The sequence below is a fragment of the Aeromonas sp. sia0103 genome, from assembly GCF_963895295.1.
In the GTDB taxonomy this organism is placed as follows: domain Bacteria; phylum Pseudomonadota; class Gammaproteobacteria; order Enterobacterales; family Aeromonadaceae; genus Aeromonas; species Aeromonas encheleia.
Genome location: NZ_CAWQKG010000060.1, coordinates 112,228 through 223,777 on the forward strand (window position 1 = coordinate 112,228; position 111,550 = coordinate 223,777).

General features: G+C 63.4%; 106 protein-coding genes, 1 pseudogene and 1 riboswitch (1 of these 108 cut by a window edge). Of the genes and pseudogenes, 35 read left to right on the top strand and 72 right to left on the bottom strand.

All coding sequences use genetic code 11. The features are described 5' to 3' along the window. On the bottom strand, window positions 1-681 hold the 5' end (the start) of the coding sequence (locus AACW18_RS18165) for a class I adenylate cyclase (protein ID WP_042651930.1). It extends 1,839 nt beyond the left edge of the window; only the first 681 of its 2,520 coding nucleotides appear in the window; the start codon lies at window positions 679-681; the stop codon falls past the left edge of the window. A gap of 324 nt (window positions 682-1,005) precedes the next feature. On the opposite strand from AACW18_RS18165, the gene hemC reads away from it, so the two are divergent. Genes hemC through AACW18_RS18185 form a run of 4 tightly spaced genes read left to right on the top strand, consistent with a single transcriptional unit; the run spans window position 1,006 to window position 4,942 of the window. Beyond that, a complete protein-coding gene (hemC, locus tag AACW18_RS18170) occupies window positions 1,006-1,935 on the top strand; it encodes a hydroxymethylbilane synthase (protein WP_218389461.1) in 930 nt (309 codons plus the stop codon). A gap of 40 nt (window positions 1,936-1,975) precedes the next feature. Further along, window positions 1,976-2,710, top strand: a complete 735-nt coding sequence (locus AACW18_RS18175) for a uroporphyrinogen-III synthase (RefSeq protein ID WP_042651928.1) — start codon at window positions 1,976-1,978, stop codon at window positions 2,708-2,710. Further along, on the top strand, window positions 2,707-3,768 hold the full coding sequence (locus AACW18_RS18180; RefSeq protein WP_218389462.1) for a uroporphyrinogen-III C-methyltransferase: 1,062 nt from the start codon (window positions 2,707-2,709) through the stop codon (window positions 3,766-3,768). The genes AACW18_RS18175 and AACW18_RS18180 overlap by 4 nt, the downstream gene beginning before the upstream one ends. 10 nt (window positions 3,769-3,778) lie before the next feature. Then, the gene (locus AACW18_RS18185; protein WP_218389463.1) at window positions 3,779-4,942 is read left to right on the top strand and encodes a heme biosynthesis HemY N-terminal domain-containing protein; all 1,164 of its coding nucleotides are present in this window, start codon (window positions 3,779-3,781) and stop codon (window positions 4,940-4,942) included. Between the two features lie 81 nt (window positions 4,943-5,023). Here AACW18_RS18185 and AACW18_RS18190 read toward each other — a convergent pair whose 3' ends face one another. Continuing rightward, window positions 5,024-5,275 (bottom strand): YkgJ family cysteine cluster protein, encoded by a 252-nt coding sequence (locus AACW18_RS18190; protein WP_218389464.1) that lies wholly within the window; start codon window positions 5,273-5,275, stop codon window positions 5,024-5,026. 168 nt (window positions 5,276-5,443) lie between these two features. Next, a complete protein-coding gene (glpX, locus tag AACW18_RS18195; protein ID WP_042651924.1) occupies window positions 5,444-6,454 on the bottom strand; it encodes a class II fructose-bisphosphatase in 1,011 nt (336 codons plus the stop codon). A gap of 217 nt (window positions 6,455-6,671) precedes the next feature. Between glpX and AACW18_RS18200 the strand changes: the two genes are divergently transcribed. After that, the gene (locus tag AACW18_RS18200) at window positions 6,672-7,730 is read left to right on the top strand and encodes a porin (RefSeq protein WP_218291029.1); all 1,059 of its coding nucleotides are present in this window, start codon (window positions 6,672-6,674) and stop codon (window positions 7,728-7,730) included. A 79-nt stretch (window positions 7,731-7,809) separates the two neighbouring features. Here the strand turns inward: AACW18_RS18200 and AACW18_RS18205 are convergent, their stop codons facing one another. Together AACW18_RS18205 and AACW18_RS18210 are read right to left on the bottom strand one after the other, a co-directional pair. Then, complete coding sequence (locus AACW18_RS18205) at window positions 7,810-8,547, bottom strand: class I SAM-dependent methyltransferase (protein ID WP_218389465.1); 738 nt, start codon at window positions 8,545-8,547, stop codon at window positions 7,810-7,812. A gap of 472 nt (window positions 8,548-9,019) precedes the next feature. Next, window positions 9,020-9,499: a GNAT family N-acetyltransferase gene (locus tag AACW18_RS18210; protein ID WP_218389466.1), complete on the bottom strand. Its 480-nt coding sequence runs from the start codon at window positions 9,497-9,499 to the stop codon at window positions 9,020-9,022. Between the two features lie 281 nt (window positions 9,500-9,780). On the opposite strand from AACW18_RS18210, the gene AACW18_RS18215 reads away from it, so the two are divergent. The 3 genes from AACW18_RS18215 (at window position 9,781) to AACW18_RS18225 (ending at window position 13,717) form a co-directional block, all read left to right on the top strand. Beyond that, complete coding sequence (locus AACW18_RS18215) at window positions 9,781-11,823, top strand: TonB-dependent receptor (RefSeq protein WP_218389467.1); 2,043 nt, start codon at window positions 9,781-9,783, stop codon at window positions 11,821-11,823. Window positions 11,824-11,840: 17 nt separating this feature from the next. Then, window positions 11,841-12,509 carry a PepSY-associated TM helix domain-containing protein gene (locus AACW18_RS18220; RefSeq protein WP_339381587.1) on the top strand — a complete coding sequence of 223 codons (669 nt, stop codon included), beginning with the start codon at window positions 11,841-11,843 and terminating at the stop codon, window positions 12,507-12,509. Between the two features lie 173 nt (window positions 12,510-12,682). Beyond that, a complete protein-coding gene (locus AACW18_RS18225; protein ID WP_218389469.1) occupies window positions 12,683-13,717 on the top strand; it encodes an acyltransferase in 1,035 nt (344 codons plus the stop codon). A gap of 20 nt (window positions 13,718-13,737) precedes the next feature. Here the strand turns inward: AACW18_RS18225 and AACW18_RS18230 are convergent, their stop codons facing one another. Beyond that, a complete protein-coding gene (locus tag AACW18_RS18230) occupies window positions 13,738-14,091 on the bottom strand; it encodes a winged helix-turn-helix transcriptional regulator (protein ID WP_218328719.1) in 354 nt (117 codons plus the stop codon). Window positions 14,092-14,213: 122 nt separating this feature from the next. Between AACW18_RS18230 and AACW18_RS18235 the strand changes: the two genes are divergently transcribed. After that, window positions 14,214-14,519, top strand: coding sequence for a monooxygenase (locus AACW18_RS18235; RefSeq protein WP_218389470.1), 306 nt, complete (start codon window positions 14,214-14,216; stop codon window positions 14,517-14,519). Here the strand turns inward: AACW18_RS18235 and AACW18_RS18240 are convergent. Beyond that, entirely contained in the window at window positions 14,500-15,021 is a 522-nt protein-coding gene (locus AACW18_RS18240) for a GNAT family N-acetyltransferase (protein ID WP_218389471.1), read from the bottom strand. The genes AACW18_RS18235 and AACW18_RS18240 overlap by 20 nt on opposite strands. Before the next feature lie 49 nt (window positions 15,022-15,070). Beyond that, complete coding sequence (locus AACW18_RS18245) at window positions 15,071-15,673, bottom strand: outer membrane beta-barrel protein (RefSeq protein ID WP_042652180.1); 603 nt, start codon at window positions 15,671-15,673, stop codon at window positions 15,071-15,073. A gap of 247 nt (window positions 15,674-15,920) precedes the next feature. Here AACW18_RS18245 and AACW18_RS18250 point away from each other — a divergent pair, with 247 nt between their 5' ends. After that, complete coding sequence (locus AACW18_RS18250; RefSeq protein ID WP_218389472.1) at window positions 15,921-16,559, top strand: exopolysaccharide biosynthesis protein; 639 nt, start codon at window positions 15,921-15,923, stop codon at window positions 16,557-16,559. An 82-nt stretch (window positions 16,560-16,641) separates the two neighbouring features. On the opposite strand, the gene AACW18_RS18255 is transcribed toward AACW18_RS18250, so the two are convergent. Further along, on the bottom strand, window positions 16,642-17,532 hold the full coding sequence (locus AACW18_RS18255) for a GGDEF domain-containing protein (protein ID WP_042651914.1): 891 nt from the start codon (window positions 17,530-17,532) through the stop codon (window positions 16,642-16,644). A gap of 293 nt (window positions 17,533-17,825) precedes the next feature. On the opposite strand from AACW18_RS18255, the gene AACW18_RS18260 reads away from it, so the two are divergent. Continuing rightward, a complete protein-coding gene (locus AACW18_RS18260) occupies window positions 17,826-18,239 on the top strand; it encodes a GNAT family N-acetyltransferase (protein ID WP_218389473.1) in 414 nt (137 codons plus the stop codon). Between the two features lie 30 nt (window positions 18,240-18,269). On the opposite strand, the gene AACW18_RS18265 is transcribed toward AACW18_RS18260, so the two are convergent. Next, window positions 18,270-18,857 (bottom strand): penicillin-binding protein activator LpoB, encoded by a 588-nt coding sequence (locus AACW18_RS18265; protein WP_218389474.1) that lies wholly within the window; start codon window positions 18,855-18,857, stop codon window positions 18,270-18,272. 201 nt (window positions 18,858-19,058) lie between these two features. On the opposite strand from AACW18_RS18265, the gene AACW18_RS18270 reads away from it, so the two are divergent. The 3 genes from AACW18_RS18270 to AACW18_RS18280 all read left to right on the top strand — a co-directional run bounded on the left by AACW18_RS18270 (window position 19,059) and on the right by AACW18_RS18280 (window position 21,869). Then, window positions 19,059-19,694 (top strand): Vat family streptogramin A O-acetyltransferase, encoded by a 636-nt coding sequence (locus AACW18_RS18270; protein ID WP_218389475.1) that lies wholly within the window; start codon window positions 19,059-19,061, stop codon window positions 19,692-19,694. A 29-nt stretch (window positions 19,695-19,723) separates the two neighbouring features. Beyond that, window positions 19,724-20,269 carry a GNAT family N-acetyltransferase gene (locus tag AACW18_RS18275; RefSeq protein ID WP_218389476.1) on the top strand — a complete coding sequence of 182 codons (546 nt, stop codon included), beginning with the start codon at window positions 19,724-19,726 and terminating at the stop codon, window positions 20,267-20,269. A gap of 196 nt (window positions 20,270-20,465) precedes the next feature. Continuing rightward, window positions 20,466-21,869 (top strand): SEC-C metal-binding domain-containing protein, encoded by a 1,404-nt coding sequence (locus tag AACW18_RS18280; RefSeq protein WP_218389477.1) that lies wholly within the window; start codon window positions 20,466-20,468, stop codon window positions 21,867-21,869. A 530-nt stretch (window positions 21,870-22,399) separates the two neighbouring features. Here AACW18_RS18280 and thiH read toward each other — a convergent pair. The 6 genes from thiH to thiC are packed head-to-tail and all read right to left on the bottom strand — an operon-like array spanning window position 22,400 to window position 29,067. Next, the gene (gene thiH, locus AACW18_RS18285; protein WP_218389526.1) at window positions 22,400-23,650 is read right to left on the bottom strand and encodes a 2-iminoacetate synthase ThiH; all 1,251 of its coding nucleotides are present in this window, start codon (window positions 23,648-23,650) and stop codon (window positions 22,400-22,402) included. A gap of 8 nt (window positions 23,651-23,658) precedes the next feature. Beyond that, window positions 23,659-24,426: a thiazole synthase gene (locus AACW18_RS18290; RefSeq protein WP_218389478.1), complete on the bottom strand. Its 768-nt coding sequence runs from the start codon at window positions 24,424-24,426 to the stop codon at window positions 23,659-23,661. A 1-nt stretch (window position 24,427) separates the two neighbouring features. Further along, window positions 24,428-24,628 carry a sulfur carrier protein ThiS gene (thiS, locus tag AACW18_RS18295; protein WP_218389479.1) on the bottom strand — a complete coding sequence of 67 codons (201 nt, stop codon included), beginning with the start codon at window positions 24,626-24,628 and terminating at the stop codon, window positions 24,428-24,430. A gap of 2 nt (window positions 24,629-24,630) precedes the next feature. Further along, complete coding sequence (locus tag AACW18_RS18300; RefSeq protein ID WP_218389480.1) at window positions 24,631-25,410, bottom strand: HesA/MoeB/ThiF family protein; 780 nt, start codon at window positions 25,408-25,410, stop codon at window positions 24,631-24,633. After that, complete coding sequence (thiE, locus tag AACW18_RS18305; protein WP_218389481.1) at window positions 25,400-26,965, bottom strand: thiamine phosphate synthase; 1,566 nt, start codon at window positions 26,963-26,965, stop codon at window positions 25,400-25,402. Before thiE ends, AACW18_RS18300 begins: the two co-directional genes overlap by 11 nt. Next, window positions 26,962-29,067, bottom strand: coding sequence for a phosphomethylpyrimidine synthase ThiC (thiC, locus tag AACW18_RS18310; RefSeq protein WP_218389482.1), 2,106 nt, complete (start codon window positions 29,065-29,067; stop codon window positions 26,962-26,964). Before thiC ends, thiE begins: the two co-directional genes overlap by 4 nt. 279 nt (window positions 29,068-29,346) lie before the next feature. Continuing rightward, window positions 29,347-29,460, bottom strand: a riboswitch (TPP riboswitch). A gap of 87 nt (window positions 29,461-29,547) precedes the next feature. Between thiC and AACW18_RS18315 the strand changes: the two genes are divergently transcribed. Next, on the top strand, window positions 29,548-31,086 hold the full coding sequence (locus AACW18_RS18315; protein WP_218389483.1) for an aryl-sulfate sulfotransferase: 1,539 nt from the start codon (window positions 29,548-29,550) through the stop codon (window positions 31,084-31,086). Window positions 31,087-31,118: 32 nt separating this feature from the next. Here the strand turns inward: AACW18_RS18315 and AACW18_RS18320 are convergent, their stop codons facing one another. Continuing rightward, entirely contained in the window at window positions 31,119-31,592 is a 474-nt protein-coding gene (locus tag AACW18_RS18320) for a hypothetical protein (RefSeq protein ID WP_218389484.1), read from the bottom strand. An 87-nt stretch (window positions 31,593-31,679) separates the two neighbouring features. Next, on the bottom strand, window positions 31,680-32,096 hold the full coding sequence (locus AACW18_RS18325) for a hypothetical protein (protein WP_033131514.1): 417 nt from the start codon (window positions 32,094-32,096) through the stop codon (window positions 31,680-31,682). 90 nt (window positions 32,097-32,186) lie between these two features. Here AACW18_RS18325 and AACW18_RS18330 point away from each other — a divergent pair, with 90 nt between their 5' ends. After that, window positions 32,187-32,879: a response regulator transcription factor gene (locus AACW18_RS18330; RefSeq protein ID WP_218328732.1), complete on the top strand. Its 693-nt coding sequence runs from the start codon at window positions 32,187-32,189 to the stop codon at window positions 32,877-32,879. 15 nt (window positions 32,880-32,894) lie between these two features. Then, entirely contained in the window at window positions 32,895-34,145 is a 1,251-nt protein-coding gene (locus AACW18_RS18335; RefSeq protein ID WP_218389485.1) for a sensor histidine kinase, read from the top strand. 63 nt (window positions 34,146-34,208) lie between these two features. Here AACW18_RS18335 and rimK read toward each other — a convergent pair whose 3' ends face one another. The 4 genes from rimK to metH form a co-directional block, all read right to left on the bottom strand. Further along, window positions 34,209-35,105, bottom strand: a complete 897-nt coding sequence (gene rimK / locus AACW18_RS18340) for a 30S ribosomal protein S6--L-glutamate ligase (protein ID WP_033131517.1) — start codon at window positions 35,103-35,105, stop codon at window positions 34,209-34,211. Between the two features lie 114 nt (window positions 35,106-35,219). Further along, window positions 35,220-36,284 carry a Gfo/Idh/MocA family oxidoreductase gene (locus AACW18_RS18345; protein ID WP_218389486.1) on the bottom strand — a complete coding sequence of 355 codons (1,065 nt, stop codon included), beginning with the start codon at window positions 36,282-36,284 and terminating at the stop codon, window positions 35,220-35,222. Window positions 36,285-36,417: 133 nt separating this feature from the next. Further along, complete coding sequence (locus AACW18_RS18350; RefSeq protein WP_218389487.1) at window positions 36,418-36,834, bottom strand: hypothetical protein; 417 nt, start codon at window positions 36,832-36,834, stop codon at window positions 36,418-36,420. Between the two features lie 26 nt (window positions 36,835-36,860). Next, complete coding sequence (gene metH / locus AACW18_RS18355; RefSeq protein WP_218389488.1) at window positions 36,861-40,544, bottom strand: methionine synthase; 3,684 nt, start codon at window positions 40,542-40,544, stop codon at window positions 36,861-36,863. 204 nt (window positions 40,545-40,748) lie between these two features. Between metH and AACW18_RS18360 the strand changes: the two genes are divergently transcribed. Both AACW18_RS18360 and AACW18_RS18365 read left to right on the top strand, forming a co-directional pair. After that, window positions 40,749-42,026, top strand: a complete 1,278-nt coding sequence (locus AACW18_RS18360; protein WP_218389489.1) for a cation:proton antiporter — start codon at window positions 40,749-40,751, stop codon at window positions 42,024-42,026. Between the two features lie 784 nt (window positions 42,027-42,810). Then, window positions 42,811-42,987 (top strand): hypothetical protein, encoded by a 177-nt coding sequence (locus AACW18_RS18365; protein WP_126623235.1) that lies wholly within the window; start codon window positions 42,811-42,813, stop codon window positions 42,985-42,987. A 67-nt stretch (window positions 42,988-43,054) separates the two neighbouring features. Here the strand turns inward: AACW18_RS18365 and AACW18_RS18370 are convergent, their stop codons facing one another. Beyond that, the gene (locus AACW18_RS18370) at window positions 43,055-43,576 is read right to left on the bottom strand and encodes a GNAT family N-acetyltransferase (protein WP_042651896.1); all 522 of its coding nucleotides are present in this window, start codon (window positions 43,574-43,576) and stop codon (window positions 43,055-43,057) included. A 204-nt stretch (window positions 43,577-43,780) separates the two neighbouring features. Here AACW18_RS18370 and AACW18_RS18375 point away from each other — a divergent pair, with 204 nt between their 5' ends. Then, entirely contained in the window at window positions 43,781-44,044 is a 264-nt protein-coding gene (locus AACW18_RS18375; RefSeq protein WP_218292608.1) for a hypothetical protein, read from the top strand. 72 nt (window positions 44,045-44,116) lie between these two features. Next, window positions 44,117-44,971, top strand: coding sequence for a KPN_02809 family neutral zinc metallopeptidase (gene ypfJ / locus AACW18_RS18380; RefSeq protein WP_218389490.1), 855 nt, complete (start codon window positions 44,117-44,119; stop codon window positions 44,969-44,971). Between the two features lie 78 nt (window positions 44,972-45,049). Here ypfJ and AACW18_RS18385 read toward each other — a convergent pair whose 3' ends face one another. Then, window positions 45,050-45,727 (bottom strand): adenine nucleotide alpha hydrolase, encoded by a 678-nt coding sequence (locus AACW18_RS18385; RefSeq protein ID WP_218389527.1) that lies wholly within the window; start codon window positions 45,725-45,727, stop codon window positions 45,050-45,052. 155 nt (window positions 45,728-45,882) lie between these two features. On the opposite strand from AACW18_RS18385, the gene AACW18_RS18390 reads away from it, so the two are divergent. From AACW18_RS18390 to AACW18_RS18400, 3 genes are all read left to right on the top strand, one after another. Then, window positions 45,883-47,199: an MFS transporter gene (locus AACW18_RS18390; protein WP_218389491.1), complete on the top strand. Its 1,317-nt coding sequence runs from the start codon at window positions 45,883-45,885 to the stop codon at window positions 47,197-47,199. A gap of 131 nt (window positions 47,200-47,330) precedes the next feature. Beyond that, on the top strand, window positions 47,331-48,050 hold the full coding sequence (locus tag AACW18_RS18395; RefSeq protein ID WP_218389492.1) for a MarC family NAAT transporter: 720 nt from the start codon (window positions 47,331-47,333) through the stop codon (window positions 48,048-48,050). A gap of 117 nt (window positions 48,051-48,167) precedes the next feature. Continuing rightward, on the top strand, window positions 48,168-48,371 hold the full coding sequence (locus AACW18_RS18400) for a hypothetical protein (protein ID WP_042651891.1): 204 nt from the start codon (window positions 48,168-48,170) through the stop codon (window positions 48,369-48,371). A 124-nt stretch (window positions 48,372-48,495) separates the two neighbouring features. On the opposite strand, the gene tldD is transcribed toward AACW18_RS18400, so the two are convergent. From tldD to AACW18_RS18535, 27 genes are all read right to left on the bottom strand, one after another. Next, window positions 48,496-49,944: a metalloprotease TldD gene (tldD, locus tag AACW18_RS18405; RefSeq protein ID WP_218389493.1), complete on the bottom strand. Its 1,449-nt coding sequence runs from the start codon at window positions 49,942-49,944 to the stop codon at window positions 48,496-48,498. Between the two features lie 196 nt (window positions 49,945-50,140). Next, entirely contained in the window at window positions 50,141-50,947 is an 807-nt protein-coding gene (locus tag AACW18_RS18410) for a carbon-nitrogen hydrolase family protein (RefSeq protein WP_042651889.1), read from the bottom strand. A gap of 3 nt (window positions 50,948-50,950) precedes the next feature. Beyond that, window positions 50,951-51,550, bottom strand: coding sequence for a nucleotidyltransferase domain-containing protein (locus AACW18_RS18415; RefSeq protein WP_218292613.1), 600 nt, complete (start codon window positions 51,548-51,550; stop codon window positions 50,951-50,953). Next, on the bottom strand, window positions 51,550-51,882 hold the full coding sequence (locus AACW18_RS18420) for a Dabb family protein (protein WP_218292614.1): 333 nt from the start codon (window positions 51,880-51,882) through the stop codon (window positions 51,550-51,552). Before AACW18_RS18420 ends, AACW18_RS18415 begins: the two co-directional genes overlap by 1 nt. Window positions 51,883-51,917: 35 nt before the next feature. After that, window positions 51,918-55,814: a YhdP family protein gene (locus AACW18_RS18425; RefSeq protein WP_218292615.1), complete on the bottom strand. Its 3,897-nt coding sequence runs from the start codon at window positions 55,812-55,814 to the stop codon at window positions 51,918-51,920. Then, the gene (rng, locus tag AACW18_RS18430) at window positions 55,815-57,284 is read right to left on the bottom strand and encodes a ribonuclease G (protein WP_042651885.1); all 1,470 of its coding nucleotides are present in this window, start codon (window positions 57,282-57,284) and stop codon (window positions 55,815-55,817) included. 96 nt (window positions 57,285-57,380) lie between these two features. Next, on the bottom strand, window positions 57,381-57,968 hold the full coding sequence (locus AACW18_RS18435) for a Maf family protein (protein WP_042651884.1): 588 nt from the start codon (window positions 57,966-57,968) through the stop codon (window positions 57,381-57,383). Between the two features lie 51 nt (window positions 57,969-58,019). Continuing rightward, on the bottom strand, window positions 58,020-58,505 hold the full coding sequence (mreD, locus tag AACW18_RS18440) for a rod shape-determining protein MreD (RefSeq protein WP_033131672.1): 486 nt from the start codon (window positions 58,503-58,505) through the stop codon (window positions 58,020-58,022). Next, window positions 58,505-59,425, bottom strand: a complete 921-nt coding sequence (gene mreC / locus AACW18_RS18445; RefSeq protein WP_042651883.1) for a rod shape-determining protein MreC — start codon at window positions 59,423-59,425, stop codon at window positions 58,505-58,507. Before mreC ends, mreD begins: the two co-directional genes overlap by 1 nt. 42 nt (window positions 59,426-59,467) lie before the next feature. After that, complete coding sequence (locus tag AACW18_RS18450) at window positions 59,468-60,508, bottom strand: rod shape-determining protein (protein WP_042651882.1); 1,041 nt, start codon at window positions 60,506-60,508, stop codon at window positions 59,468-59,470. 216 nt (window positions 60,509-60,724) lie between these two features. Then, window positions 60,725-64,198 carry a DUF6701 domain-containing protein gene (locus tag AACW18_RS18455; protein ID WP_218389494.1) on the bottom strand — a complete coding sequence of 1,158 codons (3,474 nt, stop codon included), beginning with the start codon at window positions 64,196-64,198 and terminating at the stop codon, window positions 60,725-60,727. Continuing rightward, a complete protein-coding gene (locus tag AACW18_RS18460; protein ID WP_218389528.1) occupies window positions 64,195-64,605 on the bottom strand; it encodes an MSHA biogenesis protein MshP in 411 nt (136 codons plus the stop codon). Before AACW18_RS18460 ends, AACW18_RS18455 begins: the two co-directional genes overlap by 4 nt. A 43-nt stretch (window positions 64,606-64,648) precedes the next feature. Next, complete coding sequence (locus tag AACW18_RS18465) at window positions 64,649-65,425, bottom strand: PilW family protein (RefSeq protein ID WP_218389495.1); 777 nt, start codon at window positions 65,423-65,425, stop codon at window positions 64,649-64,651. Next, window positions 65,425-65,994: a type II secretion system protein gene (locus AACW18_RS18470; RefSeq protein WP_218292618.1), complete on the bottom strand. Its 570-nt coding sequence runs from the start codon at window positions 65,992-65,994 to the stop codon at window positions 65,425-65,427. The genes AACW18_RS18465 and AACW18_RS18470 overlap by 1 nt, the downstream gene beginning before the upstream one ends. Beyond that, window positions 65,981-66,451 (bottom strand): pilus assembly FimT family protein, encoded by a 471-nt coding sequence (locus AACW18_RS18475; protein ID WP_218292619.1) that lies wholly within the window; start codon window positions 66,449-66,451, stop codon window positions 65,981-65,983. The genes AACW18_RS18470 and AACW18_RS18475 overlap by 14 nt, the downstream gene beginning before the upstream one ends. A 52-nt stretch (window positions 66,452-66,503) precedes the next feature. Beyond that, window positions 66,504-66,938 (bottom strand): prepilin-type N-terminal cleavage/methylation domain-containing protein, encoded by a 435-nt coding sequence (locus tag AACW18_RS18480; protein WP_218292620.1) that lies wholly within the window; start codon window positions 66,936-66,938, stop codon window positions 66,504-66,506. Window positions 66,939-66,957: 19 nt separating this feature from the next. After that, window positions 66,958-67,608, bottom strand: a complete 651-nt coding sequence (locus AACW18_RS18485; protein WP_218292621.1) for a type II secretion system protein — start codon at window positions 67,606-67,608, stop codon at window positions 66,958-66,960. Between the two features lie 88 nt (window positions 67,609-67,696). After that, entirely contained in the window at window positions 67,697-68,158 is a 462-nt protein-coding gene (locus AACW18_RS18490; RefSeq protein ID WP_218292622.1) for a hypothetical protein, read from the bottom strand. A 132-nt stretch (window positions 68,159-68,290) separates the two neighbouring features. Next, entirely contained in the window at window positions 68,291-69,511 is a 1,221-nt protein-coding gene (locus tag AACW18_RS18495; protein WP_218292623.1) for a type II secretion system F family protein, read from the bottom strand. A gap of 3 nt (window positions 69,512-69,514) precedes the next feature. Beyond that, window positions 69,515-71,227, bottom strand: coding sequence for an MSHA fimbrial ATPase MshE (mshE, locus tag AACW18_RS18500; RefSeq protein WP_218389496.1), 1,713 nt, complete (start codon window positions 71,225-71,227; stop codon window positions 69,515-69,517). A gap of 92 nt (window positions 71,228-71,319) precedes the next feature. Continuing rightward, window positions 71,320-72,414, bottom strand: coding sequence for a tetratricopeptide repeat protein (locus tag AACW18_RS18505; protein ID WP_218292625.1), 1,095 nt, complete (start codon window positions 72,412-72,414; stop codon window positions 71,320-71,322). After that, window positions 72,411-73,301, bottom strand: coding sequence for an ExeA family protein (locus tag AACW18_RS18510; protein ID WP_042651872.1), 891 nt, complete (start codon window positions 73,299-73,301; stop codon window positions 72,411-72,413). The genes AACW18_RS18505 and AACW18_RS18510 overlap by 4 nt, the downstream gene beginning before the upstream one ends. Before the next feature lie 82 nt (window positions 73,302-73,383). Continuing rightward, entirely contained in the window at window positions 73,384-75,069 is a 1,686-nt protein-coding gene (gene mshL / locus AACW18_RS18515) for a pilus (MSHA type) biogenesis protein MshL (RefSeq protein ID WP_218389497.1), read from the bottom strand. A 70-nt stretch (window positions 75,070-75,139) separates the two neighbouring features. Next, on the bottom strand, window positions 75,140-75,484 hold the full coding sequence (locus AACW18_RS18520; RefSeq protein WP_339381592.1) for a SctD/MshK family protein: 345 nt from the start codon (window positions 75,482-75,484) through the stop codon (window positions 75,140-75,142). Further along, window positions 75,477-76,124: a type 4a pilus biogenesis protein PilO gene (locus tag AACW18_RS18525; protein ID WP_218389498.1), complete on the bottom strand. Its 648-nt coding sequence runs from the start codon at window positions 76,122-76,124 to the stop codon at window positions 75,477-75,479. Before AACW18_RS18525 ends, AACW18_RS18520 begins: the two co-directional genes overlap by 8 nt. Beyond that, the gene (locus AACW18_RS18530) at window positions 76,124-76,717 is read right to left on the bottom strand and encodes a PilN domain-containing protein (protein WP_218389499.1); all 594 of its coding nucleotides are present in this window, start codon (window positions 76,715-76,717) and stop codon (window positions 76,124-76,126) included. The genes AACW18_RS18525 and AACW18_RS18530 overlap by 1 nt, the downstream gene beginning before the upstream one ends. Continuing rightward, window positions 76,714-77,577 (bottom strand): MSHA biogenesis protein MshI, encoded by an 864-nt coding sequence (locus AACW18_RS18535; protein WP_218389500.1) that lies wholly within the window; start codon window positions 77,575-77,577, stop codon window positions 76,714-76,716. The genes AACW18_RS18530 and AACW18_RS18535 overlap by 4 nt, the downstream gene beginning before the upstream one ends. A gap of 69 nt (window positions 77,578-77,646) precedes the next feature. On the opposite strand from AACW18_RS18535, the gene AACW18_RS18540 reads away from it, so the two are divergent. After that, window positions 77,647-78,594, top strand: a complete 948-nt coding sequence (locus tag AACW18_RS18540; protein ID WP_218389501.1) for a 1-aminocyclopropane-1-carboxylate deaminase/D-cysteine desulfhydrase — start codon at window positions 77,647-77,649, stop codon at window positions 78,592-78,594. Window positions 78,595-78,616: 22 nt separating this feature from the next. On the opposite strand, the gene AACW18_RS18545 is transcribed toward AACW18_RS18540, so the two are convergent. Continuing rightward, on the bottom strand, window positions 78,617-80,545 hold the full coding sequence (locus AACW18_RS18545; protein WP_218389502.1) for an EAL domain-containing protein: 1,929 nt from the start codon (window positions 80,543-80,545) through the stop codon (window positions 78,617-78,619). 482 nt (window positions 80,546-81,027) lie between these two features. Here AACW18_RS18545 and AACW18_RS18550 point away from each other — a divergent pair, with 482 nt between their 5' ends. Further along, window positions 81,028-82,572, top strand: a complete 1,545-nt coding sequence (locus AACW18_RS18550) for an EAL domain-containing protein (protein WP_218389530.1) — start codon at window positions 81,028-81,030, stop codon at window positions 82,570-82,572. 210 nt (window positions 82,573-82,782) lie between these two features. Next, window positions 82,783-83,880, top strand: coding sequence for a calcium:proton antiporter (locus AACW18_RS18555; RefSeq protein ID WP_042651865.1), 1,098 nt, complete (start codon window positions 82,783-82,785; stop codon window positions 83,878-83,880). 215 nt (window positions 83,881-84,095) lie between these two features. On the opposite strand, the gene hutH is transcribed toward AACW18_RS18555, so the two are convergent. The 10 genes from hutH to ftsY form a co-directional block, all read right to left on the bottom strand. Then, window positions 84,096-85,628, bottom strand: coding sequence for a histidine ammonia-lyase (hutH, locus tag AACW18_RS18560; RefSeq protein WP_218389503.1), 1,533 nt, complete (start codon window positions 85,626-85,628; stop codon window positions 84,096-84,098). Between the two features lies 1 nt (window position 85,629). After that, window positions 85,630-87,333, bottom strand: a complete 1,704-nt coding sequence (gene hutU, locus AACW18_RS18565; protein WP_218389504.1) for a urocanate hydratase — start codon at window positions 87,331-87,333, stop codon at window positions 85,630-85,632. A gap of 67 nt (window positions 87,334-87,400) precedes the next feature. Then, window positions 87,401-88,339: a formimidoylglutamase gene (gene hutG, locus AACW18_RS18570; RefSeq protein WP_218389505.1), complete on the bottom strand. Its 939-nt coding sequence runs from the start codon at window positions 88,337-88,339 to the stop codon at window positions 87,401-87,403. Then, on the bottom strand, window positions 88,332-89,567 hold the full coding sequence (gene hutI, locus AACW18_RS18575; RefSeq protein ID WP_218389506.1) for an imidazolonepropionase: 1,236 nt from the start codon (window positions 89,565-89,567) through the stop codon (window positions 88,332-88,334). The genes hutG and hutI overlap by 8 nt, the downstream gene beginning before the upstream one ends. Before the next feature lie 155 nt (window positions 89,568-89,722). Then, window positions 89,723-90,427 carry a histidine utilization repressor gene (hutC, locus tag AACW18_RS18580; RefSeq protein ID WP_218389507.1) on the bottom strand — a complete coding sequence of 235 codons (705 nt, stop codon included), beginning with the start codon at window positions 90,425-90,427 and terminating at the stop codon, window positions 89,723-89,725. Between the two features lie 11 nt (window positions 90,428-90,438). Continuing rightward, entirely contained in the window at window positions 90,439-91,098 is a 660-nt protein-coding gene (gene can, locus AACW18_RS18585) for a carbonate dehydratase (RefSeq protein WP_042651859.1), read from the bottom strand. A 130-nt stretch (window positions 91,099-91,228) separates the two neighbouring features. Then, the gene (rpoH, locus tag AACW18_RS18590) at window positions 91,229-92,083 is read right to left on the bottom strand and encodes an RNA polymerase sigma factor RpoH (protein ID WP_042651858.1); all 855 of its coding nucleotides are present in this window, start codon (window positions 92,081-92,083) and stop codon (window positions 91,229-91,231) included. Window positions 92,084-92,543: 460 nt separating this feature from the next. Further along, window positions 92,544-93,497: a permease-like cell division protein FtsX gene (gene ftsX, locus AACW18_RS18595; RefSeq protein WP_218389508.1), complete on the bottom strand. Its 954-nt coding sequence runs from the start codon at window positions 93,495-93,497 to the stop codon at window positions 92,544-92,546. After that, entirely contained in the window at window positions 93,497-94,168 is a 672-nt protein-coding gene (gene ftsE / locus AACW18_RS18600) for a cell division ATP-binding protein FtsE (RefSeq protein WP_042651856.1), read from the bottom strand. Before ftsE ends, ftsX begins: the two co-directional genes overlap by 1 nt. 51 nt (window positions 94,169-94,219) lie before the next feature. Continuing rightward, window positions 94,220-95,962 (bottom strand): signal recognition particle-docking protein FtsY, encoded by a 1,743-nt coding sequence (gene ftsY, locus AACW18_RS18605; RefSeq protein ID WP_218389509.1) that lies wholly within the window; start codon window positions 95,960-95,962, stop codon window positions 94,220-94,222. 111 nt (window positions 95,963-96,073) lie between these two features. Between ftsY and rsmD the strand changes: the two genes are divergently transcribed. After that, window positions 96,074-96,703: a 16S rRNA (guanine(966)-N(2))-methyltransferase RsmD gene (gene rsmD, locus AACW18_RS18610; RefSeq protein WP_218389510.1), complete on the top strand. Its 630-nt coding sequence runs from the start codon at window positions 96,074-96,076 to the stop codon at window positions 96,701-96,703. After that, window positions 96,687-97,001: a DUF1145 domain-containing protein gene (locus tag AACW18_RS18615; protein WP_218292639.1), complete on the top strand. Its 315-nt coding sequence runs from the start codon at window positions 96,687-96,689 to the stop codon at window positions 96,999-97,001. The genes rsmD and AACW18_RS18615 overlap by 17 nt, the downstream gene beginning before the upstream one ends. Before the next feature lie 37 nt (window positions 97,002-97,038). Here AACW18_RS18615 and AACW18_RS18620 read toward each other — a convergent pair whose 3' ends face one another. Next, window positions 97,039-97,404, bottom strand: a complete 366-nt coding sequence (locus AACW18_RS18620) for a YijD family membrane protein (protein ID WP_218292640.1) — start codon at window positions 97,402-97,404, stop codon at window positions 97,039-97,041. Window positions 97,405-97,423: 19 nt separating this feature from the next. After that, window positions 97,424-98,044, bottom strand: coding sequence for an HTH-type transcriptional repressor FabR (gene fabR / locus AACW18_RS18625; protein WP_042651851.1), 621 nt, complete (start codon window positions 98,042-98,044; stop codon window positions 97,424-97,426). A 149-nt stretch (window positions 98,045-98,193) separates the two neighbouring features. Here fabR and AACW18_RS18630 point away from each other — a divergent pair, with 149 nt between their 5' ends. After that, complete coding sequence (locus AACW18_RS18630) at window positions 98,194-99,312, top strand: acyl-CoA desaturase (RefSeq protein ID WP_218389511.1); 1,119 nt, start codon at window positions 98,194-98,196, stop codon at window positions 99,310-99,312. A gap of 479 nt (window positions 99,313-99,791) precedes the next feature. On the opposite strand, the gene AACW18_RS18635 is transcribed toward AACW18_RS18630, so the two are convergent. Next, complete coding sequence (locus tag AACW18_RS18635; protein WP_218389531.1) at window positions 99,792-101,045, bottom strand: phospholipase D family protein; 1,254 nt, start codon at window positions 101,043-101,045, stop codon at window positions 99,792-99,794. A 74-nt stretch (window positions 101,046-101,119) separates the two neighbouring features. Between AACW18_RS18635 and AACW18_RS18640 the strand changes: the two genes are divergently transcribed. After that, on the top strand, window positions 101,120-101,275 hold the full coding sequence (locus AACW18_RS18640) for a hypothetical protein (RefSeq protein ID WP_218389512.1): 156 nt from the start codon (window positions 101,120-101,122) through the stop codon (window positions 101,273-101,275). Between the two features lie 4 nt (window positions 101,276-101,279). On the opposite strand, the gene AACW18_RS18645 is transcribed toward AACW18_RS18640, so the two are convergent. From AACW18_RS18645 to tatA, 3 genes are all read right to left on the bottom strand, one after another. After that, on the bottom strand, window positions 101,280-102,701 hold the full coding sequence (locus tag AACW18_RS18645) for a lytic transglycosylase F (protein WP_218389532.1): 1,422 nt from the start codon (window positions 102,699-102,701) through the stop codon (window positions 101,280-101,282). 365 nt (window positions 102,702-103,066) lie between these two features. Then, on the bottom strand, window positions 103,067-103,369 hold the full coding sequence (locus AACW18_RS18650; RefSeq protein ID WP_042651849.1) for a YfcZ/YiiS family protein: 303 nt from the start codon (window positions 103,367-103,369) through the stop codon (window positions 103,067-103,069). 14 nt (window positions 103,370-103,383) lie between these two features. Next, window positions 103,384-103,545 (bottom strand): twin-arginine translocase TatA/TatE family subunit, encoded by a 162-nt coding sequence (gene tatA / locus AACW18_RS18655; protein ID WP_042651848.1) that lies wholly within the window; start codon window positions 103,543-103,545, stop codon window positions 103,384-103,386. A gap of 274 nt (window positions 103,546-103,819) precedes the next feature. Between tatA and AACW18_RS18660 the strand changes: the two genes are divergently transcribed. Next, window positions 103,820-104,788, top strand: coding sequence for a LysR substrate-binding domain-containing protein (locus AACW18_RS18660; protein ID WP_218292643.1), 969 nt, complete (start codon window positions 103,820-103,822; stop codon window positions 104,786-104,788). A gap of 18 nt (window positions 104,789-104,806) precedes the next feature. On the opposite strand, the gene AACW18_RS18665 is transcribed toward AACW18_RS18660, so the two are convergent. Further along, window positions 104,807-105,406, bottom strand: coding sequence for a YhgN family NAAT transporter (locus AACW18_RS18665; RefSeq protein WP_218389513.1), 600 nt, complete (start codon window positions 105,404-105,406; stop codon window positions 104,807-104,809). Between the two features lie 99 nt (window positions 105,407-105,505). Then, a complete protein-coding gene (locus AACW18_RS18670) occupies window positions 105,506-105,751 on the bottom strand; it encodes a YecH family metal-binding protein (protein WP_042651845.1) in 246 nt (81 codons plus the stop codon). A 208-nt stretch (window positions 105,752-105,959) separates the two neighbouring features. On the opposite strand from AACW18_RS18670, the gene AACW18_RS18675 reads away from it, so the two are divergent. Further along, window positions 105,960-107,243 carry a dicarboxylate/amino acid:cation symporter gene (locus AACW18_RS18675; protein WP_042651844.1) on the top strand — a complete coding sequence of 428 codons (1,284 nt, stop codon included), beginning with the start codon at window positions 105,960-105,962 and terminating at the stop codon, window positions 107,241-107,243. A 53-nt stretch (window positions 107,244-107,296) separates the two neighbouring features. Here the strand turns inward: AACW18_RS18675 and AACW18_RS18680 are convergent, their stop codons facing one another. Both AACW18_RS18680 and AACW18_RS18685 read right to left on the bottom strand, forming a co-directional pair. Continuing rightward, window positions 107,297-107,611, bottom strand: coding sequence for a putative signal transducing protein (locus tag AACW18_RS18680; RefSeq protein ID WP_218292644.1), 315 nt, complete (start codon window positions 107,609-107,611; stop codon window positions 107,297-107,299). 200 nt (window positions 107,612-107,811) lie between these two features. Then, on the bottom strand, window positions 107,812-108,714 hold the full coding sequence (locus AACW18_RS18685) for a LysR family transcriptional regulator (protein ID WP_042651842.1): 903 nt from the start codon (window positions 108,712-108,714) through the stop codon (window positions 107,812-107,814). Window positions 108,715-108,811: 97 nt separating this feature from the next. On the opposite strand from AACW18_RS18685, the pseudogene AACW18_RS18690 reads away from it, so the two are divergent. Both AACW18_RS18690 and AACW18_RS18695 read left to right on the top strand, forming a co-directional pair. Continuing rightward, window positions 108,812-109,846: pseudogene (locus AACW18_RS18690) on the top strand (HlyD family secretion protein); the annotation flags it as partial. Window positions 109,847-109,935: 89 nt separating this feature from the next. Further along, a complete protein-coding gene (locus AACW18_RS18695; RefSeq protein ID WP_042651841.1) occupies window positions 109,936-111,489 on the top strand; it encodes a DHA2 family efflux MFS transporter permease subunit in 1,554 nt (517 codons plus the stop codon). Window positions 111,490-111,550: the final 61 nt, after the last annotated feature.

A 111,550-nucleotide genomic window follows, 5' to 3' on the forward strand; every position in this document is an offset into this window, starting at 1 on the left:
GTCATCCTGGCTCAGCTTGCCGTGGGCAAACAGGCCATTCACATACTCGTCGTAGTGATCGTCATACTCGGCGGGCACCAGATACCAGAGCAGGCGCTTGCCGGCGATGTGCATGGCGCTGCGGTAGAACTCGTCGAGCAGCAGCAGGTGCTGGGCGCTGCCACAGCTTTCACCCTGCATCTGGGCATCGTTGCGCTGACGGAACTTGTCTTCCGGGATCAGGAAGAAGTTGAGATCGACCCCGCGCTGCTCGGCCCACTTGGAGAGTTGCTGGCACTTGAGATCCAGCAGGGCGAGCCGCTCCTGCGACAGCCCCGCCACGTGGCAGACCCAGATGTCGAGATCCGAGTGGCAGCACTGGCCGATGGACGAGGTGCTGCCCATGGAATAGAGGCCCTGGATCGACTTGTCGTGAGTGCTGAGGCCGCCCTGACAGTTGGCGTTCTGGCACAGATCCTGGATGAAGGCCTGCTGGGCCTCGTTGGCGACAAAACTCCAGATACCATGAGGCACATCCCCCGCCACATAGCCGGGCAAGAGAGGATGATTGAAGTGCAGCATGACCGGCAGCAATTGGAAGACCTGCTGCCCATAGCGACTCATGAGATCCAACGCCCGTTGCGTCTTGAGACGATTGAGTTCGTCGTAGCGCACCACCAGCGTGTCGAGTTTTACCAGCAATGCCCTACCTATGATGGGGGAGACAAATGACGCACCAAAACGGGGAGACGTCAAAAAAGTGTGATCATGTTAACAATGCAAACTGCCGTGGTAAACAAGCCCGCACGGAATCACCGGATTATTTCTGGCGGGCTCCATAACGGTATCAATGGAAAGCAATAAAAATTAATTATTTCATGCAGTTAACATATCATCCTGACTTAATGAAAATCATTTTCAGCCACCTTTTTTGAGCCTGGCCCCGCTTTTGCCGGCTGCGCCATGAAAGCCCCTGCAAAGGGTGGTAAGATCGTTTTCCTTCTAAAGATGAAACAACTGATTGATATGGCAGACCGAACCCTGAGAATTGCCACTCGCAAGAGCCCACTGGCCCTGTGGCAGGCCAACTTTGTGAAAGATCGGCTGGAAGCCCTCTATCCCGATCTGCAGGTCGAACTGGTGCCCATGAGCACCCAGGGTGACAAGATCCTGGATACCCCGCTGGCCAAGGTCGGCGGCAAGGGGCTGTTCGTCAAGGAGCTGGAGACTGCCATGCTGGAGGGACGTGCCGACATCGCCGTCCACTCCATGAAAGACGTGCCGGTGGAGTTCCCGGAAGGGCTCGGCCTGCACACCATCTGCGAGCGGGAAGATCCGCGCGATGCCTTCGTCTCCAACCGCTTCAAGCAGCTCGACGCGCTGCCGCAGGGCGCCGTGGTCGGCACCTCCAGCCTGCGCCGTCAGTGCCAGCTGCGGGCCGCCCGCCCGGACTTGGTGATCCGCGACCTGCGCGGCAACGTCAACACCCGCCTCGCCAAGCTGGATGCCGGTGAATACGACGCCATCATCCTCGCCGCCGCCGGCCTGATACGGCTGGAGATGGCAGACCGCATCACCGCCTTCATCGAGCCGGAGCAGAGCCTGCCCGCCAACGGTCAGGGCGCGGTCGGCATCGAGTGCCGTCAGGACGATCACGAGCTGCACGCCCTGCTGGCCCCGCTGGAACACGCCGAGACCCGGATCCGGGTGCTGACCGAGCGCGCCATGAACCGTGCCCTGCAAGGGGGCTGTCAGGTCCCCATCGGTGCCTATGCCCTGGTGCAGGGCGATGAAGTCTGGTTGCGCGGCCTGGTGGGCAGCCCGGATGGCCGTCAGGTGATCCGAGACGAGATCCGCGGCCCGCTGGCCGATGGCGAGGCGCTCGGCGACGCCCTGGCCCAGCGCCTGCTAGCCGCCGGTGCCGACGCCATCCTGGCCGAGGTCTACCGCCCATGAGCGCAGGCCGGGTCAGGCCACAACCGTTGAGCGCGGCCTGATGATCCCGCTGGTGGTGCGCCCGGCCAGGCAGGCCGACGAGCTGGTGCAGTTGCTGCGCCGGCACGGCCACAGCCCGCTCTGTTGCCCGCTGCTGGAGACCCGGCCGGGCGACGAGCTGTCCCGCCTGCCCGCCTTGCTGCCGACGGCGGACATCATCATCGCCGTCAGCGCCCATGCAATTCATTTTGCTCATCATTTTCTGTTGCAAACTGGTCTGACCTGGCCACATATTGAGTACTTTGCGGTCGGTCAGGCCAGCGCCGACGCCTTCGCCGAGGTGGGGGTCAAGGCGCAGAGTCCGCAGGATCCTCGCAGTGAGGGACTGCTGCTGCTGCCGGCCCTGCAAGCGATGACCGGCAAACGGGTGCTGATCCTGCGCGGCAACGGTGGCCGGGATCTCATCGCCCGGGAGCTGGCCTCACGCGGCGCACTGGTGCACTATTGTGCCACCTACGAGCGCCACTACCCCGAGCTCGACGGAAACGAATTGACTCGCCACTGGCAGACGGCCGGGCTCGACAGCCTGCTCATCACCAGTGGTGAACTGCTGCAACGGCTGCTGGAACTGGTGCCAAGCCAGCAGCAGCCCTGGCTTCATGACCGCCTGTTGGTGGTGCCCAGCCCCCGCGTGGCCGAACAGGCCGAGGCGGCTGGTTTTACCCGTATCGTGATTGCCCAAGGTGCATCCAACCAGGCCCTGACGGCCGCCCTGGAACTGAGGAAGATGGAATGACTGATCAGCAAGAAGTCCAGCCGAATGCCGCGGCCCCTGCCGCGCCGGCGCTCGAGCCCAAGAACGGCAAGCACCGCTCCGGTGCACTCCTCGGCGGCGTCGCCATCCTGCTGGCCCTCGGGCTGGCCGGTGGCCTCTATCTGCACGGGCACCAAAATGCCGTCGCCCAGCAGGCCGAGCTGAGTGCGCTCAAGCAGCAGTTGGCCGAGGTCATGGGCAAGCTGGATCAGAGCAACAGCAAGGATGCCCAGCAGCTGGCCGTGCTCGGCAAGAGCCAGCAACAGCTGCAGGAGGCGCTGGACGGGCTGCAGCATAGGGTGCTGGATCTCAACGACAAGCGGCCCAACGACTGGATGCTGGCCGAATCCGAATACCTGGTACGCATGGCGGGCCGCAAGCTGTGGCTCGAGCATGACCTCATCTCCGCCATCACCCTGCTCGGCAACGCCGACGAGCGGATCAAGGCGCTCAACGATCCCAGCCTGATGCCGATCCGCAAGGCGCTGGCGGAAGACATCGCCCAGCTCAAGGGCATGCCGCGGGTCGACCGCGAGGGGCTGACCCTGAAACTGGCCGCCCTCTCGGATCAGATCGAGCTGCTGCCCCTCTCCACCGTCAGCATGCCGGAAGCCAAGGCCGAGCCGGATCAGGCCGTCAGCACCAGCCCGGACGAATGGCAGAGCAACCTGAAGAAGAACTGGGTCAAGTTCACCGAGAACTTCATCACCATCCGCCGCCGCGATGGCGCCGTGGAGGCGCTGCTCTCCCCGCAGCAGGAGATCTTCCTGCGCGAGAACCTCAAGACCAAGCTGCTGCAAGCCCAGCTGGCGGTCTACCGCGAGCAGCAGGCGCTGTATGAAGACAGCCTGGACAAGGCCCAGCGCTGGCTGACCCAGTACTTCGACGTCGACAACAGCGCCACCCAATACATGCAGTCCGAGCTCGACAAGCTCAAAGGCGAGCAGATCCAGTTCGACTATCCGGATCAGTTCAAGACCCAGGCCATGCTGGAGCAGGTGCTGAACGAGCGCCTGCAACGCATCCTGGCCGGCAACTGAGGAGACGCCCATGATTCGTCTGATCCTGGTAGTGGCCGTGATGGTGGCGGGCCTGATGTTCGGCCCCGAAGCCTCCGGCAACAAGGGCTACGTGCTCATCTCCCTCGGCAACTACACGGTGGAGTCCTCGGTCACCAGTGCCGTGATCCTGGCGGTGCTGTTCTACGGCGCCCTGCTCGTGCTGGAGTGGCTGCTGAGCCGGGTGTTCGGCCTGCGCCGCAAGACGCAAGGCTGGTTTGGTTCCCGTCGCCGCCGCAAGGCCAACCTGCAGACGGTGAATGCGACCCTGGCCATGGCCGAGGGTCACTACAACCAGGCCGAGAAGCTGCTGATCAAGGGGGCCGACAACAGCGACACCCCGCTGCTCAACTACCTGAGTGCCGCCAGGGTGGCCCAGGCCCGGGGCGATGACGTGCGCCGGGATCACTACCTGCAGAAGGCGCAGGAGGAGAACCCCAAGGCCGAGCTGGCACTGACTCTGATCCAGACCCAGCTGCAGATAGAGCAGGGCCAATACGACAGCGCCCTCGGTCGGCTCGAGTCCGTCTACGCCCTCAATCCGCGCCACCCCATGGTGCTGGATCAGCTGCGCCAGGTGTATCTGGCCCGCCAGGACTGGGCGGCCCTGATCGACCTGGCCCCGGCCCTGCGCAAGGTGGGCAAGCTGACCCCCCAGCAGGAAGAAGATCTGCTGCATCAGGCCTGGACCGGTCGGCTCGAGGCCGCCGGCGAGGCGCTCGAGACCCTGCGCCCGGTCTGGCAGGCGCTGCCGCGCAAGCTGCGCCAGGACCCCGTGCTGCTGGCCAGCTACGGCGATCGCCTGCGCCAGCTCGGGGCCGACGGCGAGGCGGCCGAACTCTGGCTGGAGGCGCTGCGCAAGCAGCCGGCCCCCGAGCTGTTCGCCCGCCTGCCCAGGCTCAAGCTGGATGACTATCAACCCATGCTGACTCTGCTGCAAAAGCTGCAGGATCAGCCGGGTGCCGAAGCGGCGCTGGCCCAGGTCTATCTGCTGGCCGGCCAGCTGGACGAGGCCCAGCGTCTGCTGGAGCAGGAGGTCAAACGCGCCCCCAGCGCCGCTGTCTGCCACGCCCTCGGCCAGCTGATGGACAAGCGCCGCCTCACCAACAAGGCCAACGAATACTATCGTCAGGCGCTGGCACTGGCCGGGATCTGATCCCCTGCCCCCAGCACCAACGAAAAGAGGCCGCACAGTGCGGCCTCTTTCTTTGCTGACAAACCAGTACCAAACCAGCACTCAGGACGTCAGTCGCTCCAGCTCACCGATGAGCCAGACGGCCTCTTCCCGGTGCGAGCCGCACACGTCCTGCATGGGCCTGAAACCGCTGCACACCGCCGGCCGCTCGGGCTGGCCGAAGATCTTGCAGCCCAGCCTGGCATCCAGCTGGACACAGGCGACCCCGGCCGGTTTGCCCGACGGCATGCCGGGGATGGCACTGCTGATGCTGGGGGCGATGCAGCAGGCGCCACAACCTTGACGACATTCCATGTGATGCTTTCCTGTGCATGGCGAAGCAGTCTATCAAAGGGCCGGGATTCCCCTTAGCCTTATCCCTTCGCCCCCCTGAAATAGTGGCCGGCCCGCCGAGCGGGCAACAAAAAGCCCGACGGCAGAAGCAGTCGGGCTTTTCAATGACAGAGGCTCAGCGCACCCTCATCACAGGATGATGTCGCGCACCACGCTGTCTTTGCGATCCAGGAAGTGGATCGACTTGATGCGGCGGATGGTGCGTGACTTGCCGCGGATCAGCAGGGTCTCGGTGGTCGCCATGACGCCGTTGCTGGTGATGCCTTCCAGCAGATCACCCTTGGTGATGCCGGTCGCCGAGAAGATGACGTTGTCATTCTTGGCGAGATCTTCCAGCTTGAGCACCTTGTTCACGTCGATACCCAGCGCCTCGCAGCGGGCAATCTCCTGCTCGCCCAGGGCACGCACCTCGGGGCTGTCGCCCTTGACCTTGTGACGGGGCACCAGGCGCGCCTGCATGTCACCATCCAGCGCACGGATCACCGCCGCCGAGATGACCCCTTCCGGGGCGCCGCCGATGCCATACAGCATGTCGACTTCGCTGTCCGGCAGACAGGTGAGGATGGAGGCGGCCACGTCACCGTCGGGGATGGCGAACACCCGCACACCCAGTCCCTGCATCTCCTTGATCGCCTTGTCGTGGCGCGGCTTGGCCAGGGTGATCACGGTCAGGCGGGAGAGCGGCTTGCCGAGCGCCCTGGCCACGGCCTTGAGGTTCAGCTCGAGGGCCTGATCCAGGTCGATGGCGCCCTTGGCACCCGGACCCACGATCAGCTTCTCCATGTACATGTCGGGCGCCTTGAGGAAGGAACCCTTGTCGCCGACGGCCAGCACGGCCAGGGCATTGGACTGCCCCATGGCAGTCATGCGGGTACCCTCGATCGGATCGACCGCGATATCCACGGCATCCCCCAGACCAGTCCCGACCTTCTCGCCGATGTAGAGCATGGGGGCTTCATCGATCTCGCCCTCGCCGATCACAATCTCACCATCGATCTGGATCTGATTGAGGATATGGCGCATGGCCGCAACGGCCGCACCATCGGCGATATTCTTGTCACCACGTCCGAGCCACTTGTAGCCAGCCAGTGCAGCCGCTTCCGTCACTCGGGAAAACTCGATTGCCAGTTCACGTCTCATCGCATATCCAACCTTAGGAGCTCGAAAACGGGCGGCATTCTACCACAAGGGCAAACCTTTGCGCGCAAAAGTGGCGGATCGCCACATAAATCCCGGCGTTCACCGGACTGACACCAAACCGCCATCGGTTGTTCATGTTACGGTCACCCCGCTGTCATTTCCCCTGTCTAGCATGGCCCCGTCTTTGAAAACAGAAGCTTACAAACAAGGGATGATGATGAAAAAGCTGACAGTAGTAGCATTGGCACTCACCGCGGCCTTCCAGGCTCAAGCCGTCGAAGTCTATAAGAATGACTCCACCCTGCTCGATCTCTATGGCCGCATCTACGCCGGCCAGTTCTTCGGCGAGAAGAAAGAGCTGGACGCCAATGGCGACATCAAGAACGAATACAGCGACAAGCAGGGCGCCAACCAGTTCGTCCGCCTCGGTGCCAAGGTCGAGAGCGAGATCAACCCCGGTCTCAAGGCGCTGGCCCAGTATGAGCTGCAGATCTACATCAATGACAGCGAGAAGACCGTCAGCGAGAACTCCGACAACCTGCGCACCCGCCTGGCCTTCGCCGGGGTCGGCGCCGACTGGGGCAACGTCACCTTCGGCCGCCAGAAGGGCGCCCCCGGCCTGCTGGCCGACTGGACCGACGTCTCCCTCTCCGACGGCTACGGCAACGAGGCCCTCGGCGCCAAGACCGACACCTTCGCCACCAACCGTGCCGGCTCTGTGCTGAAATACTCCGGCCTGTTCAACGGCTTCCAGGTGGATACCAGCTACAAGTTCGATGGCGGTGACACCGAGGAGACCAGCAGCAAGGACAGCGACGCCGCCTACGGTGCCGCCGTTGCCTACACCTTCCCGTTCAACCTGGCGCTGGGTACCGCCTACAACGTCGGTATCCGTGACAAGAGCGGCGAAGAGGATGCCAAGCTGTGGCTGCTCTCCGCCAAGTACGACAACAAGGCCGTCTACGCCGCCCTGAGCTACGCCGACGGCAGCGACTTCCTGGCGACCGACAAGGATCACACCGGTTGGGAAGCGGCGCTCGGCTACAACTTCGAGAACGGCATCGGCCTGATGGCGCTGTGGAACAAGCAGAAGGTGGAAGAGGCAGGTCGGGACGACTACGACTCCATCGACTACTACACCCTGGGCGCCCAGTACAAGTTCAACAAGAACCTGCGGGTCATCGGCGAGTACCGGATCAACAACCTGGACAGCGATGACAGCGGCAAGCTGAACACCAAGGATGACTTCCAGCTGGCAGCCCGTTACGACTTCTAAGCGATACCTCAATAAAAACGGCGCGCAGACTCCTGCGCGCCGTTTTTATTTGGCCCATGACTGCCGGGCGCCGGTTACCTCAGCCGAGCGGTTTTTGCACCGACACCAGCAGCAGCATGGGGCGCTCGGCCTCCTCCGCCAGGGCCGGGTTGGCGGCGATCTGGGCGGCGCTCGGTCCCCACTCCTCCACCTGAGCAATCTGGAAGCCCGCGCCGATCAGGGCGTTGAGATAGCTGCCCAGGGTGCGGTGATACTTGATCACCCCGTCCGCCAGCCAGTTGCTGACCCGCTTGCCCTCGGCCTGATAGCCGTTGACGGGCCAGGAGCGGCGCCCCTCGTCATCCACCAGCCAACCCTGCGGCTGCGGGCAGGTAAAGATGGGATGCTCCACCGAGAACACCAGCCGGCCCCCCGCCACCAGCGCGCGATGGATCTCGGCAAACAGGGTTGCCACCTCGGGCAGGTAGTGCAGCGCCAGGGAGCTGTAGATCAGATCGAAGGGTTTGCCAGGCAGCTCGAGTCCGTTCAGATCCCCCTGCCAGTAGCAGATGGCCTCATCCCGGGTCAGCTCGGCGGCGCGGGCCAGCATCCTGGCGGAGAGATCGATCCCGAGCACCCCGGCGGCTCCCTGCTCTCGGGCCACCCGGCAGAACCAGCCATAGCCGCAGCCCAGATCCAGCACCCGCTTGCCTGCCAGCGGCGGCAACATGGCCTGCAGCGCCGGCCACTCTGGGGCTCCCGCCAGCCCCTGCCGGGAGCGTGGCAACTGGGCGTAACCCTCGAAAAACCCTTGATCGTCATAGATATTTTGTGACATTTCACACTTCCTCATTCGAATCGTATCAGCCTGCTAGCGGAGCGGATGTCCATGAGCATATCCTCGCCCCCGCCAGCACAGGCCAAAAAAAGCAGAGCACCCGGGCGGGCCTCTGCTCTGTTGCGAGCCCGCGCCATGGGGCGGGGCCAACAAAAAAGGCCATAGACATTGTCTATGGCCTGCTGTTTCACTCGTGCCAGCCAGGCTCGGGTCCTGACTCAATCAGGATCCGATGCGGCTGGCACGATGAATGGGTGGGAGGCTCAGGCCTCCCCAGGCTCCGGACAATGCCTCATCGTGCGCATCTGTTCGGAGTTCACTCGGGTCACACGTTGATCCGAGGCATAAAGCGTCATCTTGATCACCCGGCCAGGTCGGCCCATTGAAAAAGGATCGAAAAATCAGGCGTTACTCTAAGACTTGCCCGCCCCGATGACAAGCACGGCGGCCGAGGTCGGCCAGCGCCGACACCCTAGAGCGTCTTCTGCCAGAACAGGGCCCGCCCCACTTGCGGGCTGAGCTCGTAACCGGCGAAACCGCTGGCCCGGTAGGCGGCCTGCGCCACCTTGTTGCCCTCCAGCACCTCCAGGGTCAGCTTGCAGCAGCCAAGCTCGCGGGCGAGCCGCTCCACCTCGGCCAGCAACCGTTTGCCGAGGCCGCGCCCACGATGGTCCGGGTGCACCGCCAGATCGTGCAGATTGAGCAGCGGCCGGCAGGCGAAGGTCGAGAAGCCCTCGAAACAGGTCGCCACCCCGGCCGGCTGACCATCCACCCAGGCCAGCAGCACATGGGCATTGTCTCTGGCGGCCAGCGCCTGGGCCAGCCCGGCCTGTACCTCGGCGGAGAGCGCGCAGCCACCGCCCATCTCGTCCTTGGCGTATTCGTTGAGCAGCCAGACCAGGGCCTGGCCATGCTGCCGGTTGCCGAGGTCTGCCCTGATGATCTCTTCCATGTCTCGATTCCTGTTCCCGCTGGATGCTGCGCCCAAGGCGCCGAACCCCGATGGTAAACCAGCCCTTTGCCGACACCAAGACTCGCCCTCTCCACGGGATAGGCCAGAGCGGGTGCCGTCTGGCTGTGCCGGCAGCGATAGATAGGGATTATTTATATCTTTCCCTTGCCAGGGAAATGAAAATCAATATCATTAGCACCCTCTCGGCATGAGAGAACATAATAATTACAAATAAATCAATAAGTTCAGGCCGTCAGGCCGATTAGAAGAGTCACACGCAGATGCTTAACCCCACTCCCCCGCGCGCCCTGCTGGGCGTCGCCTTGCTGGCCCTCAGTGCCGGCACCCGCGCCGAAGATGAGACCATGACGGTCGTCGGCAAACGCAGCCAACACGCGGAAGTCGCCACCGCGACCCGCACCGCCACCCCCGCCAAGCTGGTGCCCCAGACCATAGACAGCGTGTCCGCCAGCGAGCTGACCGCCTACGGTCAACCCAGCCTGAGCGAGGCCCTGACCGGCATCCCCGGCGTCAACGCCAGCGGCGACACCCGCTTCGACAGCGTCAACATCCGTGGCTTCAACGCCAGCAACGACTTCTATCTCGACGGTCTGCGCGACGACATGCAGTACACCCGGGATCTCGGCAACATAGAGCGGGTCGAGGTGCTCAAGGGGCCGGCCGCCGTGCTCTACGGCCGTGGCAGCACGGGCGGCATCATCAACAGGATCAGCAAGACACCGCAGAGAGGGCAGGTCTCCAGCGTCACCGCCAGGGTCGGCAGCTTCGACAGCCAGCGGCTGGCGGCCGATCTCAACGCCGAGGCGGGTGAGCGGGTGCAACTGCGCCTCAACCTGGCCCAGGAGGACGCCGACAGCTTTCGCGATGGCGTGACCAGCCAGCGCACCCTGCTGGCCCCGGCCATCAACTGGGAGATCACCGACAGCCTGAACTGGCTGCTGCAGTACGAGCGCAACGGCAGCGATCGCACCCCGGATCGCGGCATTCCCGGGGTCAATGGCCGTCCGGCCGAGGTGCCCATCGAGAGCGTCTACAGCGACACCAGCCGGGACTTCATCGACGATCTGGCCCAGTCCACCCGCTCCCGCCTGACCTGGGATCTCAACGAACAGTGGCAACTGCGCCAGCAGCTCGGCTACACCAGCCTCGGCAGCCGGTTCGACAACACCTATGTCACCGGCGTGAAGGGGGATCAGGTGACCCGCGCCCGCTGGCAGCAGGATCTCAAGGCCAGCAGCCTGACCAGCAACACCGAGGCCGAGGGCCAGCTGCAGACCGGCCCCGTCGAGCATCGTCTGCTGCTCGGGCTGGAGCAGAACTGGCAGGAGCGCACCCCCAAGCTGTATCAGAACGCCAGCCCCATCCCGCCGGCAAATCTGTACGATCCTGGCTCCCTGCCCAGCTACGATGGCACCATGAAGCTCGCCAGCGACGCCAGCCACAAGGTGCGTGGCTACGGCCTCTATCTGCAGGATCAGCTCAGCCTGGGTGACTGGCACCTGCTCGGCGGCCTGCGCCGGGACGCATTCACCGTCACCAGCCGCCGCAACGATCTCGACAAGGAGGAGACCCTCTCGGTCACCAGCCTGAGCCCGCGCCTCGGCCTGGTGTGGAACCCCATCGAGGAGCACGCCTTCTACACCTCCTACAGCAAGACCTTCACCCCGGTGGGCGGGGAGCTGATCGGCATCACCCCGGGGGACAAGAACAACCAGCTGGATCCCCAGCACTCCCGGCTGTACGAGGGGGGCGTGAAGAGCGACTGGCTGGGCGGCCGGCTGGCCACCACCCTCTCTATCTACCGGCTGGAGATGTACAACAAGCGCAGCAAGGATCCGCTGGATCCCACCAAAGTGATCCTCACCGGCCTGCAGCGCACCGAGGGCATAGAGCTGAGCGCCCGCGCCCAGCTGACCGACGAGCTCTACCTGCACGGCGGCGTCGCCCTCCAGGACGCCGAACAGGTCAAGGCGGACGCGGATCTGCAGGGCAAGCGGCCGAGCAACGTCTCCCGCCAGAATGGCCAGCTGTTCGCCGGCTACCAGAGCAGCCAGCAGGGCTGGTTTGGCGAGACCGGGGTGACGGCGGTGGGGGATCGCTTCGCCGACAACGCCAACACCACTGTGCTGCCCGGCTACGCCCGCTTCGATGCCAGGGCCGGCTACCGCTGGCGGCAGTGGGATGCCCAGTTCAGCGTGGAGAACCTGACCGACCACCAGTACTACCTCAGCGCCACCAGCGCGGCCCAGATCATGCCGGGCAGCCCCCGTCAGCTGCATCTGACCGCCGCCTACCGCTTCTGATCCCTCCGTCATCACAGATGACCCTGGCCAGCCCGCGCTGGCCAGATTTTTATGACGCGCAAAACATGAAACAGAGAAGACTCCCCCTGCATAACAACAAGTGGGTACGCCGCATCCACGCCTGGGCAGGCTTTGCCACCCTGGCCCTGATGCTGCTCTACGGCCTCACCGGCCTCTGGCTGCAACACAGGGCCGTGCTGCCCCTGCCCGGGCCCCATACCGACAAGACCAGCGAAGATCTCGTGCTGACGGCGCCGCTGGCGAACCCCGAGGCGCTGACGGCGCTGCTGCGCCTTCGCTACCCAGACGCCGTCGAGGAGGCCAGGGTCGCCCTCACCCCGCCCCAGACCCTGCCCACCCCGAACGGTCCCCTCACCCTGCCTGCGCGCTGGGAGCTGCGGCAGGTGAGCCTGAGCCAGAGCCTGACCGCCGGCTACGTGGAAGGCACCCTGCTGGTGCGCATCGAGCGGCAGCAGGCCAACGCTGCCGCCAGCCTCAACCGGCTGCATCGCGGCATGGGCACGGGTCTGCCCTGGCAACTGCTGGGGGATCTCGCCGCCCTGGCGCTGCTGCTGCTCGCCCTCACCAGCCTGCTGATGTGGAACAAGCTGCACGGCCCGCCCGGGCGCGGCATGGCGCTGCTGGTGAGCGGGGCCATCGCCACCCTGCTGATCGCCCTGCTCTGAGGCTAGGCCTTAGGCCAGGCGGGATCCGGGTCGGCGCCGGGGTAACGCCCCCGTGGTCTAGGTAACAAAGGGTAACCGGCCAGCGACGGGGTCACAGTTGTCACCCCCTTGGCTGGCAGGGGTCAACCGTGGCTGTTAGGGTGCGGCCAGAATCCCAGACGCCAAGAGGTATCATGCGCATCTCCAGCATCGAGTGCGGGCGGGTCCTGGCCATAGTGGCCGTGATGACCATTCACATCTCCCCCTTCAGCAATCCGTTCGATCCCAGCCTGTGGGGCGATCCCTTCTCTCTCTGGCTGGGGGGCAGCATCAATCAGCTGTGCCGCTTCGCGGTGCCGCTGTTCTTCCTCTGCTCCGGCTATTTCCTGCAACCCAGGCTGGCCGCAGGCGATCCCATGGCGGTGGCGCTGCGCTACTGTCGCCCCCTGCTGGGACTCTGGCTGGGGTGGAGCCTCATCTATCTGCTGGTGCCCTTCAACCCGATCGCCGCCGTGCAGCAGGACTATCTGGCCAGCATGGCGGGCCAGTGGCAGATGCAGATTGGGGATCCGCTCAACGCCTGGTGGGTGGGCGGCATGATCCACCTCTGGTTCCTGCCCGCCCTGATGCTGGCGGTGCTGATCCTGGCGCTCTGCCAGCGCGTCGGCTTGCCCCAGCTGGCGCTGGTGGCAGGCGTGCTGCTCTATCTGCTGGCGCTGCTCGGCGGCTCCTACGGCAAGCCGCTGCTCGGCGGCGAGTGGCCGCTGCTGACCCGCAACGGGCCCTTCTTCTCGCTGCTGTTCGTGGCGCTCGGCGCCTACCTGAGGGCCAGTCGCTGGCGACCGACGGCCCGCCTGAGTGGCTGGCTGCTGGGGGCGGGGCTCGCGCTCTACGGGCTGGAAGTCTGGGGGCTGTGGCTGGCCGGGGTGGCGCTCAACCGCCATGACTTCCTGCTGGGATCCGTGCCCTGGGCCCTCGGCCTGTTCGGACTGCTGCTGGCGCGCCCCGACTGGGGCAAGGGCAGCTGGCTGGAGCGCCAGGCACCCAAGGTGCTGGGGCTCTATTGCCTGCACATGATGCTGGTGGTGTGGCTGATGGTGTTCGGCCCGCAAGGCAAGCTGGTGTGGTGGGAACTGCTCAAGGTGCCGGCGCTGATCGCCCTCTCCCTGCTCGCCTATCGGCTGCTGGCGGCGACACCGGCCAGCCGCTGGCTACTGCGGGCCCGCTGACCACAGGCTCATCGGTCGGGTCAGGGCGTCATCATAGGCGCCTCGACCCGCTTCGCGTCCCCCGTCAACTGCTCGGCATGGCTCAGGGCGAAGTCGTGCATCTGTTGCAACAAGGGGAGCAGGGCGGTGCCGAGCGGACTCAGGGCGTATTCCACCCTGGGCGGCACCTCGGGGTGCAGGGTGCGAGCGATGACCCCATCCGCCTCCAGCTCCTTGAGCTGGGCGGTGAGCACCTTCTGGCTGACCGCCGGCAGGCAACGGCGCAGATCGCCAAAACGCAGGGTCTGCTCACGCAGATGAAACAGGATGGCCGGCTTCCATTTACCGGTCAGCAGTCGCAGTACCTCGTAAGCGGGGCAAGGGGGTGGGTGCACGGGGTGCCTCGTGAGTGGTTACTTTGGGGTAACTATGCCACCAAAATGTGCCTTCTTGCAGCCAGGATGCCGGCTTCTTATGATGCGGCCAGTCCCTTGTCTACCCGAAGAGAGAGCCCGCCATGCCCAGTTTGCTGCAAATCCATTTCAACTTCCCCGCCGCCATGATGGGGCCGGCCCTCACCGAGGCGGCGGTGCCGCTGGCGGAGTCCATCACCCGGGAGCCCGGCTTCATCTCCAAGATCTGGACCGAAAATCCACGCACCGGCGAGGCCGGCGGCATCTATCTGTTCGAGGATGAGGGCAGTGCCTTGGACTATGTGAAGATGCACGAGCAGCGGCTGCTCGCCATGGGGGCGAGCGAGGTGCAATACCGGCTGTTCGACGTCAACGAATCCTTGAGTCGCCTCACTCGCGGCATCCTCTGATCCCTTCATCCAGCCTCAGTTGGTAATAGGTATCTCGCTGCCAGACGAAGCCCAGCCGCCGAAACAACCCCAGGCTGGGCAGATTCTGCGGCTCGATATCGGCCAGCAGCGTCGTTATACCCAGCTCCCGCGCGAACCCCATCAAGGCGCCCAGCGCCTCGCCCATCAGGCCCTGACCCCAATGGCTGCGGGCCAGCATGCAGCCCAGCTCGGCCTGACGGAGCGCAGGCTCGAAGCCGTGCAGGCCGCAGGTGCCGATGAGACGGCCACCCCTCTCGACCAGCCCCCACTCCAGCGATTCCCCCCTGGCCAGCAGGCGCTCGACGCTCGCCAACATCTGCGCCACCGTCGCGAGTGCAGGAAAGGGCGCCTCCCCGACGAAACGCATCACGGCGGGATCCCCGTAGATGGCGAACAGATCCTCGCTGTCTTGCACCCCGAACGGGCGCAGTTGCAGCCGTGGGGTCGGCAGGACGGGCAGCTCGCGGGGCAGTGGTCGCAACGGATTCAAGGCTCCTGATAGTGCGGGGAGAGTCTCCCCATGATGGGACTCAGAACCTCAGGGTCAAGCCGACATTGGCCTGCCACTGGGTGATCAGCTCCCCCCGCACCCGGAAGGCACAGATCTCGGGGTTGCAGAGGAACTGGCTGTCTTCGTTGACCAGGGAGCCGTAGCCGCGCACCTCGGCCCGCAGCGCCAGCCTGTCGGTCAGGCGCGGTTGCACCCCCAGGGCCAGCGACATGGAGGGCGCCACCTCGCTGTCGTAGGCATCGAAGCGCGTCAACCCGATCCCGGCGCCGATATAGGGGGCCATGACGTTGTCGGAGAGGGTCAGGGCACCGGCGAAGTGCAGGGTATCCACCGTCAGTCGATCCGGCTGGTCGGGGGAGATGGGGGTCGACTGGTGGCTGTAGAGCAGCTCTATCATACCGGGATCGTTGACCTCCTTGCTGATGAACAGGCCCCAGTTGCCCGAACTCTCCCCCTGCAGGGAGTCGATGTCGCTCGAGTGCGGCGTGGGCTCGGGTTCATCCATCGCCTCGAAGTCGAGGGAGGAGCTGTAACCGAGGAAAGGCGTCACCTGCCAGCCCAGATCGGCGGCCGGCTCGGCCCCCCAGCTCTGACCCAGCGGCAGCAACAGTCCCATCACCATCATTCCTGCTCTTTTTCTCACGGCCTTCCCCTGATTGGCATTGATCGTGCCAGAAGCATATCAGAGCCCCTCGAGGCCGCGCCTAAATAGGGGCTGTACCAGACAATTTCGAGCCACCTGGCGGATCCGGCCCTCGCCTGTCCCCCAAAATGTACGCCGGCCAGGCCCATTCATCTGGGATTAACCCTTGCCACGTAAGCTAGCGGCGGCCACAGGGGTGGCCTTCAACAGGACGAGGATCTCAGGAATGGTTGCCGCGCAACTCAACGACCCACAACATCGACTCTCCGACACGCTGCGGGCGACCGCCCACGCCATCGAGGAGAGCCATATCAGCCTGCGGGACATGCTCGCCCTGGTCGGCGAGCAGGGCATGCTGCTGTTCTGCGTGCTGCTCACAGTGCCCTTCCTGTTGCCGGTCTCCATCCCCGGCGTCAGCACCCCGTTCGGCCTGCTGATCCTGTTCATCGGCATCGGTATCACCCTTAACCGGGTGCCCTGGCTGCCCGCCATCCTGATGGAGCGCCGCTTCGCCGCCGAGCAGCTCAAGCCGACCCTGCACAAGGGGGCCGATCTGCTGGCCCGCATCGATCGCTTCATCCGGCCGCGCCTGCTGCTGCTGACCGGCAGCACCGCCGTCAACCGCTGCAACGGCCTGCTGATCATGCTGGCCGCCCTGCTGCTGATGCTGCCGCTCGGCGCCATCCCGTTCACCAACGCCATGCCCGCCTGGGCCATACTGCTGCTGGCCATCGGCATGTTGCAGCGCGACGGCCTGTTCGTCGCCGGCGGCTACGCGCTGGTGAGCGCAACCCTGGTCTGGTTCGGCGTGCTGGCCGTAGGGCTGCTGATGGCGGGCCAGAACGTCTCGACCCTGTTGGGTTAAGAGTGCCTTGGCCAAGGCCGCATCAACGAACAAGGGCGACCAGCTGGTCGCCCTTGTGCTTTGAGGCTCCGAGGAGCCAAAGTCAGGAGTCCGGATCATGGGCCACCCGGTTGCGCCCGCTCCGCTTGGCCCGATAGAGCCACTCGTCGGCGCGGGCCAGCACGGCGTTGACCTCCTCTCCCGGCTGGATCAGGGTGCTGCCCAGGCTGACGGTGATGGGCACCGGATCCGGCGCCATGGCCGCCACCGCGGCGCGGATCCGCTCCGCCACCTTCGGCAGTATGGCCTCGTCTATCTGCGGCAACAGGATCAGAAACTCCTCGCCACCGCTGCGCACGAACAGATCCTCCACCCGTAGCTGGGCGGCCACGCACTCGCAGAAGCGGCACAGCACCCGGTCCCCGGTCTGATGGCCGAAGTTGTCGTTGATCTGCTTGAAGTGATCGATATCCAGCATGATGAGGCCGGTGCGCCCCTGGCCCTGCAGCTTGTGCCTGTAGTGCTCGAAGAAGAAATGGCGGTTGTAGAGGCCGGTCAGCTGATCCGTCTCGCCGAGCCGCTTGAGCCGCTGCTGCAGCTCGTGCTGGCGAGTGATGTTGCGGGTCACCCAGGCCACCGCCCGCTTGCCCTCATAGCGCGAGGGCAGCGGCGCTATCTTGCCCTCGAAGCGTTGCGTCCCCTGCGGCCCGGCGGCGGCATCTATCCCCTCCACCTCGGTGGCGGCCAGCTCATACTCCACCACCTGCACCTGCCCGCTGCTCAAGGCCAGCGCGACCTGCGCCATCACCCACTGCGCCATCGCGGCGGGCAAGACGTCGGCCAGCTGCTTGCCCGCCAGCGGATTGCCATCCTGATAGGAGAGCTGCTCGATGCCACCTATGTATTCGACGTAGTAACCATCCTCGCTCAGGATAAACACGGGATCCGGCAACTGGGTCATGACTTCATAGAGTTGCGTGACCGAGAGCGTCATAGGTACCTCGTCTGCTGCGCCGTCAGAATGGGCATTTCACCTATGCCCTACCTGCGATTATCGTACAGGAAGAGACCTTGATACGGCCTTGTCAGGACCGCCATGACCCGCCAGGCCTCTCTCCCGTCGGGCATCGCGCCCGCTCGGACAACCTGAGCCAAGGCAGGCATGCTGGCCATTCTGGCCGGGCCATCATCTCCATAGTGTGGGATCGGCAGCCGACAGATGCCATCCGGCTTGACCACCGGCAGGCCGCCGGGTTAATGGTGGAGGCTCTTCATACGGAGCTGATTATGCAACTGACCGCCCCCCAATCCCCCCAGTTAACCGACTTCGACGCCTTGCGGGCGGGGCTGAACCAGTTCAATGAGAGCGTCACCGGCCCCCTGCCCCGGGAGCGGATCGCCAGCTTTGTGAAGGATGAGGAGGGGAGAGTGCGAGGTGGCATCCTCGGCGAGATCAAGTGGGGCTGGCTGCATATCGAGGGGCTCTGGGTGGATGAGCCCATCCGCCAGGATGGCTGGGGCGCCCGCCTGCTGGCCACCCTGGAGCAAGCAGCCCAAGCCCGCGGCATCACCCGCATCCACCTCGAGACCACCAGCTTCCAGGCGCTGCCCTTCTATCGGAAGCAGGGCTATGTCGTCTTCGGTGAGCTGCCCGATATGCCCCCAGGGCATACCAGTTACTTTTTGAAAAAGCAGGGGTGAGGCGAGGATGACCTCACCCCTCGCCAGGGCTCAGCGGCTGGCGCTACGGCTACCGTTCCAGAGCAGCTCGCCGCTTTTCAGATCCATCAGGCTCATGGCGAGCCGGTAACGGCTCCCCTCGGAGACGAGATCCCCGTACAGCATGTAGCCGGCACCGGTCTGGCGACCCAGCCGCACCAGGGAGGCCGGGTTCATGCCCCCCTGCTGATACTCGAGCTGGCCGGTGATGGCCGCGACCTGGCCCGGATCGGCGAAGCGAAAACCGCTGTTGGCCTGGATCCGCTTGCTCATGGCGATGGCCATGGGTTGAGTGTTGAACTCTTCCCCTGTGCCGTTCTGGGGCGGCATCAGCAGCAGCACAGGGCTGCCGCCCTGGGTCAACGCCTGCACCTCGGGGGCCTTGAGGAAGGCATCCGCCATGGCCAGCGCCAGGCCGGTAGGGGCAACGGGTTTGGGGGCGGGCACCGGCTCGGCCGCGTCAGGCTCGGTCACGGCCTTGCCCGGCTGGTTCACCGGCTGGTCCGGCTCAGTGACGGGCGCCGGCGTGCCGCCGTAGGGATTGATGGTACAGCCGCCCAGCAACAGGGCGCTCAGCATGAGCAGGTGACGCGTCTTCATCTTGTTCTCTCCGCCAGAATAACCGTGGTGGCGGAGCCCCTGCCCCGCTATCGGTCCATGCTAGAGAAAAACCCGCCCCGGGTCGATGCGTGAACCGATACGGGGCGACAAAGCCTGGCGAACCAGGGTGTACAAAAAGGTGGCACAGGGCTGCTAGGTTCCGTTAGGGTATCCAAAACCCAGATTCGAGAGGAGCACCCCATGCACGGACCCGACCCCGCCAATCCCCACCCCATGAAGGGCTTCCCCCAGGTGTGCTTTATCAAGAACACCATCAAGGGGCCCAATATAGAGGTAGGTGACTACAGCTACTACGACGACCCGGAAGACTCGGCAGGCTTTGAGCGCAACGTTCTCTACCACTTCCCCTTCATCGGCGACAAGCTCATCATCGGCAAGTTCTGTGCCATAGCCCGCGGGGTCAAGTTCATCATGAACGGCGCCAACCACCAGAGCTCCGGCTTCTCCACCTACCCCTTCTTTATCTTCGGCAACGGCTGGGAGAGCGCCGCCCCCGCACCGGGCAGCCTCCCCTACAAGGGAGATACGGTGATCGGCAACGACGTCTGGATAGGCTATGACGCCCTGATCATGCCGGGCGTCAAGGTCGGCAACGGCGCCATCATCGCCGCCCGCTCCGTGGTCACCGGCGACGTACCCGCCTACGCCATCGTCGGCGGCAACCCAGCCAGGGTGATCCGCTACCGCTTCGACGACGACACCATAGCGCGTCTCAACGCCCTCGCCTGGTGGAATTGGCCGGTGGAGCAGATCAGCCGGAATTTGAAATTGATTGGCGGTGGGGATATTGCGGAGCTGGAAGCCGCAACCCGATAGGCACACACCACCATCAAGCAGGAAGCCCTATGCAAATCACCACACCCCTTGCCAATGCCAATATAGTGATTCGCCCCTTCGAACCGAGCGATGCCGATGAGTTTGTCCGCGCGGCGCACGAATCCATCGAGACGGTCGGCACCTGGATGGGCTGGTGCACTCCCTCGTTCAACCGGGAGCAGGCGCTGACCTGGTTTGCCATCTGCGATCAGGATCGCGAGGCGGGGCGTACCTACGATATGGGCCTCTTCTGCGCCGCCACCGGCCAGCTCTTGGGTGGCGCCGGTATCAACCAGCTGGCACCCCATCATCGCTACGGCAATATCGGCTATTGGGTGAGGCAATCCCGACAAGGCCAAGGCATAGCCCGGCAGGCAGTCGCCCTGCTGCGTGACTTCGGCTTTACGCAGTTAGGTCTACTTCGGCTGGAGATCGTGATGGGGGTTGGCAACACAGCAAGCGAAACCGTTGCCATTGCCTCAGGTGCCACCTTTGAATGCCGGGCAAGAAACCGCATCTTCCTCCATGACCAACCCCTTGATGCGAATATCTACGCTCTTATTCCCGTAGACTAAACCCTGTTCTATTACATCTCCTGCTGGTCTCCCTCAGATAAACAGACGACAATATATCCCTGAGACAGGCCGCAGGTTCAGCTCCTATCAAAGGGGGCTAGCATTCTAAAATTAGCTTTCATTTGATTATTCATTACAGAAGTCATAACGTTACTTTAAAGGTGAATTCTATTTTCTTAAGTTTATAAGGATATCTATGTCAGTCAGACGTACCAGATACCAACCACCATTGAATTCTCAATGCCTTTGTGGTTCTGGGTTGAAATTTAAACGCTGTTGCTTGGGAGAGAATGATATCGCATGCTCGTTATCTATTGACAAAGCAAAAGAACTAATAGAAAGGAAAGATTATAAAAATGCACTTAAATACATAAGGCACGGAATAACAAATTACACAATCTTACATAAAACCAATACAGAGCCATACATTAGAAGTAGTAATGAAGGTGTTTTGAAACTTCTAGATCTTGACATTAGAGCCCTGTCAGAATTGACTGAACGTTTACTTTTTTGTTATAGAAGTTTAAGTGACTATAACTCACTCGAATGCGATTTAGAAAGACTAAGAAGCAACATATTTGACGCTCGTTGGCAAAGAAAAATCACATATTATGAAATCCTCGCTTTATTAGGGGATGATTGGAGTGACGAAGTAGGGAAAAGAGAGTTAAAAAGACTAATGCCTTTGTGTGAAAATGATGACGTTGAAATAATTCAGCTATATCTTCATTTTTACTTAGAAGACCTCCCTTTCAAAAGAAAGATAGATGCACTAGATAACCTTATTAACGCAATCAAAAAACCCTCACAAAAACTCCAATATCAGGTGGCCAAAGCAGTACAATATCTTTGTATAGGAGATGATTCGGAGGCTGAGTTATTAATTGAAAAGGCAGTAAAAGTCTATGAAATGTCTACTCACACTCATGATACGTATGGATGTATGCAACATGCGCGTGCATTAAGCCTATTGGGTGATCTAAAACACTCCACAGCATTGAAGACTCAATCTATTAAAGCTTTTGAGTCACTCCTCGATGATGACTCATGGACAGATGTGGGAATTGCTAATATTTATTTTGAAATAGGGAAATGTTTATATCACATTAAAAAATTTAAACAGGCCATCGATACATACCAAAAATCCATTGAAATCAATAGCTCAGCGATAGTAAAAGTATTTATATCTCAGTCTGAGCTTGAGCTTAATGATCAAAGTGCTATCAACACAATCAAAGATGTTGAACAAACACTTCCCATGTTATCAGACTCAGAGCGACTAGACTTTATATTTACCTATACAGCTATCAGCATCGCATTTAAACAAAGTGATATGATTGATAGATCTTTTCATTACCTAGCAGAACTTTCATCATTGGATCCTATTTTCGAAAAGCAGAAATCCACATTACTCACTGAAATATCATCAATCTATAGTACGGATAAATTAGAACAACAAAGTAGTATCTTGAAAAAATTAAAGTCATTATTCCACTTAGCAAACAGATATATAATTTTACAGCCAAATATCGCAGGCATAGGTATAAACATAAACCAAATTCTAAACGATCTGGAAATTAAGCCTGAAAAGAAAAAATAAAGTTTCTGTGTAAATTACTGCACCTTACATGAAATGGTCGCATATTCACCAGCCACACAATCTAGGTGATGCATTCCCCTACACGAAAAGCCCAGGGGGGCATAGTTTTGGTTCCCCTTCTTATTCGCAGAGGCTCACTCGCTTGTCCAGGCCGCGAGACAGGATGTCGAGCGAGCGGCGCCGGGCCATGGATGGCCCGTCGGCGCGTGCCGTCGGACAAGCGGGTGAACCGAAGGAACCCGACGAAGTCGGGCGAATAAGCGGGGGAGAAGACCTTTGGTGACTTTGGGTCTTTCCAAAGTCACTCGCCCCAGCCCGAAGGGCGGGCGAAACCCCATCGAGGCCGGCGGCCTCGCGTCCTGTACGGCAAGGCCGTGCCATTTCCCTCATCACACATCACACGGAACGGACGATTACACCTGACGGTTAATCGCCCCTACAATTGCACGGCGCAGCCGTGCCCTCTCACCACAGGCACGGAGTTTGACTGAACTCCCCGGATACCGCCGGCAAAGGGGGCGCGGCCGCCCCTATCGGCCCAAAAACGCCTCCCAGTCCTTGAACACCGGCTGCAACCCCGCTTGCCTGACAGCGGCGGCAACTTCGCCGAGGGCGCGATCGTCGTGGATGGCGAACTGCTCCAGCTCCTCCTCATCCCCTTCCGCGTAGCCGCCCGGCTGGGTGCGCGACTCCGCCGACATCTGGGTGATGCCGAGGCGCAGGGCGCCGTTGCGAAAGGCTGGCGATTCCCGGGTGGAGAGGGACAGATCCAGGGTCGGCGAGAGCAGCCGCCAGGCGCAGATCAGCTGCACCAGCTGGCGATCCGTCATGGTCACCTCGGGCTGCAGACCGCCGGTGCAGGGGCGCAGCCGCGGGAATGACAAGGAATAGCGGCTCTGCCAGTGGTGGCGCTCCAGCCAGGCGAGATGCTCGGCGACAAAATAGCTGTCGGCGCGCCAGTCCGGTGACAGACCGATCAGGGCGCCGAGGCCAATCTTGTCGATACCGGCACGCCCCAGCCTGTCCGGGGTGGCGAGGCGCCACTCGATATCCTGCTTGTTGCCGCGCAGGTGGTGGCGGGCGTAGGCCGGGGCATGGTAGGTCTCCTGATAGACCATGACCGCATCGAGGCCCAAGGTCTTGAGCTCGGCATACTCGGCCTGCGACAGCGGCTGCACCTCCATCGCCAGGGTGCTGAAGTGGCGGCGGATCTGTGGCAGGTGCTGGCGAAAATAGGCCATGCCCACCTTGCTCTCGTGCTCGCCGGTCACCAGCAGCACGCTGTCGAAGCCGCGCGCCTTGAGGGCCAGGCATTCACGCTCGATTTCCTCGGCATTCAGGGTCTTGCGCTTGAGGCGGTTGCTCATGGAGAAGCCACAGTAGGAGCAGTCGTTGGCGCAGAGGTTCGACAGATAGAGCGGCACGTAGAAGCCGACCGTGTTGCCGAAACGCTGGCGGGTGAGGCGCTCCGCCAGCTCCGCCATCTGCGGCAGGAAGGGCTCGGCGGCCGGGGAGATCAGCGCCATGAAGTCATCCAGGCCGCGCCGTGGGTTGGCCAGCGCCAGCTCCACGTCCCGCGCCGTCTTGGCGCGGATGCTCATGCCCACATGATCCCAATCCAGCTCGCGCCAGCGGTCGGCAAAATCCAACCCCCTCCCGGCCTCCCCCTTGGGAGGAGCGCAGGGCTCAACCAATTCAAGTGCCGCGTCAGCCGGTTCCCTCACCCCCGGCCCCTCTCCCAATGGGAGAGGGGAGCATGCAGACACCACATCTTGCCCCATGCTCTGGCTCATAGCGCCTCCAGAAAATCGGTGAGCGGGCTGGAGGCTTGGGCCTGGCTGCCGCGCGCCCCCAACCCGGCCAGATAGGCGCCGCGGCCCGCCTCGCAGGCCAGCGCGAAGGCGCGACCCATGGCGACCGGATCCCGGCTCACGGCGATGGCGGTGTTGACCAGCACGGCGTCGGCGCCGAGCTCGAAGGCCGCCGCCGCGTGGCTGGGGGCCCCTATGCCCGCATCCACCACCACCGGCACCCGGGCCTGCTCGACGATGATCGACAGAAACTCCCGGGTCACCAGCCCCTGATTGGAGCCGATGGGGGCGCCGAGCGGCATGACGGCGGCGCAGCCCACCTCTTCGAGCCGCTTGCACAGCACGGGATCGGCGCCGCAATAGGGCAGCACCACGAAGCCTTCTTTCACCAGCTGCTCCGCAGCCTTGAGCGTCTCTATGGGATCGGGCAGCAGGTATTTGGGATCGGGGTGGATCTCGAGCTTGAGCCAGTTGGTACCGAGCGCCTCACGGGCGAGCCGGGCGGCAAATACCGCCTCGGCGGCGGTCTTGGCGCCCGAGGTGTTGGGCAGCAGCTTGACACCGAGCCTGAGCAAGGGGCTCAGGATATCGTCGTGGCGCTTGCCCGGCTCCAGCCGCTTGATGGCCATGGTGACGAGCTGGGAGCCGCTCGCCTCGATGGCGGCGGCCATCAGCTCCGGACGGGCGAACTTGCCGGTGCCGGTGAAGAGGCGCGAGGAAAAACTGTGGTTCGCAATGGTCAGCATCTCAGCCTCCGGCGATGGCAGTGAAAAGGTGGATCTCGTCCCCGTCATTGAGTCGGGTCTCGGGCCAGCGGCCGCGGGGCAGCACGGCGCCGTTGAGGGCCACCGCCACCCCCTGGGGGGCAATGTCCTGCATCGCCAGCAGCTCAGTCAGGCTCTGGCCGGTGGGCAGAGTCAGCTCGATATCGTTCAATCGGATCTTCATGGTTAATCCTTCAGGGCCGGGGTGGCGCTGCCGCAGACGGGGCAGCCGGGGTCGGCGGGCAGCTGCAGGCACTGCCACTCGTGGCGCAAGGCATCGAAGCGGCGCAGGGTGCCCGCCACCGGGCTGGGCCGCCCGAGCAGCAACCTGAGTGCCTCGAGGGCTTGCAGGGAGCCCATCACGCCGACCAGGGGGCCTGTGACGCCGTTGCGCTGGCAGCTCTCGGTCACGCGGGTATCCGCCGGGTAGAGGCAGGCGTAGCAGGCGTGCTCCGGCGCGCTTCGCACCATCAGCTGGCCCTGCCAGCCGACGGCAGCGGCGGAGATCCAGGATTTCCTCTGGGCCACGCAGGCGGCGTTGATGGCGTGGCGGGTCGCCAGGTTGTCACAGCAGTCGATCACCAGATCCACCTCGGCCACGAAGGCCGGCAGGCTCTGTTCATCGAGGCGCTGGTTGATGGCGATCAGCTCCACCAGCGGGTTGTGGGCCGCCAGCCGCTCCCGGGCCAGCTCGGCCTTGGAGCGGCGCAGGCCCTCGCCATCGAACAGGATCTGGCGCGGCAGGTTGCTGGAATCCAGGATGTCGCCGTCGGCGAGCCACAGCGTCCCGACTCCGGCCCCGGCGAGATAGAGCGCCAGCGGCGAGCCGAGCCCACCGAGACCGACGATCAGTACCGACTTGCCCTTGAGCCGCGCCTGCCCCTCCTCCCCGATCTCGGTGAGCATCAGCTGGCGGCCATAGCGCAGATACTCTTCGTCACTTAGAGATGCCTCGTCAGAGAGCATGGCTGGCCTCCTTTTCCTGGTTCGGCAGGGCCGACAGTGGCTCGTCCCCGGCTCCGACGGCGGCCAGCAGACGGGCGGTGGCCCCCTGCCAGTCGTCGCTGGCGGTGATGGCGGAGACCAGGGCTATGCTGCCCACCCCGCTCTCCTGCACAGACCCCACCCGATCCTCGCCGATGCCACCTATGGCGACCGTGGGCCAGTCGCGCATCAGGGCGCGGTAGTGGTGCAGCCGCACCAGCCCCTGGGGGCGGGACGGCATCTGCTTGGTGTTGGTGGGGAAGATATGGCCGAGGGCGATGTAAGAAGGTGCCAGTTCCCGGGCCCGCATCAGCTCGAAGTAGCCATGGGTGGAGATGCCGAGGCGCAGGCCGGCGGCCTGGATGGCGGCGAGGTTCGCCGTCTCCATGTCCTCCTGGCCCAGGTGCACCCCGTAGGCGCCCGCGACGATGGCCTGCTGCCAGTAATCGTTGATAAAGAGCCGGGCCCCGAAGCGGCGGCCGAGCGCCACCGCCTCGGCGATGGCGGGCATTACCTCTTCGGCGGGCAAGTCCTTGATACGCAGCTGCAGTGTCCTGACCCCGGCTTTCAGCAGTCGCTCGAGCCACCGCACCGAGTCCACCACCGGATAGAGGCCGAGGCGATGCTCGGTCCCGGCGAAGGGGCCCTCCGGCAGGCGGGCCTCGTTGGCAGGATAAAGATTGAAGCGGCGATCCAGCGCGGATCCCGCCAGCAGGGCGCGGGGGAACTGGGCGAGATCTCCGGGCCAGCCGAGGTGGGCGATGGGGCCTGGGCCGGCCCCTACCCCTTGCGCGGCTGCCAACCCTTGCTGCAGGTAGGCGCGCGCCAGGGTGATGGCATCCTCCAGCGGATAATCCAGCGCCACGACGGCGGCGATGGCGCTGGCGTAGCAGCAACCGGTGCCGTGGCCGTGGCGGGTCGCCAGGCGCGGCGCCCCTAGCCAGAACTCCCTGTGCTCATCCTGGTAGTAGTCGAGGCAGAGCTCGCCACTCCACGCCAGATGCCCCCCCTTGACCAGCACGGCGCGGGCGCCGAGTTCGCGCAGCCGGGCGGCCCCCGCCCGCACCAGCGCAGGGCTGGTCGCCGGGATGCCGGTCAGTGCCTCCAGCTCGGGGCCGTTGGGGGTGATGAGAGACAGCCTTGGCAGCAGGTGCTCGCGCACCGCCGCCAGCATGTTCGGCTCGGCCATGGGGGTGCCGCTGCTGGCGATGGCCACCGGGTCATAGACCACGAAGGGGGCGGCGATCACCTCCAACCGGCGTGCCAGCACCTCCACATGGAGCCGGGTCGGCAGCAGGCCTATCTTGATGGCGGCCGGCGGCAGATCGACGCCGAGGGCGTCGATCTGGGCGCAGAAGCTCTGCATCAGCACGGGATCCACCATCTTCACCGCCACCGAGTTCTGGGCGGTGATGGCGGAGATGACGGAGCAGCCGTGCACGCCGAGGCTGTGCATGCTGTGCAAATCCGCCTGGATGCCGGCACCGCCCCCCGAGTCGGAACCGGCTATGGTCCAGACGATGGGCTTGGTGCTCATGCTTCTTCCCGCTCCTCTTTGAGGGCCGCCGCCTGATGGTAGAGCTCGCCCCCCTTCTCCTTGAAAGTTTCCGCCATCTTGGCCATACCGCTCTCGATCTCCGCCTCCTTGAAGGTCTCCGTCACCTTGTGGACCATGCCACTCTCCACCTCGGCCTGCACCCGCTGTTGCTGGCCATCCATGCCCACCAGCTTCACCTCTATGGTCTCCAGCTTGGCGGCATCGAGCTTGGCGGCGTAGTCGCGCACGTCCTGGGTGATCTTCATGGAGCAGAACTTGGGGCCGCACATGGAGCAGAAGTGGGCCACCTTGCCGGACTCCTGGGGCAGGGTCTCGTCGTGGTAGGCACGGGCTGTCTCGGGATCCAGCGCCAGGTTGAACTGATCCTCCCAGCGGAACTCGAAGCGCGCCTTGGACATGGCATTGTCGCGGATCTGGGCGCCGGGGTGACCCTTGGCCAAGTCAGCGGCGTGGGCGGCGATCTTGTAGGTGATGAGGCCCTGCTTGACGTCCTCCTTGTTCGGCAGCCCCAGATGCTCCTTGGGGGTGACGTAGCAGAGCATGGCGCAGCCGTACCAGCCGATCATGGCAGCACCTATACCGGAGGTGAAGTGATCGTAGCCGGGGGCTATGTCGGTGGTGAGCGGTCCCAGGGTGTAGAAGGGGGCCTCGTGGCAGTGCTCCAGCTGCTCCGTCATGTTGCGCTCTATCATGTGCATGGGCACGTGACCCGGCCCCTCGATCATCACCTGGACGTCGTACTCCCAGGCGATCTTGGTGAGCTCCCCCAGGGTATGCAGCTCGGCGAACTGGGCCTCGTCGTTGGCGTCATAGACGGAGCCCGGACGCAGGCCGTCCCCAAGCGACAAGGCCACGTCATAGGCGGCGCAGATCTCGCAGATCTCGCGGAAATGCTGGTAGAGGAAGTTCTCCTTGTGGTGAGACAGGCACCACTTGGCCATTATGCTGCCGCCACGGGAGACGATGCCGGTGAGGCGCCTGGCTGTCATGGGCACGTAGCGCAGCAAGACGCCGGCGTGGATGGTGAAGTAGTCCACCCCCTGTTCGGCCTGCTCCAGCAGAGTGTCGCGGAACAGCTCCCAGGTGAGATCCTCGGCGATGCCGTTGGTCTTCTCCAGCGCCTGGTAGATGGGCACTGTGCCGATGGGCACAGGGCTGTTGCGCAGTATCCACTCCCGGGTCTCGTGGATGTAGCGGCCGGTGGAGAGATCCATGACGGTGTCGGCGCCCCAGCGGGTGGACCACACCAGCTTCTCCACTTCCTCCTCGATGCTGGAGGTGACCGCCGAGTTGCCTATGTTGGCGTTGATCTTCACCAGGAAGTTGCGGCCGATGATCATCGGCTCGGCTTCCGGGTGGTTGATGTTGCTGGGGATGATGGCGCGGCCGGCGGCCACCTCGGCGCGCACGAACTCGGGGGTGATGTTGTCCGGCAGGCGGGCACCGAAACCCTGGCCCGGATGCTGGCGCAGCAGCAGCTCGGAGCGCACCCGCTCGCGGCCCATGTTCTCGCGAATGGCGATGAACTCCATCTCGGGGGTGACGATACCCTGGCGGGCATAGTGCAGCTGGGTGACCCACTTGCCGGCCTTGGCACGGCGCGGCTTGGGCAACTGCTCGAAGCGCAGGTGATCCAGCCCCTCGTCGGCGAGGCGCTCCTGGGTGAAGGCGGAGCTCAGGCCATCGAGGGATACGGTGTCGCACCGCTCCAGCACCCAGGCTTCCCGCAGGCGCGGCAGGCCGCGGCGCACGTCGATCTCGGCCTGCTCGTCGCCGTAGGCGCCCGAGGTGTCGTAGACGGGCACCGGCTCGTTGGCCTCGAATTTGGGGTGCTCCTCGCTGCCACCGACGAAGGTGTCGGCCAGGGAGATCTCCCGCAGCCCGACCCGGATGTCGGGGCGCGAGCCCTGGATGAAGATGCGTTTGGAGTTGGGGTGGGCCATGCCCTTGAGGTTATCGATAAAGCGCTGGGCGCTGGCACGCTGCTGGCGGCGGCTGGCGACGGCTGGCTTGATCTGTTCAGATACGGCGTTTTCTGAAACGGACTGTGCTTCTGGAGCGGACTGTACTGGGGTAGACATAGCAAAACTCACATTAACTGGTTGAAGTTATGGGTGTTTGCTTGTCTGGAGTTCGAGGAGAAGTGATGAACCTGTGGGTGAGATGTGCTTCAAGAGGGAGCGAGCCCGGGATCTGTGCTTCCCTGCTCTGCTGTCTGGCTCCCCCCTGCTCGGGCGGGCCGTGCGGCGCCGCGATGGACAGACCGGACGGGACAGACTCCCTCTCGTGCGCCCTGACTCATCGCGGGATTGACCCCTTCGATGAGCGGGAGAGGCTTGTCCCTCTCCCCGCGCGGCAACCCACTGGTTACCCTTGTTTCCCTTCGCAGGTTCTAGCCTGATCAGGTTCCACGGATCCCGAATTAACGGTCTCAGCTTCGCGTCGTTCGACGGTCGGCACTCCGACAAGATGGCGCCAGTATATACGGCTCATCTTTTAACTCAACCATGATTTTTTCACTACAATGAATGCTGTTCATTAACATAGGGATGATGTGCATTATGAACCACAAAAAAACATTTCTGCTTGGCATGTTCTGCTTCGGGTTATATGGATGCGACAGTAGTAATGACAGCAAGACTCTGGCTGAACAATTTACTTATGACCCTGCGACACAAGTCATAGAGGATGACCCACACACTTCAGTGTTTATTTCGGCCTTGAACCTGGCCGGGCTGGATACCAGCAAGATAAAAAACATATCCTTCCATATCAGGACAAAGGACGGTAATTTCGCCAAGCCCGTCTCTGCTACCTATGATTGGAACTACCTGTCCAGCAATGGGTTATATAACACCGCAAATAACAACGTACAGATTCCGATATTTGGCCTCTACAGCGACTACCTAAATGAGCTCACGATAGATATTCAGTATATCGATGACAGCATCTACTCATTTCAGAAGATGATCACCGCTGCCACCTATGTCGACAGTATGGGGATTTATGACAACGCCAATATTAGCATCAAGCCAACTGCCACACCGAGTTACAGTTATTTTTACATGAAAAGTAGATTGAAAAATCCCATTATCATGGATATTGATGGTGAGATTAGGTGGGATGCGGAAACCAAGCAAGATTCAATGGCATCGGTATTCATGAACAATATGTTCATTATCGGACGTCCTGTGATGAGCTTGAATGGGGCAACTATAGATACAGTTTCACTTTATGGGAAAAGTGACTCGGTTGGAGTTAACAACACAGATATGGGAAGTGATGCATATTTTCACCATAATATAGATCTTGGTAAAACAGGTATGTTGATTGAACTCGATGGCACTACTGATGGAGTATTCAAAACTGAGTCATTCTTAAGTGAAATAGATGAAACTGGCAATGTGATTAAAGAATGGGACCTAGGTGAAATATTTTCTGAATATATGCTGCAAGAGGGAGATGACCCCAGCAACTTTGTCCGGAATGGCGTAGACTGGTTCCATATGAACGCAGCTACCTATGATCCTGCCGATGACACCTTGCTGGTCTCCAGCCGTGAAAACTTCGTGGTAAAACTGGATTACAATACAGGGAAAATCATCTGGTTGCTGGGAGATGAAACAAAACATTGGTACTCCTACCCTTCTCTGCAAAAGTTGGCCTTGTCGATCTCCTCAGACCAAGTGCCCATAGGACAGCACGCAGTATCTATCACCAAAGAAGGAAAACTGATGCTGTTCAACAATGGACTGAGAAGCTTCAATAACCCGTCTGGCACCCCGGCTGGCATCGATCTCGCTACCAGCCAGACCGCCATCTTCGACATTGATAGCCAGAACAAAACTGGCCAAATGATCTGGAACTTTGATGATGGTATTTATTCGGATATCTGCTCGAGTATTTATCAGGACCAGACATCTGCTCAGGGAGACTTTCTGATCAACTACGCCGCCGCCGACGACAGAACCCGTGTCATCATTCAGGGGATCAACCAGGATAAACAGAAACTCTTCGAGTTTAGCTATCCAAGCCCAACCCCCTGTGCCACCTCATGGAATGCGATCCAGATACCCCTCGAGAACATCCACTTCCAATAAGTGACAAGGTAGCGCCATCCTGTGACGCTACCTTACTCATCTTCCGGATTGGGGATCAGCACCTCGGTCAAGCGTCCATCCTCATCGCGGCTCAGCACCAGCCTGAGGCCCGGTTGCAGGTCGGCGGGGCTGCCGTTGAGCCAGCGGGTGCCGGCATCGAACACCAGCACTCCCAGCTCCTGCAACAGCAAGGTCTCCCCTGCGGTGGCGAGCAGCCTGTCCTCTGCCCGCAGCCACTGGCTGCTCTGCGCCAGATCCGGCGCCGTGGCGAGTACCCGGATCTGCTGGGCAACGCCGTACCGGCTCAGGATGGCGAGCCGCATGCCGGGCCTGAGATCCTCGGGTTGGCTCACCCCGGTCAACGCGGCACTGCCCAGCTCCAGTTCGGCACCCTGAAACTGCAGATGGATGCCGTCGTTGTGCTCCAGCTCCACCAGCCAGAGTTCGGCCTCGGTGGCCAGGGTGCAAAACGGTAACACCCACAGCAGCAATGCGGTTCTGGTCATAGCAAACAGGCCCATGGTCAACCGGCGATGAGGTTTAACTATGGGCCTGGATGGGCACTTTTTCCGGTCGGCGCTGCTGTGGGCGCCTCAATCATCTTCACGGCAGCGGCTCAGACGCATGCCATCGAATCGGCACTCCAGCTCCAACCAGCGCCCTTCGAACGGCGCCAGGCTGTCGTCCGAGGTGACATAGCCCCAGATCCGCCCCTGGGCCACAGGTCCTTCCAGCTCCATCTGGTCTTTTTCTTCCAGCGTCTCCACCTCGCGGATCAGCCGCTGCTCCCCCTGCACCACCCCTTCCAGATCGACCCAGCTGCCCCCGAGATCGTCTTCACTCAGCCCATCCTTGAAGCGGGTCTGGCCGTCGATCGCGAAGGGGATGCCGTTGACCATCAGCTGGCCCAGTTGCCAGGTGGTGCGGCCGGTCAGCTTGAACTCGGCCGACTGCACAGTGCCAAATGGCAGCAAGATGAGCAGCAGGAGAGCACAGAGAGGCTTCTTCATCGGGGATCCTCGGGGTTACACTGGCACACAGGATGGCGTATCCGCTGTGAAATAACCGTGAAATATCGGTCGAGACCAGGAGATCAGAACATGAAAATACTGGTGGTGGAAGACAATCCCCAGGTCGCGGAAACCATCATGGATTATCTGGAGCTGGCAGGGCACCGACTGGACTGCGCCTATCACGGCCAGGCTGCGCTGCAGTTGCTGGCGGAGCAGCGCTTCGACGTCATCATCATGGATGTGATGATGCCGCGCCTCGATGGCCTGCGCACCGTCGAGCGGCTGCGGGCCGATGGCATTGCGACCCCCGTGCTGTTTCTCACCGCCCGCGACGGGCTGGACGACAAGCTGGCCGGCTTTCGCGCCGGCGGCGATGACTATCTGGTCAAGCCGTTCGCCATGGAGGAGCTGGAGGTCAGGCTGCAGGCGCTGGCCCTGCGCGGCCCCCGCACCGATCTGGGGGCGCTTCGCTTCGGCGAGCTGGAGGTGGATCCCGCCAGTGGCCGCGCCAGCCGCTCCGGCGTCGAGTTGAAACTCGGCAAGATCCCGTTCCGGATCCTGACCCTGCTCACCCGCCGGGCCCCGGCCCTGGTCAGCCGCCAGGAGGTGCTCGACACCGTCTGGGGGGATGAGGAGCCCGACTCCGATGCCCTGCGCAGTCACATCTATGCCCTGCGCAACACGCTGGACAAGCCCTTCCCCACCCCCATGCTGGAGACCCTGCACGGTCAGGGTTACCGACTGGTGAAGCCTGGGAGCGAGCATGCCAATGACAGCTGACGCGCAGGTGGCACCGTGAGCCTGCCCAGTCTGCGTCGCCGCCTGATCCTGGCGCTGGGCGGGGCCGGGCTGCTGCTGCTGGTGATCCTCAGCCTGCTGATGGTGGTGGCAGAGGACAAGATGGAGGAGCTGAGCCTGCGCCACTGGCTGGAGGCGGAGGTGACCCGCTACAACGACGACTGGCTGCGGCTCGGCACCGCGGCCCCGGCACCCAGCCCGCGCCAGTTCTCCAGCTACTGGACCGAGCACGGTCGCCTGCCCGCCTGGCTCAAGGCCTACCAGAGCCCGGGCTTCTTCGAGCACCAGCTCGGCAAGGAGGACAAGCACTTCCTGGTGCGGCCCCACCCCTCCGGCCAGGGCCTGCTCTATCTGGTGTTCAACGATGACGCCGACGACTACCTGGATCCTTACGAAGACAAGCTGCACCTGGTCACCCGCTTGATCGGCCTGACCCTGCTGCTGGGCTGCATCGCGTTCGGCATCTGGCTGGTGCGCCACATCACCCGGCCACTGGAGCGACTGCGCCAACGGGTCGCCCACCTCACCCCGGATCAGGCGGACTTCGTGCCGGATGCCCCCTGGCAGGAGCTGCGGGAGATCGAGTTGGCGCTGCTGGCAGGCAAGCAGGAGGTGGCCGCGGTGTTCGCCCGCGAGCAGGAGTTCAGCCGCTTCGCCAGCCACGAGCTGCGCACCCCCAACATGGTGATCCAGGGCTCCGCCGCCCTGCTCGGCAAGGTGGCGGACTTGCCCGCTCCCGCCGCCCGGGCAGCCAGCCGCATCCGCGCCGCCAGCGACGAGATGGCACTGCTCACCGAGACCTTCCTGCTGCTGGGGCGCAAGGAGGCGGTCGAGCGCCCCCCGCAACGGGTGGCGCCGCTGATCCGGCGGGAGCTGGCTCGGCTCGCCCCCCTGTTGCAGCGCGAGAGCCTGGACATCCGCCTCAGCCTCGACGAGCAGAGCGAGGTGCAGGCCCCGCTCTCCCTGCTCGCCATCGCGCTCGGCAACCTGCTCAAGAATGCCCTCAGCTACGCCGACGGTCACATCGAGATAGTGCTGACAGGGCAGACCCTCACCATCAGCAATCCCACCGCGGCGGCGCCGGATCAGATCCTCGGCTACGGCTGCGGCCTGACCATCATCCAGCGCATCTGCGAGAAGCTGGGCTGGCGGATCGCCACCCGGCTGGAAGGGGGCCTCTTCAGCGCCAGGCTGGAGATGCTGACCACCCCATCCCAGCTCCCCAACCCCACCTCCCCGGGCGGCTAAGGCTAGAAACGACAAGGCGCCCGAAGGCGCCTTGTCTGTTCCAATCATCCCTGGTCACCGTCGTCACTCGGCCGGCTTGTGCTTGCGACTCGCCTTGAGCTCCAGGAAGTCGATGATCTTGCCCGCCACGTCCTTGCCGGAGGCCGCCTCCACCCCCTGCAGGCCCGGCGAGGAGTTCACCTCCAGCACCAGCGGGCCGCGGGCGCTGCGCAGAATGTCCACCCCGGCCACATCCAGTCCCATGATCTTGGCGGCCTGCACCGCAGTCGCCCGCTCTTCGGGGCTTATCTTGATCGCCTCGGCGGTGCCGCCACGGTGCAGGTTGGAGCGAAACTCCCCGGGCTGGGCCTGACGACGCATGGCCGCGACCACCTTGCCGTTAACCACCAGGCAGCGGATGTCGGCGCCGTTCGCCTCGCGGATATACTCCTGCACCAGGATGTTGTTGTTGGTCTGGATGAAGGCCTCGATCACGCTCTCGGCGGCCTTCTGGGTCTCGCACAGTACCACCCCTATTCCCTGGGTCCCCTCCAGCAGCTTCACCACCAGCGGCGCCCCGCCCACCATGGTGATGAGATCCGGCACATCGTGGGTGCTGTGGGCATAGCCGGTGATGGGCAGGCCTATGCCGTGGCGGGAGAGCAGTTGCATGGCGCGCAGCTTGTCGCGGGAGCGGGAGATGGCCACCGAGCTGTTGAGGGCCATGGTGTTCATCATCTCGAACTGACGCAGCACGGCGGTGCCGTAGAAGGTGATGCTGGCGCCGATGCGCGGGATCACGGCGTCATAGCTCTCCAGCTCCCGTCCTTCGTAATGAATGGAGGGGCTGTGGGAGGCGATGTTCATGTAGCAGCGCAGGGTGTCGAGCACCTCAACCTGATGACCACGGGCCCGTGCCACCTCGACCAGGCGGCGGGTGGAGTAGTTGTTGGGCTCGCGGGATAAAATGGCAATATTCATGGAAATGGCAGACCTGATAATCGGACTGGAGAGTATAAGGTGCCATGAACGTCTGGCAACGCCAATCCTTTCCCCTCACCATGTGTCTTTCTGCAAGATCGCCCTAAAACAGATTCAATGCGGACCGCGCAGCAGCTGTTGCACCTCGAGCAGCAAGCCCACCTCCTGCAGGCGGCGGGCCGTGGTCCCCTGCCACCCCTTGGCGGGAAGAGGCGCCAGCAGGGTTTGGGCTATGCAGTCGCGATAGAGCGGCCCCAAATGCTGCCATCGATGCACCACGCCCTGGTCGTGATGGTGCAGCCACTCCTGGTTGCCGCTGCGAAACAGCTCGATGCGGCGGCCATCCTTGAGATGCAGGCAGAGCCCCTTGCGCTCTATGCCGGGACCGGCGTACTTGTCGAGCCAGAGCGTCAGCGGCACCCCGGCCGCCTCCCCCCGCAGGCAGGCGCGCCCTTCGGCGCTGTGCAGATCCCCCCGCAGGATGGGCTGACCCAGCCGATCGCAGACCTCGGAGGCGGCCAGTTGCAGGCGGTCGTCCCCGCCGAGAGCCACCAGCAGCTCGCGGATCATGGCCAGCACATGGGTGCCTATGTCGAGGATGACCCCGTCCGGATGGCGAAACTCCCGCTGATCCGGCTCCCCCGTCGCGAAGTTGAGAGCGAAGGGCCGCCCCTGCGCATCGATCCCGCAGGGTTCCAGCAGAAAGCCTTCCACCGCGCTGACATCATCTATGGTCGCCGGGGTGATTCTGGCCTCGTCCCCCGTCAGCAACTGCCAATCGGCCCCCAGCGTGCCGCTCAGCAGCCGTTGCACCGCGGCGCGGGCCATCCAGTGATCCAGCGCCAGCACCCGGCTCGCCTGCGCGGGATCGGCCAGCCGCGCCTGCAGGCTGTCGTGCTGGCTCAGGCTGGCCACCACGGGCTTCTCCACCAGGATGATCGGCACTTCACTAGTCAGCGCCAGCTCCAGCACGGGTAGATGCAGCAGGGAGGGGGTGGCGATGACCAGTCGATCGAGCGGCAGCGCCAGCAGCGCCTCCAGGCTAGGTACCGGGGTCACCCCGGGCAGGGAGCGTGCGGGATCGAATCCCCACAAGGCGACATCGGGCGCCAGGGTCTGCAGCGCCGGCAGATAAGCGGTCTCCACCACGGCCCCCAGGCCGACAAATCCAATCCTCATCATCACCTCGATTCAGGGCCCATAAACCCGTGAATGGGATAACCGGGTGGCCAGGTCACACCGAGCTGGCGCAAGCAAGGTGACACGCCCAGAGGAGGCATCACCTTCATATCAATAAAAAGGGGAAGCTGGCTCAATGGAGGGGGCCGACCCCGCTTTGCTCCATGCGCCAGCGCAGCACAGCCCGATCAAAGTCTGCCCTGGCCCGGGTGATGTATCGCTCCGACCGTTGCAGAAAGCATGCGAGATGATCCCGATGGATCTGCGCCTGCTTCACCACGAACCGGGCTGGTTCATGGGACGTGCCGTCCCGCCGCTTGCGTTCACGCCACTCTACCCTGTGGTTTAACCCTTCACGTAGGGCCACCATCTCCGGCGAGTCATAGAAGCGATCGCGCTCATGGAAGAAGCCGGCCAGCGCAGAGGCCGATACATCCAGAGCCCGACAGAACACCTTGAAATCGATGTATCCCTCTTCATCCGCTTCGGCCAGACAGCGGACAATCAACACCTCATCCGGCCATGCCTCATCATCTCTTGCCTTGTCCATTTCCTCTCCTGACCACTTACACCCGATCAATGCAGGTTAGGCCCCAGCCAGCGCTCGGCTTCCACCAGGGTCATGCCCTTGCGCTGGGCGTAGTCTTCGACCTGATCCTGCTGGATCTGCGCCACCGCAAAGTACTTGCTGTCGGGATGGGAGAAGTACCAGCCGGACACCGCCGCCCCCGGCCACATGGCGTAGGATTCGGTCAGCTGCATGCCGATGGCCTGCTCGACGCCCAGCAGCTCCCAGATGCTGCCCTTCTCGGTGTGCTCAGGGCAGGCCGGGTAGCCGGGGGCCGGGCGTATGCCCTGATAGTTCTCGCGAATGAGCTCCTCGTTGCTGAGGGCCTCATCTTGGGCATAACCCCAATGCCGCTTGCGCACCTGCTCGTGCAGGTACTCGGCGAAGGCTTCCGCCAGGCGGTCGCACACCGCCTGCACCAGGATGGCATTGAAATCATCATGCTGGGCCTTGTAGGCGTTGGCGATGGTCTCTTCGCCGATGCCGCCGGTCACGGCGAAGGCGCCGATCCAGTCCGGCTTGCCGCTCTCTTTCGGCGCCACATAGTCCGCCAGGCAGTAGTTGGGGAAGCCCTGCTTCTCGCTCTGTTGGCGCAGGTGGTGCAACACCTTGCGCACCTCGGTGCGCGATTCGTCGGTATAGACCTCGATGCTGTCACCGACGCCGTTGGCGGGGAACAGGCCTATGATGCCGGCGCAGCGCACGCTGCCATCGCGCTCGAGCTGATCCAGCATGGCGTTGGCATCGGCAAACAGCTTGGTCGCCTCCTCACCGACGACGTCGTCCTCCAGGATGCGCGGATACTTGCCCGCCAGCTCCCAGCTCAGGAAGAAGGGCGTCCAGTCGATGTAGGGGCGCAACACCGAGATGGGCACATTTTCGAAGGTCTGCACGCCCGGCTCGCGGGGGGCTGGCGGCTGATAGCCGACCCAGTCCAACTGCTGGCGGTTGGCGCGGGCATGGGCCAGGCTGACCGGCTTGGACCTCGGTTGCTTGCGGGCATGCTGCTCCCGAGCTATCTCATACTCCTTGTCGATGCGGGCCACGAAGGCGGGCTTGAGCTCGGGGTTGAGCAGGCTCTGAGCCACCCCGACCGCCCGCGATGCGTTCGACACATAGACCACGGGTTCACGGTAGTTCTGCTCTATCTTGACCGCGGTGTGCGCCTTGGAGGTGGTAGCACCACCGATCAGCAGCGGCAGTGTAAACCCCTGACGCTCCATCTCCTTGGCCACGTGCACCATCTCGTCGAGGGAAGGGGTGATCAGGCCGGACAATCCGATCATGTCGGCATTCACCTCACGGGCGGTCTTGAGGATCTTCTCGCAGGAGACCATGACCCCGAGATCGACGATTTCGTAGTTGTTGCACTGCAACACCACGCCGACGATGTTCTTGCCGATGTCGTGCACGTCTCCCTTCACCGTGGCCATCACTATCTTGCCGTTGCTGGAGCCCCCCTCCTTCTCCTGCTCGATATAGGGCTGCAGGTAGGCCACCGCGCGCTTCATCACCCGCGCCGACTTCACCACCTGGGGCAGGAACATCTTGCCCGCGCCGAACAGATCGCCGACCACGTTCATGCCGTCCATCAGCGGCCCCTCGATCACGTGCAGCGGCTTCTCGGCCCCGGCCCGCGCCTCTTCGGTATCCTCTTCGATGAAGTCGGTGATGCCCTTGACCAGGGCGTGCTCCAGCCGCTTGCCCACCGGCCAGCTGCGCCACTCCTGATCCCGCGGATCCTCGGCCTGGGCCCCGGCGCCGCGATACTTCTCGGCGATGGCCAGCAGATCCTCGGTGGCGTTGTCGTTGAGGTTGAGCACCACGGCGATGACTTTCTCTTTCAACTCCGCCGGGATGTCTTCATAGATGGCGAGCTGACCGGCGTTGACTATCCCCATGTCCATGCCGTTCTGGATGGCGTGGTAGAGGAAGACGGCGTGAATGGCCTCGCGCACCGGCTCGTTGCCACGGAACGAGAAGGAGACGTTGGAGACGCCGCCGGAGATCATGGCGTGAGGCAGGTTGTCCTTGATGTCCTTCACCGCCTCGATGAAGTCCACCGCGTAGTTGTTGTGCTCGTCGATGCCGGTGGCGACGGCGAAGATGTTGGGATCGAAGATGATGTCTTCCGGCGGGAAGCCGACCCTGTCCACCAGGATGCGGTAGGCGCGCTGGCAGATCTCGAACTTGCGGTCGCGGGTATCGGCCTGGCCCACCTCGTCGAACGCCATCACGATGACGGCGGCGCCGTAGCGACGCAGCAGTTTGGCCTGCTGGATGAACTTCTCCTCCCCCTCCTTCATGGAGATGGAGTTGACCACCGGCTTGCCCTGCACGCACTTGAGGCCCGCCTCCAGCACCTCCCACTTGGAGGAGTCGATCATCACAGGCACCCGGGCGATGTCCGGCTCGCCGGCGATCAGGTTGAGGAAGCGCACCATGGCCGCCTCGGCGTCCAGCATCCCCTCGTCCATGTTGATGTCGATGATCTGGGCGCCGCTCTCGACCTGCTGCTTGGCCACGTCCAGGGCCTCGTCGTAGAGCCCCTCCTTGATCAGCCGCTTGAACTTGGCCGAGCCGGTGACGTTGGTGCGCTCCCCCACGTTCACGAACATGGAGTCCGCGGTGATGATCAGCGGCTCGAGGCCACTGAGCCGGCAGGCCACCGGCAGCTCGGGCAGGGCGCGCGGTCGGATACCCGCCACGGCGTCCGCCATGGCGCGGATGTGGGTCGGGGTGGTGCCGCAGCAGCCCCCCACCAGGTTCAGGAAGCCGCTCTGGGCCCACTCGCGGATGTGCTCGGCCATCTCGCCCGCATCCAGATCGTACTCGCCGAAGGCGTTGGGCAGACCGGCGTTGGGGTGAGCGCTGACATGGCTCTCGCTGATGCGCGACAGCTCCTCCACGTACTGGCGCAGCTCGTCCGGGCCGAGCGCACAGTTGAGGCCGAACGACAGCGGTTTGACGTGGCGCAGCGAATGGTAGAAGGCTTCCGTGGTCTGGCCGGAGAGGGTGCGACCCGAGGCATCGGTGATGGTGCCGGAGATCATCACCGGCAGCGCATAACCCAGCTCCTCGAACACCCCTTCCACCGCGAAGGCGGCGGCCTTGGCGTTGAGGGTATCGAAGATGGTCTCGATCAGTATGAGGTCGGCGCCGCCCTCGATCAGGGCATGGGTCGATTCGGTGTAGGCGGCCACCAGCTGGTCATAGGTGACGTTGCGCTTGCCCGGATCGTTGACGTCCGGCGAGATGGAGGCGGTGCGGTTGGTGGGGCCCAGCACCCCGGCCACGAAGCGCGGCTTGTGGGGCTCTTTGGCGGTCCAGTCGTCGGCGACGGCGCGGGCGAGACGGGCGGCCTCGCGGTTGATCTCGGCGGAGAAGGCTTCCATCTCGTAATCGGCCATGGCGATACGGGTGGCGTTGAAGGTGTTGGTCTCGAGGATGTCGGCCCCGGCGGCGCAATATTGATCGTGGATCTCGCGGATCACCCCGGGTCGGGTCAGCACCAGCAGATCGTTGTTGCCCTTGATGTCGGTATGCCAATCGGCAAAACGCGCACCGCGATAGTCCGCCTCACCCAGCTTGTAGCCCTGGATCATGGTGCCCATGGCACCGTCGATGATCAGGATCCGCTCCCTGAGACAGGCTTCCAGTTTCTTCTTTATGTCCGACTTTATGCTCGACACCGCTCGATCCTCTTACATCCATGCAACTGCGCGTCGCCCATCCTAGCAGCAAACAAATTAAATGGAAATCTAGCCGTCTATCTGTCCGTAGCGATGATTAAATATAACCATAAATAGGTAATGAGTGCACCCTGAGCCGGGAGTACCCTATGCCCGTCCTTAATTCGGACACGTGCTTGCTGTTTACTAAAGAGAAAAATAACTATGAGCGTCTACTACACACTCTGTTTCTTGGCAGCGCTGGCGATCTTCATCGCCTTTGCCAACCAGTATGTTGTGAAGATCCAGACCACCATCGCCATCACCGCAGGATCCATGCTGATCTCCGCGCTGATGGTGCTGTTTGGTAAGTTGGGTTGGTTCAATCTGGAACCTCTGGCCATCGAGACCATGGAGAGCATCGATTTCCAGAATTTCCTGCTGAAGGGGATCCTGGGCTTCCTGCTGTTCGCCGGCGGCCTCGGCATCAATCTAAAGGCATTGCGTAGCCAGAAGTGGGAGATCACCATTCTCTCCATAGTGGCGACCCTGCTCTCCACCTTCATCATCGGCTATGGCTTCTGGTTCATCGCCAAGCTGCTGGGCTGGGAGCTGCCGCTGGTCTATTGCATGCTGTTCGGTGCCTTGATCTCCCCCACCGACCCCATCGCCGTGCTGGCCATCGTCAAGAAGATGAAGGCGCCACCCCAGATCGCCATCCAGATCGAGGGGGAATCCCTGTTCAACGACGGCGTCGGCCTGGTGATCTTCGCCACCGTGTTTGCCGTGGCCTTCGGCGGGGTCGAGCCGACCTTCAGCAGCGTGGCCGGTCTGTTCCTGCATGAGGCCCTCGGCGGCATCCTGTTCGGCGCCGTGCTGGGCCTCATCGCCCACGTGATGATCAGCGCCACCGATGACGGCTCCCTCGAGCTGCTGCTGACGCTCTGCATCCCGACCGCGGGCTTCGCCTTCGCCAACATGATCGGCGTCTCCGGCGCCCTGGCCATGGTGGTCACCGGCATCATGATCGGCAACTGGACCCGCCAGTCCGGCTTCTCCGAGCAGAGCCGCCACCACCTTGATCACTTCTGGGAGTTGATGGATCAGTTCCTCAACGCCCTGCTGTTCCTGCTGATCGGCCTGGCACTGGTGCTGCTGGATCTCGCCTGGCAAGACTGGATCCTGCTGGTCATCGCGGTGCCGCTCTGCCTGGCCGCCCGCTTCATCAGCGTGTCCCTGCCCTACGTCGCCTTCCGCCGTTTCCGCAGCTACAACACCTTCTCCATCCGCATCCTGACCTGGGGCGGCCTGCGCGGCGGCCTGGCCATGGCCATGGCGCTGGCGCTGCCCTCCGGCGTCATGGTGCTGCCGGAGCACGGTGTAGATCTGCGGGAGGTGATCCTGGTGATGACCTACTCGGTGGTGATGTTCTCCATCGTGGTGCAGGGCATGACCATCACCCCGATGATCACCGCGGCCAAGAAGGCCAGCGGTAGCTACTGATCCACGGCGATACATCCCATGTATCAACGAAAAGGGCTCCTAACAGGAGCCCTTTTTCATATCGAATGCCCGCGAGGCCAAGCGGCAAAGTCATGGCAGGAACATGACCATCACGCCAGTGGATCACCGCGGCCAAGCAGGCCAGCGGCAGCTACTGATCCACGGCGGTACATCCCATGCATCAACGAAAAGGGCTCCCACCGGGGCCCTTTTTCATATCGAATGCCCGCGAGGCCAAGCGCCGACGTCATGGCAGAGGCATGACCATCACGCCAGTGGATCACCGCGGCCAAGCAGGCCGGCAGCAGTTACTGATCCGCAACCGGACGTACGATACTGCCAACAAAAAGGGCTCCCACCGGGAGCCCTTTTTTCTTGCGCTGGCCAGAACATCAGGGCCTGTGGCTAAATTTCTGCCAAATACAGGTTGCTTTTTATCCATCGCGAGGCGAGAATGCGCCCCGGCTAGTTAATCAGCCCTGTTTATGTTACCCCTGCAATGCTTCACCTTCGGATGAATCCAGCCAGTACCCGCATAACCTCCCTCTGATTTACTCGCCTTGAGAACCGTCAGGCTGTCTGCCTGCGTTGCCCGGCTCTCACGGTGCAGACCCGATCTGCCCACCCAATTTGAACTATGCATCCGCATATTCCTTGATAGTGCAGACGCCCTTGACCGGGCTGGGTATTCCTGCGTGCTTGTTTGCCATATGAGCTGACCGCGCCCATCGACCTACATTTGCCAAAACAAGGAGCAATTACTTAATTTATATAGAGAAATACCATGATGAAAGCCATACAAACACACAAACCCCTGCGTCGTAGCAAACCCATCAACCTGCCCCCGCAAGAGCAGGATGACGATTCCTTCCTGATCCAGTTCAGTACCCGTTTCAGCGGTGGCTTCGCCATCTCCTGTGATGGCACAGCTGGCGAGTTCTCCATCGAAGATCTCAACTGATCCCTGCCCAACGGCAGCACCGACGCAGACCGGCCGCAACTCACGGCGGCCCCTTTGCCAGCAAGCCCTAGACCGGACAGCTCTCTCGCCCCGGCACCTCCAGCAGCAGACACTCTTCTTCGCTCTCACCCAGCTTGACCAGCCGACCCTGACTCAGCCCCAGTTTGGCCAAGAGCCCGACCGAGCGCTCATTGCCCGGCGTGACGATGGCGATCACCCGCTCGATGCCGAGCCGCTCCCGCCCGTCCTGCAGCGCCGCCCGCGCCGCCTCTATGCCGTAACCCTGGCCACGATAGGCGGGCAGGAAGGCATAGCCGATGTCTTCGCACGGCAGGGTGTCACGCTTGATCAGGCCGCAGATGCCGAGCCTGGCCTCATCCTCCCGTCGCATCACCAGATAGAGGCCGTGCCCGTGGCGTGCGTAGCTGACCGCCGGCCCCTGCTGGATATAGTCTTCGGCGTCGCCTAAGGTGCGCACGCCGCGATCGCCGATGTAGCGATGGAAGTCGCCGTCGTTGAGCAGCTCGAGGATGAAGGGGGCGTCCACAGCGGTCAGTTCGCGCAAGACGAGGCGCTCGGAGAGGATCATGATCAGGACTCTTGTCGGAAAAACAGGCCATCAAGACTGCCCCCGCGTCGCCGCCTTGGCAAGATCTCGCGTGCAAAAGCGAGCATGTGCCGATACTGGCCCAGCCGATCGGCGCCCCACACCAGCTATTTATCCCCCTCAGGCGCGAGCCGCGGACCGGTTCCGGCTATAATGCCCCCTCTTCAAACAAGCAGGACAGACACCATGACGGACGACACCGAATTCTTCGACGAACAGGCACTGCTGGAGATGGTCGATAACCAGCTCACCGACGGTCACCCCCCGCAGGTGAAAGCCACCCTGATGCGGCTGGTGATGAAAGGCACCCCACGGGAAGAGGCGCTGCAATACATCGCCTGCGCCCTCGGCGCCGAGCTGATGGCGATGGAGGCCGAGCAGGGTCCCTTCAACCTGACCCGCTACGCCGAGTTCCTCGACAGCCTGCCCGAGATGCCCTGGGCCGAGTAACGCCCTCATTAGGCAGGGCGCAGCGCCAGCCATTATCATTACTGCCACAGCCAAGAAGGGGAGTGTGCGGGTATGCGCTGGCAAGATCGCCGTGAGAGCAGCAATGTGGAAGACAGGCGCCAACAGGGCGGTGGCAACGGGGGCGGTGGCCTGCCCATCGGCGGCAAGGGGCGCCTCATCCTGGTAGTCGTGGTGCTGGTGGCCGGCTACTACGGTGTGGATCTGAGCCCCCTGCTCGACGAGCCGGCCCAGCAGGGCCAGGCTCAGCGTCAGAACCCGTCTCAGCCGGCCAGCGATCCCCTGGCCAAGTTTACCTCCGTGATGCTCGCCTCCACCGAGGATGCCTGGGGCGAGATCTTCTCCCAAAGCGGCAGCCGTTACCAACCGCCCAAGCTGGTGCTCTATCGCGGCGCCACCCGCACCGGCTGCGGCCAGGGTCAGGCGGTGATGGGCCCCTTCTACTGCCCGACGGACAGCTCCGTCTACATCGATCTCTCCTTCTATCAGGACATGCGCGACAAGCTGGGGGCCGATGGCGACTTCGCCCAGGGCTACGTGGTCGCCCATGAGGTGGGCCATCACGTGCAGACCCTGCTCGGCATCTCGGCCAAGGTGCGCCAGCAACAGCAGGGGCTGAGTCAGGCCGCGCAGAACAAGCTGTCGGTCAAGCTGGAGCTGCAGGCCGACTGCTTCGCCGGCGTCTGGGGCAATTACATGGAGCGGGAGCAGGTGCTGGAGCACGGCGATCTGGAGGAGGCACTCAACGCCGCCCAGGCCATCGGCGACGACCGCCTGCAGCAGCGTGGCCAGGGCCGGGTCGTGCCGGACAGCTTCACCCACGGCAGCTCGGCCCAGCGCCTCGCCTGGTTCAAGCGCGGCTTCGACAGCGGCAAGCCCGCCAGTTGCGACACCTTCGCCGCCCGCTGAAGCGGGCACGACAACAAGGCCGGATCCCTGGGGATCCGGCCTTGTTGCATTCGGCGACCCGGTGAAGAGCCGGCCGGGTCAGGCCGACGCCTTCGGCAGCAGATCCGTGTAGACGAAGCTATCACGCACTATCGTCTCCCCCACTTCGATGGCCAGGGGCCGCAAGAACATGGGGCCGTCCACGGCCAGGGTGTGGAACTCGCCGTTTTCACCGCAGGGATCCACCCCGGCGGGCAGGGCGGCCAGCAGGGCCTGATCGAATGCATGGCCCCCCAGGCTGGCGGCCAGTTTGCTGGGGTCCAGGGTGCTGATGTGCGCCTTCAAGCCGGCGGCGATCATCCTCTGCGCCAGCTCGGTCGTGTCGCTGCCCCAGAGCGGGAACAACGGCTCTATGCCGGTGCCCTCCAGTTGCCGCTCGCGGTAGGCCCGTACATCCTCGAGGAACAGATCCCCAAACGCCATATGCCGGATCCCGCTGGCCACCACCTCGGCCACGAAGCCGCTCATGATACGGGCGTAATCCTCGTTGCTGCAGGGCCAGGGCAGATCCAGGGTGCGCAGCGGCAGGCCAAGGCACTCGGCCTGCTGCATCAGCAGTTGCTTGCGCACCCCGTGGATGGCGACCCGCTCAAATTCCTGGTTCAGGGTGCTGAACAACCCCACCACCTCGATGGCCGGATCCTGCTGCAACTGATGCAGTGCCCAGGCACTGTCTTTACCGCTGCTCCAGGAGAGCAGTACCTTCTTCTTTGTCATCATGTTTCCACTCCGCTTGCACCAAGAAGCTGCAAGACTGTGTTGCGAATTGTGCGATTTACATTCCGGGATACAAAAGCATACCCTCGTTGGTGAGCGAGTCCCCGCAAAGGATGGGGAACAATAACTAAAAAAACGATGGGAAACATAAGGATATGACCACAGTCACGCAACGCAATGATCACGGCCGCCCCCTCAATCGGCAGGATTACAAGACCCTGAGTCTGGCCGCCCTCGGCGGCGCCCTCGAATTCTACGACTTTATCATCTTCGTCTTCTTCGCCGTGGTGATCGGCGAGCTGTTCTTCCCGGCCGACATTCCCGAATGGCTGCGCCAGTTCCAGACCTTCGGCATCTTCGCCGCCGGTTACCTGGCCCGCCCGCTCGGGGGCATCATCATGGCGCACTTCGGCGATCTCATCGGCCGCAAGCGCATGTTCACCCTCAGCATCCTCATGATGGCGCTGCCCACCCTGCTGATCGGCCTGCTGCCCACCTATGCCGCCCTCGGCATCGCCGCCCCGCTGCTGTTGCTGCTGTTGCGGATCCTGCAAGGGGCCGCCATCGGCGGTGAAGTCCCCGGCGCCTGGGTGTTCGTGGCGGAGCATGTGCCCGCCCGCCGGATAGGGCTCGCCTGCGGCACTCTCACGGCAGGTCTGACGGCCGGCATCCTGCTTGGCTCCCTGGTCGCCACCGCCATCAACCGCGGCATGAGCCCGGTCGAGGTGAGCGACTGGGGCTGGCGTCTGGCCTTCGTCCTCGGTGGCATCTTCGGCATAGTCGCCATGTACCTGCGCCGCTGGCTGCACGAGACCCCGGTGTTCGCCGAGATGCAGGCCAACAAGACGCTGGCCGAGGAGCTGCCGCTCAAGACGGTGCTGCGTGAGCACAAGGGCAGCGTCATCGTCTCCATGCTGCTGACCTGGCTGCTCTCCGCCGGCATAGTGGTGGTGATCCTGATGACCCCGACCTATCTGCAGAAGGTGCACGGCATCAGCCCGGCCGATGCGCTGACCGCCAACTCTCTGGCCATAGTCGCGCTCACCCTGGGCTGCATCTTCTATGGCCGCCTGATCGACAGCCTCGGCAGCGGCCCCACCTTCGTGTTTGGCTCCCTGCTGCTGGCCGGCTCCTGCTACGCCTTCTACCACGGCCTGGCGGCCGGCATGGATCAGCTGATCCCGCTCTACATGCTGGCGGGCTTCTCCGTCGGCATCGTCGGGGCCGTGCCCTACGTCATGGTCAACGCCTTCCCGGCCGTGGTGCGCTTCTCCGGGCTGTCGTTCTCCTACAACGTGGCCTACGCCATCTTCGGCGGTCTGACTCCTATGCTGGTCACCCTCTGGATGAAGAACGACGTGCTGGCCCCCTCCCACTATGTGGTCAGCCTGGCCGGGCTGGGCTTCGTCCTCGGCCTGCTGTTCTGGCTGCGGCAGCGCGGTCAGCGTCAGGTCGCGCCACAGGCCGTCTGACCGGTGCGGGCCCCAGACTTTCGGGGCCCCTTTGTTCCAGCTATATTCAGCCAGGCTCCCGTAGAGTAGCCCCCCCTTAAGGCCAGACCACCGTCTGGCCCTGTTGTTTGCCAACCACCCCGAGGTGAAAGATGTTTTTCCAGGTCGTATTCATTGCCTTGCTGGCCTTGCTGCCCATGGTCAATCCCCCCACCACGGCCACCCTGCTGCTCGGACTGAGTAAGGGCATGTCCCGTGAACACGTGCGCCGCCAGATCAATCTGGCCGCCATCTATCTGTTCGCCACCCTCTGCGTCAGCTTCTTCATCGGATCATCCATCCTGGATCTGTTCGGGATCTCCATCCCCGGCCTGCGACTGGCCGGTGGCCTGATCATCGCCTTCATCGGCTTTCGCATGCTGTTCCCCGCCCCCAGCCAGGCCGCCGGGGTCGACATCAACCAGAGCATCGCCTTCGTGCCGCTCACCATGCCCAGCATGTGCGGGCCAGGCACCATGGCGCTGGTGATCAGCGGCGCCGCCCAGATAGCCGAGCTGCCGACCGACTACAACCGCTTCGTCATCTATGCCGCCGTGGTCACCGCCTTCGCCCTGATGAGCCTGCTCAGCTGGGGCGTGCTCAAGCTGGCGGATCCGGTCTGCAAGATCCTGGGGGCCACCGGCATCGACGCCATGACCCGCATCATGGGCTTCCTGCTGGTGTGCATGGGCATGCAGTTCTGCATCAACGGCATCAAGGAAGTGGCGCAGGATCCCGTGTTCCACGGCGCGCCCGCCGCCCAGGTACAGCACAAGACCACGGGGCCGGGCGAGGAGGCCGTCAAGCTGACACTGGAGGCACGCGGATCCTGAGCGGATTGGAATAAGGGTCAGCGGAACGGCCCGTTGTGGTTATTTTTTGTACAGCCAGCATTCAGCTAATGAGGACTAAGGTGATACCACCCTATCCACCCCCTCAGGAGAGATGCAATGGAAAAGATGCTGACCGAGATCCGCAGTTACAGCCTGTTTCATGAGTACCTGACCGTGGTCGGTGTCACCAGCCCGTCCCCCAGCCGGCAGGCCAAGGGATGGGAACACCGGGAGTCCAACCGCCTGGTGGCCCAGATCCGGATCGATCCCCAGGGCAGGCCGCACTACTACATCGACGCCAGGGCCATCTCGGTCAACTGACCCGCCCTGCCTCCCCCAGCCCCGGCCCTGCCCGGGGCTTTTTGTTGCGCCCGGCCGCCAGCGCCAATAAAAAACCCCGGCACTGGCCGGGGTCTTTGTTAGCGGATGCAGGCAGCTTGGCCCCTTACTGGGTCCCGCCCACGGTCAGCTGATCCAGCTTGAGGGTCGGCTGGCCGACCCCGACCGGCACGCTCTGCCCCTCCTTGCCACAGACCCCGACCCCGCGATCCAATGCCAGATCGTGGCCCACCATGGAGACCTGGCTCATGGCCTCTGGGCCGTTGCCGATGAGCGTGGCGCCCTTGATGGGGGCGGTGATCTTGCCATCCTCGATGAGATAGGCCTCGGAGGCGGAGAAGACGAACTTGCCGGAGGTGATATCCACCTGACCGCCGCCGAAGTTGGGGGCATAGATGCCCTTCTTCACCGAGGCGATGATCTCCGCCGGATCGTACTGACCCGCCAGCATGTAGGTGTTGGTCATCCGCGGCATCGGCAGGGCGGCATAGGATTCGCGACGACCGTTGCCGGTGAGCGGTACCCCCATCAGCCGGGCGTTCTGCTTGTCCTGCAGGTAGCCCTTGAGAATACCGTTCTCGATCAGCACGTTGTAACCGCCCGGCGTGCCCTCGTCATCGATGCTGACGGAGCCGCGTCGGCCCACCAGGGTACCGTCATCGACTATGGTGCAGTGCTTGGAGGCAACCTGCTCGCCGATGCGGCCGGCGAAGGCGGACGAGCCCTTGCGGTTGAAGTCCCCCTCCAGGCCGTGACCCACCGCCTCGTGCAGCAGCACACCGGGCCAGCCGGCGCCGAGCACCACCGGCATGGTGCCGGCCGGGGCATCTATGGCCTCGAGGTTGACCAGCGCCTGACGCACCGCCTCGCGCACATAGCCGAAGGCCCGGCTCTCCAGCCCGTCCAGCTCCAGGAAATGGTCATAACCGCAGCGACCACCGCCGCCGGCGCTGCCGCGCTCGCGGCGATCGCCCTTCTCGGCGATGACGGTCACCGATAGCCGCACCAGCGGGCGCACGTCGGCGGCCAGCGTGCCATCGGTGGCGGCCACCAGTATCTCTTCATAGACGCCGCTGATGGAGGCCATCACCTGATTGATGGCGGGATCCAGGCTGCGGGCAAACTTGTCCATCTGCTCAAGCAGCGCGATCTTCTGGTACTTGTCGAGGGTCTGCAGCGGATCCATCGCCGGATAGAGCAGGTTCGCTTCGGTGCGAGCCCAGGCCTTCACCTTGCCCTGGGCGCCGGCAGCGGCGATACCACGGGCGGCGGTGACCGACTGTTGCAGCGCCAGCAGGCTCAGCTCGTCGGAGTAGGCGAAGCCGGTCTTCTCGCCGCTGACGGCGCGCACCCCGACCCCCTGGTCGATGTTGTAGCTGCCATCCTTGACGATGCCATCTTCCAGCATCCAGGACTCGTGCCAGCTGCGCTGGAAATAGAGGTCGCCGAACTCCACCTGATGGCTCATCAGGCTGCCGAGCAGTTGCTGCAGCCGTCCTTCATCGAGGTCGTTCGGGGCCAACAATGAGGCACTAACCTGGCTCAATAGACTCAATCTTGTTCTCCATTCTCGCTGGGAGATGTCGTAATAAAATCCCCTGTCTCAACGAGAAAGGGCAAAGTAGGTTCGATTCGCGACGCGCAATCGAACGTCATGTGTGCCATATGCAAGGGTATTCACGAACTCTCGATGCGGCCGTTTCGCGCTAGTCCGATTGCGCCGCCATGCGGCTAATCGAACCCATGCAAACCTACAGCAATCGGGCGTGTTGCAGCACCGGCATGGTCCGCGCCAGCTCCTCGCCGAGGGCGGGGTCCATCTTCGCCAGCACGGTCGCACGGCCCGATGGCTGACAGGCCAGCACCCGGCCCCAGGGATCGATCACCATGCTGTGGCCCCAGGTCTGGCGCCCCGTCTCATGGCTGCCGCCCTGATTGGCGGCCACCACATAGCACTGGTTCTCGATGGCGCGGGCCCGCAGCAGCGGCTCCCAGTGCGCCTCGCCGGTCACGGCGGTGAAGGCCGCCGGCACCAGCAGCACCCGGGCACCGGCACGGCTCAGCCGACGATAGAGCTCGGGGAAGCGCAGATCATAACAGATAGAGAGGCCGAGGGGACCAAAGGGGGAGTCCACCAACACGGGATCCTGGCCGGGGCTGAAGGTCTCCGACTCCCGGTAGCGGCCCTGGTTGTCGGCCACGTCCACGTCGAACAGGTGGATCTTGTGGTAATGGCCCTTGAGATCCCCGTTGGGATCGAACACCAGCGAGCTGGTGTGGATATGGCTGGAGCCGGGAATACGGGTGGGCATGGCACCGGCCACCAGCCAGATCCCCTGCTCCCGGGCCCACAGGGCCAGCTGTTGCTGGATGGGCCCCTCACCGATCGCTTCGGCGTTGTCCAGATAGCCCTGGCGCTCGCCAAACAGGGCGAAGTTTTCCGGCAGCAGTACCAGCAAGGGACGCGCTTTGGGCAAGGCGGCCAGCTCGGCGGCGATCTGCTCCCGGTTATCCTGCCAGTGCCGACCGGACACCAGCTGTATTGCGGCTAACCACATGACTCACTCCTTGTCGGCGTTGATGGCAGTCCTGATATTCGGGTCTTTATCCATTTCGCTCAACAGTTTGCGAAGATGGTGTCGGACCAGATCTCGTTGGCCCCTTTGGGCCCATTTAAGGCAATCAAACAATTCCCATACCAAACCATCGCCATCGGCGATATAGGCTGGAAAATCCCAGTGACTTGGCGCCGCGCCTCCTACCTCCAACCCCGGTAGACAAGATGTTTTATCGAAGAGAGGCAAGTAAGGCTTGGCAAGAGGAAACTCGGTGCCACTATCGAGGATGTGGATCTCTATGCTGGACATGTCATAGAAGATATAACGCCAGTAGGAACAAACCTCTTCATGCTTTCCCTGCCAGCAGTGGAATACTTCGCGCTCACCCACAATAGACCGCACCAGTGATGCCGCCTGATTGTGAAAACCCGGCGTAGCCAGCAACAAGACATCGACATCGGACACCCTGTCGGCCTTGCCCTTCGCGAGTGACCCAACCACCACTCCAGCGTCTATGGCAGGGTGAGCCGCGCCATGCTCAATCACGGCTTGCAGCAGAGCACGTTGAAGTAGCGGAATAGCAGGGCAACGCTCATCAACCATCACGACGGCTTCTTTGCAAGGACCGCATCCCCGGCTTGCAGGGTGTAATCCAGCACTATGATACGTGCCAGCACGGGGTGAAAGAGGGCCTTGAGAGCAGCATGAGCCGGATGGGGCAGGTAACACTGGCGGGCGGCCTCGTCGGCGAAGGTCATCAGCACGCTGTGGGTGAAGCCTTCGGCGCGCCCTTCTGGGCTGTCATCTTGGCCCCACTCGACGGCTACCACGCCACTGACCTTGGCCGGGATGTCGAGAAAGGCTGCCCTGACAGCCGCGATACCGTCGGCCTGGACCTCTCTCTTGAAGGTGATCAGCAGAATGTGTCGGATCATGGCTCACTCCTTGTGATTGAAGACCCCTACCCGCCTCAGCGCTGACCGGGTCCGGTATGCTTGGGGGTCAGCAGGAAGGGGGTGACCTCCTCGGCGGGCAGGCTGGGAGCCACCGCATCCACCGCCTGCTTCTGCTGCTGGTTGAGCTTGATGCGCGCCTTGTCCCGCCCCGCCTCGATCAGCTTGGGATCATCCAGCGGGCCCGAGACCCGGAAGTCGATGCGGGTCACCACGTCCACCACCGGCTCCAGCAGCTTGGAGAGCGCCAGCACATAGAGCCCGGTGATCGGGGTCAGCGAGAAGGCGGCCACCACCGGCAGGGTACCCCCCAGGTTCGGGGAGAAGCTCAGATCGTAATCGAGTCGCCAGCGCACCAGATCGGCGATGCCCTCACCGCGCAGGTTGCCCGCCGCCCCCTTCATGTAGAAGTCGTTGTTGTCCACCACCCCCTGCTTGATCTTGGCGGAGGCGGACATGGATTCGAAGTAGAAGCCCTTGTCGAACACATCGCGGAAATCGAGCCGCAACTTGCGCAGCAACGAATCCAGGCTGAGCAGGGAGAGCAGGCGGGCCCCCTTGTCGTTGACCTCCCGCAGGGTGCCGCCTTCCAGCTGATAGTCGGCGGTGCCCCCCAGGGTCGGCAGATCCAGCCGGTAGGGAACGTCACGCCAGTTCAGATCCAGCGCCAGCTTGCCCGGCGCATCGCCGATGGGCGAGGTGAAGCCGAGCCGCTGCAGCAACAGCTCGCTGTTCTGGGTGTTGAGCTTGAGCCGGGCCCGGGTCTGCATCTGGCCGGGTAGCGCCAGCCATTCGGCGTTCCCGCTCAGGGTGCTGCCGGCGAGCTTCATCTCCAGCCCCTTGAGGGCCAGCTGGTTGACGCCGGGCACCAGTTCGCCTTTCAGCTCCCCCAGCGGCAGGGTGCCGAAGCGGCAGTCCACACAGCTGAAGTTGAGCCAGGGGATGGCGTCCATGATGGCCTTGTCCTGCCGGGCATCCGGCTCCGGGCTGAGATCCGATCCCTTGCCGGACCAGTAGATCCTGGCGAATTTGGCGTCGATGGGCTGTTGGCCGGCGACGGGAATGCGCACCACCCCCATCACATCCGGGCTGTCGATCATCACCTCGGTGGCCTGGCGGACCGGGCCCACGGTGAAGCGCACCGCCTTGATGTTGGCGCTGCCGATATCGGCTCGGGCCAGCTGGCCATCCACCCACCACTCCTGCGGCAGGAAGGAGGGGCCGACCACCGCATTGCCGCTCTCGGTCTGGCTCGGCAGCCAGCGCTTGAGCCGCGCCAGCCAGCCACCCACGTCCGCATGCGGCTGGTTGATGACCAGCAGCATGGGCTTGTCCTGCAACACCCTGGCCCCCGGCTGGCCGACGTCGACCCGCACCCGGCTGAGGTAGGGCGTGCCCTCGCCGTAAACCAGCCGGCTCTGCATGTCCACATCGTTCCCCAGCACGCCGCGAATATCGGCGGCGCCGTCGCGGCCTCGCACCGTGACCTTGAGCGGGAGCTGGCTGTCGGCCGTCTTGGCGAGGGGGAACGGCAGATCCAGCCCCATCCCCTGCAGGTTGGAGTCCAGCGCCAGCTGGAAGCTGAACGGCTTGTCATTGGGCAGCGTCAGCCCCAGGGCGCCAGTCCAGTTGCTGCGCCCCTTGAGCAGCTCGAGGGCGGGGATGTCGCGGCGTTGGCGACTGCTGTCCCACTGCCCCTTGAACTTGAGATCGACCTGATAACGGTTCGGCAGCTGCTTGCCCTGATAATCCAGGGTCAGCGGCTGATCCCACAGGCTGGCCTTGAGGTTGCTGAAACGGGTGTGTTCGTTGTCATACAGCAGTCGGCCATCGACCCGCTCCAGCGGCATGTCGAGGGCGGCGATCCTGACCTTGTTGTTGTGGAACTGGGCGTCGCCGCTGGCCTTGACCTCGCCCTTGCCGCCGAGCGGAATATCCAGCTTGACCGTGCCCTTCATGGGCCCGCGGATCTCGATCTCCCGCAGCGCCTGGCCGACGGAGTTGCCCATCGGCGAATCCTGCAGATAGTCGCTGATGGCCTTGCCCTCGCCGGCGACCCTGGCGTCCACGTAGAGATGGGCGCCCGGGGCCAGCGTCGGGATCCAGGCATGCACCGAGTCGGAGCCAGCCTTGCCGAGCCGGGTGGAGCGGCTGTTCATGTCGAGGCTGGCGTTCTGGAACAGCAGATCGATCTGCAGGTCGGTGAGCGGTTGCCAACCGGGGAAGAATTGGAAGGTCGCCTTCTCGAGCGGCACCGCCACCTGGAAGACGCCGGCGCCCTGATCGTAGGGGAAGTCCCTGAACTCGCCGTACCAGAGCAGGTCGGCGCCCTTGGCCTGGCCCCCCTTGATGGCCCCGCTCAGGTAGTTCACCAGGCCGTCACTCATCACGGCCAGCGGGTAATAGCGGTAGGCATGGCCCGCGTTCTTGACGTCGATGCGGCCGGTCAGGGCGAGGAAGGGGTGCTCGAACAGATCGAGCCGGAAGCGGCTGGCAAGACGCAGATCCGGGTTGTCCAGGGCGATGTCCTGGCCATAGAGCACCCAGCCTGCCGGCGTCTGCCACCAATCCAGCCGCGCCGCCAGGCTGTCGACCGGGATCGGCTCCTTGAAGTGGCGCGCCGGATCCACCTTGCCCTTGCCGAGGCCCAGGCGGGCGCCGCCGCCCGCCGGGGTCAGCCAGAATTCGCCGTCCAGGTTCTGCAGGCCAGGCACATCCCGCCAGGCCTTCATCTCGAAGCCCGCGAGCCGTCCGGCGAGGGAGAGCCCCTGCCAGTTCGCATCCGCCTGCAGGATCAGATCCTGCAACTTGCCCTTGGGCTGGGTGCGCTTGAGGGTCTCGGTCAGGCGGGGATAGAGACCCGAGACCAGCTGGCTCAGGCTGGCGATCTGGCTGATGTCGATGGCGGGCACATAGCCCTGGATGCGTTCGCCCACCCGCTCGAGCTGCAGCCGGCTGTGCAGCCAGGTCGCGCCATCGAGCTTGAAGATCACATCATGGCTGGCGAGCTGCCACTCCTCCCCCGACCGCCGCAGCTGGATCTTGCCGCCGCGCAGATCGAGCCGGTGTGGCTCTCCCTTGACCTCGTCCTTCCAGATCAGATGGTTGTTGCCAAAGGCCAGCAGCGAGTCCCCCAGCTGACCGTTGGCAAAGTTGCTCCACAGCTGGAAGTCGAGCTGGCCCGTCACCTTGGGCTCGCCGGCGTGGATCCTGGCCAGCATGGGGCTGATGTCGAGCTCGCTGGCCCCCAGATAGAGCTGGCCACTGAGGCTGCCGAACCGCGTCGCGGGGGCGTCTACGTCCAGGATGAGATCGATGGCGCTCTCGCCCACCCCGTTGATGAGATAGGCCTTGCCCACGCCCTGGTGACGCTGGCCGCGGTTCTGCCAGCGCAGCTGGGCGATGTTGAGGGCACGCACCTCACCCAGCGCCGTGGTCACGCTCAGGCGGGTGTCATGAATGTCGAAGGTGGAGAGCTGGGTCAGCAGGAAGCGCAGCAGGGCTGCCTGCTGGTTCGGATTCTTCTCGCCCGCCGGCTCTGCCGGCTGGGCCAGATCCAGCGCTATGTCGCCGTCGCTCAGCAGCAGTTGGCCGAACACCGGCTTCCACTCGTTGAGGGAGCGCCAGAAGTCGAGGTGGGCCCACACCTTGCCGAGCCGCAGGGAGAAACGCCCCGAATCGGGTGCGATGGCGAGTCCTTGCAGCTCGAGGGCCGGCCCGCGCTGGGTCCAGTCCAGGCCGACGTGCTCGACACTGACCTCCAGCTGGCTGTTGCCGAGCAGGCTGGCGATCAGCGCCTGGCGATGCTGGTTGAGCAGGGGGCCGCCAAGGCGTACCAGGCTGACCAGGATGGCCAGCAGCACGAAGAAGACCCCGAGGGCTAACCAGCCCCGACTCAGCCAGCGGTAGACCAATTACATCATCACCACATCGAATTGTTCCTGCCCACAGAGCGGCTCAGTCACCACCCTGACCTGTTTGCCGATGAAGACTTCCAGCTCGGCCAGACTGTGTGATTCCTCGCCCCGCAGGTAGTCGGCCACCGAGGGGGCCGCGTAGACGGTGAACTGATCCGCATCGTAGGCGCGGTTGACCCGGATGATCTCCCGCAGGATCTCGAAGCAGACCGACTCCACCGTCTTGACCCGGCCACGGCCCTTGCACTCCGGGCACTCGGAGCAGAGCACATGCTCCAGGCTCTCGCGGGTGCGCTTGCGGGTCATCTCCACCAGCCCGAGCTGGGAGAAGCCGTTGACGTTGGTCTTGGCCCTGTCCTTGGCCAGCGCCAGCTCCAGGCTGTGCAACACCCGACGGCGGTGATCCTCCGACTGCATGTCGATGAAGTCGATGATGATGATGCCACCGAGGTTGCGCAGCCGCAGGTGGCGGGCGATGGCGGCGGTCGCCTCGACGTTGGTGTTGAAGATGGTCTCTTCCAGATTGCGGTGGCCGACGAAGGCGCCGGTGTTGATGTCCACCGTGGTCATGGCTTCGGTCTGGTCGATGATGAGGTAGCCGCCGGATTTCAGCTCCACCTTGCGCTCAAGGGCGCGCTGGATCTCGTTCTCCACGTCGTAGAGATCGAAGATGGGCGACTCGCCGGAGTAGTACTCCAGCTTGTTCGCGAGCTCGGGCACATACTCCCCGGTGAAATGCGAGAGCAGCTCGAAGCTCTGGCGCGAGTCGACCCGGATCTTGTCGAGCTCGGCGCCGACGAAGTCGCGCACCACCCGGAAGGCCAGGCTGGGATCCTCGTAGAGGATCTTGCAGGGCGGGTACTTCTGCTTGCGCTCCAGGATCTTGCGCCACAGCCGCTTGAGGAAGGCGGCATCCTGCTCCAGCTCCTGCTCCCCCACCCCTTCGGCGGCGGTGCGGATGATGTAACCACCGAGATCATCCACGTAGCCCGCTACGGTACGCTTGAGGCGCTCGCGCTCCGCTTCCGACTCGATGCGTTGGGAGACGCCGACGTGAGCGCTGCCCGGCATAAACACCAGATAGCGGGAGGGCAGGGTGATGTCGGTGGTGAGGCGGGCACCCTTGGTGCCCAGCGGATCCTTGACCACCTGCACCATGATGTCCTGGCCCTGGCGCACCAGCTCGGCGATGTTGCCGGCCTGGAACTGCTCCTTCTCCTTCACCGCCACGCACTCGGTGTGCGGCACTATGTCGGAGGCGTGCAGGAAGGCGGCCTTGTCCATGCCGATGTCGACGAAGGCGGCCTGCATGCCGGGCAGCACCCGGCTGATCTTGCCCTTGTAGATGTTGCCCACTATGCCGCGCTTGGCCTGACGCTCTACATGCACTTCCTGCAGCAGGCCGTTCTCGACCAGGGCGACCCGGGTTTCGGAGGGGGTGACGTTCACCAGCAGTTCGACTGACATAAGTTACCTTGCCTTTCTAGTTTTGAATTCTGACTGCCAGTCCGGCAGGGCACGCGCAACGCAGGTGGTAACGCAGCAGGAGACCGCTGGGGCGGGTTATCGGCTCTGTTCGAGCTGCTGGCGGATCAGCAGATCCGTTTCCAGCAGGGGCAGGCCGACCACGGCGCTGTAGCTCCCCTCTAGCCGGCTGACAAACTTGCCGGCGATGCCCTGAATGGCATAGGCGCCGGCCTTGTCGCAGGGCTCGCCGGTGCGCCAGTAGGCCTCGATCTCGGCCTCGTCCAGCTTGCGAAACGCCACGTTGGTGGTGACCAGCCGCACGTCGCAGCGCTCCGGGGTGGCCAACGCCACCGCCGTCATCACCTGATGTACCTTGCCGGAGAGCGCCTCCAGCATGTCTTTGGCGTCGAGCAGATCGGAGGGTTTCTCCAGCACCCGATCCCCCAACACCACTATGGTGTCGGCGCCCAGCACCGGCAGCGCGGTCGGGGCGGCAGCCACCCCGGCCATCGCCTTGTCACGGGCGAGCCGGCAGACATAATCCTGGGGCTTCTCGCCCGCTTCCCGTTGCTCGGGAACATCCAGCCTGAGTACCTCGAAACGGTAGCCGAGGCGGGTCAATAATTCGTGCCGGCGGGGGGAACCCGAGGCGAGATAGAGTTGCAGTTCGTTGTGCTTGTTCATATTCACTCAATGAGATGAGACGCAGTTACAATCCGTTGTTTTTGCTCATGTTCACTTAATATTGAAGTGACGGCGCACCTTGCGCAAGACCATAAAGATCCAGGGCCATATTAGCATCGTCGTCAGGGTCGACCAAAAATAGGCGAAATTGAGGCTGGCACGGCTGAACAGGTGCTCGGCCCAGAACACGGTGATCTTGCCCACCAGCGAGAGCAGGCCGATGATCAGCGCCTGCTGCCAAAGGGAGAAGTTGCGGATCTTCTGGAACTGGAAGGCCGCCAGATAGGTGGTGATGGCCATGGCCATGGCCCGCACCCCGAGCGTGCTGCCGAGCAGCACGTCCAGCAGCAGGCCCGCCACCCAGGCGGTGCCGACGTTGGCCCGGTGCGGCAACGCCAGCGCCCAGTAGATGAGCACCATGGCGAGCCAGTCCGGCCGGAAGGGTTCGAATTGGAAGGGGAGCGGCAGGATCGACAGGCACAGAGCCAGCAGGATCGAGACCCAGATCCAGATCCTGCCACTGGCGGGTTGCAGCATCAGCGCGTCGCTCCCGCCGCCGAGGTGGCCGTCGCCGCGGACGCCGCCGGAGCTGGGGCCTGAGCCGGTGCCAGGGCATCATTGTCGTGCACTTCCGGCTTCTTGTCGGTCCACAGCAGCAGCAGATAGCGCAATCGGTCCAGCTCCACCAGCGGCTTGGCTTCGACCTGGGCGAAGGGCTTGCCCTCCACATAGTCGGAGCGAGTCACGGTCGCCACCGGGTAGCCTTCCGGGAAGCGACCGCCGAGACCCGAGGTCACCAGCAGATCGCCGACCTGCACATCGGTGTTGCGCGGCAGGTTGCGCAGCTCGAGCTTGTCGAGTTCACCACTGCCGGAGGCGATGGCGCGCAGATCGTTGCGCAGCACCCGCACCGGGATGCCGTGGCTGGAGTCGGTGACCAGCAGGACGCGGCTGGTGGTGGAACCCACGTGCAGCACCTGACCTATCACCCCCTGATCGTTGATCACCGGCTGGCCGTTATAGACGCCGTCCAGCGCCCCCTTGTTGATCAGCACCTGATGACTGAAGGGGTCGGAATCCACCGACAGCAGCTCGGCCACCATCTTGCGGGACTCCTTGTGCACCGGCGAACCGAGCAGCTCACGCAGCCGCTGGTTCTCGTGCTCCAGCTGATCCAGCTTGAGCAGGCGCGAGCGCAGGGTGAACAGCTGTTGTTCCTGCTGCTTGGTCTGTTCGATGAGGCTGGAGCGGGTCTGCACCTGGGTCGACATGGTATCGAGCAGGGTGCCGGGGGCGTTGGCGATGTATTGCAGCGGGCTGACCAGCGAGCTCAGATAAACGCGGACATGGGTAAACACACCGAAGCGGGAGTCCGCGACGATGGCAGCAACAGAGATGATGACGGCGAGAAACAACCGTAACTGAAGCGAAGGGCCTCTACCAAAAATGGGTTTCATGAGTCGTCAAAAAAGAGCCGGCACGCTGGCCGGCTTTGGGTCTTATTCGTAGTGGAACAGATCGCCACCGTGCATATCGATCAGCTCCAGCGCCTTGCCGCCACCGCGGGCGACACAGGTGAGCGGATCTTCGGCCACGACGACCGGGATGCCGGTCTCTTCCATCAGCAGGCGGTCGATGTCCTTGAGCAGGGCACCACCACCGGTCAGCACCATGCCGCGCTCGGAGATGTCGGACGCCAGCTCGGGCGGAGACTGCTCCAGGGCGACCATGACGGCGGCGACGATACCGGACAGCGGCTCTTGCAGCGCTTCCAGGATCTCGTTGGAGTTCAGGGTGAAGCTGCGCGGCACCCCTTCGGCCAGGTTGCGACCACGCACCTCGATCTCGCGTACCTCTTCGCCCGGATAGGCGGAGCCGATCGAGTGCTTGATGCGCTCGGCGGTGGCTTCCCCGATCAGGCTGCCATAGTTGCGACGCACGTAGCTGATGATGGCTTCGTCAAACTTGTCGCCACCGATGCGCACGGACTGGGAGTAGACCACGCCGTTCAGGGAGATGATGGCCACCTCGGTGGTACCACCACCGATGTCCACCACCATGGAGCCGGTCGCTTCGGAGACCGGCAGACCGGCACCGATGGCGGCAGCCATGGGTTCATCGATCAGGTAGACCTCACGGGCACCGGCGCCCAGCGCGGATTCCTTGATGGCACGGCGCTCGACCTGAGTGGAGCCGCACGGCACGCACACCAGCACACGGGGGCTGGGGCGGAAATAGTTGTTGTCGTGAACCTGCTTGATGAAGTGCTGCAGCATCTTCTCGGTCACGTAGAAGTCGGCGATGACGCCGTCTTTCATCGGACGGATGGCGGAGATGTTGCCTGGGGTACGACCCAGCATCTGCTTGGCGGCATGACCGACGGCAGCGACCGATTTGGCGTTCCCGCGCTCTTGGCGAATGGCGACAACTGAGGGTTCGTTAAGGACGATCCCTTGATCTTTTACGTAGATCAGGGTGTTGGCAGTTCCCAAGTCGATCGACAGATCGTTGGAAAAGACGCCTCTGAGCTTTTTGAACATGGCTACGGGAAATCCTAAGAATTTGGAGGTGCATAAAACCGGCTAACTTTACCAATGCCCACCTCAATGGGCAAGCGCTCAAACTGTCGCCAATCAATCAAGCGCGACAAAAATGCGAGTCATCACTCACCCGCTCAGGCAGACAAACTCTACGAAACAAGGAGATAAGTCTCAAGCTCAAGCCAAACGGTCCCGATCCTCATCGACAGATCAATTTCAGGGCATCACCTCACGCCGATAAATAATTCTGTCATTGCCACGACCGATGCCAAAAATCGCCATGCCATCCAGACTCTGGGGGTCCGAAAGCCAGAGCGGCCGCCGTCCTGGTTGCAGCGCCGACTCGGGTTGCTTGCTCAGATCGATTCGGAAGGGAATGCGCACCGTCTGGTCCGGGGCCGCCAGCTGCAAGGCGATGACGCCATCCTGCACCGTCGCCGTCATGGCGCCGGGCGCGACCGGACCAAGCCCGAGCCGGATCTTGGTGTTCTCGTCCAGGGTCAGCTCGCCGCTCCCTGCATCGAAGCTCTGGCTGCTATCGGTAAACTCGAACCCTCCATCCAGCAGGGAGAGCCGGGTACATTGATCCGCCCACTGCCGGTGCCAGCTGCCTGCCTCGTGATATTGCAGTTGCAGCGGTACCATCAGCGGCGCCGACGCCACCCCCTGCGCCGTGCCGGCCAGCACCCGCCCGAAATAGGCCTCCATGGGGCTGGCATCGATCTGCTTGGCGTTGCAACCCGAGCCGCTGCATGTCCCGGCCTGTTGGGCATTGAAATCGGGGGCCGCGATCAGCGTCTGCCCGCCATCGTTGTCCTGCATATAGAGACCAAACAGCAGCTCGCGGTAGGGGCCGTCAGGCTGGCTATCGGAGAGGCGGGCAAACTCGGTCGGCCCGCTGAAATCAGCCGCCCCCGCCACCCATGGCAGCGGTCCCAGGCTGCGCAGCCGGGCAGAGAGTGCTATCCCATCTCTGTTGTTGGCCGTGCTCAGGTAGGCATCGCCCTTGGCGAAGCTCTCTCTATAGTTCTGAGTGACCCGTCCGAGCTGGTTGCGGGCCTCAATATGCAACTGCGTCAGGAAGGGCTGCCCCATATAACTGAAGGCGCCACAGGCCGGCGCTATGTCGCCGCTGACCAGATTGAAGTCCAGCGGGATAAAGCGCCCCAGCGGCGCGCTGAGCGCGGGGGTTATGGTATAGCCGAAGTAGCCGCCAGCTGGCGGGGTCGCCTGCATCCGGAACACGCCGACCTCGTTGACCGACTGCCCGACCACGTTGAGGTTGCTGGCGGTCGTGATGGCATGGTCGTAGCTAGCCGTACCGACGACCGCCTCCACCCCGGGTTGGGGGGCCACCAGCTGGCTAGCGAGCGCTATCCCGGTCAGTGCAAAGTTGGGGGTCGCCAGATTGCCGCGGCAGAGATCGGTGTCGTTATCGGACTGCCAGGCCACGGCCCCAAGGTTGAGCGGGAAGGCTTCCCCGGTCTTCTTGAATACCGGGCAGCTGATATCCCCTGCCACGCAGACCCCTTGCGGGGCCGTGATGCAGAGCCCGACCGGGCGACTGACAAACTGATCGCCCCCCGTCATCACCAGACCGGCGCTGTCGCCGCTGCCCTGGTGGCGGGCATTGAGCTGCATCTGACCCGCATCCGGATAATTGACCGTCAGGGTCGCCTCCCCCTGGGCGTCGAAGCTCAGGTTGCTGGCGGTGGCCGCCCCCTGGGTCGTCGCGATGGCGTTGCCATTGACCGTCACCTTGCTGCCAAAGCCGTTGCCGTTCGGACTGACATAATCGCTCCAGAAGCTGACCGGCTTGCTGACGCCGGCAAAGCCGGGCACGCACTTCTGGCTCGCGCTGTCTTTCCTCACCGCCTTCAGCTGCACCTGTTGCGGCCTGTTGGCGTAAGTGTCCAGCACATCGAACAGGAAACCGCTGTCGGCAAAGCTGAGGGTACAGGCGGCGGCGCTGAGTGCACCGCCCCCGGCCCGGCACAGGGTGGCAGTGCTCGCGACCGGATTCGATGCACTAACCCCCAGGGTCACAGCGCCCGCCGTGGTATGGCGAAGTTGTTTGACGGCACTCCCTCCCGTCAGGCTGATCTGGTTGCCACCTTCCCAGCCCGTCGCTGGAGCCAGGGTAAGAGAGACCGTGGTTGTAATCAGACTGCTGCAGGCGGCATTGGCACAGGCGCGAATGGTGATGGGCTCAGGGTTGCAGGTCAGCGCCTGGCCGCTGTGATCCAGCTCGAAATGGTCAACCTGACTACCGCCGCCACCGCCCTGCTGGCACAGACCACCCAGATCAGCATTGTCGACCGCGTCCTGAGAGAAATCGACCTCACCGTTGCCACCCATATCGATGCTCCCACCCGCCGCCAGCGCCCCATCAATGCTGGCATTGCCAGACATATTGACGTCTCCCATGACATAGACGATGCCGTTGATCTGGTTTTGACCCTTAATCGAGAGATCGCCCTTTACATAAATGAAGAGGTTCTCTGGTGGGTTGGTTAGGTTGAGCTTGGCGTTGTTCAGATCGAGGTTGTTGAAGTACAGCCGCGCCGTCACCCCACTGGAGACGATCTCGGCGTCATTGCCGATGGAACCGTTGTTGAAATCATGATCCCCTGGCGCGAAGCTGTTCCCGGCGTGACCGCTGCAGGTAGTCACTCCCTTGTGGCTGCTGCATGACAGATCCGTCAAGGGCGGTTCAAGCATACCCGCGGGTGGCTCCATGATGGCACCTTCCGTCGGTGGGTCAGTGAAGATATCACTGCAGTTGGGCAACGGGGGCGGCACCACTGCGTCCCCCTTGTTGATAACGCTATTGTCTTTCACCACCAGGGTACGCGCCGTGATCCGACCGGTCAGGGTCGCCTGGTTGCCCATAATCACAGTGCCACCGGCATAGAGATAGCCGACAAACCTGGCGCTATTACTGATATTGAAGTCGTTATAACTGACCCAGACCAGGTTCTGCTTGCCACCGGCATTGATCAATGGATTGTTACGCAACGTCGGTGTGTTCTTGACGAAGATCCGGGTCAGCGCCTGATCCTTACTCTGTAACTTGACGACGGTGCTATCCAGGGAAAGTGTCTCGAAGAAATGATCGCCCGGCCCCAGGATCAGGGTGCCACCATTGCTCATATTCAAGCTGGCTATCTGATAGCCCGGCTGGGCGGTCAACACCAGTTGGCAGCCGCTGCTACCTACGTTGCGGTAAGCCTTCTGATCCAGCACCGCACTGCCATTGTTGTTGCAGTTTAGATCTGTGGTGGAGCCATTCGTGGGGAAAGCGTTACTCCCCGTCAGGCTGAGGCCGCCAATATCCTGTCCCGTGATGGCGCAAACCTTGTAGCCCCCCAGGCCATCGTCACAGTTCCTGGTGTTGTTCTGGTTGGCAGTAATGGAGCAGAAGGCCAGTTTGTTCCCGCCAGTACCGTTGATCCTGGGATTGTTGACCTCACTCAGCTGGGGGATGAGTGTCCCGGCACAGGCGCTGGCTTGCTCCCCATGGTGCCCTTGTACCACGGCCGGAAAATAGCGGCCGGTATCAATGACGCCAAACGCATCCGCACCCGAACTGACCAGGCTCAACAGCAACCAAGCGACCAGGCACAACATGAACCTGTAGCGACGAGGAAAAGCGCAGAGCCCGCCCCAGGAGCTTAGGTTGTCTGTCATGGTGCATCTCCATCGAAGGCTTCCGCCACCAGGGTCCGACTGACGGCAAAATCGGGGTTGGGGCTATTCAGATCCGTGTTACCACAGCGCCCTTCGCTGCGAAACCGGTAGCTGGTCTGGGTCATCCCGTCCGTACTCGCGGTGATGGGCTGACAGGTCACGCTGACCTGACAATCCACCAACCCGGGGATAGAGAAGGAGGTCCTGGTCAGAGCATCACACCGCTGGGCGGTCCAGTGATCGTTGGGATAGAGCCGATAGAGGGCGATTTCCAACCCGTTCTGGGCCGCCATCAGGGCCCGCACACCCCGCACCTCCACCGTGTTCTTCTCGCCGCTGTCGACCAGGAAGCGGCCCATGGCCGCCGCCAGCAGGGCCATAATGACGATGACAAACAGCGCGATCATGATGGCGCTGCCCCGTTGGGCCGTCATGGCGGGGGGAAAGGCGCTAGGGGACATTGAATGGCTCCAGCCGATGGTTGAAGGTGACGCTCTCGCCGCGCTGCTCGAGTATCAGCCTCAGCCCAACCTCGCTCGGGCTGAAGGCCGCCGGACCCCGGTAGAAGTAAGAGGAGATCGGGCGGATATGCTCGGCCATCGGGGCGGGAGTGCTAGTGCCAATATTCACGCCTATGGCGGCACTGCTCCGGTTCAACACTGAATCAGTCACGCAGTAGCGCACCTGCTGGTTGGCGAAATAGATGCGCCAGCTCGGAGAATCCTTGGTGAAGACATTGTCGACCACCAGCGGCAGCGCCCCCGAGACGGGGCTACCCACTGAGGTCACCCTGGCGACGCAGTTGCCATAGAGACAACCCTGGTCCAAGGTGAGATCCGGGCTGGCAAGGGGGTAGACGATGGCCAGCTCACCCACCTCGGGGAGGCGAACCGGGGTGATGATAGTCAGCCCGCCGCTCCCATTGGGGCTCAGATAGCGGCTGGCGGTGGCAATGGGCCAGAAGCGCAGGCAGTTGCCCTGCTCCACCACATTTCCAAGGCTGTCCTCCACCCGTACCGAGCCCGGCACCGCATCGCGCAGCTCGCGATTGAGCCGCTCCAGCGCGAAGCGGGCATCGCTCATCAACTGCTCGCGGCTACTCGCATCGCCATAGATCTGGGTGCCGATGCCGATAAACTGGCTGGAGAAGGTGGCCATGATGCCGAGCAGCAGGATCACCATCACCAGCTCGACCAGCGTAAAACCCCGAGCCAGACGACGAGCCATCAGTAGTTACCCCGGTAGACAGCAAAATCGACTTCACTGCTATCCGGCAGCCGCACCTGCAGATCGATGCGCTTGCCAACGGACTCTGCGCTCTTGCCCGGGCTCCCAAACAGGGAGTCAGGCGTGACGCTGATCCTGATCTGATAGTTGCGATACTCCTCGTTGTTGACGCCAACCGACGTCTGGGTAAAGCGATTGGCGTCCACCCAGTTGCCTGCGGTATCGAAGTCATCAACATCGTTAAAGGCATAAGAGGCGGGCTCACCATCAGGGCCGTAGTCGGTGCTGGCAGTGCAGGTGGGATAGGTCACAGGAGGCGTACCGGCCGTCTCGCCGCAGCGATAGCGACCGCCGTTATGGTCCGAATGTTCGTCGAAGGATTTTTGCAGCACCTCGTTCAAGATGCGTTGAGCCAGTTGGGCGGCGCGCACCTGCTGCACCGGATCCACAGCCTGGGGTGCCTGATTGACAAGCAAGCCCAGGATCCCGGTCAGCGCTATGGTCAGCAGCACTATGCCGACGACAAGCTCGACCAGGGTAAAACCGCGGGAGGCGTTAAGGGAGGGCATAGATATAGCCTTCGGACTCGATACGTAACCGGGTACGTTCGGCGCCCTCAGTGACAGCCAGATCGCAACCAGCGGCGCAAGAGCCCAGGGGGCGGCCACTGTGTTTATCGAAGGAGAACCTCGCCGGGGGGGACAGGACAACGTCGCCAGAGGTGCTCACCACCCGACCACGGCTCTGCTCGTCCGCACTCCAGCTCGAGATGGGTTTGGCACTGCAGCTACCCGTCTGCGTCAGGTGACCGAAGCGGTTAGCCTCCAGCACCAGCTGGGTGCAGCGATCCCCCCCCTCGTTCATATTCATGGTCTGCACCAGTCGCAGCCGGGCCACCAGCTCATCGCGCAGGGTATGGGTTTCAAAGCCGCCTTTGCCCAGCCACTTGGGCACGGCAAAGGCGGCCAGAATCCCGAGTAACAGGATCACGATTACTAGTTCAACCAGGGTGAACCCCTTTCGCATTCTGTTGATTCCAAATAGAAAAGGCGAGGCATACGCCTCGCCTAACACAGCATTACGAGCAGTTGGCGCCGCTCAGTTGCACAGAGAAGGTCTCACCTTCATCCGCCGGTGCGTTGTAAATCACCTCACAGCTATTGGCTTGATCCGAGGTAAATACACCGCTGTTATCCACGGCCCAGCCGCCATCCAGAGTGACTACCTGGCCAATCCCAGCCTGATCCGCTGTCGGATAACCCCAGGTTGTAGTGGCTGAGCTGGTGCCTACGGCAACAGAAGAGGAGTCCAGCTTCTCTGTGCCATCGATAGCCGAACGGCTATAGACCAGTTGAGCCCCACTCTGCACGGCGGCGGCAACGCCCTGTGCAGCAGCCTTATTGGCATCATCCTGCAGATTCAGGAACTTGGGCGCAGCGGTGACCGCCAGAATGCCCAGGATGATGATCACGATCACCAGTTCGATCAGGGTAAAACCCGCCTGCTTTTTCATTACATTATTCCTCTGTTTATCAATTGATATTGGTGGTGACCTGGCCGGAGGCCGGGCGGTAACTGAAACTCATATAGGCATCCGTGCTCCCTTGCGGGTCCTGATACCGTCCATCACTTCCCTTGCTCAGGCTGTTGACCAGATAGTAACGGCAGACCGAATCCAGTCCATTGTTGCTCACCGTGGCATAGAACTTCAGGTCATTGCCGCTACCGCTTACCTCGTCAAAGTTGGCAGTAGCCTTGGGAGGATTTTGCAACAACCCCTCCCAAATATTGAGACAGCGCGTGGCCGTCAGATTGGCCGGATCCACATCGGGAGAGCCGCTCGCCGAAGTATCCATGGGATAACCGGGGGAGAGCTCGCCATTGTTGACCTGGCTCTCGGTCGGCGTGGTGAGATAGAAGCGCGAGCCGTCATACAGCACTGTGTTGAGGCTGTCCTGCTTGGCACGCCCCTCCGCCTCCCACTGGGCCCGCACCAGAGAGACCGCGGTGGCAAAGCCGCCCGATACCCCTTCCACACTGGCCTTCTTCGCCTCGTCGGTCACGTCGAGAAAACGGGGCAAGGCGGTGACCGCCAGTATCCCCAGAATCACGATGACGATCACCAGCTCGATCAGGGAAAAACCGCCCATAGTGCGGCCGGGTGTCACTCTCTTTGCTGCCATGCTGCCTCCGTAGTAACCCGCATTATTTCATGCAGATAGAAAAAAATCATGTAACCCAGAGTCCAGACTGGATCCGTTCAATCGCCATTCAGGATCTGAACACCACCCGGCCATCAGAGAAGCGATAAATCAGCCAGTTAGCCTCCCAGCCAAATTCACAGCCTCCGCCATCCCGGCTGGCCAGCACCTGCAGTGACGGCAGCTCCTGCGCCTGCGGGCCGATCAGTTGCTGCCACAGCTGGCGGCAGTTGTCGGAGGGCGACCGCAACGGCAGCACGGCCAGCGGCCAGCCCCGTTCATCGAACTGCCAGGCCACTCCTTGCCCATGCAGCACCTCGGGCCTGCGCTGATCGAGCCAGAGCCCGTGCAAGCGCTGCGCGCGCTCGGCAAACTGGCCCCCGAGTAGCTCCAGGCTGACCGCCAGTGCCTGCTCCCGCTGGCTGCGATAGCCCAGGGCCAGACTGGCGACTATGACCAGCAGCAAGATAACGGCCAGCAAACGCCTGTATCCCCCCAGCCAGCGATCATCCTGCTCGGACTGTCTGCTCACCCATTGCCCTCCCGGCGCCTAGTTGTCCCGTACGGCACACATCATGTTCCCCGTCAGGAACCTGAAGATGCCTCATCACTTGCCGCGCACGGCACACACCATGCCCCCCATCAGGAGGGTGAAGATGCCGTCTTATTTTCCTCTGACCGCGCGCATCATGTCCCACATGGGTGTGAAGATGCCCAGCGCCAGGATCAGCACCATGACCGCCACTATGCCGATCAGGATGGGCTCGATGCGGGCGGTGAGGCTCTTGAGGTCATAGTCCACCTCCCGCTCGTAGTATTCGGCCGCCTCATGCAGCAGCTCATCCACCTGGCCGGTCTCCTCTCCCACAGCGATCATCTGCATCACCAGCGGGGTAAACAGGCCGCTGCCACCGGCGGTGCGCAGCAGGCTCTCGCCGCGCTCTATGCCCGCTCGCATGTCGCGGATCTGGCCGGCCATATAAGCGTTGTCCACCGCATCGGCCACCAGGGTCAGCGCCTGGTTGAGGGGCACCCCGGCCTTGAGCATCATTGAGAAGCTGCGGGCGAAGCGCGCCAGCAGGGAACGTTCTATGATGGTGCCGACGATGGGCAGCCTGAGCTGCCATCTGTGCCATGCCAGCTTGCCCCCGGGGGTCGCGACCCAGCGCCGCCAACCGACGACGGCGCCCACCAGGATGGCGAGCAGCAGCCACCAGTAGTGAACGAAGAAGTGGGAGGTGGCGAGCAGGATCCGGGTCGCCAGCGGCAGCTCGACCCCGAACTTGGCAAACATGCCGGCGAACACCGGGATCACCATGATGTTGAGGATCACCATGGCGATGCCGATGGCAATCATCACGAAGCTGGGATAGCGCATGGCGGTCTTGATCCGCTTGCGGGTCTCCAGCTCCAGATCGAAATAGTTGGCGAGCTGCAGGAAGGCTTCCTCCAGCTGACCGGTGTTCTCGCCGACATGGATGATGGCGACGAACAGGTTGCTGAACACCCTGGGATGGGACTGCATGGCGCTGGACAGGGGGCGGCCGTTGCCAAGATCCTCCCCCAGCGCATGCAGCGCCCGTTTGAGCGGCTTGCTGTGAGCGCTCTCCTCCAGCCCGGCGATGGCGCGCAGTATGGGGATGCCCGCCCGGGTCAGGGCGTACATCTGGCGGCTGAACACCACCAGCTCGTCCAGCTTGACGCCCCCCTCCAGCAGCAGCGACCAGTCGATGCTGGCCGCTTTCGCCTTGCCCGGTTTGAGCTCGGTCGGCATCACGCCGCGCCGCATCAGCTGCTCGGCGGCCGCCATCTCGCTGGCGGCATCCACCATCCCGCTGACGGCATTGCCCTGACTGTCGCGGCCCTTGTAGTTGAAGCTGCCCATGGCTTATCCCAAATCCTCGGCCAGCCTGAGCACCTCGTCCACCGAGGTGATGCCCTGGCGGGCGTAGTCCAACGCCGTCAGGGCCAGGGGTCTGTAGTGTTCATGGTCGCGCGCCGCCCGGGCGAAGCCCTCCGCATCGTTGCGGCGCAGGGCATCCATCATGGGCTGATCCAGCTCCAGCAGCTCGTAGACCCCGATCCGGCCGCTATAGCCGGTGAAGTTGCAGCTCTGGCAGCCGCGCCCCTTGTGGTAGGCATGCTGACCCGGCACCTCGCCGGAGAGCACGCCGAGCCAGGTGGCCTGGCCCTCGTCCGGGGCCTGCTCCTCGACGCAGTGCTCGCATACCCGCCGCACCAGGCGCTGGGCCACCACGGCCCGCAAGGCGCTGGCCACCAGATAGCCGGGGGCGCCCATGTCGATCAGGCGCAGGGCGCTGGTCACCGCATCGTTGGTGTGCAGGGTGGTCAGCACCAGGTGGCCGGTGATGGCACCACGCAGGCCGATCTCCACCGTCTCGTTGTCCCGCATCTCCCCCACCAGCAGGATGTCCGGATCCTGGCGCAGGGTGGAGCGCAGCACCTGGGAGAAGGTGAGGCCGATCTTGGGATTGACCTGCACCTGGTTGACCCGCGGCAGCCGGTACTCCACCGGATCTTCCACCGTGATGATCTTGTGGCTGGCCTGGTTGAGCTCGGAGAGCGCGCCGTAGAGCGTCGTGGTCTTGCCGCTACCGGTCGGTCCGGTCACCAGTATCATGCCGTGGGGGCGTTTGAGCTGGCGGCGAAAACGCGCCAGGATCGCCGGCGGCATGCCGGTCTCGGCCAGCGACAAGATGCCGGAGGATTGATCCAGCAGTCGCATCACCACGGATTCCCCATACTGCACCGGCATGGTCGACATCCGCACGTCCACGTCGCGACCGCGCACCTTCATGGCGAAGCGGCCATCCTGAGGCAGCCGCTTCTCGGAGATGTCGAGCCCTGCCACCAGCTTGAGGCGCAGCACCAGCGCCTGGGCGATGCGCACCTCGCTGAGGATGTTCTCGTGCAGCACGCCGTCGATGCGCTGGCGGATGCGCAGCACCTTCTCGTCCGGCTCGATGTGGATATCCGAGGCCCCCACCTGCACCGCGTCCTCGAACAGGGAGCGCAGCAGCTTGGCCACCGTCGCCTCCCCCTCGTCGGCCCCGGTATTGAGGTTGCTGCTGCCGAGCTCGAACCCGGTCTCCTGATGCTCCTCGTGCAGTTGCACGGCGAAGCTCTCGATCTCGCGGGTGCGGCGATAGAGCCTGTCGAAATACTCAAGCAGCTGGCCTTCCCGTGCCACCGCCAGCACCAGCTCGCGCGGGCTGAGCAGGGCGGCGATGGCATCCAGGGCGCTCAGATCGGCGGGATCCGACATGGCCACCGTCACCTTGTCGTCGCTGAGGTTGACCGCCAGCGCACGATAGCGACGGGCCTGCACCTCCGGCAACAACGCCACGGCCGCGGCGTCTATGGTGAGGTTGTTGAGATCGAAGAAGGGCACGTCCAGCTGACGGGCGAGGAACTGCAGCAGCTGCACCTCGCTGATGAAGCCGAGATCGATCAGGGTGGTCCCCAGCTTGCGGCCGGTCTGACGCTGCTGCTGCAGGGCGAGCTGCAGCTGATCATCGGAGATGATCAGCTCCTGCACCAGCAGATCGCCGAGCCGCATTTTCAGTCTGGGTTGTGCCATTGCTACTCCAAATTCCTAATTCTGATTACGCCGATTACCGTGATGACACCGCGTCCGATTACGCGACCCGAATCGAACCTACGAACCGGTACCTATGGGGCCAACTGGGCGATGCGTTGTTCCAGCCAGCGGGCCGATGCCTCGCCGAGGTTGCCGTGCAGCTGGGCGTTGCGATAGGCATCCAGGGCGCGCTGGCCGTGGCCCTGACCATCCTCGGCCACGCCGAGCCCGAGCCACCAGCGACCCTGGTCCGGCTGCTGGCGCAGCAGCTTGACATACAGATCTGCCGCCTCGGCATTCTGGCCCAGCTCCTGGGCCAGCCCGGCCCAGGTGGCGTAATAATCCAGGTTGTTGGCGATCTCCGGCTGGAGGCCACTCAGCCAGCCGAGCGCCTTGGGCCTGTCCCCCGCGCCTATGGCCACCCGCGCCAGCAACAGCCGGAAATCGGCTTGCTGCGGCGCCAGACTGAGCCCCTCTTCCAGCACCTGCCCGGCCTCGGTCAGCCGACCCTCGCCATAGAGCAGGGCCGCCAGTTGCTCGCGCGCCCCCTGATTGTGGGGATCATGGGCCAGCACCTGGTAGTAATTGTCCTGCGCCTCCCGCAACTGGCCCTTGGCCATGGCGGTGGTGGCCTTGCGCTCGGCCAGGGCCGCCAGCTCGGGCGCGGAGAGCTCCACCGTCTCGATCTTCAGTATCCCGGGCTTGCGCGGCGGCGGGGCCATGACTGCCTCCTGCTCCGCCGCCAGCTCGGCCTGCAGATCCGGCTGCAGCTCCTCGTCGCTCGGGATAAGGTAATCGCCCTCCTGATCCGGTAGTTCCTGCGGCGCCGGGGCCTCGGCGATTGGCGCAGAGGTCGACTGCACCGGCTCGTCCGGCATCCCCTGCGGGACCGGCAAGGCCACAGCGACCGCCGCCGGCTCCTGCGTCATCGATGCCACAGACGCGGCCTGGACTATGGCATCAGGCGCGAGCGGTGCATCGAGCTGGGTGACCGGGGGATCGACCCGTTGGCTCTGCTGCCAGTAGATCCAGGAACGCCAGCCCAGGATGCCAAGGGCCAGCCCGCACAGCAGGGTCAGCACCAGCATCCACCAGCCTTGCTGGCGCACCGGTGCCACATAGATGGCGGTGCCCTCGCCCTGCTGGCGCTGCTCCAGATCCTTGAGCATCTGATTGATCACGCTCATGGCCAGACTCCGTAGGCCAGGGCAGCGCCCAGCAGCAACAGCAGCGGCCACCAGCGCACTAAGGAGCCGCGGCTGGCGTCCTCGGTATCGCGGATGGCGAGGCGCACCAGACGGGGGCCGATCCGGCGCATCCCACGGCCGTAGGCCAGCATCAGGCACTTCTGGGCCAGCACGTTGATGAGCCGCGGCACCCCGCGGGACGCCCGCCACAGCAGGCGCAGGGCACGGCCCTCAAACAGCGGCGCACCGCGATAGCCGGAGACCTGCAGCCGATGATCCACATAGGCGCGGGTCTCATCGACGCGCAGGGCGCGCAAGCAGTAGGAGAAGCCGATGCGCTGGCGCAGCTGGCGCAGGTGGGGCCTGGCCAGCCGCGCATCCAGCTCGGGTTGACCGAACAGCACTATCTGCAGCAGCTTGCTCGACTCCGTCTCCAGGTTGCCGAACAGCCGGATCGCCTCGAGCGTCTCATCCGGCAGGGCCTGCGCCTCGTCGATCAGCACCACCACCCGCTGACCCTGCTGATGCAGGGCGATCAGGTGGCGATGGATGCGATCGGTCAGATCCAGCTCCCCCTGATCCCGCATCGACAGCCCCAGCTCCAGCGCCAGGGCGGCACGCAGCTCGCCCGGCGTGAGATGGGGATTGGGCAGCCAGGCCAGGCGCACCGGGCGCGCCTCCGAGCCGAGTTCCCCCAGCAGCTTGCGGCAGAGCAGGGTCTTGCCGGTGCCCACCTCGCCGGTCACCTTGATGAAGCCCTCCCCCTGCGCCAGCGCCCAGTTCAGCACCTGCAGCGCCTCCTCATGGGGCGGCAGGCCGTAGTAGAAGCCGGTATTCGGGGTCAGGCCGAACGGTGCCTCCCGCAGGCCGAAGTGGCTCAAATACATGGGCTCTCCCCCGGCGCGTCAGCGGACAGGTGAGCGGCGACCGAGAGCCGACGAGCGGGTACGAGCGGGGCGCGAGTCATGCTTAGTCCTCGGGCGGATACCATTTGTCGAGCAGCTCGGAGGAGCGTTGCAGCTCCTTCTGCCAGGTATCCTTCTCCACCACGGTCGGCTTGAGCAGGATCACCAGCTCGACCTTCTTGGTGCTCTCGCTGCGGTTGGTGAAGGCCTCGCCGACCCAGGGGATGTCGCCCAGCAGCGGCACCTTGCTGACGATCTCCTGCTTGTCGGTCTTCATCAGGCCGCCGATGACGATGATGTCGCCATTGTTGGCCTGCACCACGGTATCCGACTCGCGGATGGAGCTCTTGGCGAGCGGCAGCACCAGGGGATCCGCCGTGCCGACGTTGATGGTCTTGCTCTGCTCCTCGGTGTCGATGACGGAGGGGTGAATGTGCAGCAGCACCCGGCCTGCCTCATCGATCTGGGGCGTCACGTCCAGCGCGATGCCGGAGAAGAAGGGGGTCAGCTCCACGTTGGGGGTGACGATGGGCGCCGAGTTGCCCGAGGTGGTGGTGGTGGTCGAGGCATTGGTGACGAAATACTCGTCCGTGCCCACCTTGATCACCGCCTTCTGGTTGTTGGTCGCGGTGACTCTCGGGCTGGAGAGGGTGTTCACGTCGCCCTGGGTCTTGAGCAGGTCAACGGCCACCACGAAGTTACCATCCGAGATCTTGAAGCCGGCACCGCCCCCTATGGTATTGAAGATGGGATTGCTGGCACCGACCTGGCTGCCGCCCAGGCTGCCACCGCCGATGATCCCCTTGTTGCCGTCCCAGGTGGCGGAGAGGCCGTTCCAGTCCACCCCCTGTTCATAGCCTTCGTTGAGGGCCACCTCCAGGATCCGCGCCTCCAGCACCACCTGGCGCTTGAGGTGTTCGCCGGACTGCTCCAGGAAGTCGCGCACCGCCTTGAGCTCGCCGGGATAGGCGCGCACCGTGACCAGGCCCGCCTGCGGGCTGGTGATGACGGCCCGTCCCTCACCCGTGCCGATCAGCGTCTGCAGGGCCTCGCGCAGATCGGTCCAGTAGTCGTTGTTGCTGTCCGTCTCGATACGGGTGCCGTTGCTGTTGTCGCTGTTGCCATTGGAGGAGGAGCCGTTGTTGCTGCCGTTGTTATTGTTGTTGCTGCTGTTATTGTTGCCGCTGTCGAAGTTGTTGTTATTGCCGTTATCGTTGTTGTCATTGGCGGTGACGCCGCCGGTGCTGACCGAGGTGCGGGAGAGGCCGCGACGGGACATCATCAGGTAGTTGACCGGTATGGTCTCGGTGCGCAGGCCGGCCGGATAGACATGGAAGACGTTGCCCTTGCGCTGCACGTCGAAGCCATACATGTCGCCCACCACCGCCAGCGCTTCCTGCAGGGTCACATCCTTCAGCTCCACCGAGATGGAACCCGCCACCCCGGGGTGCACCGCCACGCTGTAGCGGGAGCCCTTGAACAGGGAGCCGAAGAACTCGACCGCATCGACATCATGGGCCGCGATGCGCAGCCGCTTCTCCGGCACCGCCACCGGCTGCGGGATCCGATCCAGCTGCAGCAGTTCGCTTTGCACCGAGGGGGGCAGGGTGGTCAGGGGCGAAGTCTGGTTCTGCTCGGTCATGGCCTGCTTGAGGGCATCCTTGGCCTGCACCGGATCCGGATGCTTGTAGGTAGTACAACCCGCCACCGCCAACGCGAGGGAAAGCAGGCATAAATGGTGTTTTTTCATGTAGTTAGTGCACCTGACTCGCAATTAAACTCGACAAAATCGGCCCGTGACCTTCTGCACGGCACCGACTTCACATCCTGATCTTGCTGCCGAACAGGGTCAGCGCCTGGCGTTTGCCCGCCTTCTCCAGCACCACGGCATCGGCGCTGATGGAGAGCAGCCGATAGCCCTCGATCAGTTGACCGACCCGATAACTCTGACCATTGAGCACCGCCAGCGCCGGCCCATTGCCCAAGATGATGCTCTGCAATCGGGGCAGGCCGGCCCCCTTGTCCGGGGCGGCGCCCGTGCTCATGCCGGCCAGCGGCGCCGTGGGGTCCAGCAGCACCTCGGCCCGGGCCTGCGGGCTCAGCAGGCAGGCCCAGAGCGCCAGCCAGATAACCCCGGCCCCGTATGTTGTCAGCCACTTAGCCACGGATAAACTCCTTGCTGGTGCTGAGGGTGTAAATTTCCATCGCCACCGCCGCCTTGGGATGGGCGATCACCCGGTAGTCGAAGCCCTGCCAGTAGAAGTGGCGAGGCAGTGACTCCAGCGCCTTCAGGTACTGGTAGACATCGAAGTAGCCGCCCTCCAGCTCGAGCCGGATGCCGTGCTTGAACAGATTGACCGACTGCTCCCCCGCCATCAAAGGCTCGGGCTTGAGGGAGCTGAGCGCCAGCATGTGCAGGTTGGCGGAGCGGGACAGCAGCGCCTCCAGCACGGCCGGCATCTCGTGGGCCGGGATCAGATCCACCGTCTGGGCCTTGAGCTCGGCGTCCAGCCTGCCGAGGCTGGTTTCCACCTGGCCAAGCTGTTCCCGCACCTGCGCGTCGGGATCCCGCGCCAGGCGGGCCTGCTTGCCCTGATTCTCAAGATCCAGGATCTCCAGATCCCGCTGCGCCGCCGTCAATGCCAGTCGATCCTGGCTCAGGCGGGTGTCGGCGGTATCCAGCCAGCCGTAGATGCCTGCGGCGCCGAGCAGGATCAGCCCGGTCAGCAGTATCATGACCCTTTCCCGCAGGCTGAGGACGGCGACCTGCTGCGCCCACGCCTGCCATTGTGCTTTCATGTCCATCAGGGCTTCTCCTGCGCTATGCCGCTGAGCTGGAAGGCCAGCCGGCCCTCCTTGTCGCGGCTCAGGGTCAGCTCGCCAAACTGCTTGCCCGCCAGGGAGGACGTCTGCTTGAAGCGATTGACCCAGGCGGGGACATCCTGGCTGCGCTCGGCAAACCCGGAGAGATTGATGTGGCCGCCGCTGATCTCGATCCGCTGCAGGGAGAGACGGGGGTCGCGCAGGCGGGCCAGATCCGCCATCACGCCGGCGTAACCCTGGGATTTTTGCAGGGAGAGGCTGCCCAGCTGGCGCATCAGCCCCTGCATGGCACTCAGCTCCTCTTGCCTGGCGATGAGCTGCTGTTGCAGCAGGCCGTCGGCCTGATGACGGGCCAGCTCGGCATCGAGCCGCTTGGCCTCGCCGCGCCGCACATCGAGCGTCGCCCGCACCTGAGCCAACTCACGGCTGACGCCCTGTTGCTGCCAGGCGTAACCGAGGCCGACGATCAGTATCAGCACCAGGCCGATCCCCCAGACCAGCGCCATCTGATTGAGGCTGGCCCACTGGCGCCGGGGACGAAATTCGGGGCCGTAGAGGTTGATATGGCGCTTCATCGTTCAGCCCCCAGTGCGGCGCCATAGGCGCTGAGATACTCAACGCCAGCCAGTATCGCCTTGTTGGCCATGGCCGATACCGGGAAGCCGAATGCCTGCTCCAGGTGGCGCACCAGGGTGCCGATGAAGGGGGAGCCGATGGCGAGCTGCATCTGACCCGGCTCCGGCAGCTTGAGCTGGCCCGCCAGGTAGTCGAGGGAGCGCTGGATCTCCAGGGTCAGCCCATCGAGCAGATCGCGATCGGGCTCCTGGGCGCCGGTCAGGGCGCCGAAGCCACGCAGCTGGCGCGAGAAGCAGAGTCCGCCCTGATGGAACACCAGCAGTTGCAGATCCTGGCCCCTGGGCTGCCACAGCAGCATGCGCACCGTCTGATCCGCCTCGTAGAGAGCCGTCATGGCCAGCTCGTCGCTGACGATGGCCTCCAGGCTCGCCACCCCGTTGACCGCCTCCACCAGCTGCTGCACCCGGCTCTTGGGCACGCAGATCACGTTGATCCGCGGCCGGCCGGCCGGCGGCGTGGGTAGATCCACATAGTCCATGGCGAGCTGCAGCACGGGTTCGTTGACGAAATCCTTGATGGCCCAGGGCAGGGCCCCGGCCATCTCGGCGTCGGGCACGGCGGGCTTGTCGATCTGGATCTGTTGATAAAGGCTAGCGGCGAGGGCGACCCGCACCTTAGACTTGGCCAGGCCGTGCTGGTTGAACAGCTCGCCCATGGCCTGCTGCCACTCGTGGGGGCCATTGATGGCACGGCTGGTAAAGACGGGAGGCTGTCCCACGCACGCCAGCAGGATGCGGTCGCTGGCCAGCAGGAGTCCGACCTGGTGAGCGGGTGGCGAACGTCGAAACAGTGACTTCATTGAGACCTGTACCTGACTGCATGAAACGGGTTAAACCTTAACATAAACAGGCTATTAGCCTCCATATTTATGAAAAATGACACCATATCGGCCAACGCTTTGCCCCGGGAGGGCGCTCAAGGGGTCGCCGGCCGGCTCCCCTCGCCGCTGCACCAGCTCCAGCATCCCCTGCTGGACGCCCAGGGGGTGCGACTCTGGTGCAAACGGGACGACCTGATCCACCCGCTTCTCTCCGGCAACAAGTGGCGCAAGCTCAAGTACCAGCTGCAGCAGGCCGACGCGCTGGGCAAGACCCGGCTGATCTCGTTCGGGGGGGCCTACTCCAACCACATCCACGCCCTGGCGGCGGCGGGCCATCTGACGGGGCTGCGCACCACCGGCATCATACGCGGTGAACCCGAGGCCGTCAGCAACGCAACTCTGAGCGCGGCCAGGGGCTGGGGAATGGAGCTCGTGTTTGTAGACCGGCAGAGCTACAGACGGCGCCAGGATCCCGACTGGCTGGCCCAGTTCATGGCCCCGGACAGCCTGCTCGTGCCCGAGGGCGGCAGCGGCCCGCTGGCCATTCCCGGGGTCGCCGAGCTGGTGGCCGAGGTGCCCTTCTCGCCGGATCTCTGGGTGCTGCCCTGTGCCAGCGGTGGCACCCTGGCCGGCCTGGTCGCGGGCAAGCGGGCGCAGGAGCAGATCCTCGCCATCGCCGTCCTGAAGGGCGGGGGCTTCATCCATGACGAGGTCTGCCGCCTCCATCCCGCGGCGGCCGGCACCGCCGGCTGGCGGATCGCGCTGGATCACCACGACGGCGGCTATGCCAAGTTCAGCCCGGCCCTGTGGCAGTGGGTGCAGGCGTTCAGCGCGCAGACCGGTCTGCCCCTCGAGCCCATCTACAGCGGCAAGGCGATGTGGGGCCTGTTCCGGGAGCTGGCCGCCGGTCACATCCCCCGTGGCAGCGAGATCGTCTTCATCCATACCGGTGGCCTGCAGGGGCTGGCGGGCCTGAGAGAGCAGGGCCGCCTCTGAGGGCGGCCCGGCCACAGCGGGATCAGGCCTCGGCCGTGTCCATCACCAGCCAGGTCGGCTCGGCAAACCAGGGCCCCTGGCCGGCGTGCACCCCGAGGTGGCGCAGCATCTTCCACTCGTCACCGCTCTCCACCCCCACGGCGATCACCCGGGTCTGGGTGTTGGCGCAGCCGCCGACCAGGCTGCGCACCGCCATCTGATTGACCTGACGGCTGTGGATCTCTCGCACCAGGCTGGGATGGAGCTTGAGGAAGTTGATCTCGAACTCCTTGATGTATTGGGTGCTCACCACATCCTGCCCGGCGTGATCGATGGCCAGCTGGCAACCCAGCATGCGCAGCGCCCGCAGCGGCCGCTTGAGGGCCTCGTAGTGACGGGTCACCTGGGCCTCCGACAGCTGCAGCACCAGATTCTCGTTGATACTGCGCGGCAGCTGGAACAGATCGAAGAAGAGGGTGCGCTGGAACTCCCGATTGAGCAGGCTCTGGGCGCAGAGCGACAGACTGATGGGGCAACTCGGCTCCTGGCGCTGGCGCAGCAGGCGCAGGGTCTGGGCCACCACCAGCTTGTCCAGCGGCAGCAGCAACCCGGCCTTCTCCGCCATCGGCATGAAGACCCCGGCCTGCAGCTCCCGATCCTGCTCGTCGCGGATCCGGATCGACAGCTCCTGCTGCAACACCACATGATCCCGCTCCTGCTGCACCGGCTGCAGATAGAAATAGATGCCCTGCTCCTCGATGCGGCGGTTGATGAGGGTGCGCCAGCGCACCGTGCCCTTGCTGCTCGGCTCCTCATCCAACAGCTTCTCGTAGAGGAACCAGCCGGTGTGGCCCTGCAGCCGCGCGCTCTTGAGCGCCAGCTCGGCCTCCTCCTGCACCTTGAGCAGCGAGTCCCGCCCCTGATAGCAGACGGCACCGAGGTAGACGGCGGTCTCGGCATTGACCGACTCGGGCCAGTGCAGCCGTTGCAGGCTCTTGAGCAGCTGGCTGGCGCCGTCCACCATCTCGCTCTCGGACATGTTGGGCAGCAGCACGGCAAACACCTGGCCAGCGTAGCGCGCCTGCAGGGCGCCGTTGTGCTTGCGCACGAAGGTGCCGATAGAAGCGCTCGCCTCCATCAGCAGATCCTGGCTCTGCCGCCCAGTCAGCTCGGGATCCAGCTCCTCCAGGCCGGCCAGCTCGATCAGCAGCACACCGCCGCTGATCACGCTCGCCTCCATGATGGCGCTCTCCAGCCGGTTATCGAAGAACAGACGGTTGCCGATGCCGGTCGCCTTGTCGACGAAGGCGTTGCTGCGGATGAAGTTGTCGAACCGGCTGCGCTCCTTGCGGGCGTCGGCCAGCTCCGCCAGCAGGTGGTCGATCGCCTGGCTGGCGGAGGCGGGCCACTCGTCGGCCGGATCATGGGCCAGCTTGGTGAGCTTGCCATCCAGGATCAGCTGGGCCCGCTCGGCCAGCAACTCGGCACCGCGCAGCTGCAGCCGCAGCCAGCGGATGGAGTACCAGAGCCCGAACACCACGATGAAGACCCCGAAGGAGATGCCGGACATGGCCTGCATGGAGTACTCAAACTCCTTGAACGGCCGGTCCAGCTTGAAATCGGCCTGCATGCCGAGCTGATGGGGAATGGTTTGGCTATAGGGGATCAGCAGGCTCTCGTCGGTCTGCTGCTGCACATCGCGAAACCAGTAGACCCGCTGCTTGTCCTGGCGGATCTCCAGCTCGACCACGTGGGCAGAGCGCAGCAGCGACGGCAGCCAGCGGGCAAGATCCTGCGGATCGTCGGCCGCGTCCAGCTGCTTGTCGATGATCTCCACCAGGGAGTCGACCCGGTTCTGCTGCAGCTCCATGCCCATCTGACGAAAACTGAACACCCCGCCGAGCAACACCATGGTCATGGCCGCGATCACGCACAGAGTAATAAACGAGACGAGCTGAGTAGTCAGTTTCATGTGCCTTTCCGTAGCCGACAGCATCCATATGGCCTCATGGTATCAGCCTTGGTCAAAACCCGCCTACGGATGAAGATCCCGCTTTTGTAATTAAGCGACGCGCGCGCAGGCCTCTCCCGGGTGGGAGCCAGGGCTGGTGGTGGGCAAAAAGGCGGGAAAGGCTGACTCGCGGACAGAAAAATGGTCCCACAGTGGGGACCAAAAGAAACACTCAATATCAAAACTAACACTCTGTGCTACTGACAAAAATAGATACAGGAGTATTGAACACACGGTGAGTCAAACCGCAGGGCTACTCTAAACCAGTTCAGATAAGCTGGACAATTGTTAGATATGACAGGTCGGTGATTGATTTTTCACCACTCAGGTTGCGAAAACAATATTAATCATCTAGTTAGCCAAGGGATGCATCGCAGTTTCTGCTGCTGTCAAATCGATGCAGCTAATCCACTATGCTGACACGCGCCGATCACATACTCTGGATGCTCCACCCACCTTCGTCGAGCAGGTACCCCTTGAAACGGATTTCTCCCTTCTGGATCAGCCCCTTGCTGCTCGTCCTCCCGATCCTGATCTGCCTGTCACTGAGTCGTTTGACGGGAGACATGCTGGCCCACTACCTGCTGCAGCAGAAGCGCGCCGAGATAGAGACCACCATGGCGGAGCGCCAGCAGGCGCTGGAAGAGGGGATCGACGATCAGCTGGTGCAATTTGCCTTCGACTGCGGCGAGCAGGACATGAACCTGCTGCGGGATCCCAAGCACTACAACCGACATATCCGCCTGCAGGGGCTGCGACTGGCCTCGGGGAAGGGGTGCTCCAGCCTGGGGCCGGACCTGCCGCTCATCGATGCGGACTCCCTCTCCGAGACCGCCGACAGCACCTTCGGGCTGACCGCCACGGCGCCGGAGTATGATACCGAGCAGGAGCTGGTGGTGTTCTTCAAGCGCCAGGGCAACCTCGCCTACTGGGTACTGAGCAACAGCTGGAGCCACACCATACTGCAGCAACCCTGTGCCGGCTGCTTCTACCTCGAGTTCACCCCGCTGGTGCCCGGCATCTCCCGCCACAAACTGTTCCCCCGCGGCGATCAGGCCATCAGGGACGAGCCCGACAGCCAGAGCCTGAGCTTTACTCCCACCTCCAGCAAGATGCAGCAGACCCTGTGGGCCGGTCGGGCGTTGCGGGAGCATGCCCTGGCCCTGGCCTTCAAGGGCGGCCTCTGGGCAGGCACCGCGCTGGGGGGGCTGCTGCTCGTCTGCTACTGGTTGCTGCGCAACTACCGGCGCTCCCTCAAGGGGTTGCTGCACACCGGGCTGGCACGCCAGGAGTTCGTCCCCTTCTACCAGCCCATCGTCGACAGCCGCACCCGGCGGGTGGTCGGCTTCGAGGCGCTGCTGCGCTGGCGCAGGGGGGGCGAGTTCACCTCCCCCGGCGCCTTCATCGCCTATGCGGAGGAGCAGGGGCTGATCCTGCCGATGACGGAGCAGCTGCTGGACAGGGTGATCGCCGATCTGCCGCAACTGGCGCCTGAGCAGTGGGTCAGCGTCAATCTGGTCGCCGCCCACATCGAGCACTCGCTCCTGCGCGATCAGCTGCAGCGCTACGACTGGCCCTCCCCGACCCGGCTCACCTTCGAGCTCACCGAGCGTGAGCCCATAGTGGACATAGCGGCGGCCACCCACGAGATAACCCTGCTGCAGGAGAAGGGCTATCACTTCAAGCTGGACGATTTCGGTACCGGCTATGGCGGCTTCGCCTACCTGCAGCAGCTCGGCATCCGTCAGATCAAGATCGACAAGATGTTCGTCGACTCCATCGGCACCGACGATCCCAAGCGCAACCTGCTGGACGCCATCATCGCCTTCGGCCTGAAGTCCGACATGGAGATGATCGCCGAGGGAGTCGAGACTCAGGAGCAGGTCGACTACCTCGGCCAACATGGCGTTTACCTCATTCAGGGGTACCTGTTCGCCCGCCCCATGCCACTGCACGAGTTGCTGGAGTGGCAGCAGGGTCACCGCTAGCCATCCCCCTGACCTCTCCCCGCAGGCGCGGCATGGCGCCTGCGGCCCCTCCCCGGGCGGCAACCCCGCCGCCGGCCGGTGCCCCGCCCTGAAAATGATTTTTCCCGAACCGGACAACAGCCTTTATCATGTGTCCATCTGTCGCGATCCATGCGCACAGATCCCTGTCCCCCGTCGGCTCATGCCGCCCTGAGATGAGAACCACTGCCTATGAAGTCATTTATCCGGCAAGAGATTGCCCTGCCCGTTGGCCTGCTGACCCTGCTGTTTTTCAAGACGCTAGGCAGCGACCTGCTGACAGAAGCGACTCCGCTCGCGATCTACCTGCCGGTGTCACTGGCCCTGCTCGCCATCGTCACCTGGGCCATCTTCTCCGTGGTGCGCCACTCGGATGCCCTGGCCATCAAGCTGGGTGAGCCCTTCGGTACCCTGATCCTGACCCTGTCGGTCATCTCCCTCGAGGTGGTGATGATCTCCTCCGTCATGCTGACCGGCGAGCCCAATCCGGTGATGGCCCGCGATACCATGTTCGCCGTGGTGATGCTGGTGACCAACGGCCTGGTGGGCTTCACCCTGCTGTTTGGCGGCTGGCGTTATCACACCCAGAATTTCAATCTGGATGGGGTGAAATCCTATCTGGTCGCCATCATACCGCTGGCCCTGCTCTGCCTGGTGTTGCCGAACTTCACCCGGGGTGGCACCCTGGGCAGCATGTCCAGCGCTATGTCCTGGATGCTGATCATCATCTCCGTGCTGCTCTACGGCGTCTTCCTGCTGATCCAGACCCGCAGCCACAGCCACTTCTTCGTCGACAGCGACCACGAAGATCACGAGGAGCACCACGGCATACTGCGCAGCAACGTCTACCACACCCTGCTGCTGCTCGCCTTCCTGCTGGTGGTGATCCTGCTGGCCAAGACGCTCGCCATCCCCATCAACCATGGTGTCCAGGTCATGTCGGCCCCCCCTGCCCTCGGCGGCTTCATCGTGGCCTGTATCGTGCTGGCCCCCGAGGCGGTCGGCGCCATCAAGGCGGCCTTCAACAACCAGCTGCAGCGCGCCATGAATCTCTACTTCGGCTCTGTGCTGGCGACCATAGCCCTGACGGTCCCCTCTGTGCTGTTCATCGGTGCCCTGCTGGGGCAGGAGGTGCGGCTCGGCCTCTCCACCGCCGACATGGTGCTGCTCATCACCACCCTGATGGTGTGCAAGGTCACCTTCAGCAGCGGTCGCACCAATGCATTGCACGGTGCCACCCACCTGGTGTTGTTCGTGGTCTATCTGTTCCTGATGTTCGAGCACGAATGAACGGCGCCAGCTCTCATCCGATGCTGTTCATGGCCCATCTGTTCCTGATGTTCGAGCACGAATGAACGGCGCCAGCTCTCATCCGATGCTGTTCATGGCCCATCTGTTCCTGATGTGCGAACACGAATAACCGCATCCGGCCAACGCCAGAAACGCAAAGACCGCCCACAGGGGCGGTCTTTTGTTATGAGCCGTCGCGGATGAACCGCCCCGGCTTAGAGGCTGGGCAGCACCCCGGCCGGGATCAGATCGTTGTAGCTGGCGGCGCCCAGCAGGGCGGCGGCGGCCTCGATGTCCGGCGAGAAGTATCTGTCCTTGTCGTAAAAGCTGACCTCTTCACGCAGTCGTCCCTTGGCCAGCTCGATCAGCTCGGTGCTGCGCAGGGGGGCCCGGAAATCCAGCCCCTGGGCGGCGGCCAGCAACTCGACCGCCAGTATGCCGCGGGTGTTCTCCGCCATGTCCGTCAGCCGGCGTGCGGCGAAGGTGGCCATGGAGACGTGATCCTCCTGGTTGGCGGAGGTGGGCAGGCTGTCCACCGAGGCCGGGTGGGCCAGGCTCTTGTTCTCGGAGGCGAGCGCCGCCGAGGTGACTTGGGCGATCATGAAGCCGGAGTTGACCCCGCCGTTGTTGACCAGGAAGGCGGGCAGGCCCGACATGCGCGAATCGATCAGCAGCGCCATCCGGCGCTCAGACAGCGAGCCTATCTCGGCGATGGCCAGCGCCAGGTTGTCGGCGGCGAAGGCCACGGGTTCTGCGTGGAAGTTGCCGCCGGAGAGGATCTCCTCATCCTCGGCGAACACCAGCGGGTTGTCGGAGACCGCGTTGGCCTCACACACCAGCACCTCGGCGGCGTGGCGGATCTGGGCCAGGCAGGCCCCCATCACCTGGGGCTGGCAGCGCAGGGAATAAGGATCCTGCACCTTCTCGCAGTTGTGATGGGACATGCCGATCTCGCTGCCGTCCACCAGCAGTTGGCGGTAGCAGGCGGCCGCGTCTATCTGACCGCGCTGGCCGCGCACCTCATGGATGCGGGCGTCGAAGGGGCGACGGCTGCCGAGCGCCGCCTCCACACTCATGGCGCCTATGGTGATGGCGCCGGCGAACAGATCCTCGGCGTGGAACAGCCCCTCCAGCGCGAAGGCCGTGCTGGCCTGGGTGCCGTTGAGCAGCGCCAGCCCCTCTTTCGGCGCCAGGGAGATGGGCTCGAGGCCGGCGATCTTGAGCGCCGTGGCGGCGTCCATCAGCTCACCCTTGTGACGGGCCTTGCCCTCCCCAATCAGCAGACAGCTCATGTGAGCGAGGGGCGCCAGATCGCCGGAGGCGCCGACAGAACCCTTCTTTGGCACCACCGGATAGACTTCGGCGTTGATAAGCGTCATCAGGGCCTCCAGCACCTCCAGCCGGATGCCGGAGAAGCCGCGGGCCAGGGAGTTGACCTTGAGCACCATCATCAGCCGCACCGTGGCGTCATCCATGTAGGTGCCAATGCCGGCGGCGTGGGAGAGCACTATGGAGCGCTGCAATTCGTCGAGCTGCGCCACCGGAATGCGGGTGTTGGCCAGCAGGCCGAAGCCGGTGTTGATGCCGTACACCACGCGATTCTGCTCGATCACCTTGGTGACCAGGTTGGCGGAGGCGTGGATCCCCGGCAGCGCCGCCGGATCCAGGCTGATATGAACCGGCTCGCGGCTGACGCGGCGCAGGGTGGCGAGGCAGAGCTTGCCCGGTAACAGGTTGAGTTCAAACATCTTATTTCTCTCCTTTGCCGGCAGCAGCCAGCATGGGCAAGTCCAGTTTCGCCTCATGGGCACAATCGATGGCAATCGGGTAGCCGGCGTCCGCATGACGCATCACGCCGGTGGCAGGATCGTTGCGCAGCACCCGGCCGACGCGCCTGGCGGCGTCATCGCTGCCGTCGCAGACGATCACCACCCCCGAGTGCTGGGAGAAGCCCATACCCACCCCGCCACCGTGATGCAGGGAGACCCAGGTCGCGCCGCCGGCGGTGTTGAGCAGGGCGTTGAGCAGCGGCCAGTCGGAGACGGCGTCCGAGCCATCCAGCATGGATTCGGTCTCCCGGTTCGGACTCGCCACCGAGCCGGAGTCCAGGTGATCGCGGCCGATGACGATGGGGGCCTTGAGCTCGCCATTTTTCACCATCTCGTTGAAGGCGAGACCGAGCCGCACCCGATCCTTGACCCCGACCCAGCAGATCCGCGCCGGCAGGCCCTGGAAGGCGATGCGCTCGCGGGCCATGTCGAGCCAGTTGTGCAGGTGGGGATCGTCCGGGATCAACTCCTTGACCTTCTGATCCGTCTTGTAGATGTCTTCCGGATCGCCGGACAGCGCCACCCAACGGAAGGGGCCAATGCCCTCGCAGAACAACGGACGGATGTAGGCGGGCACGAAGCCGGGGAAGTCGAAGGCGTTCTTGACCCCTTCATCCAGCGCCACTTGGCGGATGTTATTGCCGTAATCCAGGGTGGCGGCGCCACGGGACTGCAGGGTCAGCATGGCCTCCACCTGACGGGCCATGGAGTGGCGGGCCGCCTGGTTCACCTCCTGGGGGGCGGACTTCTGCAACGCGCGCCACTGGGCCACGCTCCAGCCCTGGGGCAGGTAGCCGTGGATCGGGTCGTGGGCCGAGGTCTGGTCGGTCACCACATCCGGGGTGATGCCACGGGCCACCAGCTCGGCGAACACGTCGGCGGCGTTGCCGAGCAGGCCGACGGAGACGGCGGTGCCGCTCTGCTTGGCTTCCTCGACCATGGCCAGCGCCTCATCCAGGCTGTGGGCCTTCTTGTCGACGTAGCGGGTCTTGAGGCGGAAATCGATGCGGGTCTCGTCGCATTCGACGGCGATCATGGAGAAGCCGGCCATGGTGGCCGCCAGCGGCTGGGCGCCGCCCATGCCCCCCAGGCCACCGGTCAGGATCCAGCGGCCCTTGGGTTCGCCGTTGAAGTGCTGGTTCGCCACCGCGAAGAAGGTTTCGTAGGTGCCCTGCACTATCCCCTGGGTGCCGATGTAGATCCAGGAGCCGGCCGTCATCTGGCCGTACATCATCAGCCCCTTCTTATCGAGCTCGTTGAAGTGCTCCCAGTTGGCCCAGTGCGGCACCAGGTTGGAGTTGGCGATCAGCACCCGCGGTGCATCCTTGTGGGTCTGGAACACCCCGACCGGCTTGCCGGATTGCACCAGCAGGGTCTCGTCTTCCTCGAGCCGGGTCAGCACCTCGACGATCTTGTCGTAGCAGGCCCAGTTGCGGGCGGCGCGGCCGATACCGCCATACACCACCAGCGACTGGGGATGCTCGGCCACCTCCGGATCCAGATTGTTCATCAGCATCCGCAGCGGCGCCTCGGTGAGCCAGCTCTTGGCGGTCAGCGTCGTGCCACGGGGGGCACGGATGATCCTGCTCGGGTCCTGACGGGGATCCTGGTGTTGCTCAGACATAGACACTCCTTGTTTTATCAATGTCGCCGCCATCATGGGCGCTGCTGGCACCCGGCGAGTCGGCTGGCTACTTGGTGAGTTGATGGATCAGGCGGGCGGCCACGCGGGCGCTGCGCTGATCCTGATCCAGAGTCGGGTTGTACTCGGCCAGATCGGCGAGCCTGAGCTTGCCGCTGGCCCGGATATGGGCGATCAGGGGTTCGATGACGGCCAGCTCGACGCCGCGGGCGGCGGGGGCGCTCACCCCCGGCATGACGGCTGCGGGCAGCACGTCCAGATCTATGGTCAGATAGAGGTGATCGCAGCGGGCGATGAAGGCATCCAGGCCGTTCAGCAGCTCGGGCAGCTCGCGCTGGGTCATGGCCTCGTCCAGCTCATACCAGACCCCCAACCCATCGGCGCGGGCGAACAGGGCCTGGGTGTTGGCCGTCTCGGCCACCCCGAGGCAGGCGTAGTGGAAGGGGCTACCCTGGGCGGCGCACCGTTCGGCTATCTGGAAGAAGGGGGTGCCGGAGCTCGCCTGCTCCTGCTTCATCCGCAGGTCGAAGTGAGCATCCAGGTTGATGATGCCGACCCGGCCCTTGCCCGCCAGATGACGGTTGAGGCCGCTCCAGCTGCCGAAGGCCACCTCGTGACCCCCACCGAGCACCAGCGGGAAGTGCCCCTCGGCCAGCAGGCTCGCGACTCGCTCGGCCAGGCGGCCGTGGGCGGCATCGAGATCGCCGTCGTCACAGCTCACATCACCGCCGTCATAAACTGGCCGCCCCAGATGCCAGGCGGTGTTGGCCAGCAGCTTGCGGATGGCGTGCGGCGCGCTTGCGGCGCCCACCCGCCCCTTGTTGCGGCGCACCCCCTCGTCGCAGGCAAAGCCCACCAGGGCCACGCCGGGCGCGGCATCCGTTTGCCAAGGCTGGACGCGGTCGTGCCAGCGCAGGGCCAGCTCGCCATCTTCCGGATCCCGGCGCCCCTGCCAGACCGTCATGTCAATGCCATTCAACTCAGCCATGGAGCGTCTCCTCGCCATTCAGTACCCGGCTCACCAGCTGATCGACACCGATGAGGTAGCTGAGCTCGGCCGGGTGGACACAGTTCCAGATCAGAAAGTCGGCCAGCATGCCCACTCGCAGTTGCCCCAATCGCTCCTGCTCGCCCAGGGCGCGGGCGGCGTGGCGGGTCACCCCGGCCATGGCCTCCACCGGCGTCAGGCCGAACAGGGTACAGGCCATGTTCATGGCCATGCGCAGGGAGACGATGGGGGCCGTGCCCGGATTGATGTCGGAGGAGACCGCCATGGGCACCCCGGCGCGGCGCAGCGCCTCGACCGGCGGCAACTTGGTCTCTTTCAGGAAGTAGAAGGCGGTGGGCAGCAGGGTGGCGACCACGCCGCGGTGGGCCAGGGCCTGGATCCCGGCGGCGTCCAGGTGCTCAAGGTGATCCACCGAGAGCGCGCCGAAATGGGCAGCCAGGGTGCTTCCCCCCAGGTTGGAGAGCTGATCCATGTGGCCCTTCACCGCCAGGCCGTATTGATCCGCCGCCAGATAGACCTGCTCGGTCTGGGCCAGCGAGAAGCCGATGTGTTCGCAGAAGACGTCCACCGCATCCGCCAGGCCCGCCTCGGCGGCGGCCGGGATGATCTCCTGGCAGATGGTCTCGACCCAGGAGTCAGGATCGTCGCGGTATTCGGGCGGCACCGCATGGGCGGCCAGCAAGGTGGTCTTGACCCGGATAGGCAGCGCCTCCCCCAGCCGGCGGGCGACCCGCAGCATCTTGAGCTCGTCCACCAGGGTGAGGCCGTAGCCGGACTTGATCTCGACCGTGGTGACCCCTTCCCGGATCAGGGACTTGATCCTCGGCACCGCCAGTTCATAGAGCTGATCCTCGCTGGCGGCGCGGGTGGCGCGCACAGTGCTGAGGATGCCACCGCCCTTGCGGGCGATCTCGGCGTAAGGCACGCCCCGCTGACGCAGTTCGAACTCCTCGGCGCGGCTGCCGGCGAAGATGAGGTGGGTGTGGCAATCGATGAGGCCGGGTGTCACCAGCCGGCCCTTCATGTCGCGCCAGTGGGCGGGGTGCGGCCCCTTGAGATCCTGCATGGGCACCAGGGCGTGGATCTTGCCTTCGTGGACGCCGAGGGCGTGGGGTTCCAGCAGACCGTAGTCGGCCAGATCGGGGCGCAGGGTGGCGGGTGTCACGTTGAGCCAGACCCGCTCGCAGTTCAACAGTTCCTTGTTCATACCGACCTCAAAATGTATATACAATAATTTATATCCGATCTCTGGCGAGAAAGATAGGATCTAATTCACATCTTGATAACAGCCATTTCATTAGAGTTTAGCCACAAAAAAGCCCACCTAAGGGTGGGCTCTGCAAACAAGATATGTATATACAATTAGATGAGGCGGGTCTTGGAGCTCAGCTTGTAGCGAGAGCCGGGCGAGAGCAGTCTGGCGTAGGAAACCAGATAGCCGTCCGACCAGGTGCGGCGATGCAGCAGCAGACAGGGGGTATCGACCCGCACCTGCAGCAGCCCGGCCTCACCGGCGCTCGGCAGCACGGCCTCCACCACATGTTCCATCTCGGAGAGAGGGCAGACCTCCATCAGATAGCTGTTCGGCGTCTGCCTCGTGAAGTCCTGCTCGCCATAGCCCGGCAGGCGCTCGGCATCGACGAAGCGCTCCTCCAGCTGCAGCGGCTCCCCATCGGCCTCGTGGACGATGAGGCTGTGGAAGGTGGGCGCCCCCACCCGCAGCCCGAGCCGCACCGCCACCTTCTCGTCGGCGGCCTGCCGTTGCAGGCGGATCACCCTGGCGCTGTACTGGCTGCCGCGCTCGCGGATCTCGTCGGCGATGTTGCGGATCGCCAGCAGCGGCGACTCGGCCCGCCGGTCCGCCACGAAGCTGCCGGAGCCCGCGGTACGCACCAGCCAACCTTCGGCCACCAGCTCCCGCAGCGCCTTGTTGACCGTCATCCGGCTCACGGCAAACTGGTCGCACAGGGCCGCCTCGGTCGGGATCCTGTCCCCCGCCTGATAATGGCGTTCGCGGATCCCGTCGAGGATGTGCTGCTTGATCTGAAGGTAGAGGGCGGGGGCCAATGGCAGGCTCCTCAGCGGCGGCGATGGGGCGGACGCATGTCCGGCCAGGCGCGGTAGACATCCGGGATCTGCTCGGGACCGCTGACGCAGAGATCCAGATCGTGCAGCAAGCCGTCCTTGATGCCGTAGATCCAGCCATGCACCGCCAGCTCCTGACCCTTGCGCCAGGCGTTCTGGATGATGGTGGTATGGCAGACGTTGGCCACCTGCTCGGCCACGTTCAGCTCGCACAGGTAGTCGTGGCGCTCGTGCTCATCTTCGATGGCATCGAGCTCGTCACGATACTTGAAGTAGACATCCTTGATGTTGCGCAGCCAGTTGTCGATGAGCCCCAGCTCCTCGTTCTTCATGGCCGCCCGCACGCCACCGCAGCCGTAGTGGCCACAGACGATGATGTGCTTCACCTTGAGCACCTCGACCGCGTATTGCAGTACCGAGAGGCAGTTGAAGTCGGTGTGCACCACCAGGTTGGCGACGTTGCGGTGGACGAAGACGTCCCCCGGCAGCAGGCCCATCAGCTGGTTGGCGGGCACCCGGCTGTCGGAGCAGCCGATCCAGAGATATTCGGGCGCCTGCTGGGCGGAGAGGGTGGCGAAGAACTCGGGATCTTCGGCCTTGAGCCGTTCCGCCCACTCGCGGTTTTTGGTAAACAGGTCGTTCAACAGTTTCACTATCTGCTCTCCCTAGATGTGAGTGGCGGCAACATACCATATTCGACGGTATCGGAGGCAAGGGCTAACACCAGATCGTCGCGAAACAAAAACAGGGCCATCAGGCCCTGCTTGTTACTGGAGTATGCCCTCAGGCATCCATGGCGTCTTTCAGCTTCTTGAGCGCGTTCTTCTCGAGCTGACGCACTCGCTCGGCGGAGACACCATAGGTATCGGCCAGCTCCTGCAGTGTGGTCTTGCTCTCCTCATCCAGCCAGCGGGCGCGGATGATGTGCTGGCTGCGCTCGTCCAGGGTGGCCAGGGCCGCACTCAGACGGCGAGAGGCATGGCTGTCCCAGTTGTCGTTCTCGATGGTGGCGGCCAGATCGGAAGACTTGTCTTCCAGATAGTGCACCGGGGCGAAGCCACCCTCGTCTTCATCATCACCGACCAGATCGAAGGCCTGATCGTAGTTGCTCATCCGTGCTTCCATCTCGGTCACATCGGTCGGGGAGACCCCCAGATCGGCGGCGACGGCCTGCACCTCGTCATGGCTGAACCAGCCAAGACGCTTCTTGGATTTACGCAGGTTGAAGAACAGCTTGCGCTGCGCCTTGGTGGTCGCCACCTTGACCATGCGCCAGTTGCGCAGGACATATTCGTGGATCTCGGCCTTGATCCAGTGCACGGCGAAGGAGACCAGCCGCACCCCGACACTCGGGTCGAAGCGCTTGACCGCCTTCATCAGGCCGATGTTGCCCTCCTGGACCAGATCGGCCTGGGGCAGGCCATAGCCGGCGTAGCTCTTGGCCACGTGAACGACAAAACGCAGGTGAGACATGACCAGCTGACGGGCAGCCTCGAGATCGCCATCCTGCTGCAAACGCGTCGCCAGCTCACGCTCTTCCTCTGCGCTCAGCACCGGAATAGAGTTTACTGCCTGGATATAGCCTTCCAGACTACCTTGCGGAATCAGGGCCATAGTGCGCTGCAATGAAGTTCCCATGTTCTACCTCTTACTTTTCAATCGAATCAGTCTAACACCCTGAGAGGGTCTGTCTACTGACCGGATGCCGTTCTGCGGGCTGCATCAAACAACCCCGGCGTGAACCCGGCTTATCTTAAGTCGACTGGATGAATCATAAATGAACAGTCAAAAAAAAGGGGTCACAGTGAAGGACCCCTGAAAAGTAGCATGCTAAGTCCATTGTTGCGGAGCTCGCAACCTTCACATGCTTGCCAAGTCAGACGAGCAAGGCAGAGGGGCCACACCCGTATACATTCTGTCGCATTAAATAGACTGCTTATAAATCAGAAGGTTCCCAAGATCCTTCCCAGGATCCAGCGACGCCTGCGGAGCAGTATCGTTCAGATTACTCCCTGAACTGGAGCTGTGCCAGAAACGGGCCATTCTTTTACTTGATCCAGTTCTCAAAATCCAGTGCTTTGCGGTGATGGCAAATTAATCAGGACGGTTCTATGTCGCGAATGTGTCTGTGCACCGAAAACCAGGACGCAATCAACCCCAGCAAGGCGCCGAGCAGTATCAGATTGAAGCCATCGACCGCCCCCATCCCCACCAGCCGGAAGTTGCTGTTGTAAAGCCCGGCCAGCTCCTTCACCACCCCCTCGCTCCAGATCACCATCACCTCGGTCAGCCACCAGGCCAGCATGCCGCCGATGACCCCGAACCAGATGCCGGTGTACAGGAAGGGACGATGAATAAACGCATCGGTCGCCCCCACCAGCTTGAGCACCTCGATCTCGGAGCGCTGGTTGAGGATGTTCAGGCGCAGGGTGTTGCCGACGATCAGCAGCACCGCGGAGAGCAGCAACACAGCTATACCCGTGATGGTATGACGCAGCAGGTTCATGATGCCCTGCAGCCGGGTCAGCCACTGCAGATCCAGCTTGCCCTGCTCGACGCCTGGCTCATTCTCCAGCTTGGCGAGCAGCTCGGCGGCCCCTTCCGGGTTCTGCCAGCGGGGATCCGGGATCACGCTCAGCACCGGCGGCAGCGGGTTGCTGTCGAGATAATCGAGGGCATCGCCGAAGCCGGAGATCTCGCGAAACTCCTTCAGCGCCTCGTCCCTACTCATATAAATGACGGACTCCACCTCGGGATAGAGCAGGATCCGCTGCTTCATGTCGAGGATGCTCTGCTCGGGCAGGTCCTTGCGCAGATAGAGGGAGATCTGGGAGCTGGTCTGCCAGCTGCCTTCCACCACCTCGGCGTTCTTCAGCAGCACATGGAAGCAGGAGGGCAGCGCCAAACTGACGCCGAGCACCGCCAGCGTCATCAGGGAGGCGAGCGGATTGCGCCACAGCTCGCCCATGCTGGAGAAGGCCTGGCGGGCGTGATCCACCCAGTACATGCCCAGCCGCCGGAGCAAAGGTTGTTTATGACGAACGATGGCCATCAGCTCTCCTCCTGCTCTTGCGAATACATGCGACCCGCCTTGAGGGTCAGGGTGCGGTAACGCATGCGGGCGATGAGCCCGAGATCGTGGGTTGCGATCAGCACCGAGACCCCGAAGCGGTTGAACTCCTCGAACAGCCGCATGATGTCCATGGAGAGCTGGGGATCCAGGTTGCCGGTCGGCTCATCCGCCAGCAGCAGCGGCGGCTTGTTGACGATGGCGCGGGCGATGCCGACCCGCTGCTGTTCACCACCGGACAGCATGCGTGGTTGGTAGCGCTCCTTGCCGAGCAGCCCCACCTTGTCCAGCGCCGCCGCGACCCGCTTGTTGATGTCACCGTGGCTGTAGCCATCGATCACCAGCGGCAGCGCCACGTTGTCGAACACGGTTCTGTCCATCAGCAGCCGGTGATCCTGGAAGATCATGCCGATCTGGCGGCGCACATAGGGGATCTGGCCCCGCTTGATCTGGCTGACGTCGTCACCGTGGAAGAAGACGCGGCCGTCGGTCGGCCGCTCCATCACGCTGATGAGCTTCAAAAGGGTACTCTTGCCCGCCCCCGAGTGGCCGGTCAGGAAGGCCATCTCCCCCTTGCGCAGGTGGAAGCTGACCTTCTGCAGCGCCTGGTGGCCACCGCTGTATACCTTGCTGACCTTATCGAAACGAATCATAACGGATCCCTGACATTGACAAGCCCCGACCTGGGTCGGGGCGAGTGGCGCTTATTCATCGCGACTGAACAGTGCCTCGATAAAGTCGTTGGCGACGAAGGGGCGCAGATCGTCTATCCCCTCGCCCACCCCGATGTAACGGATCGGGATCTGGAACTTGTCGGCCACCGCGAAGATGACGCCGCCCTTGGCGGTGCCATCGAGCTTGGTCAGGGTGATGCCGGTCAGGCCCACCGCCTCGCTGAACAGCTTGGCCTGGCTCAGGGCGTTCTGGCCGGTGCCCGCATCCAGGGTCAGCATGATCTCGTGAGGTGCCTCTTCATCCAGCTTCTTCATCACCCGCACCACCTTCTTGAGCTCTTCCATCAGGTTGCTCTTGTTTTGCAGGCGGCCGGCGGTATCGGCGATCAGCACATCGGCGCCCCGTGAACGGGCGGCCTCGATGGCATCATAGATGACGGAGGCGGAGTCGGCGCCGGTATGCTGGGCGATCACCGGGATCTTGTTGCGCTGGCCCCACACCTGCAGCTGCTCGACCGCGGCGGCACGGAAGGTATCACCGGCGGCCAGCATGACGCTCTTGCCCTCGGCCTGGAACTGCTTGGCCAGCTTGCCGATGGTGGTGGTCTTGCCCACTCCGTTGACGCCGATCATCAGGATCACGTAGGGCTTCTTGCTGGTGTCGATCACCAGCGGCTTCTCGACCTGGGCCAGCATGGCGCCCATGTCCTGCTTGAGCAGGCCATAGAGCGCCTCGGCATCCTTGAGCTGCTTGCGATCCGCGTGCTGGATCAGCCCCTCGATGATGCGGCTGGTGGTGTCTACGCCGAGATCCGCCGTCAGCAGCTGGGTCTCCAGCTCCTCGAACAGCTCATCATCGATTTTCTTGCCACGGAACAGGCCGAAGAAGCCGGAACCTATGTTCTCTCTGGTGCGCACCAGGCTGCGCTTGAGGCGAGCGAAGAAGCCCTCCCGCTGCGGCTTGTCCTGGGTGTCGTCGTCAACCTTGGCGGCCAGCGGCAAGCTGGCCAGGGCGGCGGCATCGGCAGCCTGAGCCTCAGCGGCGATACGTGCCTCTTCCGCGGCCTGAGCCTCGGCGGCGATGCGTGCGGCTTCCGCGGTCTTAGCTTCGGCGGCAACGCGTGCGGCTTCCGCAGCCTGAACCTCGGCGGCGATACGCGCTTCTTCCGCGGCCTGAACCTCGGCAGCGATACGTGCGGCTTCCGCGGCCTGAGCCTCGGCGGCAACGCGCGCGGCTTCTGCGGCCTGCGCCTCGGCAGCAACACGAGCGGCTTCCGCGGCCTGAGCTTCGGCGGCAATACGCACCTCTTCCGCAGCCTGAACCTCGGCGGCGATACGAGCTTCTTCCGCGGCCTGAGCCTCGGCGGCGATGCGAGCTTCTTCCGCGGCCTGGACCTCGGCGGCGATGCGTGCCTCTTGTGCGGCCTGCGCCTCGGCGGCAACACGCGCGGCTTCCGCGGCCTGGACCTCGGCGGCAACACGCGCGGCTTCCTCGGCAACCGCCTCGGCGATCAGCGCCTCATTGACGATGACGGGCTCGAGTTCGGAGGCAGGCTCCTCCACCACCAGCGGGCCTTCGTCGGGCGTCGCCAGCGGCGCCTCGTGCTGTGCAGCAGGGACCTCGGTCAGGGGGATATCAGCGGCGGGAGCGGGGGCAGCAGTGGCCTCGGGCTCGGCGACAGCCGGGGTGGCTGCGGGGGCCTGTGATTGGACGGCCTCAGCCTCTTCTTTCTTGCGGCCGAAACCCAGCCAGGAAAACAAACCTTTTGCCATCTAAAAAATACTCACTTCGTTGGCTGACTGCTAAGATAGCCGTCCCTCGGTGGGTCGGCATAAAAATGAACCGCCTTATACTAACACTTTATTTTCTGACGACGAAACGCGATGCCCAGAGTGAAATCCAGCCCTAGCAGCCCCCATAAAAGCCCGGTTCCGCAGGGAAAAGCGGGCTTTGTAAGAATCATCAGCGGCCAGTGGAAGGGTCGAAAATTGCCGGTCAGGGATGTGGAAGGACTCAGACCCACCACGGATCGCGTCAAGGAGACCATCTTCAACTGGCTGGCGCCCCATGTCCGTGGCACCCGTTGTCTCGATCTGTTTGCCGGCAGCGGCGGCCTGGGACTGGAGGCGCTGTCGCGCTATGCCGAGCAGGTGACGCTGATCGAGATGGACAAGGGCGCGGCCGAGCAGCTCAGGAAGAACCTGGCCGCCCTGGGCAGTCAGCAGGGCAAGGTGATCCAGGCCGATGCGGTCAGCTGGCTGCAAGGCCCGGTGACCCCCTTCGATCTGGTGTTCCTCGATCCGCCGTTTCGCCGCGAACTGTTGCCCCAGGTGTGCGAGCTACTGGAGCAGCGCGGCTGGCTGGCAGCGGATGCGCTCATCTATCTTGAACGGGAAAAGGAGATGGGCGACCTGGCTCTGCCTGCCAACTGGCAACTACTCAAGGACAAGCAGGCCGGTCAGGTCTGCTATCAACTCTATGTGCGGGAGATGAACAATGAAGCGCTTTTTTAATCTGGTGGCGATGGGACTGCTGCTGTTCTTCTGGCTAGGGGTAGTGCTCGCGCTGGCGGGCACCCTGCCGGGCAAGCTGAACGGTTTTCTGCCGGTCTGCGGTGTGATCGTGATCCTGATGCACTGGGTGCAGGCCAGCCTGATCAAGGCCGCCTGCAAGCCCTACTTCGCGGTCAGCCGCCTCGAGTTCACCCAGGTGCTGATCTTCGGCGTGTTCGGCATGATGGAGATCCGCGCCAAGCTGCAGGCCATCATAGACGCCAGGCAGAAGGGCGGGACACCACCTCGGGAAGACTAGCCTCTCCCCTCGCAACCGACCCTGAAGGAGTGACTCGTCACTCCTTCACTTTTTTCCCCACGCTGATCCCGAGCCTGATGGAGAGCACGGCGAGCAACAGCAGCATGGCGATCAGCGAGAAGAAATTGCTGCCCAGCTCAGGGTACTGCACCTTGATCAGCGCCGAGTGGCCGAACACCCCGATGAAGAAGCAGAGCAGGATGCAGCTGGGGGTATTGCCGACCATGGGCTGGTGGCGATAGAGCTGATAGAGCTGGTAGGCCGCCAGCAGCAGGGCGATCAGGGGGAAGAAGGAGAAGGGCACGGCCGATGCGGTCAGCACCGACAGGAAGGCATCCCCGCAGATGCCGATGAGCAAGGCCAGCAGCAGGGGTTTCTTCGGGATCGCGTTCGGTTCACGCATGAGACTGTCCATCCTTAACTTAAGAGAGGGGTTCGCGGCGCTTGCGATTCTGGACCTCGGCGCCCATGGCGATCATCCGCAGCTGGCTGATAGTGCGATCGGACAGCGCCCGGCACTCCTCCGTGGTCATGTCGAGGGCGTCGGCACCGGCGCTGAAGACGATGGTCACCATGGCCTCGGCCTGAATGTAGGCCTCCTCCCGCGGCGCCTCCGTGGTCGCCTCCAGATAATCGGTCAGCTCGGCGATGAAATGCTGGATCTCGCGCGCCACCGCCTGGCGGAAAGCCGCCGAGGTACCGGAGCGCTCACGCAACAGCAGACGGAAGATATTCGGGTTGTTTTCGACGAATTCCATGAAAGTCTGCACCGAGGTGCTGATGACGCTGCCGCCACCGGCGATGCGCTGGCGCGCCTGGCGCATCAGCTGGCGCAGAGTCAGGCCGCCCTCGTCCACCAGGGTCAATCCCAGCTCTTCCATGTCACGGAAATGACGGTAGAAGGAGGTCGGCGCTATGCCCGCCTCCCGTGCCACTTCCCGCAGGCTGAGGTTGGAGAAGCTGCGGTTGGCACAGAGTTGACTGAACGCCGCCTCGATCAGCGTACGCCGGGTTTTTTCTTTCTGTTGCGCGCGAATACCCACGAAAACCGTCACCTTGAGATTAGCGAGGCCAGATGATAACCCGAAGGCGGGGGCTGGATCAGGTTTGTTGCCGACTTTTTTACCATTGACCCCCATTCCGGCCCGGTGGAGAATAGTGAACAGCTGTTCGCTGAAAGGAGCCGAGTGAAATGGACCGCCCCCCGATCATCATGACCAACACCCTGCTGTTCGCCCTCTCCGGGTTGACCGCACTGATTGCGATACCCTGGTACGGACTGAGCCACGGCTACGACCTCTGGCAGTGGCTCTGCTTCCTGCTGCTGTTCTGCTACTGCGGCATCTCCATCACCGCCGGCTATCACCGGCTCTGGTCACACAAGGCCTACAAGGCACACCCTGCCCTGCAATGGATCTTCGCCATCGGCGGCGCCCTCGCCCTGCAAAACTCGGTGCTGCACTGGTCGTCCGATCACCGCCGCCACCATCGCCATGTGGATGACAACCAGAAGGATCCCTACAGCGCGGGCCGCGGCTTCTGGTACTCCCACATCGGCTGGATGCTGCGGGAATACCAGCGTGAGACCTACCACGACTACAGCAATGTGCGGGATCTGCAGAACAACCCCGTGGTCGCCTTCCAGCACAAGCATTATCTGGCGCTGACGCTCGGTACCAACATCGGCATCCCGCTGCTGCTCGGCCTGATCCATGGGGATCTGCTCGGCATGCTGCTGCTGGCGGGGGCGCTACGCATGGTGATGACCCACCACACCACCTTCTTCATCAACTCCCTTGCCCACATCTGGGGCAGCCAGCCCTTCACCGATCGCAACAGCGCGCGGGACAACGGCATCCTGGCCTTCTTCACCTTCGGCGAGGGCTATCACAACTTCCATCACCTGTTCGAGAACGACTACCGCAACGGCATCCACTGGTGGCAGTTCGATCCGACCAAGTGGCTGATCCGCTGCGCCGCCTGGTGCGGGTTGGCCAGGGATCTGCGCGCCTGCCCGGAGGAGCGGATCGAGCTGGCCAGGCTGGAGATGCAGCTCAAGCGCGCCCAGGCGAAGCTGCGCAAGGAAGAGGATAGGGAGCTGTGGCAGGCACTGCTGCAAGAGGAGTACGACAAGCTGAGCCTGCAGCTCCAGCACTACTACGCCAGCCGCAAGCTGCTGCTGGAGCAACGCAAGCGCAAGGCGCTGGCCCGCTACGATAGATTCAAGCTGCAGCTGGAGTATCGCAACCTGCGGGATGGCTTCCTCGCCGGCAAACGCAACTGGAGTCGCCTGCTGGCCGGCATCGCCTGAGGCGGCAGACCAATAGACCTGATTGCCCAAGACCGCCCGCTGGCGGTCTTTTCATGAGCGCCAGGTGACCTTTCGACATAAAAAATGGGGCGACATTCGCATGTCACCCCCTCGCAAATAGCATGTTCCATATTGGGATCCGGCAATAACGGGTACTGATTCCACTTCACGGGTTTCCGCTCCCGAGCCGAGGTGGTTGTCTGCCAGAGCAATCCGGCCGACCAATTCCCTCATCACCCTCTCCCGCACGACGGACCAGCCGCCGTGTTTGTCCTTGCAACTGAAATACTACGCAGTTAAATAAAATAAAAAACCGTTTTATACGAACTTGTATGCAAACAGCATGGAGCCAGCTCGATTCACATCAAGATAGAAAGTGATTAAAAACAATACGATAAAATCGAAATCCGGCGTTGGATGGCAAAGGCTATCCTCGAAGGCGCACAAGGCTTTGCGAGATCTCGCACAAACGGACCCCGTCACAGCCAGGGGTGCAGCGGCAACCAGTCGCTCAACCGGGCCAGCAGGCGCCGCAGCGCCGAGGGGGGCGTCGACACCGGCTGGACCGCTGCCTGTTGCCACCCTGCCAGCCACTGCTGCAGCTCGGCACAGAGCGCGGGGCAGCGCAGATGCAGCATCAGCTCGGTGTTGAGCAGCAGGGAGCGGGGATCCAGATTGAAGCTGCCGAGCAGCGCCTCTTCGTCGCCCATCAGGATCAGCTTGGCATGCAGGCTGAGCGCCTCGCTCTCCAGCTCGGCCAGCGCTATCCCCTGCCGCACCAGCCAGGGGCGGTGGCGCCGGTAGGCGCCGTACACCAGCGGCACATCGGTGCTGGCCAGGGAGTTGGTCAGTATCTCTATCGCCATCCCCGCCTGGCGTTGCCGCTTGAGCTGACGACGCAGCCCGCGCGTCAGGATCAGGTAAGGGCTCACCAACCGCAGGGTGCCTAGGTTGCCGGCCAGCTTGCGCCCCAGCAGGGGCGCCGTGGTCGGCCGGGAGACCAGCCCCTTGCCGGGCCGATCGAACCAGCACTCCCCCAACCCCGAATGCCAGCGCAGGGGGACAGGCTCTTCATCAAACAGGCTGGCGGGCAGATCGTAGACGGCGGCCACCGCCGGATCGGTCAGGGTGAGCAGGAAGTCGTTCACCGCCTCTATCTCGGCGGGCAGCAGGGCGCGGCGCAACAGGCGCCGGATCGGATGGCTCCAGCGACTGTGCCAGAACAGCCCGAAGCCCTGCGCGGCCTGCCGGCAGAGGGGGCCCCGACAGAGCAGATCCAGATCGACGAAGTGAGGCGACGCCCCCAGCCCGAAGTAGCGATCACCGATGTTGCGGCCACCTATCACCATCTGGCAGCCATCCACCAGCAGCAGCTTGTTGTGCATGCGGTGGTTGATGCGTCTGAAGCTGAGCAGCCCCTCCAGCAGCAGGGTCAGCCGGCGCCAGCCCCTGAGCCAGAACGGGTTGAACAGCCGCACCTCGATGCCGGGCTGATGCGCCACCATCTCCAGGAAGCGGTTGTCGCCGGCATAGAGATCGTCGATGAGCAGCTGGACCCGGACCCCCCGCCGGGCCGCGTGCAACAACTCGGACAGCAACAGCTTGCCGCTGCCGTCCTCCTCCCAGCTGTAGTACTGGGCCTGGATCCTGCTGCGGGCCGCGCGGATCAGCTGGCAGCGCGCCTTCAGGGCCGCGCCTGGATCGTCGAGCAGGGCGAATTCGGCGGGGATCAGGGTCATCTCCTTGTCATCTGGCCATGGCATAACCCAGGCAACCGCCCTGATCGCAACGAATCAAGGAGTCTCGCATGGAACTCTGTGACCGCCCCTCCCTCGGCCATAGGCCGCAAGCCAGCCAGCCGGATCCCATCCCGGCCGGACAACCATCTCCCTGGTACATGCTGCACCGGGACCAAGGCTGGGAGGCCGCCTGCATCCGGGATCGCGCCCCCGACCGGCGTTGAGCGCTCAGGGCTGGGCCGCCTCTATGGCGTCGGACTTGCCCTCCAGCTGGGGCAGGCTGAAGCGATAGGCCACGTAATATTTGTAGATGGTGCCGACGTAGTTGATGGGCCCCTGGCCGACCTCGTTGGCCACCAGCTGCTCCACGTTGCCGAACCAGACATTCGGATCCAGCCCCCTGGCCTTGGCCTTGGCCTGCAGCGCCTGCACCCGGTTGGGGCCCGCGTTGTAGGCCGCCAGCGCGAACAGGTGGCGGTTGAGCCGATCCATCCCGGGATCGTTGAAGTAGGTGTCGAGGATCAGCCGCATGTAACGGCAGGCCGCCTCCACGTTGCCCTCCAGGCTGGTGAGCCGGGCACCGCGGATCCCCACCTCGCCACCTGTGCTCGGCAGCAACTGCATGATGCCGACCGCCCCCCGGTTGGAGCGGACATTCGGATTGAGCCCCGACTCCTTGTACGCCAGCGCCGCCAGCATCAGCCAGTCCAGCTGGTATTTGTCCGCCTGCGTCTCCAGCACCTTGCGGATGGTCGACAGTCGGCCCATGGGATCCGGCGCCAAAATGTTGCTCATCTGGTCACTCTGCGCCAGCAGGCGGCGCAGGGTCATGTCGCTGAAGAGGGTGCGTTTGCTTGACTCCGAGATATAGGCATTCACCGCCTTGAGCAGCTCGGGGCTGTTGTTGCGCAGGGCCCAGGCGCTGCGCCCCTTGTCCCGCAACGGGATCAGCTTGTGGGCCTTGAGCCCGCCTATCATGCCGAGCCAGATCCGCCCCTTGAAGCTGTCGGTGACGGTCAGCGGTATGATGCCGGCCGCCACCATCTCCAGCAGATCCCCATCCTGCAGGTATTCCGGCACCGTCTCTATGTAGACGGGGGGCAGCCCCAGCTCGCGGAACAGCCAGTTGAGCTGGTGCAGACTCTCGTAGTAGCTGGAGCTGGCACGTACCCAGATCCGCCGGCCCGACAGCTGAGTGATGCGGTTGAAGCCAGGCAGATCGCGCTGGCTCACCACCCACTCCTCGATGGGCGAGATGAGTGGGCGGGAGAAGGTCACCTGCTCGCGCCGGGTCGGCGTCACCGTCATGGTGGCCGCCACCAGATCGCCGCGCCCCTCGGCGAGGTAATCCAGCAGCTTGTCCTGGCGCACCGGGATGTAGATGATCTTGAGCTTGAGCTGCTCCTTGGCGAGATAACGCTGGTTCAGCCAGCGCTCGAAGCCCTGCAGCTGATTGACAAGGATGCCGTACTGGGCGCCCTTGTCGAAGAAGAAGAAGCCCCGCTCATAGACCACCAGGGCCCTGAGTTCTTTCTTTTGCAGTATGTGTTCGAGATCCCCGGGTTGGGGCAAGAGCTGCGGCTTGAGATCGGCCGCCAGCAGGGGAAGATACCAGAGGGCCAGCAGGCCCCAGATCCATCGCCGCGTCATCATGTCGTCGCCTGCCGTTGGTCAGTCCACGGCAGGCTGTGCCTTGGCAGGATAACTCGCACCGGAACCCGGGGCTCAGCGCAGGGCACCATCGCTGCGTCAGCATGTTGTCGCCTGCAGGTTGACCGGCTCGCGCCCGTCGGCTCGTCGGCTCGTCGGCTCGTCGGCTCGTCGGCTCGTCGGCAGGATGCTTCGTTATGGGATAGGAGGGACAGGGCAGAGCGCCCTCGCCACTGCATCATGCCGTCGTCTGCCATTGGCCGACTCGTCTCGGGTTGAGTCATCTGGAGATAACTCACTATAGAACGGGGAACTGTGGCTGGAGGCTCAATACGGCAGGCAGGCCTGCCGTATCCTCAGGGGGCTCAGATTGAGCGGGCACGCATCTCGAAAATCAGCTTCTCGGCGGTGCAGGTGAATTGCAGGCGGGCCTTCAGGATCACGCCATCGGCGCCCTGGCTCAGCTCGCTGCTGATCTCGGCCTCGGCGGTGACCTGCTTGGCCAGCGCCTCATAGGCCGCCAGCTTGGCGCGGGCATCGGCTTCGGCCGCGGCCTCGATCACCAGCTCCATCACATCGTCGCCTTCACCTATGATGGTGCCAATCTCGGCGAAACAGCCGCAGCTGTCGCAGGTTTCATTCAATTCGACTTTCTCGTCTACAGACATCACTCAACTCCCACTTATTTCGGCTTTACTTCATCGTCACGCAAGGCTTTACGAAAGTCCTTGATGGCGGTGCCCAGATCCTCACCGGCGCCGGCCAGGCGTTTGCTGCCAAACACCACGACCACGACCACGAGCAGGATCAACAAATGCCAGATATGAATTCCACCGAGTCCCATCGGGATACTCCTGACTGATAGATACCCATTGTTTGTATCAAAAGAAAGCGCAACGATTGTTGGGCAAAATCAAGGCAGGTGCAAGTTGGCAAATAAATCACGCAAAAAAATACGGCGGCCATTGGCCACCGTATGAGTCTGTGCTACTTGTCCCCTCAACCGCTACATCCTGTACCAGCCACCCTCTAAGGCGAGAGACGACTCGAGCATAGGGTCGCCAAGATATGAAAACAAATGGTATAAATTCATCTTAGAATTGAAGAGGATTCATATCATGCTGCTGGAACAGCTCGGGCGCATAGACCTTAATCTGTTGATTATCCTGCAAGTATTGCTGGAAGAGCGCAATGGCAGCCGGGCCGCCCGCCGACTGCACCTGAGTCAGTCGGCCGTCAGCAAGGCCCTCGGCCGCCTGCGGGAAACCTTCGACGACCCCCTGTTCGTGCGTGCGGCCCATGGGCTGGAACCCACCCCGCGCGCCCTCGGCCTGCAACAACAGCTGCAACCCATACTGCTGTCGCTGGACAACCTGATCCAGCCACCGGCGTTCGACCCGGCCAGCACCGAGCGGGAGTTCGTCATCGCCAGCATGGACAGCGCCTTCACCCTGTTCGCCCCCCTCTACCTGAGCGAGCTCAAGCGCCAGGCGCCGGGCATCCGCTTGCGCTACGAGGAGTGGACGGAGCACAGCCTGACCGCGATGAGCCAGGGCCAGGTGGACATCGCCTTCACGGTGCGGGAGAACTGCATCACCTCGGACTACCGGCTGGATACCCTGCCCGGCAGCATCTGCCAGCGGCTGCTCGCCATCGATGGCCTCACTTGTCTGGTGCAGCAGGATCATCCGGCGCTGCACGAGCGCGAATGGGATCTCGCCCGCTACCTGGCCTATCCCCATGTGCAGACCTATTGCGAGGGGCGGGATCGCTGGATGCTGGATCACAAGCTGGCAGAGCAGGATCTCTATCGCCGGATAGAGGCGACCGTGCCCTCGTTCGAAGCGGCGCTGCGGATGGGGATGCACTCCGACATGATAGTGACCCTCTCCAAGCTCTATGCCCGCCATGCGACCCAGGTCTACCCGCTGGTGCCGCTGGCGCTGCCCATCGCGCTGGACAGCATCTCCCACCTGCTGATCTGGCATCAGCGTCACGAGGAGGATCCGGGCCACCGCTGGCTGCGGGAGACCCTGCTCGCCCTCATCCTGAGCAAGCTGGAGACTTCGGCCGTCGGTCAGCCCTGAGACAAGGCTCCGGCCGGCTTAGCCCTGACCGGTCACGTCCAGATAATGGTGCACGCCGTCGAGCAGCATCTGCACCGAGATCATCACCAGCAGCATGCCCATCAGCCGCTCCACGGCGGTGAGTCCTCGCTCACCCAGCAGCTTGTTGAACAGCTCGTAGAACATCAGGATCACGGCGCTGGCGCCCCAGGCCAGCAACAGGGCCAGGGACCAGTCCGCCATCCGGGTCGGCTCCTGATTCGCCAGCAGCAGCAGAGAGGCCAGGATGGAGGGACCCGCGATCATCGGGATGGCCATGGGCACCAGGAAGGGCTCCTCCCCGGCCGCCAGCCCGGTCACCCCGCCCGGGGTCGGGAAGATCATCTTGATGGCGATGAGGAACAGTATGATGCCCCCCGCTATGCTCACCGCCTCCTGCCGCAGATTGAGGAAGCTCAGGATCTGCTGACCGGCGAACAGGAAGCCCAGCATGATGGCCAAGGAGAACAGCAGCTCCCGGATCATCACCTTGCGTCGCCGCTTGGGATCGACATGGCGCAGGATGGAGAGAAAGACCGGCAGGTTGCCCAGCGGATCCATGATCAGAAACAACATGACGGCAGCGGAGAAAGTATCCATACAACGCCCAGGCTAAGCCTTCAACAGGGGGGAGAGAGGGCGAAATATAACAAAGGGCAGGGGATTCGGCGAGCACCAGGGCGGTGCCCGCCGCGGGGATCAGCCGTGCTGGCAGATCTTGTCGGCCCGGGTCTGGAAACCCTGCCCGGATTCGATGAACTTGCCGCGCTTGGCCAGAAAGTCGATCAGCGCCTCGGCATCCATCTCGCTGGCGCTGCAGGTGTGAAAGCGGGCGTCGGCGCCGAAGCGGCTGTCGATCGCCTGCTTGAGGCTGGCCCGGGTAAATTGGCCGTCCTGCGCCAGCATCATCTCCATCACTTCGTGACCGTGTATCGATTGAGACATCTCAAACCTCAGTAATCATCATATAGGATGCCAATTAAAGCCCGAGTCGGGCGCCCCTATCTTGATGTAAGCCAATAAAGTGCCGATTTCCCGACCTCCGGGCTGGCCGTGAGCGCCACTTTGTCGATAAAGTGGCAACCTGAACAGGGGATGGCTACACTGGCGCCCCTTTTTGCCGTCGTAGTTAGAAAATAAGGACATTGGCGTCATGCTGTTCCATGGATTGGCCCTCAAGCCCTGGCGGATCTGGACCCGCCGCCCGCTCTGGTTGAAGACCCTGATCGGCATGTTGACCGGGATTGGGCTCGGGCTCGGCTTCAGCGAGCAGGCGTTGCTGCTCAAGCCCATCGGCGTCCTGTTCGTCAACACCATACAGATGCTGATGGTGCCCCTCATCTTCTGCTCCGTCATCGCCGGCCTCACCTCCCTGCTCAAGGGCAAGACCCTGGATCGGATCGGCAGCAAGGCCATTGGCCTCTACCTGTGCTCGACCGCCATCGCCATCTGCATCGGCCTGATGATGGGCTGGCTGCTGGAGCCCGGCATGGGTGCCAATATGGGGCCTTACGAGCGGACCGGTGTGGTGGTGCAACCGACCCTGGCCAGCGTGCTCAGCCATCTGGTGCCGCGCAACCCGATCCAGGCCATGGTGGATGGCAAGATCCTGCAGGTGATAGTGTTCGCGGTGGCCCTCGCCCTCGCCCTCAACGCCACCGGCCGCCGTGGTCGTCCCGCCATCCGCTTCTTCACCGCCCTGGCGGAGGGCATGTTCAAGCTGACCCAGATGGTGATGGCCCTGGCCCCTTACGGCGTCTGCGCCCTGATGGCCTGGATGACCGGCAAGTACGGGCTGGATCTGCTGCTGCCGCTGCTCAAGGTGATCGGGGCCGTCTACCTCGGCTGCCTGCTGCACGTGCTCGGCGTCTACAGCAGCCTGCTGATCCTGCTGGCCCGCCTCAATCCGCTGCACTACTTCAGAAGCATCCTCGATGCCCAGGCGATCGCCTTCACCAGCAGCTCCAGCAGCACGACCCTGCCCGTCAGCCTGGCCTGCGCCGAGCGCCGGCTCGGGGTCTCCCCCGCCATCACCGCCAAGGTGCTGCCCATAGGTGCCACCATCAACATGGACGGCACCGCGCTCTATCAGGGGGTGACGGCGCTGTTCGTGGCGCAGGCGTTTGGCGTGGATCTGCACCTGGTGGATTACCTGACCATCATCAGCATCGCGACCCTGGCCAGCATAGGCACAGCGGGCACCCCGGGCACCGGGCTCATGTTGCTGACCCTGACCCTGACTGCGGTGGGCTTGCCGCTGGAAGGGGTGGCGCTCATCGCCGGCATCGATCGCCTGCTCGACATGGCCCGCACCACGGTCAACGTCTCGGGGGATATTCTGGTGTCCGTGCTGATCGCCCGCAGCGAAGGGGAGCTGGATCTGGCGACCTACCACGACCCCAACGCCGGCGAGGATATCGACTTCACCCTGCGCTGAGGCAGGCAAGACAGGATCAGGGCCCGCTGGCGGGCCCTGGTGAATGCGAATGATCAGTGATCGTGCGGATCATGATGGCAGCGCCAGCAGATGTCGAAGTTGGCGCCGTTCTCCTCCCCGCACTGGCCACAGAGCCAGCCATTGCCCTGGCGCTGCTGGTAACGCTCGATGACCTTGCCCGCCCGGCTGCGATCCTCGGCAGGCACCAGCAGGGTGACCTGCAGCAGATCCACCGGCAGCTCCCCCAGCGCGCCCGACAAACCCTCCCCACTGAGCCGCACCCGCACGCCTTCCACCTCCAGCGCCCCTTTCAGGGCGTGGGCCTCCAGCGAATGGGAGGCCCGATACAAGTTAATCCACTGCTCCATATATCCTCTCCTCGCAACCGCTTGTCGATGCACCGACGGCGCCTGCGCCACCATCATTTCAGGGCGCGGGCCTCCAGCGAATGGGAGGCCCGATACAAGTCAATCCACTGTTCCATGTCTCGTCCTCACAACGGCTCGTCTTCATATCATCGTCGTCACGCACCAACCCCGCCAGCGGGAAGCCGTGCATTCCTGCGCCTTCACCGCAGGCTGTCGATGCCGTACTCGGCCCCATTCTCGACCAGAAAGTCGATGAAGACCCGCAACTTGCTCGGCATCAGCCGCCGCTCCGGGAACAGCAGATAGATGGGCACCCTGGGCTGCTGCCAGCCCGGCAACAGGGCCACCAGGGCCCCGCTGGCCAGCTCCTCGTGGCAGATCATGACCGGCAGCGCGGCTATCCCCAGCCCGGCCTTGGCCGCCTCCCTGGCACAGGTGATGTTGTTGACCTGGAAGCGGGAGCGCGGATCCACCAACACCTCCCGCCCCTCTGCCTCGAAGCACCAGTGGGAGGAGAGAAAACCGCTGCTGACCGCCACCCGCTCGTGTAGCAACAGATCCTCCGGCCGCGTGATCGGCGGGTTGTTGGCCAGGTAGGCCGGGCTGGCGCAGAGCACGCGATCCGAGCTCCACAGCCGCCGGGCCGCCAGGTTGGAGTCGCTCATGTCACCGATCCGCACTATGGCATCCAGCCCTTCGTTGATGGGATCCACGACTCTGTTGGTCAGCTCCAGATCCACTCGCAGGCCAGGATAGGCCTGCAGGAAGTTGGCCACCAGCCGACCCACCACCAGCTGCCCCGTCTCTATGGGCACGGCCAGCTTGAGGGTGCCGGTCACCTCCTGCTGGCTGGCGCTCAGCATCAGCTCGGCCTGGGTCAGCTCCTCCACCGCCTTGCTGCAGCGCAGGTAGTATTGCTCCCCCGCCTCGGTCAGGGTGAGCTGCCGGGTGGAGCGATAGAGCAGGCGCACGCCGAGCCGCTGCTCCAGCTCGGCGATGCGACGGCTGACCGTCGCCTTGGTCATACCCAGCTCCCGGGCCGCCGCCGTGAAGGAGCCCTTGTCGACGATGCGCACCAGTATTAAGGCAGCATTTAGGTCCATTGTCTCACCAGTGCAACTGTATATCTCATAAAGCGATACTAATCGAAACAGTCTGCCGATGTTAGCCTGCGCCCCTCAGTTCAGGAAACCCCACACAATGAGTCAACACAAGAAGATCCCCCTGCTGGCCGCCCTGCTGCTGGCCCTGTTCGGCATGCTGTTTGCCGGCTACTGGTATCTGCACGCCCGTTACTTCGAGAGCACCGACAACGCCTATCTGCAGAGCGAGGTGACCGGCATCGGCTCCAAGCTGCCCGGCTACATCAGCCAGGTGCTGGTGACCGACAACCAGGAAGTGAAAGCGGGTCAGCTGATCGCCCGGCTGGACGATCGGGAATACAAAGCCAAGGTGATCGAGGCCGAGGCCGACCTGCACCTCAACCAGGCGACGGCGGAGAACCTGGCCGCCACCCGCACTCAGCAGCAGAGCCTGATCCGTCAGGCCGAGGCCAAGGTCGCCTCGGCCGAGGCCGAGCAGGTGCGCTCCCAGCAGCAGGTGCATCGTGTCGGCCAGCTCAATCAGCGCCACTACAGCTCCCAGGACAACCTGGACGAGGTGCAGGCCGGTTTGCGCGTCAATCAGGCCCTGCTGCAGGAGGCCAAGGCGGCCCTGCAGGCGGCCCGTGAGCGCCTGCTGGTGCTGGATGCGGAGGCCAAGCAGAATCTGGCCAGACTGGCACTGAGTGAGGCCCAGCTGGAACAGGCCAGACTGGAACTCGGTTACACCGAGCTGCGGGCCCCGGCCGACGGCATCATCGGCAAGCGCAGCCTGCGGGAAGGGCTCTACGTGCAGTCCGGCATGCAAGTCGCCAGCCTGGTGCCGCTGCAGCAAGTCTGGGTCGAGGCGAACTTCAAAGAGACCCAGTTGCAACACATGCAGCCGGGCCAGAGGGTGGAGGTGATCCTGGATGCCTACCCGGATCAACCGGTCGAGGGCATCATCGACAGCCTGGCCCCCGCCACCGGCGCCAAGTTCGCCCTGCTGCCTCCCGAAAATGCCACCGGCAACTTCACCAAGATAGTGCAGCGGATCCCGGTCAAGATCCGCATCCCCGAGCCGGGCCCGCTGGCGGGCAAGTTGCGGCCGGGCCTCTCCACCGAGGTGATAGTGGATACCCGCACCGCCGCGCCGGACCGGCTGGCGAGCACTGAGCCCGCCGCCCCGGCCAGCGGGGTGAACCTGGACAGCCAGGCCTCTGAAGCCGTGGTGGCCGCCCACTGATGGAACCCATCCCGCGTCGCAACTGGATCGCGGTCATGGGGGGGCTCATCGGCGCCTTCATGGCCATCCTCGACATCCAGATCACCAACGCCTCCCTGAAGGACATTCAGGGGGCCCTGTCGGCCACCCTGAGCGAGAGCTCCTGGATCTCCACCTCCTATCTGGTGGCCGAGATGATCGCCATCCCGCTCAGTGGCTGGCTGAGCCGTGGCCTGAGCGTGCGTCGCTACATGCTGTGGAGCACCGGCGCCTTCATCGTCGCCTCCGTGCTCTGCTCGTTCAGCTGGAACCTTACCAGCATGATCGTCTTCCGGGCCCTGCAGGGCTTCACCGGCGGCGCCCTCATCCCCATGGCCTTCTCCCTGATCATCAGCCTGTTGCCGCTGCACAAGCGCGCCACCGGCATGGCGCTGTTCGGCCTGTGTGCCACCTTTGCGCCCACCATAGGGCCGACCCTCGGCGGCTGGCTGACCGAGCAGTTCTCCTGGCACTACATCTTCTATCTGAACGTGCCGCCCGGCCTGCTGGTGATGGCCATGCTGGCCCATGGCCTGGACCGGAAGCCGGTGGACTGGGAGGTGATCAAGCGGGTGGATCTCATCGGCATCGTCACCATGGCGGTGGGCCTCGGCCTGCTGGAGGTGGTGCTGGAGGAGGGCAACAGAGAGGACTGGTTCGGTTCCAGCTTCATAGTGCGGCTCACCGTCATCTCCGTGGTGGCGCTGGTGTTCTTCGTCATCAGCCAGTTGCTGCGGCGCCATCCGCTGGTCAACCTGCGGCTGCTGCACAGCCCGCGGTTCGCGCTGGCCTGCTTCGCCTATCTGGTGCTCGGCATGGGGTTGATGGGATCCATCTATGTGTTGCCGCTCTACATGACCCAAATCCACAACTACAACGCGCTGGAGATAGGTGAGGTGCTGATGTGGATGGGGCTGCCACAGCTGCTGGTGCTGCCGCTGGTGCCCAAGCTGGTCACCAGGATAGACCCGCGCTATCTGGTGAGCTTCGGCTTCCTGATCTTCGGGGTGAGCTGCTTTATGAACGTGAACATGAGCGCCGACTACGCCGGGCCCCAGCTGATCCAGTCGCTGATCGTGCGGGCGCTGGGCCAGCCCTTCGTCATGGTGCCGCTCTCTCTGGTGGCCACCGCCAGCCTGAGCCCGGAGGAGATCCCCTCCTCCTCGACCCTGCTCAACGTGCTGCGCAACCTGGGGGGCGCCTTCGGCATCGCCATCATCGCCACCCTGATCGACAACGATACCCGCATCCATTTCAGCCAGATCAGCAGCACCCTGGCCGCCACCAGCATCGAGGGACAGAGCTATCTGCTGCAGCTGACCCAGAGCATGATGGCGCAGGGCTCTGGCCCCGAGCTGGCGCAGCAGCAGGCCCAGGCCATGCTATCCAACACCATCTCGCGGGAGGCGGCCATCATGGCCTACAATCAGGTGTTCTACGTGATGGGGATCTTCCTGCTCATCGCCAGCGCCCTGATGCTGCTGCTCAAGCAGCCGGCCCCCAAGCCGGCCAATGGGGAGCCGCTGGAGTCATGACAATAAAAAAACGGGCCGACTGGCCCGTTTTTTTCTGGCTGGAGATTCTTCATCCCACCCG

Excerpts from the sequence above, each read along its gene's own strand:
- hemC (WP_218389461.1), top strand. The coding sequence starts at position 1,006 with ATGGCAGACCGAACCCTGAGAATTGCCACTCGCAAGAGCCCACTGGCC.
- AACW18_RS18175 (WP_042651928.1), top strand. The coding sequence starts at position 1,976 with ATGATCCCGCTGGTGGTGCGCCCGGCCAGGCAGGCCGACGAGCTGGTG.
- AACW18_RS18180 (WP_218389462.1), top strand. The coding sequence starts at position 2,707 with ATGACTGATCAGCAAGAAGTCCAGCCGAATGCCGCGGCCCCTGCCGCG.
- AACW18_RS18185 (WP_218389463.1), top strand. The coding sequence starts at position 3,779 with ATGATTCGTCTGATCCTGGTAGTGGCCGTGATGGTGGCGGGCCTGATG.
- AACW18_RS18190 (WP_218389464.1), bottom strand. The coding sequence starts at position 5,275 with ATGGAATGTCGTCAAGGTTGTGGCGCCTGCTGCATCGCCCCCAGCATC.
- glpX (WP_042651924.1), bottom strand. The coding sequence starts at position 6,454 with ATGAGACGTGAACTGGCAATCGAGTTTTCCCGAGTGACGGAAGCGGCT.
- AACW18_RS18200 (WP_218291029.1), top strand. The coding sequence starts at position 6,672 with ATGAAAAAGCTGACAGTAGTAGCATTGGCACTCACCGCGGCCTTCCAG.
- AACW18_RS18205 (WP_218389465.1), bottom strand. The coding sequence starts at position 8,547 with ATGTCACAAAATATCTATGACGATCAAGGGTTTTTCGAGGGTTACGCC.
- AACW18_RS18210 (WP_218389466.1), bottom strand. The coding sequence starts at position 9,499 with ATGGAAGAGATCATCAGGGCAGACCTCGGCAACCGGCAGCATGGCCAG.
- AACW18_RS18215 (WP_218389467.1), top strand. The coding sequence starts at position 9,781 with ATGCTTAACCCCACTCCCCCGCGCGCCCTGCTGGGCGTCGCCTTGCTG.
- AACW18_RS18220 (WP_339381587.1), top strand. The coding sequence starts at position 11,841 with ATGACCCTGGCCAGCCCGCGCTGGCCAGATTTTTATGACGCGCAAAAC.
- AACW18_RS18225 (WP_218389469.1), top strand. The coding sequence starts at position 12,683 with ATGCGCATCTCCAGCATCGAGTGCGGGCGGGTCCTGGCCATAGTGGCC.
- AACW18_RS18235 (WP_218389470.1), top strand. The coding sequence starts at position 14,214 with ATGCCCAGTTTGCTGCAAATCCATTTCAACTTCCCCGCCGCCATGATG.
- AACW18_RS18245 (WP_042652180.1), bottom strand. The coding sequence starts at position 15,673 with ATGGTGATGGGACTGTTGCTGCCGCTGGGTCAGAGCTGGGGGGCCGAG.
- AACW18_RS18250 (WP_218389472.1), top strand. The coding sequence starts at position 15,921 with ATGGTTGCCGCGCAACTCAACGACCCACAACATCGACTCTCCGACACG.
- AACW18_RS18255 (WP_042651914.1), bottom strand. The coding sequence starts at position 17,532 with ATGACGCTCTCGGTCACGCAACTCTATGAAGTCATGACCCAGTTGCCG.
- AACW18_RS18260 (WP_218389473.1), top strand. The coding sequence starts at position 17,826 with ATGCAACTGACCGCCCCCCAATCCCCCCAGTTAACCGACTTCGACGCC.
- AACW18_RS18265 (WP_218389474.1), bottom strand. The coding sequence starts at position 18,857 with ATGAAGACGCGTCACCTGCTCATGCTGAGCGCCCTGTTGCTGGGCGGC.
- AACW18_RS18270 (WP_218389475.1), top strand. The coding sequence starts at position 19,059 with ATGCACGGACCCGACCCCGCCAATCCCCACCCCATGAAGGGCTTCCCC.
- AACW18_RS18275 (WP_218389476.1), top strand. The coding sequence starts at position 19,724 with ATGCAAATCACCACACCCCTTGCCAATGCCAATATAGTGATTCGCCCC.
- AACW18_RS18280 (WP_218389477.1), top strand. The coding sequence starts at position 20,466 with ATGTCAGTCAGACGTACCAGATACCAACCACCATTGAATTCTCAATGC.
- thiH (WP_218389526.1), bottom strand. The coding sequence starts at position 23,650 with ATGGGGCAAGATGTGGTGTCTGCATGCTCCCCTCTCCCATTGGGAGAG.
- AACW18_RS18290 (WP_218389478.1), bottom strand. The coding sequence starts at position 24,426 with ATGCTGACCATTGCGAACCACAGTTTTTCCTCGCGCCTCTTCACCGGC.
- thiS (WP_218389479.1), bottom strand. The coding sequence starts at position 24,628 with ATGAAGATCCGATTGAACGATATCGAGCTGACTCTGCCCACCGGCCAG.
- AACW18_RS18300 (WP_218389480.1), bottom strand. The coding sequence starts at position 25,410 with ATGCTCTCTGACGAGGCATCTCTAAGTGACGAAGAGTATCTGCGCTAT.
- thiE (WP_218389481.1), bottom strand. The coding sequence starts at position 26,965 with ATGAGCACCAAGCCCATCGTCTGGACCATAGCCGGTTCCGACTCGGGG.
- thiC (WP_218389482.1), bottom strand. The coding sequence starts at position 29,067 with ATGTCTACCCCAGTACAGTCCGCTCCAGAAGCACAGTCCGTTTCAGAA.
- AACW18_RS18315 (WP_218389483.1), top strand. The coding sequence starts at position 29,548 with ATGAACCACAAAAAAACATTTCTGCTTGGCATGTTCTGCTTCGGGTTA.
- AACW18_RS18320 (WP_218389484.1), bottom strand. The coding sequence starts at position 31,592 with ATGACCAGAACCGCATTGCTGCTGTGGGTGTTACCGTTTTGCACCCTG.
- AACW18_RS18325 (WP_033131514.1), bottom strand. The coding sequence starts at position 32,096 with ATGAAGAAGCCTCTCTGTGCTCTCCTGCTGCTCATCTTGCTGCCATTT.
- AACW18_RS18330 (WP_218328732.1), top strand. The coding sequence starts at position 32,187 with ATGAAAATACTGGTGGTGGAAGACAATCCCCAGGTCGCGGAAACCATC.
- rimK (WP_033131517.1), bottom strand. The coding sequence starts at position 35,105 with ATGAATATTGCCATTTTATCCCGCGAGCCCAACAACTACTCCACCCGC.
- AACW18_RS18345 (WP_218389486.1), bottom strand. The coding sequence starts at position 36,284 with ATGAGGATTGGATTTGTCGGCCTGGGGGCCGTGGTGGAGACCGCTTAT.
- AACW18_RS18350 (WP_218389487.1), bottom strand. The coding sequence starts at position 36,834 with ATGGACAAGGCAAGAGATGATGAGGCATGGCCGGATGAGGTGTTGATT.
- AACW18_RS18360 (WP_218389489.1), top strand. The coding sequence starts at position 40,749 with ATGAGCGTCTACTACACACTCTGTTTCTTGGCAGCGCTGGCGATCTTC.
- AACW18_RS18365 (WP_126623235.1), top strand. The coding sequence starts at position 42,811 with ATGATGAAAGCCATACAAACACACAAACCCCTGCGTCGTAGCAAACCC.
- AACW18_RS18370 (WP_042651896.1), bottom strand. The coding sequence starts at position 43,576 with ATGATCCTCTCCGAGCGCCTCGTCTTGCGCGAACTGACCGCTGTGGAC.
- AACW18_RS18375 (WP_218292608.1), top strand. The coding sequence starts at position 43,781 with ATGACGGACGACACCGAATTCTTCGACGAACAGGCACTGCTGGAGATG.
- ypfJ (WP_218389490.1), top strand. The coding sequence starts at position 44,117 with ATGCGCTGGCAAGATCGCCGTGAGAGCAGCAATGTGGAAGACAGGCGC.
- AACW18_RS18385 (WP_218389527.1), bottom strand. The coding sequence starts at position 45,727 with ATGACAAAGAAGAAGGTACTGCTCTCCTGGAGCAGCGGTAAAGACAGT.
- AACW18_RS18390 (WP_218389491.1), top strand. The coding sequence starts at position 45,883 with ATGACCACAGTCACGCAACGCAATGATCACGGCCGCCCCCTCAATCGG.
- AACW18_RS18395 (WP_218389492.1), top strand. The coding sequence starts at position 47,331 with ATGTTTTTCCAGGTCGTATTCATTGCCTTGCTGGCCTTGCTGCCCATG.
- AACW18_RS18400 (WP_042651891.1), top strand. The coding sequence starts at position 48,168 with ATGGAAAAGATGCTGACCGAGATCCGCAGTTACAGCCTGTTTCATGAG.
- AACW18_RS18410 (WP_042651889.1), bottom strand. The coding sequence starts at position 50,947 with ATGTGGTTAGCCGCAATACAGCTGGTGTCCGGTCGGCACTGGCAGGAT.
- AACW18_RS18415 (WP_218292613.1), bottom strand. The coding sequence starts at position 51,550 with ATGGTTGATGAGCGTTGCCCTGCTATTCCGCTACTTCAACGTGCTCTG.
- AACW18_RS18420 (WP_218292614.1), bottom strand. The coding sequence starts at position 51,882 with ATGATCCGACACATTCTGCTGATCACCTTCAAGAGAGAGGTCCAGGCC.
- rng (WP_042651885.1), bottom strand. The coding sequence starts at position 57,284 with ATGTCAGTCGAACTGCTGGTGAACGTCACCCCCTCCGAAACCCGGGTC.
- AACW18_RS18435 (WP_042651884.1), bottom strand. The coding sequence starts at position 57,968 with ATGAACAAGCACAACGAACTGCAACTCTATCTCGCCTCGGGTTCCCCC.
- mreD (WP_033131672.1), bottom strand. The coding sequence starts at position 58,505 with ATGCTGCAACCCGCCAGTGGCAGGATCTGGATCTGGGTCTCGATCCTG.
- mreC (WP_042651883.1), bottom strand. The coding sequence starts at position 59,425 with ATGAAACCCATTTTTGGTAGAGGCCCTTCGCTTCAGTTACGGTTGTTT.
- AACW18_RS18450 (WP_042651882.1), bottom strand. The coding sequence starts at position 60,508 with ATGTTCAAAAAGCTCAGAGGCGTCTTTTCCAACGATCTGTCGATCGAC.
- AACW18_RS18455 (WP_218389494.1), bottom strand. The coding sequence starts at position 64,198 with ATGACAGACAACCTAAGCTCCTGGGGCGGGCTCTGCGCTTTTCCTCGT.
- AACW18_RS18460 (WP_218389528.1), bottom strand. The coding sequence starts at position 64,605 with ATGATCGCGCTGTTTGTCATCGTCATTATGGCCCTGCTGGCGGCGGCC.
- AACW18_RS18465 (WP_218389495.1), bottom strand. The coding sequence starts at position 65,425 with ATGGCTCGTCGTCTGGCTCGGGGTTTTACGCTGGTCGAGCTGGTGATG.
- AACW18_RS18470 (WP_218292618.1), bottom strand. The coding sequence starts at position 65,994 with ATGCCCTCCCTTAACGCCTCCCGCGGTTTTACCCTGGTCGAGCTTGTC.
- AACW18_RS18475 (WP_218292619.1), bottom strand. The coding sequence starts at position 66,451 with ATGCGAAAGGGGTTCACCCTGGTTGAACTAGTAATCGTGATCCTGTTA.
- AACW18_RS18480 (WP_218292620.1), bottom strand. The coding sequence starts at position 66,938 with ATGAAAAAGCAGGCGGGTTTTACCCTGATCGAACTGGTGATCGTGATC.
- AACW18_RS18485 (WP_218292621.1), bottom strand. The coding sequence starts at position 67,608 with ATGGCAGCAAAGAGAGTGACACCCGGCCGCACTATGGGCGGTTTTTCC.
- AACW18_RS18495 (WP_218292623.1), bottom strand. The coding sequence starts at position 69,511 with ATGGGCAGCTTCAACTACAAGGGCCGCGACAGTCAGGGCAATGCCGTC.
- mshE (WP_218389496.1), bottom strand. The coding sequence starts at position 71,227 with ATGGCACAACCCAGACTGAAAATGCGGCTCGGCGATCTGCTGGTGCAG.
- AACW18_RS18505 (WP_218292625.1), bottom strand. The coding sequence starts at position 72,414 with ATGAGCGTGATCAATCAGATGCTCAAGGATCTGGAGCAGCGCCAGCAG.
- AACW18_RS18510 (WP_042651872.1), bottom strand. The coding sequence starts at position 73,301 with ATGTATTTGAGCCACTTCGGCCTGCGGGAGGCACCGTTCGGCCTGACC.
- mshL (WP_218389497.1), bottom strand. The coding sequence starts at position 75,069 with ATGAAAAAACACCATTTATGCCTGCTTTCCCTCGCGTTGGCGGTGGCG.
- AACW18_RS18525 (WP_218389498.1), bottom strand. The coding sequence starts at position 76,124 with ATGGACATGAAAGCACAATGGCAGGCGTGGGCGCAGCAGGTCGCCGTC.
- AACW18_RS18530 (WP_218389499.1), bottom strand. The coding sequence starts at position 76,717 with ATGAAGCGCCATATCAACCTCTACGGCCCCGAATTTCGTCCCCGGCGC.
- AACW18_RS18535 (WP_218389500.1), bottom strand. The coding sequence starts at position 77,577 with ATGAAGTCACTGTTTCGACGTTCGCCACCCGCTCACCAGGTCGGACTC.
- AACW18_RS18540 (WP_218389501.1), top strand. The coding sequence starts at position 77,647 with ATGAAAAATGACACCATATCGGCCAACGCTTTGCCCCGGGAGGGCGCT.
- AACW18_RS18545 (WP_218389502.1), bottom strand. The coding sequence starts at position 80,545 with ATGAAACTGACTACTCAGCTCGTCTCGTTTATTACTCTGTGCGTGATC.
- AACW18_RS18550 (WP_218389530.1), top strand. The coding sequence starts at position 81,028 with ATGCTCCACCCACCTTCGTCGAGCAGGTACCCCTTGAAACGGATTTCT.
- AACW18_RS18555 (WP_042651865.1), top strand. The coding sequence starts at position 82,783 with ATGAAGTCATTTATCCGGCAAGAGATTGCCCTGCCCGTTGGCCTGCTG.
- hutH (WP_218389503.1), bottom strand. The coding sequence starts at position 85,628 with ATGTTTGAACTCAACCTGTTACCGGGCAAGCTCTGCCTCGCCACCCTG.
- hutU (WP_218389504.1), bottom strand. The coding sequence starts at position 87,333 with ATGTCTGAGCAACACCAGGATCCCCGTCAGGACCCGAGCAGGATCATC.
- hutG (WP_218389505.1), bottom strand. The coding sequence starts at position 88,339 with ATGGCTGAGTTGAATGGCATTGACATGACGGTCTGGCAGGGGCGCCGG.
- hutI (WP_218389506.1), bottom strand. The coding sequence starts at position 89,567 with ATGAACAAGGAACTGTTGAACTGCGAGCGGGTCTGGCTCAACGTGACA.
- rpoH (WP_042651858.1), bottom strand. The coding sequence starts at position 92,083 with ATGGGAACTTCATTGCAGCGCACTATGGCCCTGATTCCGCAAGGTAGT.
- ftsX (WP_218389508.1), bottom strand. The coding sequence starts at position 93,497 with ATGGCCATCGTTCGTCATAAACAACCTTTGCTCCGGCGGCTGGGCATG.
- ftsE (WP_042651856.1), bottom strand. The coding sequence starts at position 94,168 with ATGATTCGTTTCGATAAGGTCAGCAAGGTATACAGCGGTGGCCACCAG.
- ftsY (WP_218389509.1), bottom strand. The coding sequence starts at position 95,962 with ATGGCAAAAGGTTTGTTTTCCTGGCTGGGTTTCGGCCGCAAGAAAGAA.
- rsmD (WP_218389510.1), top strand. The coding sequence starts at position 96,074 with ATGCCCAGAGTGAAATCCAGCCCTAGCAGCCCCCATAAAAGCCCGGTT.
- AACW18_RS18615 (WP_218292639.1), top strand. The coding sequence starts at position 96,687 with ATGAAGCGCTTTTTTAATCTGGTGGCGATGGGACTGCTGCTGTTCTTC.
- AACW18_RS18620 (WP_218292640.1), bottom strand. The coding sequence starts at position 97,404 with ATGCGTGAACCGAACGCGATCCCGAAGAAACCCCTGCTGCTGGCCTTG.
- AACW18_RS18630 (WP_218389511.1), top strand. The coding sequence starts at position 98,194 with ATGGACCGCCCCCCGATCATCATGACCAACACCCTGCTGTTCGCCCTC.
- AACW18_RS18640 (WP_218389512.1), top strand. The coding sequence starts at position 101,120 with ATGGAACTCTGTGACCGCCCCTCCCTCGGCCATAGGCCGCAAGCCAGC.
- AACW18_RS18645 (WP_218389532.1), bottom strand. The coding sequence starts at position 102,701 with ATGACGCGGCGATGGATCTGGGGCCTGCTGGCCCTCTGGTATCTTCCC.
- AACW18_RS18650 (WP_042651849.1), bottom strand. The coding sequence starts at position 103,369 with ATGTCTGTAGACGAGAAAGTCGAATTGAATGAAACCTGCGACAGCTGC.
- tatA (WP_042651848.1), bottom strand. The coding sequence starts at position 103,545 with ATGGGACTCGGTGGAATTCATATCTGGCATTTGTTGATCCTGCTCGTG.
- AACW18_RS18660 (WP_218292643.1), top strand. The coding sequence starts at position 103,820 with ATGCTGCTGGAACAGCTCGGGCGCATAGACCTTAATCTGTTGATTATC.
- AACW18_RS18665 (WP_218389513.1), bottom strand. The coding sequence starts at position 105,406 with ATGGATACTTTCTCCGCTGCCGTCATGTTGTTTCTGATCATGGATCCG.
- AACW18_RS18670 (WP_042651845.1), bottom strand. The coding sequence starts at position 105,751 with ATGTCTCAATCGATACACGGTCACGAAGTGATGGAGATGATGCTGGCG.
- AACW18_RS18675 (WP_042651844.1), top strand. The coding sequence starts at position 105,960 with ATGCTGTTCCATGGATTGGCCCTCAAGCCCTGGCGGATCTGGACCCGC.
- AACW18_RS18680 (WP_218292644.1), bottom strand. The coding sequence starts at position 107,611 with ATGGAGCAGTGGATTAACTTGTATCGGGCCTCCCATTCGCTGGAGGCC.
- AACW18_RS18685 (WP_042651842.1), bottom strand. The coding sequence starts at position 108,714 with ATGGACCTAAATGCTGCCTTAATACTGGTGCGCATCGTCGACAAGGGC.
- AACW18_RS18695 (WP_042651841.1), top strand. The coding sequence starts at position 109,936 with ATGGAACCCATCCCGCGTCGCAACTGGATCGCGGTCATGGGGGGGCTC.